Origin of the sequence: Rugosimonospora africana (assembly GCF_016862975.1) — a bacterium.
In the GTDB taxonomy this organism is placed as follows: Bacteria; Actinomycetota; Actinomycetes; order Mycobacteriales; family Micromonosporaceae; genus Rugosimonospora; species Rugosimonospora africana.
In genome coordinates this window covers 57672-173014 of the sequence record NZ_BONZ01000050.1, presented here as the reverse complement: position 1 = coordinate 173014, position 115343 = coordinate 57672, and the positions used below count along the sequence as shown (strand labels likewise).

Genomic DNA, 115343 nt, shown 5'->3' with positions numbered 1-115343 from the left:
AGACCTGATCGACGACGTGCTCGAGGGTCTCAAACTCTCCTGACGACGGACCCGGCTCCGGCCGAGAGCCGGGTCCACGTTCGCAAAGACTGGTCTTACCGGTCTGGGCAGTATACGCTCGGCGCGGGTCGGGCCTGATCCGCACTCGACCGGCTGCGCGCCGGCACTGAGGCCCACCGTCAGGTCTTCGAGAGGAGTACTACCGGTGAACCGAGATGTCAGCCGCCGCAGCGTCCTGGGCCTGGGCCTCGCGGCCGCCGTCGCGCCGCTCGTGGCCGCCTGCGGGTCGTCGTCAGGCGGCGGGAACGGCGGCGGCGAGCTGAAGTTCTGGGACATGCCCTGGGGCGCCGACGCCTACCTGGCCGCGGAGAAGTCGCTCGTCGCCGACTACGCCCCCAGCGGCGGGCTGCCGAAGGTGTCGTTCCAGCAGATCCAGTGGGAGAACTTCTACCAGACGTTCGCCTCCGCCGTGGTGGCCAGGACCGGTCCCGCGGTGAGTTCGGGCGGCGGCTTCCAGGCATTCCAGTTCGCCGACCAGGGCGCCATCGCTTACGCCGACGACGTCGTCGCCGAGTTGAAGAAGAACGGCATGTACGACGACTTCCTCCCGGGCTACGTCGAGAGCTTCAAGACCGCCAAGGGCTACGTCGCCATCCCGTGGTCGATCGACATGCGCGTGTTCTGGTACCGCAAGTCCCTGCTCGACCAGGCCGGCGTCGGCGTACCGACGGACTGGGACTCGCTGCGAGCCGCCGGGCTCGGCCTCAAGAAGATCGGGGTGTACGGGTTCGGGACCGGAGCGGGCGCCGGCAACGCCATCGGCAACCAGTCGATCATCAGCATGATCATCAACAACGGGGGAGGGCTCTTCGACCCGGACGGCAAGCCGAACTGCGTCACGGACGAGAACGTCGAGGCCGTCGACTTCATCGTCGGACTCGCGAAGGACGGCATCGTCGACCCGAGCTCGGTCAGCTACACAACCGCGAACATGCAGGCGCAGTGGAAGAACAAGAAGTTCGGGATCGGGATCTACACGCCGGGCCTGCGGACCGACACGGGCGACACCAGCGAGGACCTGCAGGTCCCCAGCCCGCTGACCAGCCCGTCCGGTAAGAAGGGCACGGTCGTCTACATCCCGAACCTGATGATGTACTCGAACACTCCGTCGCAGAAGGGCTCCGAGGCGTTCCTGATCTGGTACCTCCAGAACATGAAGGCGTACTGGACGAAGGAGGTCATGCCGCTGCTGCCTGTCCTCAAGACGATCATCGCGACACCGGAATTCCAGAAGAACACGATGGGCGTGAAGATCACGAACGAGTGGGCGCCGATCGCGAAGACGCTGGCGGCCCAGTCGACGGCGCAGTTCAGCGCCCTGGCGGCCGTCGACGGCGGCAGTGCCATCAACTTGTTCGCGCAGACCGTGCTGGCCGGCAAGACCCCGGCCCGGACCGCCCTGCAGAGTCTCGAGAAGGGTATCCGTGAGGTCGTCAAATGAGTGACACCGCGCCGGCCGCGGTTTCGGCCGTGGCCCGGCGCGCCGGGTAGCCCGCGGTGCGGCGGCCGGGTCGGGCTCCTCGCTGGAGGCTGGCGATCGTCAGTGGTGGTTGGCGAGGATTCTGGCGACCGTCGCCATGACCGAGTCGTGGTCGAGCTTGGCCTGGTGGAACTGGTTGGCGTGCTGGCGGATCTGTGTTTTCTGGTAGGCGACCTCGGACTCGAACCAGATGTCGGTCAGGCGGGTTTGCCGTTTACAGGCCACGTCGGCTTGCGCGGTGGCGATCTCGGCCGGCGTGACGGTGTGAGTGTCCAGGCCGAACGCGTCGCTTGCGTGCAGTGGGCCGGGGAGGTGGTAGCCCCGTCCGGTCATGCAGTGTGACCAGGCGTCGAATGCGGCGAGAACTCTCGGGTCCCGCAGCGAGTGTTGGTAGGAGTCCGCGTCCAGCTTGCTGACCGGATCGGCCTCTCCCGCCCGGCCGGTGCCGGTCAGTGTGTGATCGGCCGCGCCGACACAGCCGCCGGCGGGTATCGGCTGGCCGTTGTTGTTGTGGGTCACCGGTCTGCCGTCCGCGTCGACACCGCTGAGAGCCTCCCGTTCGGGCATCGTCGGCGCACTTGCTCGCCGCGGATCGCGTGGGCCGCTGGCGACCTGGGTGGCGGTGGACACCAGGTGGTAGCCGTACCGTGCGGCGACGGCCGGGTCGGTCAGGACGTAGCGGCGCTTGTTGCCGTACACCCCGTGGTCGGCCAGGTCGATGGCGGCCGACTGGTCGAACCGTACGGTTTCGGCGGCGGGGTCGGTGTCGTAGCCCAGCCGCCGCATGCAGGTGTCGGTGAGGACCTGCCGTGCCCGACCCAGCTCGTCGCGTTCGGGCACGGTGTAGCCGTAGGCGTTCATCGGAAGGACGAGCTCGTCGCCGCCGGCTCCACCTCGGGTGGTGGCCATGCCGGCCGCCCGGTCGGCCTCCACCGCCCCGTCAACCCTCGAAACGCATCCCGCTGGCGCCACCGACATCAGGGCGCCAATCACCACAACCACCACGCGTCCACGCCACGAATGGGCCCGCATCCTCGATCCCTCCGCCACCGCGTCGAGGCCGCGCCCGGCACCGCCGGACACAGCCTCGACGACCCGGCATACCCCTGTGTCGAGCGACCGTCTACCGGTGCGGCTCAGCAGGACGACAGTTCGCCGCAGGTGATGACTTCGACGGAAGCGTCGTTGTTCCAGGTGTACGACAGCTGGCCGATTTCGTTGCCGTACTCCCAGTCGTAGTTGCCCGCGTAGCCGTGGTTGTAGTAGCTGAAACACTGGGAGGCATACCAGGAGCAGGACATGGCGGTCGCGTTGTTCTTCACCACCTGCCCGGCCCCGGTGCCCGTCCCGCCCCAGAACTTGTCGTTGTACAGATCCGAGTCGTTGACCGCCGTGCCCCAGAACGCCCCGGTGGTCATGGTGTGGTTGTAGTACAGGCACAGGACCCCGCCGTCTCCCCAACACCGGAGCTCGTTTCCGTGGACACCGATGTGCTTGCTCGCGGCGTTGGCGGGGGAAGCGGTCATCATGGGCGCGACCGCCGCCGTCGTCGCGATCACCACACCGGCCACCACACGAGCCGCGCGTGTTCTCAGCATTGAGCTCTCTCCTCCCGTCGCAAGCCACCGAGCCCGCCTGACGCCCGGCCGATCGGGCACGACTCGCGACATCTCCGTCGTAAAATCCCGCGGCTTCGACGCGTTCGCACGAACGAGTTGGACCGCCGACCATGCAGACTCCGCGAAGCGCGGAAATGTATCGCGAAGTGAGCGCCGTCACACTCGCCCTGACGGAGCAGGGGCTCGGACGCCAGCGCGGATGGCGACCGTCCTCTGTGGAGACCGTGCCCGACCGATCAGGTGTTGACGAGTGCCAGTAGCGTGCCCGTCACAGCGGCGAGGACGCCGACGGCGATCGGGGACAGGGTCTTGACGGCCGGATCCTTTACCCGGGCGTGTACGAGTGTCGCCCCTGCCATGAGAGCCACGAGGCCGCCGGCCGCCGCCATTCCCAACGGTCCGACGAACAGCCCCGCCACCAGGCCCGCCGCCGCGGCGAGTTCGAGGCCACCGATGAACCGGTAGGTGGCGAAGCGGAAGCCGAAGCGCCGCGCATCGGCGCGCATCGCTCGCGCACCGGCCAGCTTGGCGGTGCCGCCGGCCAGCGACGCCGCCGCGAGCACGATCGACAGACCGGCCGACCAGAGGTGCACCTCATGCCTCCGTGCTGTCGAAGGACAGCCGAACGAGCGGGTCGCCGGCGTGTGCTCGCTGGTACTCCTGCCAGACCGCGCTGTCGACGAAGTGGTTGTCGAACCGGTCCTGGGAGGCCAGGATCTCGCCGGGGTTCGCTTCGCCCCTGCGGATGCGGTCCACGAGCCGGAAGTACTCGAACCGGTTGGTGCCCGGGGCCTTGATGATCAGGACGTCCGCGTTCTGGTCGGCCGGAGTCGCCCAGGCGTGCGTCATGCGCGGCGGGACGAGCAGGAAGTCGCCCGCGGTGACGGTGACAACGGTGTTCTCGGTGAGGACCCGCAGCGCCCCGTCGAGCATGAAGAACAGTTCGGAGGATTCGGTGTGGAAGTGTGGCGGCGGGCCGCTCACGCCGCGGCCCAGCGTCGTGCGGACGGCGTTCATCGCATGGTCGGTCTGGTCGGCGTCGGCCAGCAGCCAGGTCGCGTTCGGGCTCTCACCGAGTTGTTCGGCCGTGGCCGCGCGGACAAGGGTCGCCTCGCTGAGGGGTGACATGTTCCTCCTAAGTAGTTCGCTGTCTGATAGTTCGGAGTCTAACTATCCTCTGGCGAATAAGCTAGGGGCATGGACGCAGGAGGCTTCGACGCGGTCGACGTGATGCTGGAGCAGTGGCGGAGTGAGCGCCCCGACCTGGACCTGTCCGGTGTCGGGATCCTCGGACGGGTCGCCCAGTTGTCCGCCGTCCTGGCTGGCGCCGTCGAACCGGTGTTCGCGCGGCACGGCCTGCGCAGCGGCGAGTTCGATGTGCTCACCGCGCTGCGTCGATCCGGCCCGCCGTACGTCCTCATCCCCTCGGCGCTGTCGGAGACCCTGATGATGTCCCGGGCCGGCATGACCAGCCGACTGGACCGCCTCGAAGCCGCGGGCCTCGTCCGGCGCAGTCTCGACCCCGACGACCGGCGCAGTTTCCATGTCGCCCTGACCGAGGCCGGGCACGAGGTCGTCGACGCCGTGATCGCCGAGCACGCCACCAACGTGGCAGGGCTCGTCTCGTGCCTGGACCCGGGGCAGCGCCAAAGTCTGGATCAGGCACTACGTACGCTCCTCGACCACGTCGCGAAACGGCAGTGAGGCGCCCGGGTTGCTTTCGGCGGTGATGTCGCGACGTGCCGCGCGCCCCATCGCTGCCCGCCCGGGTGCCGCCGCCGCGATGACCGCCCCGTCAGCGCCAGTGCCGCGGCGACGCCGATGGCGGCGCCGAAGCCGTCGGCGAACCGCAAGGGCGAGGCGTAGCTTCCGGTGGCCGCGAACACCGCCACGACGATCGCGATCCCGAACGCTCCGCCGATCTGACGCAGGGAGTTGAATACCCCGGATGCCTGACCGATCTCGTCGGCCCGGACGGCGCTGACGACGGCCTTCTGTGCGGCGCCCGCGCACAGCTCTACCGCGCTGGGCCGACCGAAGACGGCGTCGCCGAGCCGTCCGACCTCAGCAGCGCGAGCTGCTCGATATGATTCCTCGCGCGGCCAACACGCAGCCCGGGTTCGCCACCTACCTCCGCGGTCGCGACGGCATTTACCGCGCGTACCCCATCCAGGTGCTCACACTCACGACGGACGGTGTCGCCCGCGTCGTGTCGTTCCAGGAGCCGGCGCTGTTCCCGAAGTTCGACCTGCCGCCGTTCCAACCCGCCGCGTCGCCGGCCGCGATGCGCCAACCGGCGCAGGCTTCCGAACCTTTGGCTCAGCAGCGTTGGCCGGGGGCGATCGCCGGCCCGGACAGCGCGTCGCTGGGCAACTGGTCGGGCAGGTACGGCGGACCCGCGAACGCCGGGACCGCAGTCAGCGAGCCTGCCCGGCCCAGCGGCGCCGGGGAGAGCACCCGACGCTCCCGCACGTAGCGGATGAAGCCCTCGTGGTCGAGGCTGTGCCGGACCGGGTCGGTGAACGCCATCAGCGCGGGGAAGCCGTCCCGGCCCTCGATGGTGTACGAGTTCGCCGCCACCCGGTACCGCCGGCCCAGGTCCAACGGCTTCCCGTTGATCGTCACGTCCGATGGGGCGACCCGCTGCCCGACCGGCTTGGACGTGTCGTACCGGTAGGAGACTCCCGCGGAGACGGCCAGTGGGCCGTACTTGACGCTGCCGTCCGGCTGGGTCTGCCACTGCTGTTCCAGCGCCTGGTGCAGAGTGTCGCCGGTGATGCTCACGGAGACCACGGGGCTGTCGTAGCCGTACGCCGTCCACGCCTCACCGAACAGGATCAGGCCGTCTTCGTCCATCGGGTTGGTGCCCTTGGCGTACGGCAGGTCACCGCGCAGCGCGGCGGCGCCGACGATCGGGTGCGCGGGACACAACGCCAGTTCGGCGTGCCCCTGCTTGCTCTGCAACGTGTCCCAGACCATGAAGTCGGCGACGAGGTTGCCCAGCGTGCTCTCCCCGTCGGGGTTGGGGATGCGGGTGAAGTCGCCGGTCTGCCGGGCCAGCGCGGTGGCGTACAGCTTGTCGGACTGCCCGGTCCAGTAGTCGGCGATGTCCTGAAGCTCCTCGTCCACCGGCAGGTCATGGGTGACCGCGTGGTTGGTGGACAGGGTCAATTCTCGGACGATTTCACCGGTGTCCGGGTCCAGGGCGAGCTGGATCTCGTTGATGACCTGACCGTAGTAGCCCGCCTCGACCACTGGGCGCGGCAGACCGTTCGGGTCCGGAACCATCATGTTGAAGCGGCAATGCCAGTGACCGGTGATGATGGCGCCGATGTCTGGGCTGACGGCATGGGCGATGTCGAAGCACGGTCCGGTCGGACTCGTGCCGGAGTTGTAGTCCGTTCCGGCGTAACCGCCCTCGTGCATCACGATGGCGAGGGCATTGACGTTGCGCCGTTTCAGTTCCGCGGCGTACCGGTTGGCGGTCTCGATCTCGTCCATTGTGGTCAGTGTCGGTTGGAAGGAACAGTTGAATCCCAGCGTGGGATCTGCGCCTTCGGCGCCGAAGACTGTCAGGTGGATGAATCCGATCGGCCAGCGGCGGCCGTTGGGGGCGGTGACCCATTCCACGTTGTACGGCGGGACGATCGCCTTCCCCGAGTCCTTGTAGAGGACGTTGCCGCTGTAGTACCGGAAGTCGGCGCCGTGGAACCGCGCGCCGGTCGAGTCGATGAAGCTGTCGTCGATGCCGACCGCCGGGTACGGCACACCGTGCTCCATGTGCTTGATGAGGAACTCGGGTCCCTTGTCCAGCTCGTGGTTTCCCACCGAACTGAACTGCAGCCCCATGGCGTTGAGTGCCTCGATGGTGGGTTCGTTGTTCTGCGAGTCGACATAGTACGGCCAGCCGGAGAAGTTGTCCCCTGCGGAACAGAAGATGGAGTTGACCCTGCCCTCCCTCAGCCGCTTCAGCTGCGCGGCCAGGTAGCCGACGCCTCCGACCTGCAGCGTGACGCCGCCGGCCCCGGTGATGAGGCCACCGTCGGTGGGAGCCGGCGGTTGCAGGTACCCGTGCAGGTCGGTGATGCTGACGACCTGGACGTCCACATAACCCTTGCGGCTGGCTGGATCGGCCGCGGCCGGTGTGGCGAACGCCGACCTGCCGACCGCCGCGCCGGTGACGAGCCCACCGGCAGCGGCGAGCACCGAGCGACGACTGAACGTTGTTCCCCGGAGTGATGTGTCCATACCGTCCCATGTCCCAAACGGGCGAGAGCCGCCGTCGGCGGCCACCGCGGAGTGGTGGCGCGTGCCGGAACCTGCGCTCCCGACCCTAGGTCCGGCGCGATGCCCGCTCCCATGCAGCCAGCTGCTGTCGGTTTACGTAATGCTGCTGCCCATGCGGGTTAGGCGGCCGGTGATTCGCCGGGCTGTTGCTGTTGGCGCCAGTACTCCTCAAGCCGGTCCGCCAGCTCTGCCGGGTGGCCGAGCATCGGGAGGTGGTCTCCGACCATCTCGTCCGGCGTGATGCCTAGCCGCTCGCGTACGAGGCGGCGCATGAAGTCCGCGGGAAAGAAGCGGTCGCCGCTGCTGAGGAGGAACGTCGTCGGCACGTCCGGCCATGCCGGTAGCGGCCATGGTTGAGTGAAGGGGGTGCTGGCCTGAGCTTTCTGCCGGCCGAGCGCCTCGGCCGCGAGCTGTGGCGGGAGATCGTGCACGAACAGGGCGACCAGATCCTCCTCGGCCCTGCCGTCGCGTGCGTCCTGTTCGCGCCTGGCCCGGTCGTATCCGCTCGCGGCCCACCACTCGCCCGGCGCTTCGCCGGGCAACGGAATCATTGCCTGCAGCATGACCAGAAGCTTGACCGGCACCCGGTCGCACACGAGCGGGGCGGTGAAGCCACCGAAGGAGTGAGGCACCACGACGAGGTTGTCGCGGTCGCCGATGGCCCGGACCACTTCGTCGGCGTACTCCGCAAGGCCCGCCGACTCATCGGAGCACGGCAGGTCGACGGCCACCACGTCGTGGCCCCGGTCGCGCAGCTCGGCGGCAAGGAGGTGCCAGCACCACGAGTCGGCCGCGGCGCCGTGAATCAGCACGTACGTGGCCGGTGCGCTCGACCGCGGCCTGTTCATGACCGTCCCCGCCGGTTGAACTCCTCCGGGCTGGTCCCACCGGGCAGCCGGGTCTGGAAGTCCAGCACGCCCACCCAGGTCGGGCGGACCGCGATGCGGAACATCCTCGTGCCCGGGTGGTCGACCGCGGCGATGTTGGCGGCGCCCTGCTCCGGACCGCCGTAGCGGTAGTGGGCCAGGACATACTCCGGCACGATGCCGGCGACCTCCGTGATCTCGGCCCGACCGCGGATGAGCAGCACCTCCGGCGGTGTGGAAGCCGCGTCGATGGTGATCGCGACCGCCGGCCGTGCGCGCAGGGCAGAGACCTTGGCTCCGCCGAATGTGGAGAGCACCACCTCGGTCCCGGTCCAGTGGAAGAGCATCGGGAAGACCCGAGGTGTGCCGTCCGACGCCACATACGCGATGCGTGCCAACTCGGTCGACGACAGCAGGCGCTGCGCGACCGGACTGTGCAGCAGGCGAACGTCTCCCTGCGGCAATCCCGTCACGTCGTCGGCGTCGCCCGCGGTCATCGGGGTGCTCCCGACGACGTGGGCGCGTCTCCGGTCAACTGCTCCGCGAGCCGGTCGAACGAGCTGGACCAGCCGCTCTCCAACCCGGCGTTCTCCTCGCCTACCGCGAGGCCCGAAACGTGGAACGTCATTTCGGTCCGGTCCCCGAGGTCGGCGAAGGTCACGGTCAGCAGCACCTCTCCGGCGACAGCTGCCGGCCCGGTCGGGACTCGTGCGCTCAGCACGAGCTTCTCGGGCTCCACCACCTCTCGATAGGTGAAGGCCACCGGGTACTCCGCACCGTCGGCATCGTCGATCATGCGCAGTTGCCACACACCGCCGGGTCTGACGTCCATGGACACAGTGGACAGAGGCGTGGTGACACCCACGGGTCCGAACCATTGGGCAATCTGTCGCGGGTCGGTCCACGCTGTGAAGACCAGGCGGCGTGGCGCGTCGAAGACCCGGGTGATGGTGAACTCTCGGGTGGTTGCCTCGTTGGTGGCCGAGGTCTCAGCCATGTGCATTGCCTTTCTGAATCTCTTGCAGGTGAGCGGAGAGGCGATCGAAACTGCCGTCCCAGAATTGCCGGTAGCGCTCCAACCAGTGGGTGGCTTCGCGTAGCGGTACGGGTTCCAGGCGGCACGGACGCCACTGGGCGGTGCGTCCACGGCTGATCAGCCCGGCTTGCTCGAGCACCTTGAGGTGCTTGGAGACCGCCTGCAGGGTGAGCGGCAGGGGATCGGCCAGTTCGTTGACCGTGGCCTCGCCCTCGGCCAACCGGGCGAGGATCGCTCGGCGGGTCGGATCGGCCAGTGCGGCGAAGGTGGCGCTGAGCTGATTCGTATCCATGTGTCCTATTCAACCGCCAGGCTTATCAACTAGATGGTTGAATATACAGGTGGATGCTGCCACGTCAAGCTGGCTGCCGGCCGTGGTGGCGGCGATGCGGTTATTGGCGCCGTCCCGCGATCGGCACCTGTCGGTGGGGAGCGCGTTATCGACCGGGTCGGTCGGCGCGCGTCCCATCGCCCACGCCTGCCGCCCAATCCTGGAGCGTGTGCTTCGCCGCGGATCCCAACTCGGGATCGTCCACCATCCGTCGCAGCAGAGCCAGACCGCGGTCGTCGGGGCCAGCCTCCCGGATCGACTCCAGGGCGTTGTGGCGAACATCGATGTCATCGTCGTGCGTCAGTGCGGTGGCCAACGCCTCGAAGACGTCATCGTCCTCGGCGTACGCCCCCAACGACATCGCCGCGTACTGGCGCACCAGGTAGTCCTCGTCGGGCCACAGCGTCTGCGCGATCGCGCGGCCGACCCGTTGCCGGTCGGCGTGCGCGTCCGGCGGTCGCAGCCCCAGGACCTTGATGCATTCGATCCGGGCGAGGTCATACTCCTGCGGGTCGGCGATGACCGAGACGTAGAGGTCGACCACCCGCGGGTCGCCGACATGGCGCCCCAGCTCGGTGATGATGGCGAACCGACTGGAACCCTCGGCATCCACCGGGGAGGGAAGGCAGCGGTAGGTCTCGATGAGCCGTTGCACCTGGTCCACGATGGCAGTCTCGCAGCCGAAGGCCCTTCGTGTCTCGCCCGGTGCTGGAGGGTCGGCGGGGCGTCGTGGTGCGAACTCAGGCCCGCAAAGCCCAGCCACGTACCCGGGTCTGGCATCCCGTGGCTGTCGGCGGACGGGATGCCAGACCCGGTGGGTTCCCTGTTTCGGTTACGCCAGTTGGACGCCGGCCTTTCCGGCGTCGATGTAGAACTTCTGGGCGTCCCACACCGGTGCGTCCGGCCGGGTGACGAACTGGATGTCGCGTTGCGTGCTGTACAGGCCCGTAGGCGTGATGAGCGTGCGGAGGTAGCCGCGGTAGCCGTCGGCGTACTTCACCCAGGGGTGCTTCAGCCAACCGTCCTTTGTGGCCTGATCGCCCGGTCCGTCGCCGGTCGAGGTGATGGAGGTGCCGATGAACTGCGTGCCCACGATGGGACTGGTCGGATCGGGGATGGCCAGCAGCGCGTCCGAGACCAGGGTCCAGTGCAGGTCGCCGACCAGGATGACCGGGCTGACGTCGCGGTCGTGGTAGGCACGGTAGATGCGGTCGCGGGTGGGACTTTCCGTCGCCACGCCGCCCAGTTGCTGACCCACGGCGACCAGGTTCCACGTCGTGTCGTAGGACGTGATGCCGTTCAGCAGCCATGCCTCCTGCTCGTTTCCGAGCTTCGAGACGACCGGGTCGTTGTCGGAAGTTCGGTACTGGCGGCTGTCGAGCATGTCGAACTGGGCGAGGTTGCCGACGGCGAACCGGCGGTAGATGGTCTGGTCCGGCCCGACCGGCGGGGCGCACCGGGTGGGGATGTTCTCCCACCACGCCTTGTACCCGGCGGCGCGCCGGGCCAGCTGTTTCGCTCCGTGGTCGACACCACCGGCGTAGTCGTTGACGACCTCGTGGTCGTCGCGAACCACCGCCCACGGGAACGCCGCGTGCGCGGCCTGCAGGTCCGGGTCTGTCTTGTAGAGGGAGTACCGCAAGCGGTACTGGTCGAGGGAGTTGCACGTGTCGAGAACCGCGTCCGGCACGGCCGCGCCGGCGCGGGGCGTGTCGGTGAACGCGTACTCGTAGATGTAGTCACCGAGGTGAAGCCCCAGGTCGATGCCGTCCTGGGCCATGTAGCGGTAGGCCGTGAAGTACCCGATCTCCCACCGCTGGCAGCTCATGTGGCAGATGGTGAACGCCGAGACGGACGCGCCGGGTGCCGGCAAGGTGCGCGTGCGCCCGACCGGGCTCAACTCGGACCCGCAGCGGAAACGGTAGAAGTACCAGCGGTCCGGCCTCAGGCCGCGCACGTCGACATGTACGGAGTGGTTGTCCTCTGGCAGCGCGAACGTCTCACCTTCCGTGACGATCTGAGTGAAAGCCTCGTCGTTGGCCACCTGCCAGTGGATCGGGAACTTTCTGTCCGGCATGCCCGATCCGATCGCCAGTGGCTGCGGGGCAAGGCGGGTCCAGAGGATGACAGAGTCGGGCAGCGGATCACCGGACGCGACGCCCAGAGAGAACGGATAGGAGCTGAAGTTGCCGACGCCGCCACCGGGTGCGGCCGAGGCGGGCGTGGCCCGCCCGATCCCACCGGCGGTCGCGGCGGCGACCGCGCCGGACAGGATCAGGAACGATCGCCGGCTGGGCTCGTGATTGACCTCGTGCGCGGCAGGGTCTGCGGATGGGTCCTTGGACAAGGTGAGGGGTCCTCGATTCCGGGGGAGACCGATGCGGAAACGGTGGTTGCACACCGTTCACCACACTGGTGATCTTCGGGGACCCGTCGTTGACTCTCACACGTTGTAGGGTCTAAGCCTCGGTGAACATCGCCGGCCGGCGTGCCGACTCGGGCTTCGGGGCCTCGTGGTCTCGTGCGGGCTAATGCGAGTAAATGCCGCTTTTGGTGCCGGCTGCCCCTTATACGTTTCGAGCGGACGTATCGCGTGGTTCGCTGGGGGGTACAGGCAATGGACAGATGCTGGACCCGCCGGGTCCCGGCCGTCTTCGCGAGCCGGGTCGCGCCCGCGAGCATGCGCGGACTGCTCGGGGCACTGGCGGTGGTGGCGGCCGCGCTCGGCATGCTCTCCACCGGTGTGGCGCCCGCGTTCGCCGACGGGACGCCTGCTCAGCCAGGGCCACCCGCCGTCTCGGCCGGTAACGGATTGGCCTGGGGTTACGGCGGCAACGGCCAGCTGGGCAACGGGACCAGAACCGCCAGCACCGTGCCCGTGGCGGTGAGCCTGCCGTCCGGTACCACGGCCACCGCGATCTCCGCCGGCGAGTTGCACGGCCTGGCGTTGACGTCCACCGGCACCGTGCTGGCCTGGGGTGACAACACCTTCGGTGAGTTGGGCAACGGAACCAACACCAGCAGCACTGTGCCCGTGGCGGTGAGCTTGCCGGCCGGTACCACGGTCACCGCCGTCTCCGCCGGCGGCTCCTTCAGCCTGGCGTTGACGTCCACCGGCACCGTGCTCGCGTGGGGTCACAACCGTGCCGGCGAGTTGGGCAATGGCAGCAACACCGACAGCAACGTGCCCGTGGCGGTGAGCCTCCCGGCCGGTACCACGGTCACCGCCGTCGCCGCCGGCGAGGCGCACAGTCTCGCGGTGACGGCCACGGGCACCGTGCTCGCCTGGGGTTCCAACGGCGCTGGCGAGTTGGGCAATGGCACCAACACCAGCAGCAACGTGCCCGTGGCGGTGGACCTGCCGGCCGGTACCACGGTCACCGCCGTCGCCGCCGGCGATGTGCACAGTCTCGCGGTGACCTCCACCGGCTCGGCGCTCGCCTGGGGATACAACGGCAGCGGCCAGTTGGGCAACGGTACCAACGGCAGCAGCAATGTCCCCGTTCCGGTGAGCCTGCCGGCGGACACCACCGTCACCGCCGTCGCGGCCGGCGGCGAACACAGCCTGGCGTTGACCTCCACCGGTTCGGTGCTCGCCTGGGGTTCCAACGGCAGCGGCCAGTTGGGCAACGGTACCAACGCCAGCAGCAATGTCCCCGTCCCGGTGAGCCTGCCGGCCGGCACCACCGTCACCGCGATCGCCGCCGCCGGTGGCGGCGGTTTCCTCGGCGGCCACAGCCTGGCGCTGACCTCCACGGGCTCCGTGCTCGCCTGGGGCGACAACCTGTGGGGCCAGTTGGGCAACGGTACCCGTACCAACAGCAACGTGCCCGTGGCGGTGAGCCTGCCGCTCGGTACCACGGCCACGGCCATCGCCGCGGGCCGCAACTACAGTCTCGCGCTCAGCTCCACCGGTGCCGGTCGGGCGTGGGGTCTCAACCGCTCCGGGCAGTTGGGCAACGGCGCCACCACCAACAGCAACGTGCCGGTCCCGGTGGACCTGCCGACCGGCACGACGATCACCGCTGTCGCCGGCGGCCTTCGCCACAGCCTGGCGTTGACCTCCACGGGCACCGTGCTCGCCTGGGGCGACAACGAGTTCGGGCAGTTGGGCAATGGCACCAATACCAGCAGCACCGTGCCTGTGCCGGTGGACCTGCCGGCCGGCGTCACGGTCACCGCGATCGCGGCCGGCGAGTTGCACAGCCTGGCATTGACCTCCACGGGTACCGTGCTCGCCTGGGGTTACAACGGCGGCGGCCAGTTGGGCAATGGCACCAACACGAACAGCAACGTACCCGTCCCGGTGGACCTGCCGGCCGACACCACGGTCACCGCGATCGCCGCCGGCGAGTTGCACAGCCTCGCGGTGACCTCCACGGGCACCGTGCTCGCCTGGGGTCTCAACGGCGACGGGCAGTTGGGCAACGGCACCAACACCAGCAGCAACGTGCCCGTCCTGGTGGACCTGCCGGCCGACACCACCGTCACCGCCGTCTCCGGCGGCGGCGAACACAGTCTGGCGTTGACCTCCACCGGCTCGGTGCTCGCCTGGGGCCTCAACGGTGCCGGCCAGTTGGGCAACGGGACCAACACCAGCAGCAACGTTCCCGTGCCGGTGGACCTGCCGGCGGGCGCCGCGGCCACCGCCGTCGCCGCCGGCGGTGTGCACAGTCTGGCGTTGACCTCCACCGGCATCGTGCTGGCCTGGGGGTTCAACCGCTCCGGGCAGTTGGGCAACGGGACCAACACCAGCAGCAACGTGCCCGTGGCGGCGAGCTTGCCGGCGGGCGCCACGGCCACCGCCGTCGCCGCCGGCAATGGGCACAGTCTCGCGTTGACCTCCACCGGCATCGTGCTGGCCTGGGGCGACAACGAGTTCGGGCAGTTGGGCAACGGCACCAACACCAACAGCAACGTGCCCGTTCCGGTCGGTCTGCCGGCTGGCACCACGGTCACCGCCATCGCCGCCGGCGAGTTGAACAGTCTCGCCATCACCCCACTGCCGACAGCAGCCAGCGCCCTGCCGGTGACCGGTGTGAGCCTGCCGCCCGCTCTCGCCGCTGGCCTGCTGTTCCTGCTTGCCGGGGCCGGCGCGGTCCTCGTGACCCACCGGCGCCGGCCGGCGCGCCGCGCCGCTTGACGGCCAGCCGGATGCCTTGACCATCCGCTGACCGACCGCGAGTTCGAGATCCTCCGGGGCCCGGTATAGGCGGCTCGGCCTGCTACCAATGGCAGGCCGAGCCGCCTGCTACTTCGGCCGAAGCCTAGATGGGGTTGGTGCAGTGCTTGGCCGCGCCCGAGAAGTTGAGGTGGAAGCACGCCCGTGCCAGGTACCCCGGACCGTCCCAGTAGTGGTAGGTGCTGTCCAGGTCCGCGTCCGGCGCGATGTCCCTCAGGGTGTGGTAGCCCGAGACCAGGGACCACGACGAGCCGTTGTTCGTTGAGCGCTCAAGCCACATCGTGCAGTCCCAGCCGGCCTTGTAGTTGTAGAAGAGGGCCTCCGCGTAGGACGTCGTGCCGTAGAACTCCACCTCCGCCCGGCAGTAGCCGCTGGCGGTGTCCTGCTGAACTTCTTGCCAGGTGCTGGTACCGCCGCGCGTCTCGGCCTGGGCCGCCGTCTGCGTGCCGAGGACGATGGCGCCGACGCCGAGGGCGGCGAGCATGGTGCGGAGTAGCTTCCTACGCATACGCTCACGAGCTCCGTTTCTCACTAGTTCTCCATTCCGACTGACCTCCACACGAGACGCAGGTCCCCACCGCTCCGTGACATCGCACTTCTATGGCCTACGTCACAATGACGCAGGCGCCCGACCCACCGATCGTGGGTCGGGCGCCTGGTCGGGCTACCTGTGCTTGGGACTATTGCTTCCTCAGGACGAAATTCGATGTCGTCGTCGTGCCCTTGGCGATCTTCACGGTGTGTGTCTGCGTCTGGTAGCCGGTCTGGACGACGGTCACCGTCAGCGGGTTGTTGCGGGAATCCAGCCAGAGCGCGTACCGGCCGTCCTTGTCGGTCGTCACGGTGTAGTCGGCGTCTCGGCCGTTGATGCGGACGGTCGCGCCAGCCAGCGGGGAGCCATCGGTGGCCGAGGTGACGGTCCCGGTGACTTTGCCCCATTGCTTCGGTGGGTTGACCGTCATCGCCACTGATACCGGCGATGCGAGGTACGGGGTGTCGGTGCCGAGGATGACCCTGGCCTGGTAGGTACCCGGCTGGCTGATTGCCGGGACGTTCGCGCGCATCGTGACGGTCACGGTGGCGCTTGCGCCCGGTTGCAAGGTCAGGGTGGTCCGACTCTCCGACATCCAGCTCACGTCGCTGCTGCTGTCGCAGTTGGTGAATCCGGGAAGCACCTCGGCGAAGTTGATCGACAGGTGTGCCGGTCCTGGGGGCACGGCGCCGCCGATCTGGTAGAGGCCGCACGCGCTGCCGCTGCGGTACAGGGCGATGTTGGCGTTGGGTAGCGCCGTCCAGGTGTTGCTGGTCGGGTCGTAGGCGTATCCCTGGTTGGTGAGGTGGGTGCCGTTGGTGGTGGTGATGCCGCCGGAGACCAGCAGCAGCCCGTTGGCGGCGGCGTAGGTCGAGCCCCACAGGTCGATCGGCATGTCGGGCAGCGGCGACCAGGTGTCAGACGCCGGGTCGTACACGTACGCGTGGCGGCTGCTGGCGGTGTCGGTCTGGCCGCCGGCACAGTACAGCTTGCCGGTGATGGCACCGCAGGAGGCCCAGTCGATGGGCTCGGGGTATGCCGCCGCGGCCGACCAGCTGTCGGTCGCCGGATCGTAGACCTGCACATCCTTGCTGCCACAGGCGCTGGCCGTACAGCCGCCGATCACGTATAGCTTATTGTTCAGCACCGCGGCGCCGGACCCGGCGTATGCGGTGGGCTCGTCCGCACCGGTCGACCAGCTGTCGGTTGCCGGGTCGTAGATTTCCAGCTTCGGGTCGGTGTCGCCGTCGGAGCCCCAGCCGCCGGCGGCGTACAGCTTGCCGCCGATGAAGCCGCCGCTCGGCTTGTCCCGGGGGTCGGCCGCGCTGGTCAGTTGGCTCCAGCTTCCGGCGTCGGGGTCATAGACGTAGAGCGCGGAGCTTGTACCGGCGATGAACCCGAACGCGGAGTACACCTTTCCACCGTTGACCCCGACCAGGTTGTCGGCGACCGGCAACGGGAAGTTGGCGATGGGGGTCCACGCCGCCCCGGCCGGGTTGGTGTCCGCCGGTGTGCCATCCGCCGGTGTCGTCGTGCCGCCGGTGTTCCGCATCGCGTGGGCGGAGTAGGTGCCCTTGATCTCTTGGAGTGGTGCGCCGCCCTGGCTCAGGGCAGTGATGCGACCCGGATCCTCGCCCGTGGTCACGGTGGCCGGAGCGGTACCGGTGTTCTTCAGGGTCACCGTGGCGTGTGTGGCGCCGTCCCAGTCGACGGTCTTGGCGATGTTCGTCGGGGTGACCGTGACCCGGCCGGCCTTCAGCGAGAAGTCGGCCTCGGTAGTCCTGTTCGCGGCCACCTTCACCGTACGGGTCGCCGTGCTGTAGTGGAGCTTGGCCACGGAGAACGGGTGGCTACCGGTCACCGGGGAGAACAGCCAGTAGAAGCCGTCGCCGAGGGCGGCGTCCTGCGGGGTGGCGGCGGAGCTCACCTTGACGGCGGCCGAGTCGGGGGTGGTGATGACGGCACCGTTGAGCGCCGCCCGGGTGTTGGCGTCCGTGACCTGACCGGTGACCAGGCCGCCCGGGATCGGGTCGCAGCTGCGGTTGCCGATGAAAACGTTGTCCAGTTCCCACCAGTAACCGAAGTTGCTGACGAAGTGGAACCTGGTCAGCACCGCCGGCTTCCTGGCGGCCTGCGGTATCGGGACGTCCAGGTGCGTCGGCCCAGACACGTAGTCGGTGGTGTGGTGCCAGACATTGGTCCAGTTGGCGCCGCCGTCCACGCTGATGTCGACGTCGCCGATCTGGTCGGAGGAACCGACGTAGTCGGTGTCGAAGCTGACGGTCGGGTCGGCGTCCGCGCTCAGGTCGGCCACGGGTGCGGTCAGGGTGGAGTCCCGGGTCTGCCCGCCGCCGACGGTGTTGTCGACGATGGCGAAGTTGCCGCTTCCGCCGGTGTAGTTCTCATCGGCCGGGTCGTCGAACGCCCATCCGGTGGTGGTGCCGGCGGCGTTGTCGACGCTCCAGCCGGTCGGCGCGCTGCCGCCGTCGAAGGTTTGCGTGGGGCCGGTGTAGTTGGCCTGGTAGCCGGGCGCGTCGCAGGCCGTCGTGTCGACCGGCACGCTCACGTTGGCCGCGACGTTCGAGTCGGTGACCGTGACGCTCGGGTTCGCCGTCTGGTATCCGGGGTAGGCCGGGGTGACGTGCAGGTGATAGGTCTGGCCCTGGGGCAGGTTCAGGCTGTAGTGCCCGGTGACGGGGTCGGTGAACACCGGCCCGCCGGGTACCCCGTCCGCGGTGATGGTGGCGTAGAGCGGCCAGTCGTGGCCGGAGCCGTCGGTGACGGTACCGCTGACCGTGGATCGGGGTGCCGTGCTCAGCGCGAAGTCCTCGGTGACCCGGCCGCCGTCGGTGACCGCCACGCCGGGCACGGTGGATGTCTTGTAGCCGAACGCTTCCGCCGTCATGTCGTAGCTGCCGACCGGGACGATCAGATCGTAGTGGCCCTGCGCGTCGGCCAGTGCGTTGGCGGAGCCGGCCCGCACGGTGGCGCCGGGGATGCCGACCCCGGTGGCGGCGTCGCGGACGGTACCGGACACCTCGCCGTGCGGACCGGTCTTGAACGCGGCGAGCCCGTTCGGGCTACCCAGCCCGGTCGGCCCGTCGTATCCGGCGCCCGCGGTGCACAGGTACGCCGGCGAACACGTGCCGTTGTTGCCGGTGGTGACGTCGTTGAGCGAGCCTGTCTCCGCGTACGGGTACGAGCTGGGGTAGGTGCCGCCGACGGGGGTACCGGCGTCGGCGTACACCGCCGCGATGAGCGGCGACGCGGCGCTGGTGCCACCGAAGACGTTCCAGCCGCCGAATCCGAAGGAGTCGTAGACGGCAACGCCGGTGGCCGGGTCGGCGACCGCCGACACGTCGGCCTCGGTGCGCATGGCGCAGCCGGTGTCGGTCTGCCACGCCGGCTTCGGCTCGTAGAGCGAGCAGCCGCTACCCGGGCCGTTGCCGTCGTCGTTGTTCCAGACGGACTCCGACCAGCCGCGCGCGTTCGTGTCCCGGGCGAGGCTCGTGCCGCCGACCGCGGTCACGTACTGCGACGCCGCGGGGTAGGCCACGCCGTAGTCGTAGTCGCCGGTGCTGGCCACCACGGCCACCCCGGGATGGTTGTAGTGCGCGTCGCCGTCGGTGAGCTCGGACGGATCCTCACCGCTGCCCGGCAGGGATGAATACCCCGAGCCGTAGCTGTTGGACACGTACTTCGCGCCCAGCGCGACCGCCTCGTCCACCGCCACCCCCAGGTTGTCGGGGAGGTTGTCGTCGGCCTCGACGAGCAGGATGTGTGCCTGCGGTGCCGCGGCGGAGACCATGTCGACGTCCAGCGATATCTCTCCGGCCCAGTCGGTGTCCGCCGCCGGGTAGGAGGTGCCGCCGGTCTGGTCGACCTTGCGGAAGCAGCCGTTGGCGGTCGTGCACTCTGGCAGGCCGTACTGCTGCCGGTACAGGGCCAGGTCGGATTCGGCGTTCGGGTCGTCGAACGCGTCCACGATGGCCACGGTGGCGCCGGCGCCGCCATCGGCCGGCAGGTTGTAGGCACTGTGCAGATCGGCCGGGCCGTAACCCGTCGGCGTGGTGTCCGCCGGCCGCAGGCCGTGCGTGGCGACAATGTCGGTACGCCGCAGCGCGAAGCACGTCGCCTCGCCCTTCTTTACGGCACCGCACACATGCTGGACACGCGCCTTGCCGGTCGATTCGGTCCTACCGGGACCGTGGGCCAGGGCGGCGGCCGGTAGGCCGAATACCGTCATGGCTACCGAAAGGACGCCGGTGAGCAGCCAGATTCTGGCGCGCACCGGGGTCGCGGACCTTCCGGGGAGATGCATCGAGTTCCTCCCGATCGTCGCGGGTCGGCCTCAGCTCTCGAGGTCATGGGCAGAGGCGTTTCTGCCGCCCGCTTACGATCCAGCAAAGATGATCTACGTAGCGATATGATCATTGTCACAAGTCGCATTCGCCTGTGGAAATCTATCGTTCCCCGTAGCTTGATACCTTTTGCCCGCCGCGCAATGTGATACGGGTACTTGACATTTCCGGCGCCGCATCGGTCAGGCCCCATGCCGCCGGCATGAGTCAGACCGCCCCGATCCGTCTACTATGGACGGTCAATCGCGACATAGAGAGGGCCGATCCGAGCCACCCCGGCGCGGGTCATGCCAGCCGGCGCTCCGGCGCGATCTGGTGGCGGCGGGTCGCGGTCCTCATCGAGGCCGCGACGAACCGGCAGCGACGTGTGCGCCCCGTTTCACCGACGTGCGGCGGCCAGGGGAGCCTGGGCGGCGCGGGCGATGTCAGTCGGGGTCACGATTCCCACCAGCCGCTGGTCGGCCACCACCAAGGCACTGCCGTTCGCGCACTGGCTCAGTCGCGGCAGCAGTTGGTTGAGCGGCTCGTGCGGGGCGGCGAGAGCCACCTCGCTGGGCGGGCAGGCCACATCGCGCAGCGTTGTGCTGTCCCGATGTTCGAGCGGAACCTGTCGGGCCTGCTCGAGGGTGACCAGCCCGACGGGGCGCTCGTCGACGGTGAGGGGAAACGCCCAGTGGTGGTGGCTGGGCACGTACCGGTTGATGAATTCGCCCACGCTCAGGTCCGCGGCGACGGTTTCCGGATTGGCTGACATGACCGCGTCGACGCGCAGCGCGCCCAGGCGGGCCTGCCGTTCCTCGGCCGCCGCGGCACCGAACAGGAACCAGCCGATCAGCGCGAGCCATAGTTGCCCGAACGCGCGCGTGCGGATGAACAGCGCCACGCTCAGCGCGATCAGTATCAAGCCGAGCACGCGACCGGAGCGCGCGGACACGATCGCGGCCCAGACCCGATCGCCGCGCCGCTTCCACAGAGCCGCGCGCAGAAGGCGACCGCCGTCGAGAGGGGCGGCAGGCAGGATGTTGAACACCGCCAGCGCGACATTGATAGCGCCGAGCCAGAGGAACGTACCGTAGGGCAGCCCGGACTCGCCGGTGACCCGCAGCAGCGCGGCGATGCCCCCGAAGAACAGTCCGATGATGAGGCTGACCAGCGGCCCGACTCCGGCGATGCGAAGCTCCGCTCCCGGCTTGGCGGCCTCACCGCGCAGTTGGGCTACACCGCCGAACAGCCACAGAGTGATGCCCTCGACCGCGATGCCGTTGCGCCGGGCGACGATCGCGTGGGAGACCTCGTGGGCGAGCAGGCCGGTGAAGAAGACGAGCGCGGCTCCCACGCCGGCCGCCGCGTAGGCCCATTCCGGATTTCCGGGATAGGTCGCCGGGAATCGGGCGCCGGCCAGGGTCGACGCGATCAGCGCGAAGATCAGCAGCACACTCCAGTTGACGCCGACCTTCACTCCGGCGATGCGGCCCAAGGGGATGCTCGCTCTCATCGTTGGGTGTTACCCCGAATGGCCTCCCACCAACAGGCCGCGGGCCCGGGCTCCGGCCGGCGGCTGGGGCCCGGTGTGGCCGGAGTGGCCTGCGGGAGTCATGGTGCCGGTGGGCCCGAAGGGACCAGGCGCGAGCCCCGCCCGGGCAAATCTCGGGCGGGGCTCGAATCCGTGCTCTTATGCCGGTGCGGGGCGCATTACCGTGCCGCGATCGCGACGGCGTCGATGACGGTCTGGGTGATGTCGTTGCCGTCCGCGTCGGTCGCCTGAGCCTTGATGCTCAGTCTCGCGTTCGCGGCGGGGGCGGTCGGGGTCCGGTACCGCACGGTGTAGGCACCGTCGTGACCGCCGGCCACGGTCGCCTTCGTCCAGTTCTTGCCACCGTCGGTGCTCGTCCAGACGCTGAGGCCACGCATGGCGATCGGGCCCGGCGCCTGATGGTAGGCCGTGACGTGGAGTTCGTGGTCGCCGTGGCCGGTGACCGTGTTACTGAGGTCCGTGCCGGCGTCGTACTCCAGGAACACGAACGGATCCGGCGCGCACGGGTCGCTGGCTCCGAGGAACGCGCCGAGGCAGGCGGTGCCGGCCGGGGTCCGGTCGTTCGCCGGCCTGGACGAGGTGAAGTCCCACGTCGTGGTCGTGTTGTTGTCGCGGGCGACCAACTGGTAACGGGCTGCGCCGGCGGGCAGCTGGTAGGAGACCAGGTTGCCGGCGAACGGGGTCTGCTGCACCTCCTGCCCATCGTGATAGAGGTGGATGCTGTCGGCGAGGAAGCCGTACGCGCCGTCCTCGACCGCCGGGTCCGCGCCGGCACGCAGGTACATGACGGGGTAGAGCGTGTTGCCCTGCCGGCAGAAGGAACAGTAGGCGAGCGGGTTCGGGTAGCCGTCGTACTTGCCGGGCTGGTTGCGAAGGATGTCGGGTGAGATGGCGTACGAGCCGGGAGTCTCGGGGGCGGCGATCCAGTTCTCGGTCGCCTTGCCGCCGGCCTGGGTGACCATGTCCCACCGGATCTGGTCGATCTGATCGCTGGCCAGCCACCACTGGGTGACGACGTCGGGCGCGGCCGGCCCGCGATACTCGGTGATCGTGCCCGGTGCGGCTATGCCCTCGTAGATGCTCGCACCCCCGAAGAACTCGTTCGACCGCCACGTGCTCCAGAACTCGTCCACTGAGGACGGACCACCGCCGTGGTACGCATCGGTGACGGTGGTCAGCTGCGCGTCGGTGAGCGTGGTACGCAGCGACGCGGGTACCTGTCCCTCCTGGTACAGGCTCGGGGTGTAGATGTACGGGCTGTTGCCGTCGTATCCGCTGGCGTCGACCGTCACCGGTCCCTTGGCGAGCAGCTTGAGTAGGGCATCGCCCTGGTCGACGGGGATCGTGGCGAACGGCATGTCGATCGGATCGCTGGCGCCGTACCACTCCGGGATCACCGAGCTGCAGTATCCACGGGTGTACCCCGGGCTCATCGGGTCGAAGAGCACGCCGACCGCGCCGGCCTGGAGGGCGTTGTTCAGCTGCGAATCGAGGACGATGGCGAGACTGCCGTCCTGGCACCAGACCTGGTCGTCTTCGTGCATGAGCACGAACTTCCCCCGGGCGTCGACGCCGGCGAAGTCCTCCGGTCGACCGGCGCCGGCGTCCACCAGCCCGACCTTCTTCCGCCCGGTGAAGCGCACCGCGCCGAGGTTGCCGTACGTCGCGGCGGTGCGGTACACGAAGTAGGACGGGTCGAGAGCCAGCCGCTGGGGCGCGGTCACCGTCATCGTCAGCTGCGGTTGGCCGAGCACCCAGTCGCTGGTCAGGTGGAAGGTGCCCGCGGTGACCGGCGCGCTGGGCACGGCCCAGTAGTTCGGTGTCACGCTGTCGATCGCGTTGGCGATCCCGGTGCCGTCCACCGAGGTGCGCTCGTCGTTCTGCGTGGCGGTGAACGCCTGGCTCGGCCGCGGCGTACCGACGTGGAATTCCGTCGCGGCATCGACGTTGAGAGCGAAGCCGGTGTCCCCGGCGACGGTGACCTCCGGGTCGATCAGGTCGACGTACTGAGTCTGGGAACCGGCCAGGAAGAACGCGAAGCCCGTCGCGGAGTAGATGCCGGAGGGTACGGAGTAGGTCACCTGATACGTGGTGCACGGGTCGGCGTCGACACAGGTGAGCCCGGAGGGCTCGTAGACGTTGTCGATCCCCTCGCCGTCGACACCGTAGAGCGCCAGCGTGCCGGGTTCGACGCACAGGAGGGTCAGGTAGCCGTTGCACCCGAAGACGCTGCCCCGGGTGCCGGTGATGGTCTCGGTGACACGGTTGAGGGCCTGTGCCGCCGACGGGTGTGCGGCCGCGGACCGGTTGCCGGTGGGCCAGGCGTGGACGGCCCCGCCGGTCAGGTGCGGTGCCACACTCGCCGAAGTGGCGCTCTGCCCCGACAGCGCCGCCCAGAACGGCGCGGCGTGGGAGGCACTGACCTTCACGTCGACCGTTCCGGTCCCGGGATGGGCGGCGACCACGGTGGCCCCGCCGAGCGCGGTGGCCTTGCCGGTGAGCGCTGCCGCCGACAGCTTGCCCGAAAACTGGACGGTGACCGGGATGACCGCGGCGGATCCGTTGTCGCCGTGGGTCGCCAGCCAGGTGACGTCGAACAGCCGGGGGTCGAGCATGCCGGAGGCGACCAGCGCCGACGCGGCGAACGGAGTCGCGGACACGCTGGCCGCCTTGCCCGGCGATCCGCTCCGCGCGGTCACCGCGACCGCGGGGGTGGCGCCGGGGTTTGGCGTGGCGACGACGCTGTAGCGACCCTGGCCGGACGAGGTCAGTGTCACCCGGTCGCCGGTGAGCAGCGTGACATGGTAGGTGGCGTCATGAAGCTCCGGCAGGGCGAGCGCGCCCACTCCGGTTCGCGCCGCCGCGTTGTCTCCGGTGTCGCCCGCCACGGCGCTGCCGGGGATGGCCAGGCTGGTCGCGGCGAGACCGATGACGGCGGCGGTCAGGGCCGAACGCCTGCGGTACTGCGGTTTCATCGTCTTCTCCTTCAGCTGCCGTGCCGGGTCAGGACCACGTCGTGGCGGGTGATGCCGTTCGCCGCGACGTCGAGGGCTGTGCCCGCCGGGTCGTAACCTGTGGCGGTGGCCGTGAGCTGTTGCTTGCCGCTAGGCGTGAACAGCCAGTAATAGCCGCCGGCCACCGCCGGGTCGCCGGTGACCTGAGCGATCCCCGCCGGCCAGGCGTGCCGCCGCGGGTCGGCGGAGCTGGTGACCCGCGTGCCGTTGACCGGTGCGTGCGTCGTGCCGTCGCTGACCACCCCGACGACCAGCCCGCCGTGCTGCGCCACACAGGTACGGGCACCGATCAGCACGTCGTCGACGGCCCAGTACCAGCCGCCGCGCCCGGTGTAGTGGAAGCGCACTCGCACGCCGGAGCGCCCGGCCGCGGACGGCAACGCCACGCTCACGTGGCCGATCGAGTTGGCGCCGGTCTGGCGCCACACCGGCGTCCAGGACCGCCCGCGGTCCACGCTGAGCTCCACCGTCGCGCTCTGCTGCGCCGCGGCGAAGTAGTGCGTGTCGAACTCCAGCCGGGGCGTGGCCACGCCGGACAGGTCGAACACCGGCGAGGTCAGTGTGGTGTCGAGGCGGCCGGCCGTACCCGAGTCGGCGATGGCGAAGTTGTCGTCGCCGCCCGACTGGTACACCGGCGGCGTCTGCGGGGCCGACCGGTTGCCCGGGTTGTCGAAGCGCCACCCGCCCTTCGTGCCGGTCACCGCCCAGCCATCGCGCGGCGTGGCCGCCTGCCAGCCGGTGAAGTCCTCGCCGGTGCCGTTCCACCCGTACCCCGGCGCGATGCAGGCCGCCAGGTCGACGCCGAGGGTGATGTCGCGGCCGAGCCCCTGGGGGCCGACGCTGATCTGCTGCGTCTGGTGCTGGTACCCGGGCAGGTCGGTGCTGATGTCGAGGGTGTAGTCGCCCTGGGGGAGGGAGACGTGGTAGCGGCCGGTGGCCGGGTCGGTGTAGACGGCGCCGTCCGGGTACCCGCTGATGCCGATGCGGGCGTGCAGCGGCCAGCCGTGTCCGGACCCGTCGGTGACCGTTCCCGACAGGGTCGCCGACGGCTGCGCGGTGAGGGCGAAGTCCCGCGTGCTGGTGTCCCCGGCGCTGATCGTCAGGCCCGTGCCGGTCGCGCTCGCGTACCCGTACTTCGCCACCGTCACGTCGTAACTGCCGGCCCGCAGGTCCAGCCGGTAGCTCCCGTCGGCGGCGGTGCGGGCGATGTAGTCACCCGGGCTGGCCGAGACGGTGGCACCGGCCAGCGGTTGACCGGCTGTGTCGGTGACCCGTCCGTCGAGTGTGCCGTGGGGGGCCTTGGTGAACGCACCCACCCCGTTCGGGCTGCCGAGCCCGGTCGGCCCGTCCCAGCCGGGGCCGGCCTGGCACAGCACGTTCCCGCAACCGCTGTTGGCACCGGCGACGATGTCGAACACGTGGTCGGCCAGCGCGGGATCGTGGTACAGCTCGGTGACCGGGTACTCGTTGGACAGCGGCTCGCCGGCCAGCGCGTACATCGCCGTCACGAGCGGCGCCGCGAGGCTGGTACCGCCGACCTGCAGCCAGCCGCTCTGGCCGAGCGTGTCGTAGGTGGCCAGGCCGCTTTCCGGATCCGCGTCCGCCGCGATGTCCGCGGTCGCGCGGCCGGTCGGGCAGTCGGTGTCGATACCGGTCTGGTAGTCCGGGCGCGGCTCGTACGGGGAGCAGCCCGAGCCGCCGCCCTCGCCGCCGGAGCTGGTTCCCCACGCCGACTCGGTCCACCCACGCGCGACCGAGCCGTCCCGGGTCAGCAGCGTGCCGCCGACGGAGACGACGTGCGGGTTGGTGGAGGGCCAGTTGGCCACGCCACCGTCATCGCCGCTGGAGGCGACCACGGCCACGCCCTTGTGGTCGTAGTGCCCGTCGTAGTCGGTCTCCGAGGGATCCTCACCGGCGACGCCGTAGGAGTTGGAGACGTACTTCGCTCCCAGCGACACGGCGGTGTCCACCGCGTTGCCGAGGTCGTCCAGGCTCGGGCTGTTGCCCTCGACGAGCAGGATGTTGCAGGCGGGGCACGCCGCCGACACGGCGTCGAGGTCCAGGGATGTCTCCAGGCCCCAGCCGGGGTCATCCACCGGGTAGTCGGTGCCACCGGTCTGGTCGACCCTGCGGAAACAGCCGTTGGCCGTGGTGCAGGGCGTCAGCCCGTAGTGGGACCGGAAGGCGGCCAGGTCGTCCTCGGCGTGAGAGTCGCCGTAGGCGTCGACGATCGCCACCGTCTGCCCACCGCCGCCCGCGGGCAGGCGATAGGCGGCCTGGATGTCCGCCGGTCCCAGCGCGCCGGCCGGTGGCGCCGCCGCCTGCGGGCGGATCTGTCCGGGTGCCGGGGTGCGGACAACGGCCAGGCACTGGGCGAAGCCCTTCTTGGGCTTGGTGTTGCAGGCCGCCGGGGTGTTGGCGGTCAACGGTTGGCTCGCCGAGGCGCCGACCGGTTTCCCGGTCAGGGGTGCGGCGGCGGCCGTGCCGGCGAGCACAGCCAGTCCGATGACCGAGAGGACCGCCACAATCGGGGTCTTCATGAGGAAGCCTCCTCCGTCTGGTCAGAGTGGTTCGTATCCGTCGCTGGTGGTGGCGGGGCCGTCGGGCACGGCCACCGCGCCGGTACCGGTCTGGTCCGGTTCGGCCGTCGATGCGCTTGCGGTACCGCCGTTCTCGTCGGCGGGCTCCGGGTCGCGCGAGGGTTCGGGCATGGCCGTTGGGCCTCTCGAGAGAATGGGGCTATCTGGGTTAACCAGTGTCGATCAACCCGCCGGGCGGTGCGATCAGTCAGATCACTGAAAGAATGGCCGTCCCGGGGGCCGTGGAATTTATTCAGGCGGGTCGGCGACGATCAGGCCGGCCTCGATGGCGCTGACCGCGAGCGCCGTGCGGGTGGACACGTCGAGCTTGCGCATGGCCGAGTTGACCTGGCTGGCCACGGTCTTCGGTGAGCGGTGCAGCAACTGCGCGATCGTCCGGTTGGTGTGGCCGGCGACGACCAGGCGCACCACCTCAAGTTCGCGCGGAGAGAGCCGGTCTCCGTAGCCACGCCGTCCGCCCCGCCAGACCGGTGCCGGCGAGACCCCGCTGTCGCGCAGCGTCCGGGTGACCCGCTCCGCGTCCCCCGTCGCGCCCAGTTCCGCCAATCCCTGCCGTACCTCGCCGAGCAGGCTCAGCCCGGCCTCGGACCCGCCGTCGGCCAGCAGGCAGTGCGCCTGCCGTTCACGGGCCAGCAGCGCATCGTACGGCCGAGGCAGGTCCTGCCACGCGGCGGCCGCGCTGGCGAACAGCTGCGCCGCCCGGGCGGGCTGCCCGTCGCCCCGCGCCAGGATCGCCCGGCACAACGCCAGGCCCGCGGCCGGGGCCGGCATGTTCCGGCCCCGCAGACCGCGCGCGAAATCGGCCACCAGTGACGCGGCATCTCCCGCCCGGCCGGCGGCCACCAGCGCGTCGACCCGGGCGGGTGCCAGCTCGGTGGCCCACAGCCAGATCTCCTTGTGCGCCACGATGGCCAGTGGCTCCTCGGTCACGCCCAGCGCGTCGTCGACCCGGCCGGCGGCAAGCCACGCGCGCGCCAGCACGGCGGCCGGCTCCATCAGGCAGTCCACCGCGCCACGTGCCCGCCACTCGTCCATCAGCCGCAGCACGTCGCCGTCGACGTCCGTACCGGCCGCGGCGGCCAGCCTGCGCGACACGAGTTCGCACTCCAACCGGTCCGTCGCCTGTACCGAGTCGTCCTCGATGAGCCGGTCGACCCGCTCGGCGAGCTTCGACCAGCCGCCGACGAACCAGTCGAGATGGATCAGTGTGCACAGGGCCGCCGCGCGGTGCCGCAGGTACTGGTAGAGCTCCGCCAGCTCCATTCCGCGGCGCAGCAGGGTTCTGGCCTGGGCGTACCGGCCCCACCGCATGGCGAGGTCGCCGACGTTGAGGTCGCGCAGCAGCATGCTGTACCGCCCGGCCACGGTGGCGGTGTCGTCCGGCACCTGTGCGGCGGCCGCCCAGCCCTCCTCCTCGCCCAGCAGCAGTAGACCCGCGGCGCCCGCGCTGGTCATCGCCGATCGGGCCGACGCCGGAAGCAGCGGGGTCGCCTCGGCGGCCCGGTACAGCCACTGGCGGTGCACCTGGCTGTGTGCGGTGGTCCCGCGCGCCCACCCGAGCAGCAGCATGGCCCGCACCGAGTCCTCTGAACCGTCGCCGAGATCCGGGATGGCCTGCTCCAACTCGGCACGGCTGGCGTCGAACTCGTTCAGCAGGTCCAGCAGCATCCCGAGCTGGAACCGCAGCCGCGCGGCCTCGTTGGGCGTCAGCGTGCCGGTCGCGACGACCCGTCGCACCACCTTCACCAGCTCACCGATGCGGTCCGGGCCATTCAGCGCCACCTTCGGCAGCCGCTCCACGAGTGCCAGCACCGCCGCCGGGGGAAGCTCGGCCGCGACCAGCAGGTCGTACAGCAGGGTGACGACCGTCGCGTCGTCGCCGGCCGCGAGCGCCGCACCGGCCGCCAACTCGGCGTAGCGCCGCCAGCGCTCGGTGTCCCTCGCCTCCCTGAAGTGCCAGGCCAGCCTCGCAGCCGGGGGCCGCGGTACGGACTCCAGAACGGTACCGGCGCGGCGGTGCAGCAGCCGCCGTTCGGCCACGGTCATCGACTCGTACACGGCCCGACCGGCCAGCGCGTGCCGGTAATCGATCAGGCCCGCCTCGGCCTCGCCGAGCAGACCCGACGTCAGCGCCTCGGACCAGCCCGGCCGTTGCGGGTCGCCCGGCAGCCCGGCGCAGGCCAGCACGACGGCCGGATCGCCCGGCTCGCCGAGGACCGCGGCGGCGCGCAGTACCGCCTGCGCGTCGGGGTGCAGCCGCCGGACCCGCTCCAGCACGGCGTCGCGTACCGTCGGCGGCACGTCGATCTCGTGGAGACGGCGCCGTACCCACTCCCCGCCGCGCTGGACCAGATCCGCGCGATCGTGCATCAGCCGCACGGACTCCTCGACCGCGAGCGGTACGCCCTCCGTGCGCTCGTGCAGGAACTGCGCGAAGGCCGCGGAGGCCTGGCCGCCGGCCAGCATGGAGGACACCAGGCTGGCCGTCTGCGCCACGTCCAGCGGACCCAGCTCCAGCCGCAGCAGCCCCATGCCCGTCGGTGGGCGGGACGAGAGCCGCGGCAGCAGCGAGTCGGATGGCACGTCTTCGGGCCGGTAGGTCACCACCACGCTCACCGGGGCGTGGCGCTGCGCGGTGAGGAAGAGCAGGAACTCCAGAGTCGCCTCGTCGGCCCAGTGCACGTCCTCCATCACCAGAACCTCGATCTGGAGACGGCCGATCAGCTCGGCCAGCGCCCGGAACAGCCGGTGCCGGGCGGCGGGCGCGTCCTGCGCCGGCTCGGGAGCGGGCGGTAGGTCGGCACCCCACTCCGGGAACAGCGGGCGCAGCGCACCGGCGAGCATGCTCAGTCCCAGCCCGCCGACCCCGTCGGTGGCTCGCTGCAGCGCGTCCACGACCGGCCCGAGCGTGTACGGCTGCCGGACCGGCGGCGCAGCGGCCACCAGTACCCGGTGGCGGGCGTGCCGGTCACGAAGGAACTCGCGCAGCAGCCGGCTCTTGCCGATGCCTCCCTCGCCCTCCACCAGCACCAGCACCGGCGCCGAGGCCAGTGCTCGTTCCAACGCGGCCAGTTCGCGCCCCCGTCCGACGAACCGGGGTGGGCGCGGCACCGGAGACTCGCCCGAGCGCCGGCCGTGCCGGACCGTCGGCGCGACTTCGTCGCTCACCACCGCGCCCGCACGGTGTCGCCGCGATGGCCGTCGACGATCATCGGCACCTCACTCGCCGGCCCGGTCAACGACCGGTCTGGGTCGTCGCGCGGCGTCAGACGCGCCCGAGCAGACCGGTCGAAACGCGCGTGCCCCGCTGGCTCGGCGTGGTCGCCGGTGACTGGATTCTCTCCGAGTTGATCGAGGCGCGCAACATCGATGATCGGGGCCACTGGCGAGCCCGGCGAGCCCGCTCACAGCGCCGGGCCGCAGGACAACGCCGGAGCATCCCTCACGGGATGCCCCGGCGCGTGCGTTACCCGCTGAGAGCGTAGGCGTGGATGATGGTCTGCTGGACGTTGTTTCCCGCCGAATCGGTCGCGTCGGCACGTAGTGAGACGTATCCGCCGCCGGCGGGGTGGGTCAGGGTCGCTGTCCAGTGGTCCGCGCCGCGGTCCAGTTCTACCGGTTGCCAGGTCTTCCCGTCGTCATACGAGACCGCCAGGGTGAGGTTCCGGATGGTGGCCGGCGCGCTGCCGGGCTGGTATTGGATCGCGACCGGGATGGTGAAGCGTCCGGCCGGCGCCTGGTTGTGCGCGTCGAGCTGGGGGGTGAACCGCACCGCCATGGCCGGCAGCGGGGCGGGGTCTGTGCCGTTGACGTGACCGGAGCGGAACGTCCAGGCCGCCTGTACGGTGCTGCTCAGGCCGCCGAAACCGGTGCGGGTGGCCTGGATTTCCACCCGATAGCGGGCGGCGTCGGCGGGCACCGGGAATTGGCCGCCCACGCCAGGGACCTGAGCGATCCGCGTCCCGTCGCGGTACACCGTGGTGGAGCCGTCGCCGGTGACGTCTTGTCCGTAGTGGCCGGCAGCGTCGCTGAACGGCTGCGGAGCCAGCAGGAGCGTGTCGCCCTGACGGGTCATGAAGTCGCTCGGGAACGGGCCGGTGGGCAAGGCCGGTCCGAACGGCGCGGTGTTCCATCCCTCCCGGTACTGCTGCCCAGCCTGGTAGGTCGCCGTTGCTCCGAGTCGGGCATCGATCGTTCCGAGGTCGTCGGAGTCGGCTGGGTGAGTATCCAGTTCCGTGTTCCAGCGGCCCGCGTTGAAGTACTCCGTCAGGGTGCCGGGCAACGCGATGGGGACCGCCGCGGTGATGCGGTTTTCGGTCAGCGGCGAGGTGCCCAGTGCCGACACGTAGCCGGCGTCGCCCGGCTGAGCGCCGTAGCCGGCATGGACCTGCGCCAGGTCCTGACGTGTGTAGTGCTTGACAAACCCGGTGGGCAGGCCGCCGGCGGGAAACTCCGCGACGCAGTAGTAGGCGCGGGTCGACGCACCGTCTTGGTCGATCGCGGCCCATTGGCCGGCGAGGTTGCCGAGCAATTGTGATGACGGCAGGGTCGGCCCCTGCTGAGCGGCGGACACCCCGGTGAAGCTGCTACTGAACAGGTTGGTGCTGAGGTCGCCGTACGGGGTGATGTGGTCGTAGCCGACGATGCCTTCGACCGGTTGCACCGTGGTGTCCGGCACCGTCATCGTGACCGGTCTGGCGGTGCGGGCATCCAGGACCACGCGCGTGTCGCTGGTCAGGTTCAGTACCGGCTGGGCGAGCAGGCTGGCGTCTGGCCGGGTCGGATCGGCGGTGGCGGTGAAGACCGCGGAGTTGAGGTCGTAACCTCCCTTGGGCAGGCGCAGAGTCACCGTGCCGGACGGGTCGTACGGAGACAGGTAGCTGGTGTGGGTTGCCGCGTCGGTGCCCTGCAGGGTCGTGAGGTAGTTGTCCGCCGGGGCTCCGGTGCGGTCGATGGTGGTGATGGTGAGGTTGTAGCTTTCGGATTCCTTGTCGATGCCGACGGGGGTGCTCACCCGGGTGCCGCCGGCGGTGGTGGCGCTCAGGTCGCCGGAGTACAGGCCGTCCGGACCGGTGGTGCGGGTGTCCGCAGTGAGGGTGACCTGTGCCTGTCCGCCGGCCGGTACGGTCAGCTGGTTGGTGGACAGGGCGAACATGCCGGCCGGGGCCGCGGTGCCGTCCGAGGCGTGAACCGTGGCGGACAAGGTCAGCGTGACGGGGGCGGAGCCGGCGTTGTGGTAGGTCACCGTCTTCGTGACTGGCTCGTCATCGGTGTGCGGCCACTGCTGCAGCCCCATCGACAGGCTGGCCGGTTGCGCGGTCAGCGTCTGGTCGATCGCCCGGCCGATGTCGACGCGGCCGGCGCCCTGCTGGTACACGCTCAGGTTCGGGTTGGGTCGGGCCGAGGCCATCAGCGTGGCTTTGAACTGTTCGGCGGTCCAGTCCGGGTGCTCCTGCGCGAGGATGGCGACCGACCCGGTGACGTGTGGGGTGGCCATCGAGGTGCCGGACAGCTTGACGTACGAGTCGCCGACCGGGTCACCGAGTTCGGTACCGGCGGCACGAGCGGCGACGATGTCCACGCCGGGTGCGGTCAGGTCCGGTTTGATCGCGGCATCGGCGGTGCGCGGTCCGCGGCTGGAGAAGTCGGCCAACTGGTCGGTGGAGTCCACCGCGCCGACGGTCAACGCGGCGTCCGCGCTGCCGGGTGACTCGATGGTGGTCTCAGCCGGCCCGTCGTTGCCGGCGGCGATGACGAACAGCGTGCCGTACCGGGCGGTCAGGTCGTTGACCGCTGCCTCAAGCGGGTCCACCTCCGGCGTGTCGGCGCCGCCGATGCTGAGGTTGACCACCTTGGCGTGTTCGTCGGCCGCGGCCCACTGCATGCCGGCCAGGATCGCCGACTCGTCGCAGAAGTCCGACTCGCAGACCTTGCCGTCCAGCAGCTGTGCACCGGGTGCCACGCCGCGGTACTGGCCGCCGGAGGCGGCGCCGGTACCAGCGATGATGGATGCCACGTGCGTACCGTGCCCCACGGTGTCAGCCGGGTTCGGGTCGGCGGAGAAGTCCCGCTCCGCGACGACTCTATCGGCCAGGTCGGGGTGGGTGGCGTCGATCCCACTGTCCAGCACAGCGACCGTGACCCCGCTACCGGTGTAACCGGCCTGCCACGCGACCGGTGCACCGATCTGCTGGTCACTGGTGTCATCGGCGATCCGGCGGCGACCGTCCAGCCAGATGTGGTCGATGCCGGGCGCGGTGTCCGTCCGAGCGGTGCCGGCCCCCGTGGTCAGCGCCGCCCACAGCCCGCCAGTGGTGTGCTTTCCGGACAGCACGGCGGCGCCGCCCACAGCCGGCAAGGTGCGGGTGATCCGGGCGCCATGACCGGCAAGCGCCGCCGGCTGCGCGGTACCGGAACGGTATCCGACGATCAACGGCAGCGTGTCACGGGCGTCGTCGGCGTAGCCGGCGGCCACCAGCGCGGAGACGTCGAACAGCCGGCGGTCCACCCGGCCGGAGCCGACCAGCCGTACCGCGTCCTGCGGCACCACGTACAGATCGGACCCGACGCGGTACGTGGAGAACACCATACGTTCGCGACTCTTACCCGGACTGATCGTGACGCGACCGGTACCAGCCGACGCCACAGTGACCCGGTCTCCGGTCACCAGCGTCACGCTCACCGGCCGATCAGCCCTGGCTGACCCGCCATCCACAGCGCCGGCCCTGGCAAACCCCACATTCGCCGGGCTTGTGTCCGGCGTCGCCCCGACAGGCTGCCCGAAGCCGAACAGAACACCGGCCAAGACGGCAGCGAGCACGGTCCTTGCTTTCCCAGTCAACCCAATTCCTCCCACGAACGTGTCAACCACTTCAACCAGTCGACGCCGTGGGAGGGACAAAGGTTGAAAGCGCTCCATGGGTGCTCGGGTCGCCAGGGGTGGAGTGGCGGCGCGGCTGCCGTGGACGCACGAGGTAGGTCAGGTGCGTCACTTCGCGGACGCCCATGGACTGCGCACGTCCTTTGAGGCGTGGCTCAACACCGTCAGGCTCATCGATTGGCTCTGCGAGCACTGGGACATGCCCGATCGCCGTCTCGGCCGGCCGTCGACCCCGAACTCTACGTCGCCGTGCGGTGCGGTGGTTGCCGCTGGCTGCTACGGTCAGGTGATCGAGATCGACAAGAGTCGTGATGCCCGGCGGGTTGCCGGATCCTCGGAGGTGTCCGGATGCAGATCGTGTTGACGACCACCGCACCGGCCGGCGGCCAGGAACTGGGTTCCCTCTATCAGGCGCTGCTTCAGGCACCGACCCTGCGCGCGGGTGCCCAGCTCGGCACCCGGCAGGCGCCGCCACAACCTGGAGAACTTGGCGGCACGCTGGAGGCGATCCAGCTGATCGTGGACGGCGCCTTCCAGATGGCCAATCTCGTTGTCGCCATCGCGGGGTGGCGTAGCACCAGAAACCCTCCACCCTCAATCACCATCCAGGTCGGCGCCCGCCGCGCCGAGGTGACATCCGACCGGCCCGAGCAGATCGACCGTGTGGTCGAGACCCTGCATGACACAGATTGCTGACTCCCACGTCCCGGATCCAGCCCGCTCGGCGGCGGTGCTCATCGGCGGACACTCGTACCCACACCTGCCCCGCCTTCCCAGCGCTCGCACCTCGGTCACCGAATTGGCCGAGGTGCTGGCCGACCCGCACATCTGGGGCCTGGATCGGTCCCCGTCCGGGCGCCGGTGCTGGGTAGTCCCGGACCCGGTACGCCCGGCCGAGATCATCGACGCGGTCGCTGATGCCGGCGACCTGGCGACCGACACGCTGTTGGTGTACTTTTCCGGGCACGGGCTGATCGACACCAGTCACGAACTGCATCTCGCGCTACGCGACACCGAGAGCGGACGACCGTTCACGGCCCTGGCGTACCGGTACCTGCGCGACGCGATCCTCGCCTCCGGCGCACAACGTACGGTCGTGGTGTTGGACTGCTGCTACAGCGGCAACGTGCTGGGTACCATGAGCGATCCCGACACGGTCATCGCCGACAGTGCCGACGCCGGCATGAGCGGCGCCTGTGTCATCACCGCTACCGCCGAGTTCCAGCGGGCGCTGGCTCCCGAGGACGAGCGATTCACCGCGTTCAGCGGAGAGTTCATCCGCGTACTGCGCCATGGTGAACCGGGCCCCCGCGAGTTCCTGGACCTCAACTCGATATACACCCTGGTCTGTCGAGGTCTGACCGAACGCGGAATCAAGGTGGTACCTCAGATCCGCGACCGCAACGCGATCGGTCGTCTGCCCTTTGTACCGAACCTGGGCCGCACCAGCGGCCCGGTGGCCACACCAGGAACCCACCGTACCCAGCCCGTGTCGCCCCTGCCGCGGACCGCCCGGACCGCCCGCCGGATCGCCGCCCGGCCGTTCGAGTTCGAGGAGATCCGCTACACCGATCCGCACCACCTGGTGCGGGCGATGGGTACCAGTTGGAACGCGGCGCTGCGCCTGGTGAACGGTCCGGACGCCACCGGGTTCGAGCGGTGGCTACGCGATGATGTTCGCGATTTGGAACTCCCCGCCAACTTCATGCAGACCGGCACCTCCGACGAACGGATAGCCCGCCTGCTGGCCCACTTCGCTGCGAACCTCAAGCCCATGTTCCGTGGGTACCCGGCCGACGCGGCCGGTTTGGCCGCAACGTGCCGGGCGACCCTGTCCGGCGACGAGGACAACGCCGGACGGCTGGCTGATGTCACGCCCCGGCTCGTTGGTTGGTTCGCCGCGCATGAGTGCCAGGCCAACCACCCGGCCTGCTCGCAGGAGACAGGCTGTCGCCTATTGGCGGCGTTGCCGGCGGACACGACGCAGGCCATCACCGCGGTGGCCGACGGCATCCTTACCTGGCAGGCCCGGTCGACGGGCTACACATCCACTCATGTGTACCCGCTCGCCACGACAGATCCCCACCGGTGCCCGAGCCCCCTGCACGAGTGCCTGACCGCCGCTGCTCTCACCGACCAACCGATCAGGGCCCCTCACAAGCTCACGCACGGCCCCGTCGTCGACTGGCGGGAAGGCGGGTCGTCCGGGCAGGTCACGGATACTCCAGATACAGAGATCATCTACGACACGCAGGGAATGGCGATACGGTTGCGCGCCCGCATTCTGCTCGGCGCGCTGCTCAACAACACCGAGATCTGGGAAGACGAATTTCGGGAGCTAGCGACAACGCGCCACAGCCCCTGGTGGCAATCGCTCGCCAACAAGCCGAGGCCGGCCGACCCATTGCACCGGCTGGTGCTGGTGTCCTTCCTCATCGAAAGCGCCGCCTTCGCCGCTGCCGAAGCCGCGGGGCCACCGGACGAACTGCGCGCCGGGACACCGCAGTGGCGAGACATCCAACGCGAGCGGCGCGCGCAGCAGCGGCGTCGAGAGGTCGAACACCGCTGGCGGGAGACCTCAGTGAGATTGGGGTCGGTCAGACGTCCGGTCTGGATCTGGGTCGCCCTGATTGTCGTACTGATCTGCCTGTGCTCCTCCTGCCACGACAACAACACGCCCCGGTCATCACCGGCGCCCCGGCCAGGCTCCGCACCTGTCGGCTGACCGGGCTGGTCCGATCGGGCCATTCCTCCACCGTTGTCGACGGCACGCCAAGTGCGGCGGCAAGCCTGGATAATCAAGTGCCACATCCCGGTCCAGCGGTGCAACGTCTTGCCTGTCCAGTCGAGGTATGCCAGTAGCGGTCGGCATCAGCGTCGGCGCCGATGAGCGGCACCGCCGGGCTTCGGGCGTGGCTAGCGAGAAGGCAGCCGCACCAGGTCACGTTTGAACTGTCGCCGGATCTCCGCGTCCGCGATGCTTGGCATGGCCGCGAGGTACTGCCCGCGACTCGTGGCGGGTAGTCGACCGAACGGCTGAGTCTCCGGGTCGGGTAGGGCCGGAGGCCCTACCCGACCCGGATCGTGCCTCCGGCGGCGCTCGGGCCCCGGGATGAGGTCCGCTTTCCCTCCGCCCTTGCTTTACCCGGCCCGCGCGCCCGTCCGATGTTGCCGTGCGTCCCCGGATGTCTCCAGTAGCCGGGGAGAATCCATTGGTGTCAGCCGAACCATTGGATGTGCTGAGCGATCTTGATCAGTTCGTCGGTGGACAGGGCCCCGCCGGGGGGCTCGGTCGAATTGACGTACCTGACGGCGGAGGTCGCCACCTCGAGGGTGGCGCCGTGGAATCCGGGTACCAGGACCGCCGTGCCCTGGTTGATCGAGTAGATGGTCAGGTTCCCCAGGCGACCGACCGGGTTCGCGGAGTGGCTCATGAGGCCGGGGTCGGGCGAGAGGAGCGAGATGCTGAGGGTGTGGCGGTCATCGGAGACCGGCATGATGTCCGTGAGTCCGTCCGTCCCTCCGCCCACCTCGACTTTGGTCACGGCCCCGCTGCCGTCGCCGTAGTGGAGTTGCCCGGTGCCGGGCGTGGTGCCGGTACCGACGCCGGCCAGGCTCATGTCCGCGGGCAGGTATCCGGGGGCGAAGGCGACCTGGACGTCGTCGGCGGTACCCTCCGACATGCCGTTCGCGATGGCCAGTGCGTCATTGCGCAGCGTCGTCTGCTGGGCTCCCGACGAGGAGGAGCCCGGCAGACCGTTCCCGTACTCCAACTGAACCCAGTGGCCGGAGGGGAGTTGGAAGGTGATGGCGGTCCGGGTCGGCTTCGAGCAGATCGCCGCGGGCCGGCCGCCGACCTCGATCTGTTGCAGGCCGGCCGCGTCGAGCGTCGGCTGCCAGGAGGCGTTGAGCATCCCGACGCTGAGGTAGTTGCCGCCGTCCATCGGGTACCCCACGTTCTCGCCGTCCGGTCCGCAGCTGCGCACCGGAGACTTCAGCCCCGGCGGCAGCCAGCCGAACGTCAGGGTGCACTGCTGCGCGGGTACCGGCATGACGCCCCCGGGGCCGTGCGCCGCCGTGTCCAGCGATCCACCCGGCCACTTCTGAACGACGGTCACCGCACCGAACACGGCGATCACCGACGCGACCGCCCCTGCCACGGCGATACCGGATCGGCGGAACCGCTGTTGGCGGGCCACCCGCACCCGCACCGCCCTCAACACGTCGTGCGAGTCCGGGGCGAGCGCGGCCCCTTCACTGATCGCCGCTGTCAACAGCTCGTTGTCTGTCTCGGTCATTTCCGCTCCTCTCCGCTGCCAACCGTGGACAGCTCCAACCTCAGGGCGGCCAGCGCCCTGGCGCGGTACACCCGCACGGAGCCGGGCGAGCAGCCCAATACCTCTGCTATCTCGATGTCAGGAAGGTCCTCGTAGTAGCCGAGCACGAGGACTGCCCGTTGCCGTGCCGGCAGCGCGAGCAGTCGCGGCCACAGACCGGAGCGCTCGGCGTACGCGTGCGCGTGATCCTCGGTGACGGGCGGCCGGGCCGGGAACCGGGCCGCCAGGCGGGCCCGCCGGGTCACCTTCCGCCGCCACGACAGGTAGTCGGACAGGATCATCCGTTGCAGGTACCGCTCCGGCTGCTCCATGTCCTCGATCCGGCGCCACCGCCGGTGTGCCCGGACGAGCACGTCCTGGACGATGTCCTTAGCCAGTTCGGGGTCGCCGACGATGGCGGTGGCGCAGCGCAGCAGCGCCGGCAGCCGTGCCACCACAAACTCGTCGAACGCCGTCATACCAACCTCCTCTTCAGACGCATCTGAGAAGGAAACGCCACGGCGGCGCCCGGCCGTAACAGAGGCGCGGCGTCAGGCGATCGAACGGGGTACCGGTTCAGGCCGGATAGAGCCGAGCCATGCCCTGGACGTGGGCGGTCAGGTGCGTGACGAGGCCCGGAGGCGAGAGGGCCTGGGCGTCGGCGCCGAGCCGGAGCAGGATCGCGGCGGCATGTGGCACGCTCTCCATCGGGATGGTGGCGCGCTGCCAGCCGTCCGGGTCGGCGGGTTCGAGCGTGCCCAGCGCCACGCGGGCGGCTTTCGGGCCGAGGACGTCGGGGAGGGCCTTGATCCCATTGGGGGTGAGGCGTACGACGGCAACCTCGTCGGTGTCGGACCGCTCGTACCGTTCGACGTGTTCCCGCCAGAATGCGGCCAGGTCGAAGCCGTCGGGTCGGGTGAAGCGTTCCGGGAGGGGCCGCAGCCGCACGATGGACGAGACGCGGTACGTGCGTGGCTGGCCGCGTCTGGCGGCAATCAGATACCACACCCCGGCTTTGAGGACGAGACCCAGTGGGTTCAGTCGTCGGGTGATCTCGCCGGGCCGTGGTGACCAGCGGCGGTACCGCACCTCGATGACGCGGTCCTGCCAGAGCGCCTCGGCGACGGGGAGGAGGTGCGGCACGGCGTCGGGTTCGCGGTACCAGCCGGGCGCGTCGAGGTGGAACCGTTGCCGGATGCGCATCGAGGCGTCCCGGTACGGGGTGGGCAGCGCCGCCATCAGCTTCAGCTCGGCGGCGGCGACCTGGGCGCCCAGGCCGAGTTCGGCAGCCGGCTGAGGCAGCCCGGTCAGGAACAGCGACTCCGCCTCGTCGGCGGTCAGCCCGGTCAACCGCGTGCGGTAACCGTCGAGCAGCTGGTAACCGCCGGTGGGCCCGGGCTCGGCGTACACGGGTACGCCCGCCGTGGCCAGAGCCTCCACGTCCCGGTAGATCGTGCGGGCGGTCACGCCCAGCTCCGTGGCCAGCTGCGTCGCGCTCATCCGCCCACGGTTCTGCAGCAGCATCAGTAGGGACAGCAGTCGACTGGCGCGCATTCCGCCGAGTCTGCCAGACCCTGACAGAAGATGTCAGGGGTAGTCCCTCAGGATCGTTCCCGTGAACGACTTCGACTTCTTCATCGGCTCATGGAACGTGGTCAACCGCCGGCTGGCGACGCTGTTCGCGGGCGCCGACGACTGGCAGACCTTCCCCGGAACCACGACCTGCCAGCCGATCTTCAACGGTGGCGGCAACACCGAAGAGATCACCTTCCCGACGCTCGGCACCCGCGGCTTCACGCTGCGGCTGTTCGACGTCGAGCGCGCCGAGTGGTCCATCTACTGGGCGAACAGCCGCACCGGCGTGCTCTTCCCCCCGGTCGTGGGTACCTTCACCGACGGCCGCGGCGACTTCTACGGCGACGACACCCACGACGGCAAGCCGATCAGGGCCCACTTCATCTGGTCCGACATCACACCCGCCTCGGCCCGCTGGGAACAGGAGTTCTCCGCCGACGGCGGAAAGACCTGGGAGTCCAACTGGGTCATGGAGTTCACCCGGGCATGACCGCGGGGCCCGAGTGGCGTACGAGCATCGGGCATGGACGGACTCGCGTGCCGGTGACCGCCCGGTCGTCACGATCCTCGGCCGCTCCGGAACAGGGTGGTGAAGACGCCGTACCGGAGCTGTTCGACGACCACCAGCGGCCGGTCGTACGTCTGGGACAGGCTGGCGTGGACGGTGACGCTGAACAGCCACTGCCGTCCCGGCGGGTACGGGGGCTGGACGTTGGCCCGCAGCCAGTCTTGCAGTCGCGCCGCGACCAGGCCGCCGATGCCGGGCTGGTAGGCGCGATGCGGCAGCAGCGTCACCGGCACGCGGGTACTCAACGTCGCGGCGTCCACCGGGTCGATCCGGCGCCCGGCGCCCCTTGCCGGCGGCACCAGATCGAAGCCGTACCAGGCGCAGACGGTCACGTGCACCGCCGCGGCGCCGGTGAGTTCGCGCAGCGCGTCTTCGAGTGCCGCGCCGACGTCGCCGCGCGGCGGATCGATGCCGATGTCGATGGGCTCCGAGCGGATCAGTACCGGACTGGCCGGCGCGGGCGCGGTCACCTCGGCGGTCTGGAACACGAACGCCCCGTTCGTCGGCGGCATGTCCCGCCCGAGCAGGAATTCGTTGCGGGACACGGACATACTCGCCCGAGCGTTCTGGAATCGGGCCGCGTGCAGGCCGGGCCAGCGCAGCGTCAGCCGCACCCTCTCGGCCCGCGGCACCACGGACGGCACCAGGTAGTCCCGGACCTCGTTGACGGGCTGCTGCGGCACCAGGACCACGTCGGTGCCCTCGGGTGTGTGGGCGACGATCTCGGGCCAGTCACCGGCCGGGCCGGCGGTGGGCTGCTTCAGGCGCAGGTGCACGGCCGACAGGACCGCGGCGCCGTCGGGTTCGACACGGGCGCTGACCGAGATTCCGTACCGGTAGGTGAGCGGGTCGGCCGTCGCCGGCGAGGATTGTGGCCAGTTGTGTTTCTGCCAACACTCGGCGACGTCCTCGGCGAGTTGGGCAAGTGACAGCGCCGGGGTGGGGGCGCCGGCCATCGCGCCACGACCGCCGTCGGCGCCCCCGTACGCGGCCAACAGGTCCAGCAGCGGGTCGGCCACGGCCTGGTAGCGGGCCAGCGCGGTGACCATGTCGTCGGCGGAGGACGGCCGCGCGGCGGCGGGCGCGACGTTGACCGCGACGGTCAGTTGCACCTCGTCCTGAGCGGCGTGCTCGTGCGCGTAGGTCACCCCGTACGTCCAGTGCGCCGCCTGTTCGACCCGGGGGCGCCCGGGCACGGTCGGATCGGCGGACTGGCCGATGATTTCGGGCAGCACCGGGTAGGTGCGCAACGGGATCGGGATGCGAGCCTGGCCGAGCGCCGTGTGCAGGGCGGGCGGCCGATGCGTACCGATCAGCGGAGGATAGAACGTGAGCCATCGCGAGGACGGGTAGCCGGTGCTGCCGATGACAGCGATGTCGTGTTCCAGGTGGGTCACGTCGTAGTCCAGGTCCACGGTGACCGAACGGTGGCTCGGCGGGTCGTCCACGGACAGCGGGAAGGTGACCGGGCTCTCCGGCCGGTCCAGGGCGGTCTTCGCGGCGGTCAGCTGGTACGGCACCGCCGCGGCAGCGGTCGGTGACGCGGTACCGAGCAGCCGGGCCGGCGGCGACTGGTCTCCCCTTGTCCACGGCGATTGCACCGTCGCGTCGTACTGCACCAGTGCGGCGGTGTCGTACCCGGGCGCGAGTTCGACGGCGAGGCGGTCGCGGATGGCCTGGCGCGCGGCCTCGTGCTGGTCCGGCGTGGCGACGCCGGGCCGCAGGATCTCCGCGACGCCACTGGCGACGGCGTGCGTCAGGGTGCTCTTGACAGTGAGCAGCCGGCCGAGTGCCGGGCGGGCCGCCGGATCGGCGAACAGCCCGCAGGCGTATCCGACCGACAGGACGGTGTCGAGGTCGCGCAGGAATCGTCTCGCCCACACCTCGACGTCGACGGCCTGGATGTCGACCGTCGGCCCCGGGATCAGGCGCCCCTGCTCGTCCAGGGCGTTCAGCGCGACCCCCAGCCGGGTCTGCAACTCGCGGTACAGCGGACGGATCGCGAAGCTGCGCGGCGGCACCGGCGAGCCGCCCGGCCCGCGCTGCTGGCCGACATGTACCCGGGACAGCCCGCCGGCGCCGAAGTTGACCATCCACAGGTCGGCGTCGCCCGCCGAACCGGTGGCCAGCCGCAGGTCGGGAAGGGCCGTGTGGAACGCCTCGGCGAACGCGGCGAGGGTACGGGTCTGGGCGCGACCCGTACCGTCCACGGTGAACTGGGGCGGCACCGCGGCGTCGGCCCGTTCCGCGGGTCCGTCCCGCAGGTCCGGGTCGACCAACCGGTCCGGCCGCCGCAGCCGCAACGCGACCGTGAGCGGGCAGGCGGCGGTGTCGAACGGACCTGCCGCCGCGAACTCGACGGTGACTGTGACCGGCGCGGGCGGCAGCAGCACCGTCGCCCCGCCGCGCAGGAGGGCACTTCTCCGGTTGTCCGCCACGATCCCGGCGATGTCCACGGTGACGTCCTCGGCCGCGAACCGTGCGGTGAGGCTGTTGAGAGTGTCGTCGGATCCGGTCACGACCCGGGTGTCGCCGTTGTTCGCGATGACCTCGACGCCGGGCTGGATCAGGCCGAGCACGGCGGCGTTGGCCGTGCACAGCGCGACCGGGTCAAGGCCGAAGGCGGCCGCCGCCGCGTCCGGCGACAGCGGCACGGTCCCCGGCAGCCGCGGCGCCGGTGCGGACAGTAGCGCCTCGGCGACCAGGTACCCCGGTGTCGTGGCGATCGCCGCGACGATGTCGGTGAGGGTGATCCCGGCGTGCTGTGCGGCGAAGCGCCGGTGCAGGCTCGCCAGCGAGTCGCCCGCCACGGTTTCCTGCTCATACCTGACGCCGTCGATGATGATGACCACGGTGCGGGCCGGCGCCAGGGTGCCCGGCATCGCCGCATTCTGCTGCGCCAGAACGAGCGGGTCGATGGCGAACAGCGCGGCCAGGGCCGCGAGGGTGTCGCCGGCCCTGACGGTGTACGGGACGTGGGCCGCGCCGGGCTCCGGCAGCCGTACCGCGCCGGGGACCAGCACCGGGGTACCGGTCAGCGGCCGGTCGGCGTTGGCGGACAGCAGCCGCCCGGGCGGGCAGCCGAACCGGCCGGCGTACTCGTCGAGCGTCTCGTCCGGCTCTACGCCTACCCGTGCGGGATCGAAGGTACCCAGCGACACCAGAGTGCCGGCCGGGTAGATGCCGCCGGTGTCGCCGTTGCTCGCCGCCAGGTCGGCGTGGCTGCCGTTGTCGGCGATGGTGTCGGCGGGCCGGGCGGTGTAGTGCGTCGTGGTCAGCGTGGTGCCGGCGACGAGCATGCCGGATCGCTCGGCGTTGGCCTCACCGAGGGTCGCCGCGTCGCAGACCACGCCCAGTTCGCGAAACACCGCGACGATGTCGTTCAGGGTGCGGGTGCCCACCGGAATGGAGACGCCCTCGAACTCGACCGTGAAGTCCGCGACGAGGATGCCGGGCGTGCCGGCGTTGTCGGTGGCCAGCAGCCCGGGACTGGTGTTGTACCGGTCCGCCACTGTGGCAAGCGACGCGGGCGAGGGCCCCACCGCGACCGGGCTGGCCGCCATGCGCAGGACCGCACCGGTGCGCAGCGGCAGGGCACTGTTGTGCGGCAGCCGGAGCAGGTCGCTCCCGCTGCCCGGCCGTGGCCAACCGGCCGGCAGCCGGGCCAGCACGTCGGCCGCGCTGTCGCCGTCACCGGTGACCTGGAAGGCCGGCACGATCGGGTCGGTACCGAGGATTTCGGCGGCGGGGCGCCCGGCGTTGACGGCCGCGATCAGGTGCTCGCCGACCCCGTACCCGTGAATGATTTCGGCGATGGTTCCACCCGCGTAGGCCGGCGTGACGGCGCTGGCCGCGGTGCTGGCGAGATAGCCGGCCGCGCAGAATCGCCACAGCCCGCCCGAGTCGGCCGGCAGGACGGCCGGCTCGCCGTCCGGGTCCTGCCGCAGCGACGTGACCACCGCCGCCTGCGTCCGCGTGTCGGCGAGCTGATAGTAGGCGCGGGCGAACTGCCCGGCGGCGCGCGCCACCTCCGCGGCCGATGTCGCCGCGGTCGCGCCCAGGCCCGGCATCGTGGTGGCGGGCTGGTTGGCGACGGTCAGCCGCAGCCGGATCCCTCCCGGGCCGCGGTCCACCCGGTACGCCATGGTGACGCCGGGCCAGCTCGTGGCGCCCAGTACGGCGTCGGTGTAGCCGACCGGGAGCGTGACGGTGCCGTTCGTGCCGCCGGACAGGGTGGTGACGTTGCCCAGCACGTCGGTGAGTCCAAGGTGGACAACAGCGGTGGCGCCGACGCCGCGGTACGGGTCGTCGGCGGGCGGCGGCAGCCCCGGTACCGCCGGGCACGGCGATGCGGGGCCGGACCGGTTGAGCGGCACGACCTGCTCGTACCGCCACAGGTCCGGTTCGGGGTCGCCGGCAACGGCGCGACCGGCGCGGCGGCGGCGATCCTGCCGGGCCCGCCGCCACCGCGGCAGCCGCAGCCCGTCGTCGGCCAGCGGCCAGACCGCGAGCCCCGCGTCGGGCAGTTGGAACGGCGCGTCCGGAATGGCGTAGCGGACGAGGCTGAACAGGCGCAGCAACCGGGGTCGCGGGTCGTCGCCCTCAGGCGCCGGTTCCAGGGTGAGCCCGAAGCCCGCGCTGCCCTGAGGCATGACTGGCTCGACGGTGGTGTCGGTGTCGTCGGCGGCCTCGACCCACAGGGCAGTCACCGACGGGTCGAGCCCGGCCGGAACCAGGGCACACGTCTGGTAGGGGCGTACCGGCCGGCCATCCGGCGCGGGTTCCCACTCCTCTTCGGTGAGGATGAGCAGGCTCAGCGCGGCGACTCCGTCGTCGTCGAAGGCACTCGGTGGCAGATCGGAGCCGTCGCCCGTGGCGAAGCCCACGGCGTAGCCGGCGCCGCCGACCACGGATCCCTCCCAGAGCAGCCGGAGGAAATCCATCGGCGCGTCGAGGTCGGCGAACGGGGCGGTCGCGGCGGCCGGGGCGAGTCGTCCGGGCGGGGCGGTCTGCTTGCTCTGGTTGGCGCGGACTACGAACGTGCGCTCGGGCGCGGCGTCGAGCACGGCCAGCCCGCCGGGGTGGCCGGCGTCCGGCGCCGGGCGTACGGCCAGGAAGACCCTGGTTTCCTCCAGGGAGTGCCGCTCCCACAGGTGCAGCAGCGGATCGCGGGCGGCCGGCTCGACGCCGATCAGCTCGTACCGGTGGGGCACGCCCGGAAGGCGCCGCAGGCGCAGCGGGATCAGCGTGGCGAAGGTCCAGCCCGTCACCAGGTCCGGATCGCCGGGGGCGTCCGGGCGCCGGGCCGCCCGGGCCAGATCGAACCGGGTCTGCCGGTGCGTGTCGGCGTAGGCGATCAGCGCCGCGGGCAGTGGCCAGGCGCTCACCCCGCCGGGCTGTGGCGCCTTGACCGGGTCGTCGCCCGCGCCGTCGGGCGGGTCCACCGGCGGCAGCGGAATCCGTTCCGGCGTCTGCACCTCGATGCGGTGGTCGAGGCCGTAGGTGCGCGGCATCGGCTCGGCGACCGGCAGCGGGGCCGGTCCCTGCCCGGCCACCGGGGTGATCCCGAGCGAGGCGGCCGGGTACTGCTCGATCAGGTCGGCGTTGGTGTACCGGTAGACCAACTCCCCGGGCACCGTGAGCCAGTCCTCGTTGCCGGCGTCGGCGGTCGCGGTCAGTTCCAGGGCCACCGCGTCGCGCCGGTCGCGGTCCGGTGCCGGGGCTGGAAACTGCTGGCCGGTGAGGTCCACGATGGCCGTCAGCGGACCGGTCGCCGCGGCGCGACCGTCCCGGTCGGGTACGGGTGCGGGCAGCCTGGTACCGGAGAGCAGGCTGCGCGCGCTGCGCGCGCCGATCACCTCGCTCGCGTCGTCGAGTACCGCGGCGACGAGGTCGTCGACGCGGTGCACCAGCAGGTGGGCGATCGACAGCGGAGTGCCGGCGTCGAACAGTGTCTGGGCGGCGAGCCGGCGACCGGCGTCCTCCACGCTCAGCCCGAGCCGTTCGGACAGCCAGGCCAGACTGCGCCCGGCCGCCCTGACCCGTACGTCGGGTACCGGTACCACCGCGAGCGGGGCCAGGATCGGCTCGTCGGCCACGTAGGCCAGCAGCGTGTCCAGGTTGCCGGCGCTGGTGAGCAACCGGTCGGCGAGGTCGGCGAGGCTCTCCCGGGGCAGGATCGGCACCGGTGTGGCCGGGATGTCCACGCCGCCCGCGACCGGCGTCACGTCGTCGCGGAAGTCCGGCCAGCCGGCCGGGCCCTGCTGTCCCGATCCGAACAGCTGGACCAGCGCCAGGGCGCGGGCGATCGAAGAGATTGTGTCGCCCGGCACTGCGGTGTACGGCCGGGCCCGCCCGTCATCGGCGTCGTTGTAGGCGGCGGGGACGAGCAGAACGGACCCGGGCGGTACCGGTTCGCCGGGGCCCCAGTCGATGTCCTCGGCGTTGAGTGTGAACACGGCGGTGGCGTACCACCCCGAGAACTCCACCTCGGTCAGCGGATGGTAACGGGTGAAGAACACCGCCGCGACGAGCAGGGTCGCCGCGCTGTTCGGATTGGCATACCGCACCGCCGGCATCGCCAGCCGCGCGTACGCCGCCAGGAGTTGGCGGTCAGTGGCCAGCGGGTCGGCCAGGCCGGCGGAGAACAGCGACCGCGGCGGGCGGGAGTTGAAGCTGCCCGCGATCGAGGTGAGGGTGTCACCGGCACCGACCTGGTAGTCGATGGTGCCGAGGTCCAGGTCGCCGGTCGCGTCGATGGCCACCATCGCGTTGTCGATGGCGACACTCTCCGGCGACACGCCGAGCGCGACCGTGAGTTCGCCGCCGGCCAGTGTCTCGGCCAGCCGCTGGTCCAGGTTCTCATTCAAATAGCGCAGTTCGGCCGGGCTCGCGCCGAGCGCGGCGGCCACACTCTCCACGGTGTCCCCGGAGCGGACCAGGTACGGCACGTCCACGGCCGGGAACTGCCCGGCGACGTCCCGCAGCGACACCGGCGCCGTCTGCCGTACGGGCCACCGATTCAGCCCGCCGACGGCCGCGTCGACCGCGCTCCTCGCCACCATGAGGCACCAGTCCTGGAACAGGTAGGTGGCGTAGGACCGGTACGTCGCCGGGTCGTCGGGCGGCGCCGGGTCGTCGGGCGGCGGGGTCGGGGTGAGGCTTGCCGCGTGGCGGGCGGCCCCCCAGAGGTAGTACGGGCCGACCGGCCGGTACGTCGCCAGGTCGCGCCCCGCGTCACCGGCCTGCGGGCTGCGCAGCGTCAGGAACGGCGGGATCGGCATCACCGTACCGGTCGGCGCCGCTTCGGCGTCGGGTGCCGGCCTGCCGGAGATCTCGATGTGCAGATTGGTGCGGAAGAAGGCGACCAGGTTGTCGATGCGGAACGGACCGTCGGACGCGGCCGGCGAGGCCAACTCCTCGGCGAGCGCGCGCAACTGCGCGGCGGTCACCACCGTGCCCTCGTCCGCTTCCGCGACCGCGGAGATGGCCCAGCGCAGCAGCGCCTCGACGAACTGGACGAACTGGCGCTGGCCGGCTTCGGTTCCGTTGGGGGCGACCAGCATCAGCGCGGCCCGGTGACGCGGCCGGTCGGGTTCCGGTGGTGCGGGTGGGGACCAGGACAGCGGAACGTCGGTCACGCTCAGCAGCGGCTGGAGGACCAGCGTGGCGGTGCGGGGCGCGTCCGGGAAGACCCGCCGCCGCGGATCCCAGGACGGCGCCATGCGGTCGCCTGCCGGCCGATGCCGGGTCCGCGACCGGCGCAGTGCCTCCGCCCGGTGCAGTGTCTCCACCCGGCGGCGCGGCATCCGGCCCAGCGGAGCGGCGATGCTCGCCCGCCGCCGGGCCTGGCTGCCCCGGTCGGTACCGCTGGCGAGCAGCCACGGGGTCGGCCGGTCGGCGCCGATGGTGAAGCTGTCCTCGACGCTGGTCGAGAACGACAGCGGGATGGTGAAGGTCCCGATCGTCAAGCCGGCGTTCACCTCGAACCGCACGGAGTAGCGGACCTCGCTCGCGCGGTACGCCTCCAGGATCACGTTCGCCTCGGCCCATGCCTCGACGGTCACCGCGATCTTGAGGACGGACAGGTCGAGCTGCGCGTACACCTTGCCGTGGATCCCGACCAGCGCGCTGACCCAGTGGTACACGTCGGTGGACGCGCTCGCGTCGGTTGGGTTGAACCAGGCGAACACGCCGTCGAAGAGCGCGGCTACCTCGACGTACGCCCCGCCGGACAGCGAGCCGGCGCGGAACTCCTTGCCGACGCCGACGGTGAAGCCGATCCCGAGTTCGAGGACGGGGGAGAAGGTGCCGTTGCCGATGGCCGGAGTCCGGCCGGAGGTCGCCGCGCTGAGCTTGGCGACGACGATGCCGCCGCGGCCGAGCAGCGGCAGCACCTCGAACGCGAACGAGCGGGTGAAGTCGCCCTGGTGCGGGAAGCCGAGGTCGATGCGGAAGTCGCCGTTGGTGAACACCTCGACCACGAGCACGCCCAGCGTCACGGACACCGCGCCGAGTTGAAAACGCCGCAGCGCCTCGGGCAGCTCCAGTTCGGCCCGGAACAGGCCGACGTCGGCCGATACCTTGTGGTAGAGGATGTCGAAGCGCAGGCCCGCGAGCGCGTCGGCCTTGGCGCCGGTGAGGCTGACGGCCAGCCCGTACAGGTAGGGGTCGGCGAGCACCAGCGCGAGGTCGACGGTACCGGCCAGGGTGAGGTCGAGCCCGACGAGCCACCCCGCGTCGGCGTCGAACCTCATGCCCCCGCCGCTGGGCTGGTCCACCGGGTTCTTGTCCGGGTCGTCCGGCTCCAGCAACCGCCGGCTCAGCAGGACGATCGCTTCGCGCAGCGTGGTCGGTTGCTCGTCGCGCAGCCGTACCCGTTGGCCGACGCCGAGGTAGTTCAGCTGGATCAGGTCGGCTCCCTCGCCGGGCGTCGCGGGCGGCGCGTCGGACAGCACGTCCCAGTCGAGCGACGGCTGCCCGGCCCGGTGCAGCACCATCATCACCGTCGGCTTGCCGTTCACCCGCTGCGCGCGCACGCCGATGCCGGTCAGCGTCATGGTCGGCAGAACGATGCTCGCCCGGTAGGTCAGCTCGACCGCGGCGCGTGCCGGGTCGATGACGAGCATGAACCGGGACAGGTCGATGCGGCCGAGCAGATCCCAGGGGGGTTCGAGCTTGAACCCGAGCGTCGGGGCGACCAGCGAGACGAGGTACTCGATGATGTCGCCGAGGGTGATCCCGCCGATCTGGATCGTGATGATCTGGCGGCGGTCGTCGTTCTCGCCGATCCACGCGATCTCGGCGGAGATCCAGACGTCGCCGAAGGACACCTCGAACACGTAGGTGACCTCACCGGCGGTCAGGTCGACCGCGGCGGACAGCGCGAAGCCCGCGACCTGGAACTGGCCGGCGAGCCGGGCGTCGGTGTGCGGCTGCCCCGCGGCGTGGGCGATGTCGAGCGACGCTGAGACGGCGATCGCTGTATCGCCCAGGATCGCGGGCGCCCAGCGGGTGGCGATGGCGCCGGAGAACTCGTACGCGCCCGTACCCATCGTGAAGCTCGCCCACAGCCTCGTCAGCAGAAGCTGGAATTCGGCCGGCGGTGGAGCGCCGGCGAACTTCGCCACCAGCGCAGTGAGGTCGATGACCGATCCGGACGTGAGGCCGCCCGAGAACACCCAGCGGTCGTCGTCGTAGGTCGCGATCAGCGCCAGTCGCGGATCCACCGCGCCCGGTGGCTGCGTTCCCGCCAGCGAGACCTCGCCGCCCAGTCCACCGGAGACGCTGGTGCCGGCCGAGAACCACGCGTACACGCCGACCAGGGTGATCCTGATGTCGCCGGGCAGGTCCAGGTGCAGGTCGGTGGTCAGCGACGCGTCGCCCTCGACGGTACGGGTGGTCGGGTCCGCCGCCAGGCTCAGCCCGGTCACCCACAGCTCCGGACCGGGCGGTGGCGGTACCCCGAGGAAATGGGACAGCATCGCCCTCAGCGGGATCGTGCCCTCGCTCAGCCGGGCTGCGACCGCGAAGTCCGGGAAGGTCGCCGTCAGGCTGAGCACCACATGGTCGTCCGGGCCGGAGCCGGTGGTCAGCAGCAGATCACCGAAGAAGCGACCGACCAGATAGTGCGGGGTGGTCGCGTCCCGCCAGCCGACGAGCCAACTCATACCGAGGCGCGTGACGCGCAGGAACGGCACGGGCAGGGTCCAGGTGTGATCCGACACCAGTGCGACCTCGACGTGCCGGGGGCGCAGCGCGCCGGGAACGCCGGGAGGGACGATCCCGACGTCCAGCCCCCTGAACTGGAAGTCGGTCAGTGCCCGCACGCCCGGCGGTGCGCTGAAGCCCGCCACACCGTCGAGCCCGAACGCCCGCGCGATCCCGACGAAGCCGTCGCCGAGCGTGGGCGCACTCTCGCCGAACTCCACGACCAGGCGCCAGAGCCGGTCGGCCGAGAGCAACGGTACGTGCGCCGCTCCGGTGACCGGCGGATCGTCACCGAGCCGCAGCCTCGCCACGGCCTGGAGTTCGCTGCGCGGCTCGGTCTCCTTCGGGGGCACTCCACGCGCCGGGACGCAGACGAGCTTCAGCCCGAACTCATCCAGCCGGATCGGACCCGCGACCACCGGCGGACGAGGTGACGTGGCGACGAGGCCGAAGTCGGGCACCCCGTCCACAGTGGACGGAAGCACCACGGGCCCGTCCAGCCGCAGCGGCCACGGACCGAAGAAGTCCGCGTACGGCTGCAGTGCCGGAGACAGCGGCAGCTCGCCGGTCAGCCGCAGCTCGGCGGGCCCGCCCTCGACCGCGATGGCGTTCAGCGCCGCACCGCGCAGCGGAAGGTCCCTCAGGTACGAGGGCATGGGCCGGACCGTCTGGTCGACGAACATCTCGCAGTCCGGAAGGTTGGCGAAGGTGTCACCGAACCTCCAGCCCGCCGTCGACCAGTCTGGCTCGGCGCGTCCGGCGCCGCGCGGCGACCCGGACCCGTCGTCCGGCAGAGCCAGCGACAGCGTGAACCGACCGCGCTGCTGGACAATCGTGTACTCGAGGGTGGCGACGACCACCACGGTCCTGCCCGCCGTGGCGCCGGGCAGCCCGAAGGAGCCGTCACCGGTGAGGGTGACCCGCTGGCTGTCCTGGTGTAGGTCGGCGCCGGTCAGTTCGTAACGCTGTCCGATCCGTAGCACCGCCAACGCCGTGCCCAGTCCGCCCAGATCCGGCTGCCCGGCAGCGGCTACCAGATCGATGCGGTCGTCCTGGTTGATGCGCTCGCCCAGCTGCTGGTAGACCCGCTCGAGGCTGGCGGTCACGGGAAGACCCGCACGGCAAGCGGCCGGACCGGCTCGCGAGGCGCCACGACCGGTGCCGGCGGGACCGCGAGCCATTCGCGCAGCGCGACATCCAGATTCTGCCGGTTGGTCCACCGCTGCACCGTGACCGCTCCGGTGTCCGAGGCGATGAAGATCCAGATCACCGCGGTGGGCGGATCCCAGCCCATGGGCTCCGCGGGGGCGGCGGGCATCGGGAACACCGAAAGTGTCCAGGGTTCCCGCTGGGCGAATGAGTACAGCGTCGTGTAGATGTTGGCGTTCGCGAACATGCTGTAGTAGTCGTCGTATGCCGGCCAGCGGTTGCCGGTAGCGGTGCCCAGCATGTGGTAGGGGATGTGCGAGGTCACCATGTGGTACTGGGGGATCTCCGGTTCCCACCACAACGGAGTCTTTTCCAGGTGCGGCCACGCCATCAGGAGCACTTCGACCGCCGGGTGACTGTACTTCGACTTCTCGGCGCTGGCCGCGATGCAGCGAGGGTGCACGATCCTGTAGAACTCTTCGGCGTTGTCTCTCGCCGTTTCCTCCGTGAAGCCTCTCAGGTCGAACAGCGTATTGCGGGCGCCGTGGTGCGGTGCGGTCAGGACCAGCACGTTGCTCAGGAACCTTTGCATGACGTCCAGGGTCAGCAGGGGGTTGCATTCGACGATCGTGTGGCCGGTGGCATCGCCGGTGGCGACGAAGGCGGTCAGGCGGCCATTGTCTCCGCGCAGGGTCACCAGCAGGACCAGCGACACGGTGTTCAGTCGGACGCTCTCCGAGGTCTTCTCCGGTGCCGCCTGGTTCCCCAGGATAATGTATACGTCGACATCGCCGAGTGTGACCATCGGCTTGACGTCCTCTATCGTTTCCCCGAACGAGCTGAATCCGTCAGCGACACGTTCGAGTGCTCTTCCGTACGTGTAGCGCTGGACCTCGTCCAGGATGTTCGTCCCTCTCTTGTCGTAATTGCCGTATTGACCGCCATAGATGACGCGCGCGATGTGCAGCGTCTTCTTGTCCGGCTGCCCCGTGTACGGGTCGAGGTACGAGAACAACTCTGCGAGCAGGTTGTGGTGGTCCTCGTCGCTGTGCGAGAGGAACAGCACGTCGATAGTCGGTTGATCCATCGTGACCAGGGACTGGTAGACCTTTTCGACGGACTGGTAGCCCGCCTCCTCTCGGTAGTTCGTCGACCCCAGATCGGCCAGCACGGTGTGCTGCAACCTGCCCGCGTTGTCGGTGATCTCGACGTAGTTGCCCATGCCCTGGCCGACATCGAGGACGTGGAAGTAGACGATGGTCACGGTTGCCTCCCCGAGGTGTGGGCGCCGTACCAGCCCACTGACCTGGTCTGCGTCGCCGCCGAATCGCCGAAGACCAGTACGTCGGTCTGGCCGGGCGGGAAGCCCCAGCCCAGTACATACAGAGCCAGGCGGCGCAGCCGCAGCAGGTACGCCGGGCTCGGTCCGGAACTGTCCACAATGAACTCGTACCCGCGGAAGCCCACGCGCAGCACGCCCTGTACCGGCCATTGCCGATCGTCCAGCCCGGCCACCTTGAATCCACAGTAGACGGGAACGCTCTCGTTGGGCTTGCCCGGCATCCAGGCGGCCAGCACCGTCGCGGACAGGCCGGCGGCGTCGGCCAGCGACCCGAGCGTGCCGAGATCGACCCGCATGGTCAGGCCGTACCAGGGCGGTGTGAGCGGCACCTGGTCCAGCGGCGCGAGTACCGGGGCGAAGCCGAGATCCGTCGGGCGTTGGCTGCCGGCCGCGACAGCGAGCACCCCGGTGACCGTGACCGGGAAGCCCGTGGCAAGAGAGCCCCGGCGCGCCCTGCTGTTGGCCAGGTCGACGCGCAGGCGCCCCTCGTCGGAGGCGAAGGTCTGATCGGACGGGTCGGCGACCGGGAACGACATCGTCACGGTCAGGTCGGCGAAGCGCACGAATCCGTCCTCGGGCGTGACGCCCTCGGGCACCGCCTGCTGCGGGCCGTAGGAGAACAGGTCGAAGCCCCCCAGCTGCGCGAAGCGCAGGTTGCCATCGAGCCCGAATTCGACGGCGACGGTCGGCTCCGAGCCGCTGGCACGCAGCGCGCGGACCGCGACGCCGAGTACCTCGATGGAGTCGAGCGCTGCCGCCTCGGTGGCGTACACCGCCGGCCGCTCCAGCCCGAACTGGTACCCGGGCACGCCGTCCTGGCGCTGGTACGACCCGGTGATGGTGAGACTGTTGCCGCCGACCGGGTCGAGACGGGTCAGCCGGGAACCGAACAGCTCATTGACGATCAGCTGTACCCGCGCGGACATGTCGGCGACGGCGCCGCCGGCGAACCGTACCTCCAGCCGCTGGGTCACGAACGCGAACGGCACCGTGGTGGTCGGCGCCAGCTCGGTGTCGTCGTCGTACTCGATGAGCGCGAACGTCGCCGTACGGCCGGAACTGAGCACGCCCGCCGGGGTGACCACGAACGGGGTGTGGCTGAATCCCACGTGGTGCGCGAAGAGCCGGTCCGGATCGATGCCGGCGGTGACGAAGCGCATCTCATCGGGGAGCTGACCGGCGGAGATCGGTGCGTTGAGGAACAGTACCCCCGACCATCGTGGGTCGGTGACCACCTCGCGGAAGAACCTGCCCAGCGGCGACTGCGCGGGCGCGGCCGCGGCGGCATCGAACATCGCGGTCAGCCGCGCGCTGGTGCGCGCGATGTCGTCGCCGGCCGCCTCGGGCCAGCTCCACGCGGCGGGCCGCGACGTCAGGTCGCGCAGTGACCGGCCGGACAGCTTGAACAACAGCATCGTGGGGGAGTCCTCGCCCGTGCGCCAGGAGTCGGGCGCCAGGTCGAACGTCCAGCCGTCCATCGTCACCGTGAAGGAATCCGCCGACGCGTTGTCGAGCAGTACCCGCGGGTCGGCGATCACCGCGAACAGCTCACTGGCCTGCAGCCGGCCGCGCATCGTGGAGCTGACGTCGGTGAAAGTGAGGGAGCGGATGGCCTCGCCCGGGAACGATGCCACGGCGAGGGTGCCCCACCCCGCCTGGCCTATCGCCGCGGAGGCCGATATCCCCTGTGGGGTCACGCACCTGACCTCCGATCCGTCCGGCGCCGTGCCGCCGATGCGGGCACGCCGGGTCGGGGCGAGCACGGTCTGCTCAAGCCAGGCAGCGTCGGAGCAGTCCGCGGGGGAGACCCCGAGGTAACAACCCACCGGGAGGCCCGATCCGGCATCGGGCGCCGGGGCGGGCGCGGCGGGCCAGCCGGGCAGGGTGGCCGCCGGCAGCAGCAGGCTCTGCAGGAACCCGTCGCGGTCGACGGCGTTCGTGGCGAACCACGGGGCCAGCTCCGGTTGCGCGTAGTAGACCAGCCCGGCGCCCCCCGGGGCCACCGGGAGCAGTTCGAGGTGTGCGGTGGTGGCGGCCGGCGTCAGTACCCCGGTGTCATCGGCGAACGCCGGCTGGCCGGCGATGAACCGGCACGTCGCGGTGGACGCGGGGAGTGCGACGTACTCCGACCCGGACAACCCGAGCGCGAGGCGCGGATCGGCGGACGGCGCGGTGAGCAGGAACGCGCCGTCGGCGGTGAGGTAGTGGTCGGTACCGTCGAGTCCGGGGCTGACGTTGAACACCAGGCGGGCGGGCCACCGGGAGCCCTGGCCGGTCGGGGTCAGCGTCACGGCGTGCCCCAGCCGGGTACGCAGATTGCTGGTCAGCGGCGGCGGATTGCCCGAGACACCGCGCAGGTCGATCGCGGTGCGCTGCGGCAGAGTCGGATAGAGCGGGTCGAGGCGCAGGTCGCCGAGCAGGGCCGCGCCGCCCGGACGCAGCAGCGGCATCGGCACGGGGCGGGAGGTGGGAGTGCAGTAGCGCAGTTGGGGCACCAGCGCCGCTACCGCAGGGTTGCCGTCGCCACCCAGTGCCATGGTGGCCGCCCAGGTGCCCAGGCCGGAGCCGGCAAGCGAGATCGCGGCGGTGTCCGGCCGGCTGGCGAACTGCGCACCCCCGGGGGTCCGCAGCAGCAGGCTCCGGTCGCGCAGCGCGAAGCGGGTCAGGGTGGGGTCGGCCAGGTGCAGCCCGGCGCCCTCGGGCACCACGAGGTCGTATTCGCCGAGGACGAACACGGCGTCGCGCTCGACGTGCCACCACCTCCACAGCCCCTCGCCGCGAGGCTGCGCCCACAAGTGCAGCACGAGGGACTCATCGACGTGGTCCGGATCTCCCACCCACATGAAGCGCACGAAGTCGGGTGGATGCGCGACACGCCACGCGTCGACCGCGGCGACGAAGGCCGGCGCGTCGGTGAAGGTGCGCGCACAGAACAGGTACACCCCGCCGTTGTCCAGCCACGCGTCCAACAGCGAGATCGTCGGTCCTGCGTCGGTACCCGGAGTCGGCCGGTAGCCGGCCCAGTAGCCCGCGACCCCGGACTCGTCGCGGGTGTTCAGCGCGTACAGGTCGACGTCGGGGGAGACCCGTTCGAAGGCTGGAATCGCGCCACTGGTGCCGGTCGTGCCTGGTGTCCTGGTTTTCGCCACATGTCCCCCAGTTCGCCGGCTGGGAACGCGACGTACGCTGCCGCGAGCATATGGCTTCCATCGACTGTCGTGGATAAAGACTAGATAACATAAAGTGATGTTGAGGTCGCTCCTCGCGATTCTGTGCGATCACCGAATCGGCGCCCCCATTATTCGAACAAGACTGTATAAGAGAGAGTTCCAGTAACTCGAACACCCTAGTTCGTGTATTAGTCATCTCGGGCTTCTTGGTGGCCGAGGCGGCGGGCGAGCACGACGTGTGGTCCGACGCCGACTGAGGCCGACGCGTCCGACCCATCGGCGGCGGCCTAGGTTCCGGTCCCTGCGGCAGGTTCACCAGCGGCAAGGTGACCGGCAATGCCTATGGCAATGCTGGGGGAGAAGGGTACCGAGCGCACAGGTAGATGCGCGCCCATCGCATCGTCACATCCTTGAGAGGGGATCGGTCGTGGCAGCACTCCCCGAGCGTGCCGGAATCCTGCGGCGATGGCGCGTCCTGGGCGCTCTGGTCACCGTGCTTGTGATCGTGGCGATGGCGACACCTGGTGTGGTGTTCGCGGCCACGACCGACGACATCAAGCTCGCGCAATCCGACTTGAACGGTCTCGCCTACAACGCCGGCGCGGTTGACGGGGTCGCGGGGCCGCAGACTCGTGCCGCGGTGCAGGCCTTTCAGGGTGACCGGTGCCTCGACGTCGACGGGCTGGTCGGTCCGCAGACGCTTGGTGCGTTGGGCGCCGTGATCAAGTTGGTGCAAGCCGCAGCCTCCGCTGTGCCCAGCGGCGAATACAACGCGGCGACGAAGGCCGCCGTCGCCACCTACCAGGCTTCACACGGCTTGCCGGCGGACGGCATCGCCGGTGCGGACACCATGGCCGCGATGGGAATCGACCGGCTCGATCCGACATGCCACACGGCGCAGGTCTCCGGTTGGCCGGCGCAGACCATCGACGGTGTCGGCGCGTCTGGCGCCTGGTGGCCCAATGACCTCGCCAAATTCTCGACGAGTGCGCAGCAGGCCGTGGCGGATCTACTGTTCGGTTCCCAGGGTATTCAGCTGTCCGCTTACCGGTACAACATCGGAGGCGGCGGAGTCGGAGTGACCGTCCCCGACCGAGCCCCACAGACGATGATGACCTCGGTCGGCAGCTATGACTGGAGCCACGATCCGGGCGGGACCACGTTCGTCACCGACGCCGCTCACGCCGGCGTACCCACGATCATAGGGTTCGTCACCAGCGCCCCCGCCGCGTTCACGACCAACGGCAAGAGTTGCGGTGGCTCTCTGATCTCCGGCGACGAGCAGGCGTACGCCGACTATCTGTCCGACATCGTCGACCACTTCGCGGCTCAGGGCGTCAGCATCAACTATGTCAGTCCAATGAACGAGCCGGACAACAGTTTCAGTAGTTGCGGCCAGGAGGGCATGTCCGTCGACGCCAGTCAACGGGCAACGATCGTACGGACGCTTGGCGCGACGCTCGCCCAGCGCTCACTGCCGGTGGGCATCAGCGCCGACGAGTCGAGTAGAAGCAATTACGCGCTCAGCGAGTGGCCGGCGTGGATGAGCGCATCAGGTGTGTCGCCGTATGTCGCGACGCTGGCACACCATACGTACGACTGGCCGGACGACGGGACCATGACGAACCTTCAGAGCATGAGCCGACTGTACGGGAAGCCGTCCTGGGCCACCGAGATCTGTTGCCACACCAGCATGAGCGGCGGGTTCGCCGCACAGTATGACCCGACTATCGTCGGAGCGCTACCGATGGCCAACGAGATCTACCGCGACTTCGCGTTGACCAACGACACGCAGTTTCACTGGTTCGAAGCACTGTCCAACTCCATCGGCTGTGACCCGTCGACGAGTTCGACGTGCGCCACCACCAAGAACACCAGCGGTTGGAACGACGGGCTGATCTACTACGACCCCAACTACGCCAAAGACGGAAACCAGGCGCTCTACCCCACCAAGCGTTACTACGTGCTCGGCCAGTACAGCAAGTTCATCCGACCGGGCTCGGTGCGCTTCGCGGTAACCGGCACACCCAGCGGCGTCTCGGCCCTGGCCACATCGAACAGTGGCAAGTGGACGGTCGTGGTGACCAATGTCGACACGGCTACGCAGAGCTTTCACGTGCACTTCAACGCGCTCGAAGACATCACCGCGACTGCTGCTTACCGCACCAGCGCCACGCAGAACATCGCGCCCGTCGGGTTGCCCGCGGTGTCAGACGGAGTCGCGTCCCTGACTGTCCCGGGGCAGAGCGTCACGACGTACGTCTTTGCCCAGAACGGAGGGACCGCGGTGAAGGCGGGTGCCTCGGCCGTCATCGGCGCGCAGTCCAAGAAGTGTCTGGACATCACCGGAGGTTCCACCGCGGACGATGCGCCCACCCAGCTCAACACCTGCGACGGGGCACCGAATCAAGGATTCAGTTACACCCCGGCCAGCGAGTTGCGGGTGCTCGGGAAGTGCCTCGACGCGTACCGGCAGGGCACAGTCAACGGCACCTCGGTCGTGCTCTACACATGCAACGGCGGCGCCAACCAGAAGTGGACACTCTCCGCCGATGGCGAGATCCGGGGTGTGCAATCCAACCTGTGCCTCGATGCGCACGGACAGGGTACCGCGAACGGCACTGCTGTCGATCTGTGGAGCTGCAACGGCGGCGCCAACGAGCAGTGGGCGCGACCCGATGAGTAGATCGTGCTACGCCGGCCCCGACGGAGGTGATGCGAGTCCGAGGGGTGGACGCGGATTCCAACCGTGGATGCAATCTTCCGGCGCGTGAACCAACCGGTGGGTGGAGCGAACCCGGGCAGGGGCGGCCACCCTGAGGCTGAGGACAACGGCGCCTCTCGCGAGCGAGTCTGGTGGCCCAGACACGCGAAAGGGAGGCGTCATGACCCGCCCGTCCATCCGTACCGGCACGGCAGAGCCTGACACCCGGGAGGCGCCGCCGCGGCGATCACCGGTCACCGGCGGGGTGTTTGCCCGCAGGGGCGCGCTGCGAGCGGTGCTCACCGTCGTGCTCAACATCGTTGTCCCATTCCTGGTGTACGCGTTGGTGCGACCGAGAGTCGACAGCGACGCCGTCGCGTTGGCGATCGGGGCGTCGATCCCGGTCGCTGCCACCGCGGTCGGGTTCGTTGCGCGGCGCCGGCTCGACCCGGTTGGCGTCGTCGCGATCCTCTCCGCCGCGGTGGCGTTCGTCGTGCTGTTGCTCACGGGCGACAATCCACTGGCCCTCAAGCTGCAGGACGCGCTGGTCACCGGGCCGCTGGGTGCAGTGTGCCTGGTCTCGGTGCTGGTACGCAGACCGCTGCTGGAGTATGTCCGCCGGCTCATCGCGGCCCGCGGGCACCGGGCCCCCTCGGGCCTACGCGGCGCCGCCCTGCGGCACGCCATGTCGGTGCTGACCGCGCTGATCGGCGGCACTCTCTTCGCCCACGCGGTGTTGATGGTGGTCCTCGCACTCACCATGTCGACAGCCACCTTCCTGGGAGCCGGCCGTGCCGCCGGCTGGGTGCTGATCGCGGCCGGCGGCCTGGCGGTGTTCGCCTATCGCAGGCGGATGAGCACCGGTGCCGGGCCGGCGGCGGATGCCGAGCGGGACCCGTCATGAGGCCCGCATAACCTGAGCAGGTGTGTCCGAGTTGTGAGGCTACCATCATCTCGAACATGGGTGTTGTCATTATTTCGACCCGCCGCGTGAACTGCGCGGCCGCCTGTGTTAGCGTCGCAACTCGAACGCCGATGTTCGAGTTCTGGCCGCCACGTCGCATCGACTCCAGCTCGACGTCGAGTCAACCAACGAGGAGAATGCTCATGAGCGTCGACCGCTCGGCACGCGATGTCCGCACCCGCATCCCCGGCGGGCAGAACGCCGACATCGACCCCCGGTTCATCCGGTCCGTGGCGAAACTGACCGGGATCATCGGGGGGCCACTGTTCCTGCTCACCGTCATCGTGCACCCGGCCCGCGACGGGCACGACATCGCGGCGGACGCCAGCTGGTACATTTTCACCCACACCATGGAGGCCATCAGCCTGCTGTTCCTGACGGTGTGCCTCGCCGGAGTCCTGGCGCTGTCCACACGCCGGCTCCGTTCGCGCGGACTGGCCGCGATCTTCACCGCCCTTGTCGGTACGGTGCTGTGGTTCGGTCTGATCGTGTACGACGGCAGCCACAACCCGGCGACGGCGATGTACGCGCCCGACCGCGTACACACCTCCGCGGACGTCGACTTCGAGGGCGGCACCATCGTGCTGACCGCCAACGTCCTCTTCCCCCTGGGTTACGTGTTGCTCGCCGTGCTGCTCGACCGGTGCGGTCGGCGCTGGACCGGCCTGCTGTTGGGATTCGGCGGCGTCGTGTACGCGCTGGGTGGCACGGTGTCGCTGTTCGGCCTCGGGCCGCATTCGATGTTCACGTCGGTCGTCGAGATCCTCGGCGCCGCACCGCTCGCGCTCGGCTACATCATGCTGGGCCGCGCCAGTGCCCAGATCCACGCTGGCGCGAGCGACGCCGTCGGGGTGGGGATCGCGTGAACGCCGGAGCCGACCGTGGGCGTCGCGAACCGTCGATTCTCAGGGCGACCGGCGGCGCCGACCTCGCCGACGGCGTCTGAGGCCGAGCCTCACGCGGAGGGCCGGGCGGCGGGGACCTTCGCGCCGGGCGCGGTGAAGGCGGCGAGGAGCGTGGCCGTGATGAGGCCCGGGACCTGGTCGACCTTGACGCGCCCGGCGGCGGCGTCTTCCGCCGCGGCGTGCATCAGGCTGATGACGGTGGTGACCATCCACCGCTTCGGCAGGTCTGTGCGGAAGGCTCCGCCGCGCTGTCCCCGTTCGAGCAGCGACTGGATGCGACGCACGACCCGGTCGTGCACGCCACGGATGCGTTCCGCGGGCAGTTCGCGTTGAGCGGCCACCAGGATGTTGCGGAACTGGTCGACGATCTGCCACGAGGAGGCGACCAGGCGGGTGAGCGCCTCGGTCGGATCGCCTGTCGTATCGGTCGTCTCGAGGATCTGGTCAGCGTGCTGGATCGTACGCACGAGAGCCGCGTCGATCAGCTCGGCGCGGGTCTTGAAGTGACCGTAGAGCGTGACCCGCCCGACACTCGCGGCGGCGGCGATGTCCACGACGCTCGCGTCAGGATCGCGGCTGAGGCACGCGACGGCCGCGTCGAGGATCGCCTCGACGTTGCGCCGGGCGTCCGCACGCCGCGCCCGCGGAGCCTCGGTGTCCACACGGTCCGACTCCCTCGCCACGGTCACTCCCTCGATAGCTCGCACACCTTTGTTCAGATTACCCCAGGGCTGATCCCCGGAGCCTCGACCCGCCGGTGCCGGCGACGGCGGGACGACATCCGGCTCCGGCTACCCCCACTGAAGCGTTCCAAAAACTCCATAACTAGTACGCCGCTGTACGAGTTATGATGGCACCCAGATCTCAACAGCAGTGTTCGGCTTAGCGCGGAACGCCGGTGGCGGCGCGTGCCGCCGCTCCGGAACCGCCCGCGACTACCTTGGGAGTCCACGATGTCCATCCGTCACGTATCGCCCGTGCCGCGAAAGGCGGCGACCGGTCTGGTTGCCGAGGTCTATGCCCAGTCGACCGCCGATTTCGGCCAAGTCGCCTTCATGATGATGTCCCCCGCGCCGGACCTGCACGCCGCCGCCTGGGCGCTGTTGCGGGAGGCGGAGCTGGTGGGGCACGCCCCCCGGGCCGACAAGGAGGTGGTCACCGTCGCCGTGTCGCAGGCCAACGAGTGCCGGTTCTGCGTCGACGCGCACACCATCATGATCCACGCCACCGGTGAGCATCGGCTCGCCGAGGACCTCCTGCACGGTCGACCTCTTTCCGAACCCTACGACCGGCTCGCCGCCTGGGCGAGGGCCACCCGGACTCCGGGCGCGGCGCAGTTGCGGGAGCCGCCGTTTCCGGCTGAGCAGGCCGCGGAGTTCCTCGGTACGGCCCTCTCGACCCACTTCACCAACCGGATGTTCTCCGTTCTGACCGACGAGCGGCTGATTCCGGGCAACCTGCAACGTTCCCCATCGGTACGTCGAGTGGGGGGCATGACCTACGCCCATACCGTCCGCCGGGAACTGGCGCCGGGCGAAAGTCTGGCTCTGCTGACCGACGTCTCGCTCGGACCGGCGCCGGGCTGGGCGGCCGGCACCCCCATCGGGGTCGCGTTCGCCGCCCTGCGCGGAGCGGCGACCGTGGGCGGCGCGTTGTTGAGCGAAACCAGCCGCGAGATCCTGCGCGCCACTGTCGCCGACTGGGACGGCACGCAACCGGCCTCCGGTTGGCTCGACGCACGGCTGGCCGGCGTCCCGGCGACGGATCGACCCGCGGCCAGAATCGCCCTCTTCTCCGCCCTCGCACCGCACGAGATCAGTGACGCGGACGTCGCCGCCTGGCGGACCGCCACCGACGGCACCGACGGTGACCTGGTGCGCCTGCTCGGGTTCGCCGCCATCACGGTCGTCGACCGCATCGAGGAGGCGCTGGCGCCTCACGGCCTCCACCACCTCTCCGGCTGACCATTCGGCCGTTGCCAGCACGATGCTCATCTCGAAACTTGAACGAGCCAGTACGAGTTATGTACTGTTGAATAACCCGAACATCGCTGTACCAATTGAGTGAGGCGAAGGATGACGACCGATACCCACGCGGGCCCGACGGTCGGTGGTCTTCACACCGTCCGGCGGCCGATGCTCGTTCTGTCACTGCTGGCGACCGCGCAGCTGATGCTGGTTCTGGACGTGACGGTGGTGAACGTGGCGCTACCCAGGATCGGCTCTGATCTGGCCCTTGGCCGGGATTCCGTGCCGTGGGTGATGACGGCCTACACGCTGGCCTTCGGAGGGCTGATGCTGCTCGGCGGCCGGTTGGCGGACCTGGTCGGGCCGCGCCGGATGCTGCCGATCGGCCTGACCGTCTTCACGGCCGCGTCGTTGGTCTGCTCGCTGTCCGGCGACGCACCGATGCTGATCGCCGGCCGGATCGCCCAGGGCATCGGCGCGGCTCTGCTCTCGCCGGCGGCGTTGGCGTTGGTGACGGCGAGCACCGCGGGTGAGGCTCGGGCAAGGGCGCTGGCGGTGTGGGGAGCGCTGAGTGGCGGCGGTACCGCGCTCGGCGTCGCCCTGGGCGGCCTGCTCACCTCGGCGCTCGGCTGGCAGTGGATCTTCGTGATCAACGTTCCGATTGGCATCCTTGTTCTGGTCGCGATTCCGCTGCTGACGCCCGCCTCGCAGCGCACCGCCACTGCCGGGCGGTTCGACATCCCGGGCGCTGTGCTGGTCACGGCGGCCACCGGGGCAGTGATCTACGGTCTGGTCAACGCGGGTGGCCACGGGTGGACCGCACGCTCGACACTGGTGCCGCTGGCCGGCGGAATCGTCGGCTGGGCGCTGTTCGCCCTCGTGGAGCGGGCCACCCAGGCGCCCCTGCTGAAGGTCGGACTCCTGCGGCAAGGTCCGGTCGCGGCGGGTGCCTTCCTCATGGTGGTCGCCACCGGGCTGATGGTGGGCGGATTCTTCGTCGGCTCGTTCACCCTGCAGCGCGCGCACGGCTACAGCGCGATCGAGGTCGGACTGGCGTTCCTGCCGGTCGCGGTCGCCGTGATCGCCGGGGCGCATCTCGCCGGTCGGTTGCTCGCCCGCGTCCCGGCCCGGGCGGTGGCCGTCGTCGGGCTCGCGCTCGCCGCGGCGGGAGAGGGCCTGGTAGCGGTGTTCACCGCCCCGGCCAGCGTGATCGCCGGGCTCGCCGTGGCCGCGCTGGGCATCGGCGCCACCTTCGTCACCGCGTTCACGGCCGCCCTCGCGACAGCCGACCCCGACACCGCCGGCCTCCGGTCGGCCCTCGTCTCCACCTTCCACGAGCTCGGTGGGGCGGTCGGCGTCGCCGTACTCTCCACAATGGTCGGCACCGCGCTCACCGCCAGCCGACCGTCGGCCGGCGACTTCACCCCCGCCTTCACCGCCGGCGCGATCGCTGCCGCCGTTGCCGCCATCGTCGCGGCCGCACTGGTCCCCTCCACCGTCCGGACCCCAGGGCGCGGTCACGCACACCACTGAGACCGGCATCAGCCCTCGACGTGACCCAATAACCTCTCGGAGTATCCGTGACTCAACCATCCGGCCCAGGAGCCCCCGGTCAACCGTTGTATCCCACGGGCCCGTTGCATCCCGGGGGGAGCGGTGCCGCCCGGCGCGCAGTTCCCGCCGGGCGTGCCGGTGCCACCGCGACGGTCTGCCGCGAAGCCGCTCATCATCGCCGCGGTCGTGGTGGCGGTACCCGCCGACGAGTTGAACAAGGGCGCGCAGGCCATCGCACGCACGGTGGTCGACTGGGTCACCTCCGCCTCGCTACGCCTCCCGTAGCAGGGCCAGGAGGTGGGTCCAGGTGTCGACGGCGGTCGCCCAGTCGGGAACCCTTTCCCCAGGGGCCCGAGCGCCGGTCCCGCCCAGGAACAGGTAGCGGTGTTCGACCTCTTCCAGGTAGGCCAGCACGTCGAGGCGGTCGTCGACGAAGTGGGTGATGCCGAAGCGCTGGCATACCGGTGCCTTATCGCGGCGTTCCCGGACGAAGTGCAGGTTGGCGGCGGGGATGCCGGTGCGGTCGAAGAAGTCGTGGTGGGTCAGCCACGCGCGGGTGTTGGCGGCCACCTTGGGGCCGGCCTTGGAGACCAGGTGGACCCGCGACGCGAACGGCTGGACGGTCAGCGCGGCGAGCGCGTCGAAGACTCCCGCCACCGCTGGCGTCTGCAACGGCCGGTCGCCGAAGAACGAGGTGTCCTCGTCCCGGTCGGCCAGGGCGACGATCACGCCGCCGACGTCAACGCCCAGCGTCGGCGGCCGTGTCCAGCCCGGGCCGCGGTACGGCGCGCGGGGCTGGACTCCTCGACGCTGACCAACCCGCTGACGCGCCACTCTCGACCTCCCCGTTCACGGCACCAACGCCAGAGTCGGCCCGGCCGGCTCACTCCGGGGAACCATGTTAAGGCGTCAATGCCGGGAAACGACGAGGGCGGCCGGTGAACTGGCCGCCCTCGCCGGTAGGTGTCCTAGGCTTGTGGCGCCGGCAGGTGGTAGATCCCGCGCCCGAAGGTCGCGGCGTCGATCGTGTGGCCGTCGCCGGTGAGCTTGATGTCGAAGATGGGGCAGTTGGGTAGGCCGGTGCCGAGGCGTGCCCAGTTCTTCTTGCCGTTCTTCAGAGAGAAGACGCCGAACCCGGTGGCCACGTACAGCTGGTTGTGGGGCTGGTCGTAGGTCACCGTCTCCACCGGGGCATTGGGCAGGTTGCCACTGATGTTGTGCCAGGTCGTGCCGCCGTCGCGTGATTCCCACACGTTCGCGGCCAGGTCGCCCTCACGGTAGCCGGAGAAGGCGACGTAGACGTGGTTGGCGTCGGTCGGGTCGGCCACGATCGCGTTGACCCAGGCGTTGGGCAGCACTCCGGCGCCGAGCTGTGTCCAGGTGACGTCGCTTCCCGTGCTGGCGGTCGCGTTGGTGGTCTTCCATACCTTGCCGGTGTCGGTACCGGCGTAGATGGTGCTCGCGGGGGAGGTCGGGGTACCGGTGGACTTGGCGGGAGCGATCTGGGTGACCGCTCCGTATTCGTTGGCGTAGTAGGTGTCCTGGTTGACCTCTTCCGGCGGTACCGGACCGGGAAGGCTCTCCGGGCTGTCCGGCGTGGTCGGGCTGATCAGGGTCCACGCGTTGGTACCGGACACGACGCCGTTGCCGGAACGGGCGATCGAGGTACCGGCGATGTATACGTAGTTCGGGTCGGCCGGGTCGAGAACCAACGGCATGTCCGTGGTGATCCGGCTGCCGGTCGGGAACGGGCTGGAAAAGGTGGTGGAGGTGCTCGCGGTCGATCCGGTCGCGGCCGAGTCCACCTTCTTCGCGCAGCTGACCCTCGGCGGTGAGGGTTGGAAGCATTCGTAGTACACGAGTTGGTTGTTGGGATCGATCTGAACCCAGTGTCCGTCCCCGCCGCCGTAGGAATTCCACTGCGTCGGGTCGGTCGGTTCCACCCCCGGTGTCCAGGTGCGGATGCTGCCCTGGTCCTGCAGGCCGGTGACCATCCGCAGCGGATCCTGTTGGGAGACCGAGAAGTGGTACGACTGGGTCCACGGTTCGGTGGTGGCGTGGGTCCACGAGTTGGTCGCGCCGCCGGTCGTGGAGTGGTAGACGCCGCCGTCGTCGCCGAGGTAGACGAGGTTGGGGGTCTTCGGGTCCCAGGCCATGCCGTGCTGGTCGGCGTGCGGCCCGTTGGAGTTGCTCCACGAGGCGCCACCGTTGGTGGAGACCTTCAGGTTGACGTCGGCGGCGAAGATGTGGTTTTCGTCGGACGGGTCGATCCAGAGCCGGCCGAACACCCATTCGTATCCGCCAGTGACCGAACCGGGTTCGGCGCCGCCGCAGTTCCAGGTGGCTCCGGCGTCGTTGGAGACGTAGAAGCCCTTGTCCGGCCCGTACGCTCCGCTGAACTGGATGTAGACCCGGTTGGGGTCGCTGGGTGCGAACGCGATTCCGATGCGGCCCAGGTCGGCGTCGGTGTTCAGGCCGGTCTTGCTCTGGTCCCAACCGCAGATCGATCCGGTGATGCTGGTGTTGTCCAGCCGGGTCCAGGTGTTTCCGTCGTCGGTTGAGCGGTACAGCCCGGAGCCGCTGCCGCCGTAGAAGAAGCCGCCGCTGTTTCGCCGGTGGTCCCACAGCGAGGCCAGGATGATGTGTGGGTTGGCCGGGTCCAGTGCCACGTCGATGGCTCCGGTGTTGTCGTTGGTCGGCGCCAGCGCCAGTTTCCAGTCCTTGCCGCCGTTGGTGGTGTGGTAGAGCCCGCGCTGGCCGGCGACCCAGGAGATGGATCCGGCCGCGGCGGCCCACACTTCGTTGGGGTCCTGCGGGTTCACCACGATCCGGCCGAACGCCGCGCTGTTGGGCAACCCCCACTGTTTCCAGTCGCGCCCACCGTCGGTCGACTTGTAGACGCCGTCACCGAAGAAGGTCAGGCCGCCCCCGGACGGGTTCGCCTCACCGGTGCCGGCCCACAGGGTGCCGTCGGAGCCACGTGCCAGCGCCCCCATCGCCTGCGTGTTCGACGTCGGCCAGGCCGCGGACCAGGTCACTCCGCCGTCGGTACTCTTCATGATTCCGCCGCTGGAGACGGCCGCGTAGACCGTGCTCGGGGAGGTGGTCGGGTCGACGGCGAGGTCCACGACGCGGCCGCCGACGTTCGTCGGCCCGGTGTAGGTCCAGGCGCCGTTGTCGCCGCTGGGGATGGCCGCGGCCTGCCGCTGAGCCCGGGCGATCTGCGCCGCGGTCACCGGCTGGCCCGAGCTGTCCTTGAGGTCGAGATACCCCGCCGGAGCCTCGTCTTCGTCCTCTCCGTCGGCGTCCCGGTCGCCGTCCGCGTCCGCGTCGTGATCGCGGTCCCGGTCGACTTCCTCGTGCCGGCTACCGCTTTCGGTTCTCCAGACAACGACGGTCGCGACGCCCGCGACCAGTACCACCGCCGTAAGGAGAATCAGCCATCGTTTGACGCTTCCTGTTGACAACATGCCACATTCGCCTCCACACGATCCCGGGTCTATTCGCGCACTACACACCGTAGGAGGGGGCGATGGGTGCGGGTCATCGTTCAGATGTCGGGGATCCAAGCGGCCTCGCTATACATCCGATCGACGGCGATGAGTGAGAGCGGCCGACGGGCCTCGGCTCGCGACGCCGTGCGTCGAGTACTTCATCGATCCGCACAAACGCACCGGAGGGTGTAACGGAATCGCCCACGGGGTTCGCTGGGACTGAGTGCATTGGTCAGACGATCTAACGATATGAACTTGTGTTCAGTCAGAAATTGATCATACGATCGATCCCAATCGACGCGACGAAGCCCGTGGCGACGGTGACCCTGCCGAGCTCGGTGGCGACCCACATCCTCGCGCTGACCGTCCAGTAGAGGAAAGGGCGGCGAAATCCGTCCTACACGCTCAACGACCTTGTGGAGTAACCATGGGACGTCGTGCACTGATCTCATCCATCGCCACCACTGCGCTCGGGCTCGGCCTCGTCACCGCGTTCGCGGTGGTGCCCGCCACCGCGACACCGGCCGCGGCAGCAGCCGCGTCGCCGCCCGCCGTGTATCCGGTGCCGCAGTCCATTCACGCCCAAGGGCGGCCCGTCCCGCTCGGCAAGACCGTCGCACTGATCACGGGGCCGACCAGCGACCCGGCTGCGGTCGCCGCCGTACGGTCGGTGCTGACCGCCGCGAACGTGCGCACCATCGACGAGGTCGGCGACCCGGCCACGGTGCGACCCAACGAGACCGCGATCTACGTCGGCGGTCCCGACGAGAACCCGTCGACCGCCTCGGCGCTGCACGCGCTCGGCGTCCCCGACGCCGCGGGCCTCGCCGCCGACGGGTACGTGCTGGCCAGCGGCGAGGCGAAGGGCCGCTCGACGATCGTGCTCGACGGTCATGACGCCACCGGCACCTTCTATGCCGTGCAGACCCTGCGCCAGCTCATCCGGCGGGAGGGGCAGCACGCGAGCGTCGCCGGGGTCGTGGTGCGGGACTGGCCGGCGCAGGCGCAGCGCGGAGTCATCGAGGGCTTCTACGGCACGCCGTGGTCGCACGAGCAGCGCCTGGCACAGCTGGACTTCTACGGCGCGCACAAGCTGAACATCTACGTGTACTCGCCGAAGGACGACCCGTACCTGCGCGCGCAGTGGCGCGACCCGTACCCGCCGGACCAGCTCGCCCAGATCAAGGCGTTGGCCGACCGCGCGACCGCCAACCACGTCGAGTTCACCTACGCGCTGTCGCCCGGCCTGTCGGTCTGCTACACCTCAGCCACGGACGAGCAGGCCCTGATCGCGAAGTTCCAGTCGCTGTGGGACATCGGCGTGCACACGTTCTCGGTCCCGCTGGACGACATCAGCTACACCAAGTGGAACTGCGCGGCCGACCAGACCAGGTTCGGCACCGGCGGCGGTGCGGCCGGCGCCGCGCAGTCCTATCTGCTCAACGAGGTGCAGAAGGACTTCATCGCGACACATCCTGGCGCGTCGCGGTTGCAGATGGTGCCGACCGAGTACTCCGACATCTCCTCGACGCCGTACAAGACGGCCATCAGGAACAACCTCGACCCGGCCGTGGTGGTCGGCTGGACCGGTGTCGGTGTCATCGCCACAAGCATCACCGACGCCCAGTCCGCGGCGGCCAAGAGTGTCTTCGGCCACGACATCCTGCTCTGGGACAACTACCCGGTCAACGACTACGTCACCGACCGGCTGCTGCTCGGCCCGTACGTCGGCCGCGAGCCGGGGCTGTCGCTCGCGGGGATCACGGCGAACCCGATGATTCAGCCGGAGGCATCGAAGATCGCGCTGTTCAACGTCGCCGACTACACCTGGAACGACACCGGATACAACGCCCAGACCTCCTGGCGGGCCGGCCTTGACGAGTTGGCCGGCGGCGACCCGCAGGCGCGAGCCGCCCTCGACGCCTTCGCCGACCTCGAGTACTACTCGAACATCGACACGGTGCAGGCGCCCGCGCTCGCCGCGAGAATCGCCGCGTTCTGGCCGAAGTGGGAGAGCGGTCAGACCTCGGCCGCGAACGGTCTCGGCGCCTATCTCACGCTCATCGCGAATATCCCGGCCGCGCTGAAGGCGCACCTGAACGACCCCGAGTTCGTCACCGAGACCACGCCGTGGCTCGACTCGGCGAGCACCTGGGGGCAGGCGGCCGGCGCCGCGCTGTGGATGCTCGTCGACGAGCGGGCCGGGCGCGGCGCCGACGCACTCGCCGACCGGTCCCGGGCCGAGTCGCTCGCGGCGAAGGCGAGGGCCTACACCTATGTCGGGCTCAACGGCACGGTGAACGTGACTGTCGCCGACGGCGTCATCGACACGTTCGTCACTGACGCCCTCGGCGAGAACGACCGCTGGCTGGGCCTGGCCGGCCGGCGCGTGACCGCGATGACGTCGATGCCGACGTACCAGACCAACACGCCGGCCAAGATGGTCGACGGCGACGACAACACGTTCTTCTGGAGCAGCCGGCCCCCAGCGCTCGGCGACTACGTCGGTGTCGACCTCGGCAGCGTGCGACCGGTCTCCACGGTCTCCATCCAGATGAGCAAACCCACCAGCCCCGGCGACTACATCGTCGGCGGCGTGCTGGAGTACTCCGCCGACGGTTCGACCTGGACCGCCGCCGGCACCTACGTCAACCAGCCGGACGTCGAGGCGACCCTGCCCGCCGGCGCACAGGCCCGTTACGTGCGGCTGCGCGACACCGGCACACAGACCACCTGGGTCGTGGTACGGGAGTTCACGGTGACCGTACCGGCCGGCGACGCGTTCACGGTCAGCGGTACCCCGGCCGGGACCGGCCTGGCCGCGGCGGCCGACGGAAACCTCGACACCGCCTATACCGCGGGTTCCTCACCGGAGCAGGGCGACGCGCTCGTCGTCACCCTGCCGCGGGCCCGGGCCCTCGATCTCGTCGAGGTCGTCGGCACCGGCGCCGCCCAGGTGCAGGCCCGGGTCGGCGGGCAGTGGCGGACGCTGGGCACCCTGGCTGCCACCGGGTACACCGAAGTCCCCGGTCGCGGTGCCATCGCCGACGCGATCCGCCTGGCCTGGGTTCCCGCATCCGTTGCGCCGTCGATCGCGGAGGTCGTGCCCCGGTACGCGGACGGGCCGGACCTGTCGGTCGCGCCGTCCTCGGCCGATGCGTCGACCGGTGACCACACGAAGATAACCGTCACGCTGACCTCGTCCGGCCCGGAGCGCGTTCACGGCGCACTGCGCGTGGACGCGCCGCCGGGAGTGACCGCGTCGCCCGCGGCGAGCACGGTGACGGTACTGCGCGGATCCCAGCAGTCGACCTCGCTCACCCTGACCGCGTCGCGGCCGGGCACCTACACGGTGCCGGTTCGGTTCACCCCGGATCACGGCACGGCGGTTACCCAGCAAGTCACTTTCGTCGTGCACCCGGCGGTGAGCTCGAACAACGTCGCGCTGTCGTCCCAGGGGGCGCTGGCCACGGCCTCCAGCGTCGAGCAGGGGCTCGCCCAGTTCACGCCGGACCACGCGATCGACGGCGACGCCACCACCCGGTGGTCGTCCAACCACACCGATGGTGAGTGGTTGCAGGTGCAGTTCGCTTCCCCCGAGCACCTGGGCAAGGTGGTCCTGTCGTGGGAGACCGCCCACGCGGCGGCCTACGACCTGCAGACCTCCACGGACGGTACGACCTGGACCACGGCCGCGGCGGTGACGGGCAGCTCGGGCGGCACCGAGACGCTGTGGCTCGACCAGCCAGGCGTCAGGTACCTCCGGATGCAGGGCGTGAGCCGGACAACGGCCTTCGGCTACTCCATCTACGAACTGCAGGCGTACCCGATCGCCGCATAGCGCTACCCATCGATGGGCCACCGCCGGCCGTCTGGTGGTGGCCCATCGACGCTGTGGCCGATCTACGGGTGCCGACCGACTGATCGGCCGGCCCGGGAGAACCGAAGACGTTGATAAGCTTGATTCTCTATATTCGGGCTGGAGTGCGGAATGAAGAACATGCTGACGATCGATCGGCGCGTGGCGGTAGTCGCGGCCATCGTGGTCGCCGTGACCCTGGTGGTACTCGCGATTCTGGTCTCGAACGGCGCCGCGGCGCAGGACCATGCCTCCTCGATGATTGAGTACGGGCTGTAGGAGTCGGTGCGAGCTGGCCGAGGTGCCAGTTTCCTAACCGAGCGGCGGATACGCGTTCGCCAGCAGCTGGCTGAACTCTGCGGGGAACCAGGCCCCGGTCGGTGGGCCGTCCGGCAGCGCGCCATCGGTCCAGGCGGCGCTGTCGCCCGGCCGGTAGCTGGGGTCGCACATGACGCTGTAGCCGCTGTTGGCCTCACCGAACCGGGCGAAGTCGCCGGTGCCGTCGGAGACGCCGGGCGGCGTGATCCAGGCGTACCCGTCGACGCCGGGCCGGGGTGCCGCGACCGGCCGCTCACCGAGCCCGGCCCCCACCTGGTTGCACCAGTTGCCGGGATGATAGCGGCGGTCGATGCGCGACTGGTCGACGAAGGTGTTCACCTCGGTGGAGCTACTGGCCTGAGTCGGGCGCTGCGAGCCACCCCAGCCGTCGCGTGAGGTGTCGATGACCGCTCCGATGGACGGCGAGAATCCCGCGTCGACCAGGCGCTGCCGCAGCTCCAGCGAGTACGACAGCTCATCGACGTCGTTGTTGAAGTCCACCCAACGCGACCAGCGCACCGGGACGCCATTGACCGTGCTGTCCGCGGTGAAGTATGGCTCGGCGAGGGCGGCATACCCGGCGGTGTTGGTGACGATCCCGTCGATGCTGTCCAGGCCGGCGTGGGTGGCCCCGACCGTGGAGACGAACAGGTTCACCAGCGCGCTGAGGGTGTCGTCCCAGCCGAGCAGGCCGTGATCGCCCGCGCCGAGGTACAGGTAGAGATTCGAGTACGGGTGCAGCTTGTCCAGCGCATACCTGATGCCGGTGACGTAATCCCCGCTTTGGGCCACCGCCGTGCATTCCGGCGGATAGTTCACGGTGTTCGGTACCAGATCCGGCAGCGCATTGACCTCTACCACGTTGATGATGCGCAGGTGCCGGTACTTACGATCGGTCTCGATGCGGACGATTGGGTCGATGAACTCCGACTCGTAGCGGGCAACCTCGCCAAGCGTGAAGTCACCGGGTGTCTGCCGCAGGCAGTCCCTGGCGGGCAGGTCGTTCAGCACCACCTGGACGTATGCGGCGTGCTGAGCCAGCGCCGCGTCCAGATGCGCCCGCAACCCCAGCTCACCCCGTTCGCCAGCGATACGGCCGAGCCGGTCCAGCCAGATGCCGGTCGGGGTACGTGACACCTGCCCTCCGCCCGGGACGCTCTCGGCGTGAGCCCGCCACTGCGGATCGACGTAACCGACCGCGCTGGCGTATGGGTTGTCGACATGCCGCGCGCGTGCCCCGCCCGCGGCGCTCGCCTGGCCCGCGATCGTTGCCTGGCCGGCGACCGCGAGGCTCACACCGACGAGAACGGCTGCAGATCTATTCATGAGTACCGATATTAGCCGGTGGCGCCCGGGCGTTGTGATGTCGGAACGTTCGGGTACGCTGCGCGCCGTGCAGATCAAGAACAACGTCGGCACGGGAAAGCCCGTCGTCGCGGTCGCCCTCGGGCTGTTCCCTGTGGTCGCGATCGCCTCGTGTTCCTCGACGGCCTCACGCCATTCGGAGTCGGTACCGTCGGCGAGCGCTTCCCCGGCCCCGCCGCTCACCGATGCCCAGCTACGGCAGCGGCTGATCACCAAAGACTCGTTGCCCGCCGAGTTTGATCTGTTGGACTTCAGTGACGTCGCGCCATCGGACGGGCCGGACCCATCGCCGTCACCGGCGTCCTCCCCTGGCCCGGTCGACGCAATCCCCTGTTCCGACGTCAGGGGACCGGTGTTCCTGGGCGACATGCCGGCGCCCGCTGGCCAGGCGACCATCGGGGTGCACGGGCACACCGGCAGGGGATGGTTCGGCAACGAATGGCTCGCCAGCTACCCGGGCGATGGTGCCAAGCAGATCCTGGACGACCTGCGCAGCGTGGTGAAGCGGTGCCCGTCGTACAGCGATGACGCGTTGGCCGGAATGGGGTTCGATTCGTTGCGCCTCAACATCTCTCTGACATCGGGACCGAAGCTCGGCGACGAAAGTCTGCGCCTGCAGATCCGCGAGCCATCCAAGGCTCCTGGAATTGCCGTCGAGACCGATTCGATATACATCCGGGACGGGCACACTCTGATGTTGCTCGACGAACAGGCGACCATCGGCACCACCGCCCAACCGTCGCCGCTGACCCAGGTGGCTACCATCGCCTTCGCCAAGCTCACCTGAGCCAAGGCGCCCCACTTCAACGGCGCGGCCCGCGCCGCGCCCGGCGCCGATGGAACCGCGGCGTGGAACGGAATGGAACGCCTTCCCTGCGACACAGTCGGCCCGACTTTCGGAGCAGGAAGCGAATGATGAAACGCTACAGAGTCCTGCTCGCGGCGATCCTCGCCGCGAGCGTCGTGACCACGGGCGGCACCACCCACGCTGCCACCGCCGCACCCGGGCCCGCCGCACCCGGTCCCGCCACGCCACCGGCGCAGCCTTCGGCACTCGCCTCGCGAAGTGCCGGCGTGCTGATGGACAGCCGCCCCTCGTACCTGCAGGCCAGCCCCCTCGACCAGTTCGTCGCACAACCGGTGATCTCAGCCGGAGACCTGCAGTACGTTTCTTACAACCGCACCTACGCCGGCCTCCCGGTCATCGGCGGCAACGTCGTCATCGCCACTGACAGCACCGGAAAGGTGCTCGCTCACTCGGTGTCGCAGAAGCGGCCCATCGGAGTCCTGGACACCACCCCGACCGTCACCAGCGCCGCGGCGGTCGAGGTCGCCAAGGCCCAACTGCGCGATGTGACTGGCGTCGGGCCCGCCCGTCTGGTGGTGTACGGCGCCGGCACCACCCCGCGGCTGGCGTGGGAGTCCACGGTGGACGGTACCGGCGCCCACGGGCCCAGCCGGTTGACGGTCGACGTCGACGCCGGCAACGGCAAGGTCCTGGACGCCAGGGAAGGCATCATGGACGGCACCGGCAACTCCGGCTGGAACGGCCCCAACCCGCTGTCCATCGGCACCACTCAGTCGGGCGGCACCTTCTCCATGCAGGACCCGTCCATCCCCAACCTGAGGTGCCAGGACAACGTCAGCGGCCTCACGTTCACCGGTACCGACGACAACTGGGGCAACGGCGATCCCAAGAATCTGGAGACCGCTTGCGTCGACGCGCTGTTCGCGACCCGGACCGAGACACAGATGGTCGGCCAGTGGCTCGGCCGCAACGGCCTGGACGGCAGGGGTGGCGCCTGGCCCATGAATGTCGGTTGGGACGCCGTCAACGCCGAGTACATGGGCAACGACGTGGGGGTGCGGATCGGTCACAACACCAGCGGGCAGTCGATCGCTTCGCTGGACGTGGTCGGTCACGAGAACGGCCACGGCGTCGATTTCAACACCCCGAACGGCCTGTCCAACGTGTCCACCTTCGAGTTCGTCGCGGATGCCTTCGGCACCGCGACCGAGTGGTTCGCCAACGAGCCGGCCCCATTCGACACGCCCGACTTCACCATCGGGGAGCGGGTCAACCTCAACGGCACCGGCCCGATCCGCTTCATGTACAACCCGTCGCTGGTCGGCCACCCCAACTGCTACTCACCGGACGTGTTGACGATGGACCAGCACGCGGCCGGCGGCGTCGGTGACCACTGGTTCTACCTGTTGGCCGAGGGCACGAGCCCCACCAACGGCCAGCCGGCCAGCCCCACCTGCAACGGCAGCGGGATCGGCGGCCTCGGCATCCAGGTCGCTACAAAGATCCTGTACAACGCGATGTTGATGAAGCCGTTGAACGCCATGTACACCGACTACCGGATCTGGACGCTACAGGCGGCGAAGAACCTGTTCATCACCACCTGTGCTCCGTTCAACACCGTCAAGGCAGCCTGGGACGCGGTGAGCGTGCCAGCCCAGCCGGGGGAACCCACGTGCACGGACGTGCACTCGAACGCGCCCGACCAAACCGTGACGCAGGGCAGTTCGGTCAACCTCAACCTGGCGTCGTTCGTGTCCGGTGGTACGGCGCCCTACCACTGGTTCCCCAGTCTCATCTTCCTGCTTCCGCCGGGACTGAGCCTCAACCCGAACACCGGCGCGGTCACCGGTAGCCCAACCACCCCGGGCACCTACACCTTCAGCTTCTCGGTGGCCGAATCCGGTGGCCGGCAAACCGATGACAGCATGATCTGGGTCGTCAACACCCCAACGGTCGCCGTACCCAGCATCGTCAATGTCGGTGTGGGCACGGCGCAGTCCAGGCTGAGCGCGGTCGGCCTGTTCCTGGGCAGTGAGACCGACAGGAATACCACCAACTGCGACTTGACGGACAAGGTTTCCGGCCAGAACCCGGCCGCCGGCCAGGTCGTGCCTCGGGGCTCATTCGTCAACTACTCGGTGTGGGTGCTAGCGCCCGGTCACCAGTGCCAGTAGCGATCGCCCGAATTTGCCGGCCGGCGGCGGTCAACCAGACCGCCGCCGGCCTCGGCGCCGGTGAACGCCCGTGTCCACCGTGAGGAGCGGAGGAGAAGCGGTGTCGGATACAAGATTGATGGCAGCCGTTTCGCCCCGGACAGTGGTCGCGTCGACGCCGATTGCCGTCGGCCGGCAGGGATCAGGCATCAGGGATGAGGAGCGGTCATGACGCGACGTTGGCTGATCACCGGATGTTCGTCGGGGTTGGGCCGGGCGCTCGCCCGGGCGGCCGCGGACGCCGGAGACCGGGTACTGGCCACCGCCCGCAGGCCCGAGGCTCTGACCGAACTGCGCGAGTGCCACCCGGACACGGTCGAGACCTGCGCGCTGGACGTGCGCGATCCGGACGCCTGTGCCGCCGCCGTACAGGTTGCCGTCGACCGGTTCGGCGGGGTGGACGTACTGGTCAACAACGCCGGGTGCGGGACGCTCGGCGCCGTCGAGGAGTTGACCGACGACGAGATCGAGGCGCAGTTGCAGACCCTGCTGCTCGGGCCGTGGCGGATGACCCGGCTGGTACTGCCGCTGATGCGGGCGCAGGGCTCGGGACACCTGCTGATGGTCTCCTCGACCACCGGACGCTCGGCGATGCCCGGACTCGGCGCCTACGTGGCCTCGAAGTTCGCGCTGGAGGGCATGACCGAGACGCTGGCGCTGGAGACCGCGGGTACCGGCATCCGGGTCACGCTCCTGGAGGCGGGCGTGTTCGCCACCAACTACGGCGCCTCGCTGGCCGACGCCGCCACCCGGCTGCCCGCGTACCGTCCCGTCGTGGACCCGATCGGGGCGCTGATCCGGGGCGAGGTACCGGCCGGCTTCACGCTCAGCGAGCCGGAGGAGTTCGCGGACACCGTCCTGGCTCTGGTCAACGACGCCGCCCAGCCGCCGCTGCGGCTCCCGCTCGGCGCCGGGGCGTGGGGGATCCTCACCGAGGCGGCCGACCGCGACCGGGCCGCCATGGCGGAACTCGCGGTGAAGTGGGGTGTCGCGCTGCCGGCGCGGTAGGCCCCGCCGCCACCCGTCCGCGGCCCGGTCGTGGCTCGCCGTCTGCGGGTCCGGGCTGGTGAGCGTGACGTCCCCGTACGCCTCAGTCGGAGGTCTCGTAGCGGCGGGCCACCCGGTCGACCCGGCGGTCGGGGACGATCCACAGCAGTGCCGCCCCGATGAAGCACGCCAAGGCGATCGCGACTCCCACACGGCCGCTGCGGTCGATCGCCCAGGCGCTGAGGATCCCGGCGAGGTAGAACGCTGGGGAGATCTTGCCCTTCAGGTCGCGGCCGACGGCCTGCCGCAGTGGCGATTGTGGCCCTTGCTGCCGGATGATCACCGTCTGGAGCGTGTAGTACGCGATTGCCGCGCTGAGCAGGTTCAGGCCGTAGGTGACGACCGGGGTCTGCGCGAACTTCGAATCATCCATCCAAGCCGTGGTGAACGGGAACAGCGATAGGCAGAACAGCAGCGACAGGTTCGCCCACAGCACCGCGCCGCTTGCGTGCCGTACCAAATGGAACATGTGGTGGTGGTTGTTCCAGTAGATGCCTACATAGACGAAGCTGAGTAGATACGTCAGCAGCCCGACTCCGGTCGTATGCACGAGGTCGGTGAGGTGGTGGCCCTGCGGAACCTTCAACTCCAGCACCATGACCGTGATGATGATCGCCATCACCCCGTCGCTGAATGCCTCCAGCCGACTGGTCCTCACCGCGCCACCGCCGTTCTTCCTCGAGTGATCCTCATCCGGCGCTGGCATGCGCCGGTCCGCCTCTTGGCCGGATCGCGCTCGCTTTGCCGAGCGCGCTTACGAGATCCCTGGCGGAACACGCTACCGATGCTGATTCTCTGGTCCTTCGCGGGTGATTCTCTGGTTCTTCGCGGGTGAGGGAAGCCACAGTGCCGCGCTCGCAGGGAGGGGTAGCCGATGTGGCGGCTCGCCGAGTCAGTTTTCTCGCCACGGGCTGTCACAGGACGCCCGGCTGTCCGGTCATAGCTGTCGCCTGAACTGTCACGTATGGAGGAACGATGAGTAGCGCGACCGGCGATGACGCCTTCCTGCACGAACTCGAGCTGAACGTCAGGGCGGAGCTGACCCTCGTCGAGGCCGACCAACCGACGGAGGAGGCCGTCGTCGTGCCCTCGCAGGAGTGGTTGTTCGATCAGGCGGACGCCGAGCGCTACGACATCGGCCTTCGTGGCCTTCTCGATGCGGTCGAGGCGCTGGAAGAGGACTCCCGATCCGGTGTCGGTCCGGCCCCGACGGGCCTGGACGAGGCGTCAGAACGATGAGGGCCCCCGCGACCATTGCCGAGGGGATGTTGTGTTACTGGTTGATGGCGGAACCGCGCCCTACATCGACGCTTGATACGGTTCCCCTGGTCGCGCTACTTGAGGAGCACGGCAGCGCTCAACGGAGAGAGGGCCAGGCGACGGTGCAGGCGTCAGAGGTTCCGCGGGCAGTGGCCGCGGCCATGTCAACCGCCTCATCACTTGGTCTGACAGTCGACGACGCGACCGTTCTTCATGACTCGAACAAGCTCACTTTGCGTCTGATGCCCTGTGACGTCCTGGCCCGGGTGGCACTTGTAGCCGACCAGGTCGCACAGTTCGAGATCGAGCTTGCTCAACGGCTCGCCGGGTCCGGGAGCCCGGTGGCTGCTCTCGACCCTCGAGTGGAGCCGCGCGCCTATGAGCGCGATGGCTTCGTGGTCACGCTGTGGGCCTACTACGAACCTGCGACACCTCAAGGGGTCTCACCGGCCGACTACGCCAGTGTGCTCGAGCGGCTGCATGCCGGCATGCGTAAACTCGACATCCCTACGCCGCACTTCACGGATCGGGTCGAGCAGGCGCAACGACTCGTGGCAAGCCGGGACCGCACTCCGGCGCTCGCCGCCGCAGACCGGGAACTCCTCGGCAACACGTTACGGGACCTGAGACGAGTGATCGGCGAGCGCGGCCCAGTCGAGCAGGTACTGCACGGCGAGCCGCACCCAGGCAATCTCCTCACCACGAAGAACGGGCTGCTGTTCATCGACCTCGAGACGTGCTGCCGTGGACCTGTCGAATTCGACCTGGCCCATGCGCCCGAAGAGGTCAGCGAGCACTATCCAGGTGTCGATCAGGACTTGCTACGCGAGTGCCGGATCCTCGTGCTGGCGATGATCACAACGTGGCGCTGGGATCGAGGCGACCAGCTCCCCAACGGACGCCAGCTCGGCACGGAGTGGCTCAGCCAGATCCGGGCAGCGATCGACCGCAACGGGTCGGATACCACTGGCTGATCGCCCGCCTTCGTGGTCGTGACCGACCGGCCGTTGATGTCGGATGAGAAGTTCCGGCTACCCTTGGGCGGTGGCAACCACGCCGTCATCCCACGCCGTCAGCCAGTACGCGGCCACCACCGGCAACCTCACTGCTCGGATCGCGCTGCACGCCTACGGCACCAATCCACAGGACTGGTTCTCTTGGCTCGATGAACGGTTACCGCTGGCTGGCGATGTCCTCGAAGTCGGGGCCGGCACCGGAAAACTGTGGACCCACGTCGAGCATCGCAATCGTGGGCTTCGCCTCACGTTGACAGACTTCTCTCCCGTGATGTGCGACCAGCTCCGCACCATCCCCGGCGCCCACGTTCAGCGCTGCGACGCGGCCGACCTACCGTTTCCCGCCGCCAGCTTCGACACAGCCATCGCCAATCACATGCTCTACCACCTCGACAACCCGGCCGTGGCGCTGCGGGAGCTTGCCAGGGTACTGCGCCCCGGCGGCCAGGTGGCCGTCGCCGTGAACGGCCGGGACCATCTCGACGAACTCGATGCCATCGGTCCCGCCATCGGCCGCCCCGACTTGGTCTCGGCCGGCACCCGGAACGACTTCACCGCCGAGACCGGGCCCACATATCTGGCCCGCTACTTCACCGACGTCGCCGTCGAACGCTACCGCTGCGACCTCGACATTCCCACGGCGGACCCGATCCTCGCCTACCTCGACAGCTCGGCGGACGAGCCCCTCACCGCGCAGCAGCGGGCGGCGGCGCGCGAATTGGTCCAGGCCCGCATCAACGTCCATGGTCTCTTTCACGTCCGTAAGCACACGGTGCTGATCACCGCTTCGCGGTGAGTGCTTCAACTGTGAATCCACCGCTGCCGCGCGGGGCCTGTTTCCCGGATCGACCGATCAGGCGGCGATGCGCCTGATCACCTCACCGCAGAGGAGAACGCCGGGCGGCTACTCTTTCGGCGTGATCCCGACTTGCCCCGACTGCGGTGGGCCCGGCGTACCGTTGATGTTCGGCCTGCCGGTCCGTGAAGCGTTCGATGCCGCGGCCGATGGCCAACTGGCGCTCGGTGGCTGCATCGTCGATGATGAGCCGCCAAATTGGCAGTGCGCGCAACAGCACCGCTGGCGCGACGCCGACGAGATGGCATGGGAGCGACAGCTCCTCACCGTGCTGGTCGCGCACGGCTACACCGAGCGTGGTGACTAGGGCCACGAACCATTGGGCGCCTTCGATCCTGGTCTGGTCAGGGCCGAAAGCTGGCCCGGTACTCCGTTGGGGCGCGGCCGGTCAGCTCCCTGAACGCGGCGTTGAACGCCGACAGTGAGGTGTACCCCACCATGAATGCGATTCTGGTTACCGAGGTGTCACCCGCGGCGAGTTCCTCGATCGCACGCAAGACCCGCATTCGGCGCAGAACCGCCCGCCAGGTCATGCCGGTCTCCTCCGCAAAGCGCCGTGCCAGCGACCGCGGCGCGAGACCAACGTCGACTGCCACATCCTCGAAGCGGACCTCACCGCCGAGCCGCTGCTCGGTCAGCTCAAGGGCCCGGCGCAGTTCCGGTGACCGCCCCGCCGGCACGACGACCGGGCTCGGCTGCTGGGCGAGCCGCCAGGTCACCGCGGCGAGCGCGGCGAACAGCGTCTCTGCGTACGCCGTGAGGGGTTCGTCGCACTCGCCCCAGGCGCGGCACTCGGTCAGCAGCGCCCGTGCCAGCGGGTTGAGGTCGAATACCGTCAGCGGCGCTGGCGGGGCCGGAGTGAATCCGGTGTCGAACAGGACCGACGCGGTCGTGACCGGCCGCGGGATGCTCACCCGGATCGGCCTGCCTGCCTCGATCAGGGCGGCCCGCGCCGGCGGCAGCAACCACGCCTGGCCCTGCGCCTCCAGCCGCAGGGTTCCGGCGGAGGCGCAGAGCAGGTAGTGACGGTCCACACACAGGTCGCGAGCGAACTCCGGCTCGAACGTGCGGACGAAGCTGTACGCCCTACGGGTCATCGACGGCCTCGCACAGGCCGATCCTAGAAGTCCGTCGCGACGCCGGTCAGGCCACCGTCTCCAGCAGGTCGGCGCGGAAACGCCGGCTCACCGGCGCTCCGATCATGATCGGCCGAATCACTTTGCCTAATTGTGCGAAGGAGTCCGACCTCAGGTAGCCGGCGAACGAAGCCTCGTCGTCCCACTCGTGCACCACGGCGACCGCGGTGTCGTCCTCACGCGCGGCGTAGACCCGGAAAGCGATGTTGCCCGGCATGGCGCGTACCCGATGACCCTCCCCGTCGAATTGGGCGAGGGCAGTGGGCCGGTCGGTGGCAGCAGTCCTGAAGTCGAGGATCGCGATGAACACAAGGACCTCCTGAACAAGGCGGCGACGGCCGCGGATTGGTTGACCCGATCCTCCGGCAGCACGCGCCCGGCCCGCCTCTGCCAGCCGGACGCGTTCACGCTTCCAACGGACACGCGGGCTTCTGATAGGTTCCTGCCGGTGAGCGAGCACCTTCCCGATGGCGGCATCGAACTGTCATCCGCCGACCTCGAAGCTCTCCCCGCCAGGTGGTCGTCCTGCTGGACTCCGAGCGACGTCGCACAGCGCCTGTCCGGGATCGCCACTCCCTGGTGCGTGGCCGCCGGTTGGGCGCTCGATCTGTTCCGCGGCACGCAAACGCGCGAGCACGGGGACATCGAGATCGCGATTCCCGCCGCAGACTTCCCCGAGGTCCGCAACCGCTTCCCCGGGTACGTTTTCGACGCGGTCAGCAGCGGACGGATCTGGGAGAACGCCACGCCGGACGTGTTGGCCGCCACGCACCAGACCTGGCTACGGGATCCGGCCACCGGCGACTACCTACTCGACGTGTTCCGCGAAGCCCACGACGGCGCGACCTGGATCTGCCGGCACGACAAGACGATCCGGCTTCCTTACAGCGAGATCATCCACCGAACCCCAGATGGCATCCCGTACCTGGCGCCCGAACTGGTCCTGCTGTTCAAGGCCAAGCACGCCCGCCCCAAGGATCAGGCGGACTTCGACGAGATCGTCCCGCACCTGACCCCGGACGCGCGCACCATCCTGGCCGGGCTCCTCGCCCGCGCGCACCCAGGACATCACTGGATCGCGAACCTGTGACTCCGCCTCGAAGCGGCTTCCGGCTGACACTGACTCAGGACGCAGACACTGGCTCAGGACATGGTCAAGGGGCCGTCACAGCCAACGCTGTGCCGCCTCGACGCTGTCGCCGCCACTGGTGTTGAACGCAATAGCCGCCTGGGGCGCATGGCGACGGATCAGGTTCACGATCTGCTCGAAGAGCGGAAGCAGTTGCTCGGTCTTGCGGATCTCGCCCCCGACGACCACGACATCCCACGGGTGCTTGGCCAGCGACGAGACGAGGGTGGGCTCGGTCGATTCATCGAACGCGACCAGGGTCATGGCTGCGTCGATGCCGTGCTCGCCAAACCGGGCCGGCTCCGCATCGAGAGCCGCGCGGAGAGCCTTCCCGTCGGCGCCGGGTATCGCTTCCGGGTCGAAACCAATAACAAGCCAGTCGCTGTCGTCGAAGTGATCGGTGGAGCGGATCGTACCGGTGAGGAAGCCGTGGCCGAGTGGCGAAAAGGGCACGAGGCCGATTCCCAACTCGCGGGTCAGGGGTAGCACCTCCGCCTCGGGGTCTCGTGTCCACAGCGAGTATTCCGATTGCAGCGCGGTGATCGGGTGGACGGCGTGGGCGCGGCGGATGGTGGCGGTTCCCGCTTCGGACAATCCGATATGCCGGATCTTGCCTTCGGCCACCAGGTCGGCCAGCGCGCCGATGGTTTCCTCGATCGGTGTAGCGGGGTCGACGCGGTGCTGGAAGTACAGGTCGATGTGGTCTGTGCCCAACCGCTTGAGGGAACCTTCGAGGGCGGCGCGGATGTTGGCGGGACTGCTGTCGAGGATGCGGACACCGCCGCGTGCGTGGGAGATGCGGCCGAATTTGGTTGCCAGGACGACCTTGTGGCGGTGGTCCTTGAGGGCGCGGCCGAGGCGACGATGTCGAAGCCGTTCCCGCAGGAATCCGGCAGCTCCTGGAGACCGTCCGGCCCTGCCCCGCCTACGTCCTCATCCAGGTCAGCGACGTGCTCGCCGCCAACCCCGAAGCACTCGTCCTGTTCCACGGACTGGCGTCCTGGCCACCGCGACGACGCAACACCGCCCGGTACACCTTCCTCCACCCCGCTGCCCGCGAGCTGTTCGCCGACTGGGCACACTCCGCCGCGACCACCGCCGCCGCCAGGGCGAATCAAAGACCTTCCGGCACCCACAGGTCGGAAACATCACCCTCACCTACGAAGTCCTCCACCTCAGCGACGGTCGGCGCATCTCGATCTACCAAGCCACTCCCGGCAATACCGATCACGACGCGCTCGAACTCCTCGCCATGCTCGCCACCCAAACAACGCAATCTCGCTGACGCAGCCCAGAGTCCTGGCGCGTCTTCCAGGACGAGGGCGTCAGCACATCGGAGCAGCCACTTCCCGGACCCGCCGACACCCCGCGATGTGCCACCCCTCCCGCCCGTTGCGCCCCCGCAATACCTACCAGTACTATGCATCGTACTTCTAGGGATAGGGGCGGGGTGAGGTCTGGTGAAGGTCGCTAAGGATTTGGTGGCCGCCTCGGCGACACCGATGGTGCTCGGCATCCTGGCCGAGGGCGAGAGCTACGGCTACGCCATCCTCAGGCGGATCAACGAGCTGTCCGGGGGCGAGCTGGACTGGACGGAGGGACTGCTGTACCCGTTGTTGCACCGGCTTGAGCGCCTCGGTTATGTGGAGGCGACCTGGCAGTCGGTCACCGGCGAGCGAAAGCGCAAGTACTACCGCGTCACCGACAGGGGTCTGGCTGAGCTGGCCGAGCAGCGCCGGCAGTGGGACACCGTCGTGGACGCGCTCAAGGAGATCTGGCACGACCGTGCGCCGCTGACGGTGAACCCGCTGGAGGGCCTCGCATGACGGAACAGGACGGGCAGGAGGAGTTGGAAGCGCAGTTGGAGCAGTGGCGCCAGTACGTGCTCCGCCGCAAGGAACTGCAACCGCTCGACGTCGACGAACTCGAAGACCACCTCCGCGGCTCCGTCGACGAGCTCATCGCGGCCGGCCTGAGCCCGGATGAGGCGTTCCTGGTCGCGGTCAAGCGGATGGGCAGCCTCGACGAACTCTCCCGCGAGTTCGCCCGGGAGCATTCGGAACGGCTGTGGAAGCAACTGGTGCTGACCGCCGACACCGGCGGCGCGGTCGCCGACAGGCGCTCCCGGCGGGACCTGTGGGCTATGGTCATCTGCGCGGCGGGCGCGGTGGTGTCCGTCAAGGTGCCAGCACTGTTCGGGCTGAGCCTTCAGGACGACAGCTCGTTCTACGCGCGGAACTTCACCCTGTTCGCACTGCCCTGGCTGGCGGCGTTCCTAGCCTGGCGCCGGAAAGCCCGACGGCCAGTCATCGCGATACTGGTGGCGCTGTTCGCTCTCGGCGCCGTGGCGGCCAACGTCTACCCCCTGTCGGACACCTCGCAGTCCGTGGTCGTCACGAGCATCCACCTTCCCATCGCTCTGTGGCTCGTGGTCGGTCTGGCCTATGTCGCCGAGGACTGGCGCTCCTCCCGCCGACGCATGGACTTCATCCGCTTCACCGGCGAGTGGTTCATCTACCTGGTACTCATGGCCCTCGGCGGCGGCGTACTCGCCGCGTTCCTGTTCAACACCTTCAAGGCCATCGGGATCGTCCCGCAGGAATTCGTCTCGCATTGGCTCCTTCCCTGCGGCGCCGCGGCCGCGGCCGTCGTGGCCGGATGGCTCGTCGAGGCCAAGCAGAGTGTCGTCGAGAACATCGCGCCGGTCCTCACGCGGCTGTTCACCCCGCTCTTCACGGCGGCCCTCCTCGCCTTCCTCGTCGCCGTGGTCTGGACGAGTCATGGCATCGACGTCGAGCGCGAAGCACTGATCCTGTTCGACCTCCTGCTGGTTGTGGTGCTGGGGCTGCTGCTCTACTCGCTCTCGGCCCGCGATCCGTTGGCCCCGCCCGGCCTGTTCGACAAACTCCAGCTCGCGCTCGTGGTCAGTGCGTTGGCCATCGACGTGCTGGTGCTGCTGGCAATCGCCGGGCGCATCACCGACGAATACGGCAGTACGCCCAACAGGGCGGCCGCGCTCGGCGAGAACGTCATCCTGCTGGTCAACCTCGCGTGGTCGGCGTGGCTCCTGCTGACCTTCATCCGTCGGCGCAAGCCGTTCGCGGCGCTCGAACGTTGGCAGACCGGCTACCTGCCGGTGTACGCCGTGTGGGCCTGGATCGTGGTCCTCGCCTTTCCCCCGTTGTTCAACTACGTCTAACCGAGAAGGTTCACCCCGGCGATCGCTGCCCATCGTTGCGTACCTACATCCGGTCCATCGGCCTATCCTGTGGGGATGACGCCCCCTTGGAAGGACCTGCGGCGACCGGGTCTGCGATCGCTGTTTCCGCTGGACATGGAGGCGGAAGCGCCGGGCGACGTGGTGGACCTGCTGTTGAGGCTGGGGCAGGCGTGCAATGATGCCGGTTCGGCGGTGTTGGATGCTCAGGCGCAGTTGGCGCATGCGGTTGAGCCGGTATGGCGGTCGTCTCGGGATGCGGACCGGGATGACATGCTGGCCTGGGTGACGTCGGAACGGTACGAGGCGTGTCGTGACCATGCGGAACGGCTGACCGCGGTGTATGCCCGGGCTGCGGCGATGTATGCGGTGTGTGGGGTGGAAGCGGCCAGCCGGGCCGCTGACGGGCTGGCGCCGCAGGTTCCGCACCCGTTGCCGGTGGTGGCGTCCGACGTGCTGAGTCTCGCGCGGATTCAGGTGCCGCTGCTGCAGGTGCCGGAGCGTGCGGTCGCCCGTCAGTGGCGTGACCACGTGCCGAAGGAGAACGCGGGGCTCGCCGAGGACCACAAGGCGTTACTGGCCGCGACCGCGGCTGTGGGGAGTCCCGCCGTGGTGTTCGGTGAGCCGCACACGGTCGGTGAGCGACAGACCGCATACCTGTTGGAGACCGAGTTTCCCTCTGCTCTTCACTCGTACGCCAGTGGATGCGTGTTCGCGTTGGCGCTCATGTGCGTGCCAGGTGACTGACACGGGGGAGCGGGGCGTCAGCGTGCGGCCTGGCTTCCCGCTGAGTCGACCGTCCGCTAACGTTCACCGGTGATTGTCTGGGTCTCCTCGTTCCCGCGGTCAGGTAATACGTTCCTGCGGATCGTGCTCAAGCATCTGTACGGGGTGTCGACGTCTGTCGTCTACGACGTTGACGGCGTCGCTGAACGTCTGGGCGCGGAGATGGTCGGGTTCATCGAGCGCCCCGCGGCGATTGAGGTCATGCGTGAGTCGAGTGAGGTGCACTTCGTCAAGACGCACCGGCAGCGCGACGGCCAGATTGAGGAGACCGATCCGGCTATCTGTCTCGTACGGGACGGGCGCGATGCGCTCGTTTCCTGGGCCCGTCAGCGGAGCGAGACAGACAGCGGTCGGTACGAGACCGAGCTGCAAGCGATGATCACCCGTCGCGACAGGGTGGGCACCGGCGGCTGGGGACGCAACGTGCTGAGCTGGCTCCGGCCTCCGGCTCCACACCGTGTGCTGCTCCGATACGAGGACCTCGTCCGGGACCCGCGAACCAACGTCGAGCGCGCCGTGGCGACAGTGGCACCGCAGCTGCGGTCGCTGCCCGGCGCGCGGATCCCGGCGTTCAGCGAGCTTCAGCGGGCGGACGACCGTTTCTTCCGCCGCGGGCACACCGCCACTCATCGGGACGAGTTGCCCGACGAGTTGCACGAGCTGTTCTGGTCCCAACCCGACAACAGGGCAGCGATGCTGCTACTCGGCTATGACGAGAACAGCCGGAATCCGGATGGGTCCGTACGGTAACAACAAGGCACATTCGAGAGGCCGGGGCGAGGCCGGGTGCGGTTCCCCACCCGGGCGGGGTGCCCGGTGCCGGTTTCTGGACACTCCGCTACGTTTGTTGATCAACCTTGATCGGCAGAGGGCGGGGACGTCATGGCAACGAGTTTCGACGAGCACGAACGGTCGATGTGGGCGGGCAAGGCGACGGCATTCGAGCGCAGTGTTGGTGACCTTTGCGCCTATCCGACGGATCAGCTGCTGGACGCCGCCGATGTTGGGAACGGCTGTCGGGTGCTCGATGTCGGCACTGGTACGGGAACGGTCGCGGCCCGGGCGGTAGGGCGCGGTGCGGCGGTCGTTGCCGTCGACGCGGAGCCGAGCATGCTGGACGTCGTCCGTCGACGCGTCCCGGAAGCCGAGGTGCGGCAAGCGGTTCTGCCCGACCTCCCGTTCTCGGATGGATGTTTCGACGCGGCCGTGAGCAACTTCGTCATCAATCATGTCGGTGACCCCGCGGCAACGATTGCCGCGCTTCGGCGCGTAGTGCGTCGCGGCGGCCGGATCGCCGTGACGATCTGGCCCTATCCCCAGCCGCCAGCACAGAGCCTGTGGAGGCAGGTGTTTGACGCCGCCGGCGCCCAGCGACCGACGGAGATGCTGGCGTTGCCGGAAGACAAGGATTTCGCCCGGACCGAGGATGGCCTGTCCGGTCTGCTGCGCGAGGCGGGACTCGATGACGTGCGGTGCGCGGTCGTGAGCTGGGTGCACCGTGTCGACCCGGAGGATTGGTGGAGCGGGCCCGCGAACGGCATCGGAATGGCCGGCTTCATGATGCGAAGCCAGTCGCCGAGCGTGATCGCCCGGATCCGGCGGGAGTACGACCGCGCCATTGCGGTCCACCTCGACGGTGACGGGCTGCTCGCGCTGCCGGCGGCCGCTCTGCTCGCGTCCGGCACCGTGTAGCCGTCAACCTGCGGATCCCGGTCACGCCGGTCGTGGGCGTCGAGCGCCGGCCGTCGCGGAGGAACGCCCAACAGGTGACTGGGCGCCCACCGGTCTTCATGGTCGTGCGTCGAATTGGGCGCGGGCCTCGAAGACGCGATCCATGTGAGCCTCTGCCCAGGTCTTGATCGCGACCATCACCGGGAACAGGTCGTGGCCGAGCGGGGTGAGCGCGTAGTCGACGCGCACCGGCACCGATGCGGTGACGGTGCGGGTGAGCAGCCCATCGCGTTCCAGTGTGCGCAGGGTCTGGGTGAGCATCTTCTGGCTGACGCCGGCGATGCGGCGGGCGAGTTCGCTGTGCCGCTGAGGGCCGTCTGCGAGCGCCGCGATTACCAGAGCCGCCCATTTGTCGGTGAGCGTGCTCAGCAGTTCCCGGGTCGGGCAGCCCGCCAGGAACGCGTCGTACTCACGTTTGGCCTGCTCTCGTCGTTGGCTAGCGGTCGCCGTCGCCATGCCCCACCACCTATCCGGTGCCCTAGGTACTTTTAGGTACCTACTTTCTCACAGTGCCCAAGAGTACCTACCGTCATGGTGACCATGACATTCAGCGGAGGGCACGGCGATGCGCGCAGTCAGCTATGCACAGTTCGGAGGGCCGGAGGTCTTGCACGTGGCGGAGGACCTGCCGGTACCGGAGCCGGGGCCGGGGGAGGTGCGAGTACGGGTCGCCGCGTCCGTCCTGCACCCGGTTGACCTCATGATTCGCGCCGGGCGATTTCCGGCACCGTTGCCGGCCGGGCTGCCGTACACACCTGGCTGGGACGTAGCGGGCAAAATCGACGCGGTGGGTCCATCGGTCGGTGATTTCACCGTGAATGACGAAGTCATCGGCTTCTCGCCCTGGCTGCGCACCACGGTCGGTGCTCACGCGGAGTATGTGGTCCTGGAGGCCGGGTGGCTGACCGCCAGGCCCGCCGGGATTCCCGCAAACGAGGCCGCGACCCTGCCGACCGACGGCCTCGCCGCCGCCCAGGCCCTCGACCTGCTTGCGCTCCCGGCAGGCTCGTCCGTGCTCGTCAGCGGAGCCGCGGGACAGGTCGGCGGGTTCACCCTCGCGCTGGCCCGGGTCGCCGGGCTGCACGCCACGGGAGTAGCGGGGGCCGGAGACCGCGAGTTCGTCGAGTCGCAGGGCGCGGCTTTCGTGCCGCGTTCGGACGGTCCGCTCGCGGTAGCGGCGGGCAGCTTCGACGCGGTTGTCGACCTGGCAGTGATCGGCTCGTCGCTGATGGAACTGGTCAGGGACGGCGGCGGTTACGTGGCCGCCTCACCCCCGCTGCGCCCGGAGCCGGTGAGGGGGATCCGGACGTTCGCGCTGGACGTGCTGCCGGACGGCTCCCGGCTGGGTGAACTGGTGAAGTTGGTGGAAGGCGGTGACATCCCGCTACGGGTCGCCGGTGTTTACTCCTTCGCCGACGCTGCGGCGGCTCACGACCGGCTGGCCCGAGGCGGCGTACGGGGCGGCGTAGTGATCGTTCCCTGATCTGCCGACCCGATCACCGTCTGCCGGCCTACGAGGGCGGGCCTACGGTGATCGGGTCGTCTCCGGAGGCGAGGTTGACGGCGAGCTTGGCGACGACGGTGCCGTTCGGGGTGAGCGTGTACACGGTCGTGGCATCCGTCGCGAGGAGCCGGTCATTGGTGGCCCATACCGCGTCCGTGTAGGGGAAGGGCCGGCTCCTGCCGGTGGCCACGTCGATGATTTCCTGCTGGTGTTGCAGTTGGTCCGGTTTCGCGATGACGTAGCGGCCGTCGGGTGACCACGAGAACGGTCCGGTGGGTGCGGCCTGTACCGGCAGCGTCCGGTTCGGTGCGCCGGTCGTGGCGTCGAACAGCTGCAGCCGGGTGACGCGTTCGGCACCCTCGCCGCCGGAGCGGTCCGCGACCGGCAGGACGACCTGCTTGCCGTCGCGGGTGAAGGTGAACGTGCACTCGCTGCAGTCGTACGCCGCCCGGTCGATCCAATGCTTCGTCACTGCGCCGGTCGCTGCGTTGATGACGGCGAAGCCGATCCGGAACGGCTCCTTCTGGCTGATCATCGTGACCACCCGGTCTCCCGCGGGCGACCACTGGTAGTTGCCGGTAAAACCGTCGGTGATCACGCCTACCGGGTGGGAACCGTCGACGTCGGTGAACCGCAGTGAGTTCGGTGGTGTGTTGAGCAGGACGCGCCTGCCCGCCGGAGCGGGCTGGACCAGATCGTCGCTGGTGTGCGGGATCGTGACGAACCCGCCACTGAGCCGGTCGTAGACCCGGTCGCCCTTGCCGAGCACGATCCACCCGCCGGGCAGCCCGTTCGGGTCATGCGCGGATGTCGCCGGCGGCGGACCGGCCAGCTGGCGGGCCACGACCGCCCCCGGAACCGTGATCCCGACGCACGCCACGACCGCGACGCCCACGACGGCCAGGCGGTGGCGTCGGCGCAACCGCCTGCCCCGCGCGATCGCATTGGATGCCAGCGCGCCGCTGGGACCGGGCATCTCGTCGGCCAACTCGGCGATCGTCGCGCGCAGAATCCGATCAGCCTGAGTCATCGCTGGCCTCCCGCGAAGCTGGCCGACCAGTCGAGGTCCGGCACGAGTTCCCGTAACTTGAGCAGGGCCCGGGAAGTCTGGCTGGCGACCGTCCCGGCCCGGCAGGACAGCACCTCCGCCGTCTCCGCGAGGGTGAGATCCTCGAGATACCGCAGGACGAGGACAGCCCGCTGACGCGGCGGCAGCAACAGCAACGCCTCACGCAGCCGAAGCCGCAGTACCGTCTCGGATTCCAGACGCGCGCCATCCCAGCGGTCCGGCAACTGCGCGACCACGATCTCGGGTCGACGCCGCTGGATACGCCGGCTCGACACGAACTCGTTGTAGATCATCTTCCGGACGTAGGGCTCCGGGTCGCTGATCCGCCGCCAGCGCGCGAACGCCTTGGCCAGGGCCGACTGCACCAGGTCCTCGGCCGCGTGCCGGTCGCCGGCCAAGGCGTACGCCGCCCGCAGCAACACGTGCGCCCGCCCGGCAACGAAGTCGCGGAACTCCGCCTCGGGGGATACCTCCACAGGGATACCTCCTTCACCGGGTATCACGCTCTGGAGGCGGAAAGTCTTGCACGCCGGCGGACGAACATTACCCGGCCGTGCCGGGATCGTCGGCGAGCTGCGGCAGGACCATGGCGACCAGTGCGGCGACGTCGGCGTCGACCATCGGCTCGCCGGTCATGCCCATCCTGTGGAGCAGGGTTCCGACGACGACGTCGATGAAGAACAGGACCCGGTTCTCCGGCTCGTCGAGCGCGTCCTGCAGCGCTAGCCGGTACGGGTCCTGCAGCCGCGAGGACAGAATCTCGCGCAGGGCCGGGTCGCTGACCGCGTCGCTGAACACGCCGGCGAACGCGTCCCCGACCCCGGGCTCACCGATCTTCCCCGCGATCCAGTGGATGGCAGAGGACATGAGCTCGGCCCGACTGTCGCCCTTGAGCGGCACCGGGCCGAACGCGTCCAGGAGGCAGTCCACGATCAGTTCACCCTTCGACGGCCAGCGCCGGTAGACCGTCGACTTCGCGACGCCGGCCTGCGCGGCGATGCGCTCGACGGTGGCCCGCGCGTAGCCGAGCTCGCGAACCGTGCTCAGCGTCGCGGCGAACACGACGGCGTTGACGCCGGTGCGCGGGCGACCGGGTGGCCTGGCGGATGTGGTCGATGCCATACCGCCATGGTACCTAGTTTCGATACCATGGGTATCGCTACCTCAGGTATCGAAACTATCTGACCGGGGAGAAGAAGTGAGCGATGTCAGTGCTGTGAAGAGGCCGCCGGCGCCGAACTGGGCGACGATGACAACCGAGGAACTGGTCGCCTACCGCGATGCGGAGAACCGCGTTCGAGCGTCCGTCGCGGCGCGGGCGATCACCGGGGATCCAGATCCCGGCGCCGCGATTGACTGGCAGAAGGTGGCGCTGCCCGGCCGTGAACTTCCAGTTCGGGTGTACCGTCCCTCGCCCGCGCGCGACGGCGGGGCTACCGACCAGGCTGGCCTGCCACTCGTGCTCCACGTGCACGGAGGCGCTTTCGTCGGTACGGCGGCGCAGTGCGACTGGGTGAACAGCCATCTCGCCGCCCACCTTCCCGCCGTCGTCGTCTCGGTCGAGCACCGCCTCCTCGACCCGGAAACCCCGCTGTCAGCGGCCGTCGACGACGACTGGGACGTGCTCCAGTACGCGATGCGGCACGCCGCGCGGTGGGGCATCGACCCGGCGCGCACGGCCGTTTTCGGCGAGAGCTGCGGCGCGTTGATCAGCGCCCTGACCGCGATCCGGGCCCGAGAGGCGGGCACGCGCCTGAAGGCCCAGGTGTTGGTCAACCCCGCTGTCGACGTGAGCGAGACGATGTTCGACTACGCCTCGGTCACCGAGTACGCCGACAGCCCGACCCTCAACGTGCCGCAGCTGCAACTGTTCCAGCGGCTCGCCGTTCCACCGGGTACCGATTCCCGCGCGCTTTCCCCGCTGTATGCCGAGGACCTGAACGGGCTGGCCCCAGCGCTCGTGGTGGTGCCGACCCACGACCCGGCGGCCGATCACGGCCGTCGCTACGCCGAACGACTGGACACGGCCGGAACACCTACGCGGCTCACCGAATATCCCGGAGCGGGGCACTCGTTCCTCAGCATGCCGGGCGTGGCGCGGCAGGCCGAGGCCGCGCGGACGGAGATCCTCGAGTTCCTCCGAGGCCGCCTCACCGTCTGACTCGAAAGGAAAGCGGCGTCTCCGGTCGGGGTGACCGCACGCCACACGGCCACCCCGGCCGCTGTCCACAGTGGAGTGACATCCGCGGGAGTTCCCGGCCACCTGGGCCGCCGCCGTCGCAGCCTCAGCGGTGGATGGTCAGTTCGAAGTCGTAACGGTCGGCACGGTAGAGGGACTCGCCGTATTCGACCACGCGCCCCCGCGAGTCGATGCCGCGCCGCCGCACCTGCAGCGCGGGGGAGCGGGGCGGAACACCGAGCAGGTCGGCGTTGCGGCGGTCGAGGGCTCGCGCGCAGATGTGCTGTTCGGCCGTCGCGACGGTGGTTCGGTAGCGGCTGGCCAGCAGCTGGTAGAGCGAGCCGGCCAGGTCGTGGTCCAGCAGTCGGGGAAACGGCGTGGCCGGCAGCCGGATCGTCTCGACGCACATGGGAAAGCCGTCGGCCAGGCGCAGCCGTTCAACGTGGTAGACCGGATCCCCGGCCCTGATTTCCAGATGACGTGCGAGATCGTCGCCGGCCGGCGACTGCTTCGCGGCCAGCAGCCGCGAGCCGGGTTCGAGGTCGCGGGCGCGCATGTCGTCGCTGAACGAGGTCAGCGTGAGGCCCTTCGAGATCCGTCGTTGCGAGACAAAGGTACCCCGGCCACGTACCGAGTAGATCCGGCCGTCCTCGATCAGTGACTGCAGGGCCTGCCGCACGGTCGCGCGGCTGACCTCGCACTGCTCCGCGAGCTCACGTTCCTGGGGCAGAAGGGTGTCCGGAGGCATCCGGTCGATGAGAGCCAGGACGTGTTCGCGTACCTGAAGGTGCTTGGCCACCATCTTCCCCTTCTGCAACGCTGCCTGGGTCACAGCGCGCTGGTCTGTCATGCCAGCGAAGCTTACTTCCGGGTCGGCGTGCGAAGCGCCGAGACGAAGCGCCGGGTGATCTCGAGAGGATTGGTGATCGCGGTGCCAACCACGACGGCGTGGGCGCCGGCGGCGAGGGCGGCGCTGACGTGTTCGGGTGTCCAGATGCGACCCTCGGCGACGACCGGCAATGGGGTGGCCGCGGCCAGCGCGGCCACGAGGTCGATGTCCGGACCGTCCGGCGCCGCCGCCCGATCCGTGGTGTAGCCGGACAGGGTCGACGCCAGCAGGTCCGCGCCGGCGCGGTGGGCGTAGAGACCGGATTCGACGCTGTCGACGTCTGCCATGACCGGCACCCCGAGCCGGTCGTGGATCTGCCGGATCAGGGTGGCCAGGTTCTGGCCGTCGGGCCTGGGCCGGGCTGTTCCCTCGGTGGCCACGATCGAGGCCCCGGCAGCGACGACCTGTTCGGCGTCGGCGTAGGTGGGCGTGATGAACAGCCGCTGTCCACCGGAGTACCGGATCTTCCGGATGCCGATGACCGGCAGGCCGGTGGCGGCTCGCACAGCCGCGACATCCTCGGCGCCCTCGGCGCGGATGCCTACCGCCCCGGCGGCCGCGGCGGCTCGGGCCATGGCGGCCATGAACTGGGGACCGTGCAGCGGATGGCCCTGCTCGGCCTGGCAGGACACGACGAGTCCGGATGCGATGGCGTCGATCGCCGAACTCATGAACGTGCCTCCGTTGCCGCGCCGGCTCGTGAGGTCAGGGCGGCGAGCGGGTGGTCGGGTGCGAGGTCGATCAGCTGGCGTACGCCGTCCAGGGACGACCCGGCCGGTGGTCGGAGGACGTAGCGCGGGTCGCGTTCGCGCAGTGCGCGGCCGAATGTGTCGGCGAGCACGGGGCTTGCGCCCAGTAGCGATCCGGACCAGGAGACGGTGACGCGCCGTGAGTCGCAATCGGCGCGGCTGGCCGCCGCGGCGGCTGCCACGGCCAAATGTTGCGCCGCGTCGAGGCAGATCCGCTCGGCGACCGGGTCCTGCCGCTCCGTGAGAGCCAGCACCTGCCTGGCGAAGTCCGCGATCAGGCGTACCCGGTCGGGGTGGCGCTGGAGGGTGGCCGGCAGCGCGCTCGGGTCGCCGAAGACTTCGGCGACGGCGTCGGGCAGGGCCGTGGGCGTCGTGCTGCGTCCATCGAGGGTACGCAGTGTGTATTCCAGGCCTGCCCGGCCGATCCAGTAACCGCCGCCGTGATCGCCGAGCAGATGTCCCCAGCCGTCCACCCGGGCCAGGCCGCCCCGGCCGCTGGTGGCCAGCGCCACGACGCCGGTGCCTACGGACACCACGACCGCTGGTTCCAGGCCCACGGCTGCCAGATAGCCGGTGACGGAGTCGTCGGCGAGCACGACGTGCCGTGGCCCGAATGCCGACCACTGGTTCAGCAGGTCGCGCGGGTGGCCGTGCGCGCCGTGCAGGCCGGTGAGTCCCACGGCGACGCCGTCGACGACCTCGCGTCGCTGTTGGAGGGCACCGGTGACCACCCGCGTCAGGTGCGCCTGCGGGTCGACGCCGGCCGGCAGCCCGTCGGCGGCGAGGTCCGCATCGACCTCGGCGTGCGGTCCCTCGCTTGCCGCAAGCCGCATGCGGGTACCGGTCTGGCCCGCGTCGACCAGCAGATAGGTAGGCATCAAAGGCTCTCCAGTGACCTCGTCGGGCGCTATTGACCGACCGACTGACCGACCCATACTCTACACGCAGGTCTAGACCTGCGGAACACAGGTATGACCTGAGAATCGCTCGACAGCGGTCGCAGAGGAGAGATCATGGGTGGAACAAGCCGGCTCGTCCGCGCGGTCAGCGCGGTGGTCCTCGCGGCGGCGCTCGGCGCGCTCGCCGCCTGTGGAAGCTCGGGATCGGGATCGCAGGGCAGCGGCACCGGCACCGTCAAGATGGTGCTCTGGCCGGGCCCCGAAGGCGACGCGATGGCCAAGGTGGTCAGCGCCTACAACGCCGGCCAGGGCAAGACCGACAAGATTCACATCGACATGACCCTGCTGAGTCGCAGCGACACCTTCAGCAAGGAAGCAACGCTGATGGCCACCAAGTCCAGCGAATTCGACGTGTACTTCACCGCGAGCTATCTGGTCGCGCAGCACGCGCCGTACCTGCAGCCGCTGCAGGGCCTGGACGCCTCGCGCTACTTCCCCTCGGCCGTGCAGTCCCTCCAGGTCGAAGGGAAGCAGTACGCCCTGCCGCTGGACATCAGCAACAACTTCCTCTACTACCGTACGGATCTGATCAACAAGCTGCGTACCGACCCGACCTGGCAGGCCAGCTACGCCCGGATCAGCCAGCAACTGGTCGGGCAGTCCCTGACGCCCAAGGACCCCGCCGACTGGACCTGGAACGACTTCATCGCCACCGCCGCCTTCTTCACCAAGAAGGAGAACCCGCAGTCGCCGACCACCTACGGCACCGCCCTGCAGGCGAAGAACCTGCTGTTCAACACGATGATCTGGGACGACGTGCTGTGGAGCTTCGGCGGCGGCTGGCTCGACTCCTCGGGCAAGCCGGCCCTCGACTCGACAGCGGCCCACCAGGCGATGCAGGTCTACAACACGATCTACACCAAGGCACTGACCTCGCCGGACTCGTCGCAGGCCGAGTTCCCGGAGACGCAGGCGGCCATGACCAGTGGCAACGCCGCGATGGCGATCCAGTGGTCGGCCGGGTACGCCGATCTGAACAACCCGACCAAGTCGCCGACGACCGCGGGCAAGGTCGGCGTGGCGCCGGTACCCGGTGACAAGCATCAGACCCACGTCCACGCGCTGGCCGTGGCCATCAACAACTACGGCAAGAACCGGTCCGCGGCCCAGAAGTGGATTTCCTACCTGGAGACGCCGCAGGCGATGACCCTGTACGCCAAGTCCGGCGGAATCCCGGCCCAGCCGGGCGTGCTGTCCAGCCTCACCTCCGTCAACCCGGTCTACACCTTCATCGCTCGCGACCTGAGCGCCGACGGTTTCTCTGAGCCCGCACTGCCCAAGACCTACGACATCTACTCCGCTCTCGCGCAGGACCTCTCGGGTGCCTGGGTCGGGCAGCAGAGCATCGACGCCGCCCTGAAGAAGGCCGATTCGGATCTGGGCACTCTGGCCGCCCAGAAGTCAGGGAACAAGTGACGATGCCGCGCAATCACACGAGGGGGGCGCGCTGGATCCTCAGCGCGCCGCTACTCGTCTTCGTCGCAGTCGCGGTCATCTACCCGATCGTCTACGGGGTGCGCACCGCGCTGCAGAACCGTACCCTGCTGGATCCGGACGCCTCGTGGGCCGGAGCGGCCAACTTCCTCACCACGGTCAAGGATTCCGGGTTCTGGCACGCCGTGTGGTTCACGATCCTGTTCACCGCGATCGTGACGTGCGTCGAACTCGTGCTCGGCTTCTGCCTGGCACTGCTGGTCGACAAGTACTTTCCCGGAAAGAAGCCGTTGCTCAGCGCGCTGATCCTGCCGATCATGATCGCTCCGGCGCTGATGGGCGTCATGTTCCGCCTGCTGCTCAACGAGAACATCGGCGCCGTTCCGGCGCTGCTGCACGACGCCGGAATCCACATCACCCTGTTCAGCAACGGCGCGGTCGTCCCGCTGCTGATCGTCCTGGACATCGTGCAGTGGACGCCGTTCACCTTCCTGCTGTTCTACGCGGGGTTGCAGGCACTGCCCCGGGACACCTACGAGGCAGCCGCCGTGGACGGGGCGGGCTTCGCGCGCACCGTCCGGTCCGTCGTGCTTCCCATGATGGCGCCCGTCGTGTTCATCACGGGCTTCCTGCGCGCGATCGACGCGTTCCGCACCTTCGACGTCATCTACGTCCTGACCGGCGGCGGCCCTGGAGACCAGACCACGACGATGAGCATCTACATCTACAAACTGTTCGCGACGGGCAACTTCGGCACCGCGTCGGCCGCGGCCGTGCTGGCCGCGCTGATCGTGCTGCCGCTGGTACCCGTCGTCACCCGCCGCGCCGTCGGCGGAACCACCGCGGAGGCAGCCCGATGACCGAGGCAGTCCTCACCACACCCGCGCAGACGAGTGTGCCGGCCGGTCTGCCGCCGAGGCGCCGGTCCGAACCGCGACGAGCGTGGTGGAAGACCGCACTCGTCACCGTTATCGCCATTCTGATCAACCTGCCGATGCTCAACGCGATCTACACGAGCTTCCGGCCCGACGGCGACATCTCCCGCGCACCGCTGTCGCTACACCTGCACCTGACTCTCGGCCACTACCGCAACCTGTTCAACGGCGGCAGCGGGTACGACTTCAGCCGGTACTTCCTCAACTCGGTGCTGATCTCCCTCGGCGCGGTCGTACTGGTGCTGGTCCTCACCATCCCCGCCGGCTACGCGATTGTGCGCCTCGGGTTCGGAGGGCGGTACCTGCTGCGCGGAGTCACCGCACTGCGCCTGGTACCGGCGATCTTCTTCGCGATCCCCTTCTTCCTGCTGTACAACTCGCTCGGGCTCTACGACACGGTCCCCAGCCTCATCCTGGCCAACACCTTCCTGAACCTGCCCCTCGGCCTGCTCGTGCTCGCCGGGGCGCTGCGGGACCTGCCGGTGGAGATCGAGGAGGCGGCCATCATGGACGGCTGCGGCGTCTACCGGACCCTGCGCTCGGTGGTCCTGCCCCTGCTGGCTCCGGCTCTCGTCGCCGTGGCGGTGCTGGTCTTCCTCTTCTCCTGGTCGGACTACCTGTTCGCGGTCATCCTCAGCAGTTCGAACGCCACACCGGTCACCGTGGGCGCGGCGAACTTCGTTACCAGCACCGGCATCCGTTGGGGCGACATCTCCGCGGCCACCGTCCTGTCCGTTCTGCCGCCGCTGTGCTTCGCGGTCTTCGCCCAGCGGGCGCTCGTCAGCGGCTTGTCGGCTGGTGCGGTCAAGGGATAGGAAGGGCTGTCATCGGCCAGCGGTGACCACGGGTGGTGGATCCGACCGGCGTGGAGGCCGTACCCGCTGCCACAGTTGCGCGCGGATGCTTGGCCACCGCTGTTGAGACTGAAGCGCCTGTTGGGCGTACCACAACGTGTCCGGTGAGTACCAACCGCCGCGGGAGTTGGGCACCGTCGCCCCGAACGCTTCGACGGCGCGCATGCGGTAGTAGAGTCGCCAGCGCTCAGGCGACCCTCCCGGGCTGGCGTTGACCTCCTGCGTCAGCTGGAATCGCAGCGCGCTCAACTGAGCTGACAGGTCCTCGCCGGCCGGCCAATCCCGCGGCAACGCCTCGAGCACGGCGCGGACCGCGGGCTCGCCGCGCAGGTCGTGCTCCTCGGCGACCGAGTCGAGCACCCACCGCAGCGCGTCGCGCTGCGTGGACTCGTCGGCGAGAAGGAACAGGGCCGCCAGGTCCGGATCCGTCCGGGGGAACGTGCCCGGCGGCTGCGGGTCGTCCGGGATCGGTGTGCTTATGACTACCGTGGCGTGGGGTTGGTCCAACCAGGCAGGGTCCAGCCGGATGCCGGTGCGCCGCTCGACAAAGGCCAGCTGGGATGGGTAGTCCAGATCGTCGCGCAGCGAAGCGCGATCCTCGTCGAGGGCCGTGGGCCGCTCACCGGCGGGCTGGTCGTCGTCGAGGTGCTCCAGTCGCGTCAGGATCCGGCCGAAGGCGGCGTAGCACACGAAACTGCGTCCGTTGGCAGGGCTCCACCACGAGCTGTGTACCGAGGCGCCGTCGGACAACCACCGCAGGGCCTCGTCACGGACGCCTTCCCAACCCCCGGTCTGGCACATGACCACGGCGGGCCCCACCTGCTGCAGGTGCAACGCGTCAGTTTCGTCGTAGGCCCACCCGGCAACCTGCTCGATGCTGGCCGGGTCACCGCCGAGCCGCCGGGCAACCTCCGCGACGGTGACCGGCATGGTCAACGGCTGGACGACGGTCCAGCACCATGGCGCGTCGAACTGATCCTCCTGCGCGTCGAGCATCCGCTGGTACCACGCCACGTCCTCGTCAGCCATCGACCCTCCTGCCAGCTCTGATCGACCGGCCCGAGACCACCTTCGCCGGACAGTGCGGAATCCTCGCACATCCGACGACCACACGATCCGGCGACCACATCCGACGACCACGTCCGGCACCGAGACAAGAGCCGAGGCCCGCCCGCTCCTTACCGCCGGCCAGATTTCGATCGACGTCTCACTTTCGGCGGCGCCTTACGTGATGTAGGGTCACCAAGAGTAGGAGCGCGCTGACACTCGGCTAACGAAGCGATAGTGGGTCGTCGCCGCGATGAGGCTGTCTTGGGAGGGGCGGCCCACCGGACCGGTGCGCCGGTAAGGGGATTGACGTCGTCCCCGGCCAAGCGCCCGAGTTGACCGACCCCCGAGTTGACCGACCAATGCCGTATCTGTGGTAGCGGAAACAACCCAAGGACGACTTTCACGCCGGTGCGGGCGGCCACCTGACGGCCCTGCGGCCTCGTGGCGCTTTCCGGCGCGTACACCCGTGCGGTTTTTCAGGAGGTCTCGCCACATGAAATCGCGCCGTAGATCCCGCCAGAAATGGTGGATGGTGACTGTCGGCTGCGTCGCGGCCGCGCTTCCGTTGTGCCTGACCGCGAGCGGGGTGGCCTCGGCCGGCGGACCGCGGCCGTCGCGCCCGCCGACACCCACCATCAACGCCGACTACCTCTACAACGAGCTGTACACGATGTCCAAGGCGTTCAGCTACCGGATCTCGGGTGCCGACGGCGACCCGAGGAACGCCAGCGACGTGTTCAACCTGCCGCCGACCGTCAACGGTTGGCAGGAACTGTTCGCGTACTGGAAAGCGAACCTCACCGACAAGCGGGTCAACACGTCGCTCGCGAGCTTCGCGACGGTGACGGACCACTACTTCCGCCGGGCGGACGGCTACCGCTTCGACTCGGACGACGCCGAGGTGACGATCCCCGGCGCCACCTGTGCGGGCCAACGGGTGCTGCTGGCCGCGCATCCGGACGAAACACCGGTGCCCAACGACATCGTCGGGCTCATCAATTCCGGCACGACCAGCGGGACCACCGGCTTCGGCGCGGCGCGCCGGGAAATCACCGACAGCAACCTGGGCAACGAGGGAGCCTACGACGGTCTGTCCGGCGTCGCGCTGACCATGGCGGAGTACAACGCACTGCTCGACTGGTACCACGCGAACGGCACGTACCCGAAGCGCACCCTGAAGGTCACGCTGCTGGACGCGTCGCGCGGTAAGACGGGCGACGGGTTGTTCGGCCGCGAGGGGTCCGCCTACTACGCCGACAACCTGATCCCGTCCGGGCCGCAGGGCCAGTACGTCCTGTTCGCCAACATGGACTCGCTCGGCCTGGACTACCCCGCTTACCACCTCGGCACCGAGTTCTTCTGGAACAACGTCACCGGGGGAGGGGTCGGCCCGTGGTTCACCTTTGTCAAGGCCACACCGACCGCGCCGAACTCGGCCTACCCGGACAGCGGCGCCGGATCGCCGGGGGCGAAGATTACGGCCAACGCACCGGCGATCGGCCAGCTTCACTCCGACCTGCAGAGTGCGATCCAGGCGGGCTTCCAGCAGCAGGGCACGAAGTACAACTTCTCCGTACCGCTGGAGAATCCGTTGCGGTACAACCAGAACGGTCAGGCGCCGAACCCGTACAGCGGAGTGGCGCCGGTGAAGCCGGCATACTCGGCCGCCGACCAGGCGCAGTACTCACCGGTACGCGATGACGCCGACGGACTCGAGGATGAGCGGGCGTTCTTCGACAAGGGGATCCCGGGCTTCACGGTCTCCGGTGCGAAGAACTCCAGCAGCGACGAAAACCCTTACGGAGCCTCGGTCAGCAGCACCACCAAGGCGACCCCGATCATCGGGTACGCGGGCAACCAGACCACGTTCCAGCTGGGCAACAACACCCCGCAGCCGGGCATGACGACCACCGTGGCGCCGGCGGCGGCGGGCGACACCGACGTGAAGGTCGCGGACGTCACCAACCTCGCCGCGGGTGAGCCCATCTTCATCGGCTCCGGTGCCGCCATCGAGTACGGGCAGATCCAGTCGGTCGGCACCGCCGGGGCGACCGGTACCGGCGTCACGCTCACCGCGCCGCTGGCCGGTGCGCACCCGACGGGGGCCGCGTTCAACGTGAACGAGAACCAGCCGGTCGGCTACCTGTCCGACTCCATCGAGCACCTGAACTACTTCGCTGGCGGAGCCCCGCACGGGCTGACGCCGCAGCAGCCGACCGAGGAGCTGAAGCGGGCGCTCGAACTGCCCGCGCAGTGGACGAGCCTGCTGCTGGCGGGCGACGACTATCTCGGCACCACCGCCCAGCCGGACAAGCCGGTGGCCTACTTCGAAACCACACCCGCCAAGCCCGACTCCACCCTGACCGTCACCTTCGACGCCGGATTCTCCCGCGACGCCAACGGCGGCAGCCACGGGCTGAAGTACTACTGGGACTTCGGCGACGGCACGCACGCCGTCGGCGAGCGGGTCACCCACACCTACCACAGTGCCGTCTACGCCGATGTCAAGCTGGCCGTTGGCAAGGGCAACGACTGGGGGCTGTATCGGCAGGCGGTCGCGGTCGACAACCCGACCGGTGCCGCGCCGTCCACGAGCCCCTGCGGCACGTTCTCGCCATCCGAATCGGCCCGCCTCATCTCGGCCGCGCACAAGGGTAGGTACCAGCAATGATTGCCCTCTCGAGAAGGATGAGAAAGGTACGGCGCTGGTCCGCCGTCGGGGCCGTCGCCTCACTCGTCGCGTTCACCGGGGCCAGCGCGGCCGGCCCGGCATTCGCCAACAAACCGTCGGGCGCCGCACGCCCGGTCGTCGACATGAACTTCCTCTACAGCGAGCTGTACCACCTGGCCACCAACTACGTCTTCCGCAGCGCCGGCGCGGACGGCCCGCTGGCCGACCCCAACGACCCGAACAACCTCCCCGCCAACTACAACGGGGCACAGGAGTTCTACCAGTGGTTCGGCTCGGAGCTGACAAACTCCGACGCCGCGCACATGGGTTCGTTGGGCAAGTACATGACGGCGAAGAACCACATCTACCCGACCCGGGTCTGGCAGCTCGACGACGAGAGCGTCACGATACCCGGCCAGTCCTGCGCGGGCCAGGTGGCGCTCATCGCCGGACACAACGACAGCACGCCCACCTCGACCAGCGTAGCCAACGGGTCGGCCAGCGGCAGCCCCACGCCGATGAGCTCGATGCGCGGCGGCAACTGGGGCAACGGCTCCATGTATGACGCCGGGTCCGGCGAGGCGATGGGGATGGCCGAGTTCCAGGCGCTGCTGCGCTGGTACCAGGCGAACGGCACGTACCCGAAGCGGACCATCAAGATAGGTCTGTTCGACAACGAGGAGGGTGGCCTCGTCGGCTCCGGGTACTACTCGCAGACCAACGTGACGACGCTGGCGGCGCCGGCTGCGGCGGGCGACACCAACGTGAAGGTCACCGCCCGCACCGGGGTCGGGCTCGCGGTCGGCGAACAGCTGCTCGTCGACCCGTTCGGCGGCGCGCAGACGGTCACCATCACCGCGGTCGGGACAGTCGGGGCCACCGGTACCGGCATCACCTTCACACCGGCGCTGAACGCCGCCCATGCCGCCGGCGTTTCGGTCTCGGCCGGCATCGCCGATGTCGGTGGGCTGATCCCGGACGGCCCACAGGGGCAGTACGTGATGGTCGCGAACATGGACCAGAACGGCCTGGAGTATCCGGCCCGCCACTTCGGCACCGACCACTACCTGAACGACATCGTGGGCGGCGGCGTCGGGCCGTGGTACACGAACATCAACGCCATCCCGCTGTACACCACACCCAACAACCTGTACGACGCCACGGCGATCCAGCGGATCCAGCACAATCTCGCCGCGGCGCAGGAATTCCGCACCGCGACCGCCAACGCGGTGAACGACGCGTTCCAGGTGCTGGGGCAGAAGTACGGGTTCAGCATGCCGCTGGAGAACCCGCTGCGGCTGGACCAGGTCGGCTCCACACCGGTCAACCCCGGGCCGCAGTCGGTGCCCGCGTACCTGCCCACCGACATCGCGAAGTACTCACCGGTCGTGGACGACAACACGGGCCGCACCGACCAGGTGTCGTTCATCCGTGACTGGGGCATCCCCGGGTACGGCATCATCGGTGCCTACGACACGAGCACCAACCCTCAGGTCGGCGGTAACGAGAACCCGTACCCGGCGTCGTACGCGAGCAAGCCGACCCTCAGCCAGTACACGCTCTACGACACCAACGACGACACGCCCGAGCACCTGAACTATTTCGCGTCCGGTACGACGCACGGACCGGGCGGCCCGTCATCTCCGTCGGAGGGACTCAAGCGGGCGCTGGAGCTACCGGCGACGTGGACGTCGTACGTCGTCGCCGGTGACGCGTACGGCGGCTCGGACCCCAAGGGCAGCAGCCCGGTCGCGTACTTCGAGACCACGCCGGCCAAGCCGTACCTGACGTCGACGGTCACCTTCGACGGGTCGTTCTCGCGCAACGGCGGCGGGCAGACCAAGGGGCTGACCTATTACTGGGACTTTGGCGATGGTACGACCATGGCCACGACCCAGCCCACGGTCACCCACGTGTTCCCGTCCGACCCGAAGTGGTACGACGTGAAGCTCGCCGTGAAGTCCGGCGACAAGTGGGACTTCTACCGGCAGGCGCTGGCCGTTCACTTCGTCCCGGCCCATTACCCGGACGCCCCGACCGCCAACGAGCCGGCGCCACCGGCGACCGATCCGTGCGGCACGCTGACCGCCGCCGAGCAGTCGTCGATCACCAAGCAGGCCCAGACTTTGATGGGTCAGCTCAGCGATTCCAGGACGACGGTGATTTCCCGGCAACGCTGAGGAGAACTGCCGTGAGGAGAGGCAACACCGCGCCCGGGCCGGCCGGCCCGGGCGCGCGGCCGGTCCACCTGGCGGGCCTGGCCATAGCCGTACTGTTGGCAACGGGCTGCGGGCAGCAGACCGGACCGTCGGCCGCTGGCCCGCCGGGCCCGGCCGCCGCGCCTTCCGCTGTGTCTTCCACAATGCCCGCCGCGACCCCCGCCGCACCTTCCACCGAGCCCGCCGGCGCGACCTCGGCCGCGTCCTCTGCCCCGACCTCCGCCGCACCTTCCTCGGGTGTCTCGATGTCCCCGGCCGATCGGACCGCCTGTGCCGAACTGCTCCGCCGGCTCACGCAGGTGACGCAGACCATCAGTGCCAGCTCCGAACTGCTCACCAACTCGCTGGACAGGCAGCAGCTGAGCCAGCGGATCGCGGACGAGACCACGCGGCTGCGCCAGGCCGCCGACCTGATGGCGCAGGGCTCGGTGCCACCGCGGTTGGTGGCGGCCGATCGCGACCTGGTCGCCGCGCTGCATGCGTTCGCCGACGACTTCAACCGGGCGGCCGGCGCGGCGAAGCAGGGCGACCTGTCCACGGCCGCCGGCGCGATGAACGACGAGGCGACCGTGCGGCGCATCGTCGAGGCGTCCCAAACGATCGAGGAGACCTGCGCATGAGGATCGGAGTGCTACTCGGTGCGCTGATTCTCGTCGCGGCCGGCTGCTCGTCCACTCACCACGATCCGGCCGGAGCGGCGCGCCTCGTACCATGGGACGGCGCCGTACCGGCGCAGCTGCGGGTGGCGGCGTCCGCACCGGCGCCGAGGTGCCAGGCGTCGCAACTGCGGGTGGTCGGCGACGGTTTCGACTTCTCCGCCGCCCTGTCCGGCGGCACGGGCGAGGCGACGGTACGCAACGCCGGTACCGGGACATGCCAGTTGACCGGGCGGCCCGACGTGCAGATCGTCGGCGCCGTCCCGGCACCCCGGCAGCGGCAGGATCCGTTGCCGGCGCAGCCTCCGGCGTTCCCCACCGTCGCGCCGCCCGACACCGTGCTCGCCACACTCCCGCCGGGCGCCGCGGCGACGCTGGACATCGACTGGCGCAACTGGTGCGTACCCCGGGCATCCGGGACGCCGGTACCGCCGCGGACCATCCGGCTGACCCTGCCCGGCGGTACCGGCAGCCTCGATGTCGGCTACAACGCGCTACCGGGATGCGACACACCTGGGGCCGCGAGCACCATCGGCGTACACCCGTTCCAACCCGCCCCGTTGGCCAGCACGGCACCGTGGACCTCGACCGCGCTACGGGCGGCGATCGCGCCGTTGCCCGGTGCCAGGCAACTGCGCGGCGCGCGCGGCGACACCGTGCGCTTCGCGGTCGAGCTTCGCAACCCGTCGGCCGCGCCGATTTCCTTCGACCGCTGCCCGCTCATCGTCGAGATGCTCGCCCCGGCCGGACACCCGGAAGTTCACCAACTCAATTGCCGGGCAGCGGTGTGCCTACCGGCCACGGGCTCTCTCCGGTTCGAGATGCGCATCCAGATTCCACCGAACGCGCCGGTGGGCAGCAACGGGCTGTTCTGGGAACTCGACCCGACCGGAGGACAGGCCCCGGAGACGGTGTCGCGCATCATGGTGACCGACCACGCAGCGCCATAGCCCGGTGCCCCAGCGTGTAGTACCACCAGGCATTCAACCTTTTCCACATCCGACCGCAACGCCGCCCGCGCAGCCTGGACCCGCCCCTATCCATCAACTCAAGGGAGTCCAGATGCGTAAGAGGCTCGCCCTCACGATGCTGGCGGCGATGGCCGTCACGGTCCTCGGGTTCGCCGGCGCAGCCAGCGCGCACCCCGCCACCGCCACGCACCCGGCCGCGCGGCAGTCGACGGCGGTCGCGGCCGCACCGGCCACCGCCGGCCAGCGCACGCTGCTCGTCGCGGACACGACGACCGGTACGGCGCGAGCCGTGCCGATCCCGGCCGGCGCCGACATCGTCGTGCAGCCCAACGGTTTCGCCTGCATCGCGAATCCGATCCTGGCCTGCGGCTACGTCTTCAGTAGCTCGCAGACCGAGACGATCTACCGGTTGGTGATTCAGAACGGCGTGAACGCGGCGGCTTCGTGGTGCTCCACCCAGCTGAACAACGCCGGCTTCGGCTACCTGAGCTGGGTCTGCAACGCGGCCGCGGGATTCGTCAGTGGCCTGGCCGATCCGAAGGGCGCCTGCCTGTTCGTCGGCGCCGCGGGGACCGTCCCGATCGCCGTCTACACCCGCGACTCCTGCGCCTGATCCGTACCCATCCCGATCCCGGGGCGCGACCGAACGGTCGCGCCCCGGCCGGTGCCCGAACGCTCCTGGCCACCCAGCCCGTCGCGCCGGCTACCGGCGGCGGTATCGGCGGCCGTCGTTTTTGTCGGCGGTCGAAATGTGCCATAGTTCTGTGGCAGTCTCTGGCGGAGCGGTTGGGGTGGTCGATGGAGCTCCGGGTGCTGGGGTGACAGCCTGTGGTCGCCCAACCCGTCGAGATGATCACGGAGCTCGAGGCGTCACGCCCGGGTTCGCTGCAGAGGAAGCGAGGAGCAGCACATGAATGAGGCGACTTCCAGGGTGTCGGAACAGCGCCCGCTTCAGGACGCGGAGCAGCCGGCGCAGACCCCCGGTGGGGATTCGGTAACCATCGGTTTTCTGCCCGAGGCACCATCGACGCCCGCCCTCATCACGCCGGCCGGTCCTGGCGGCGACCTGCCCGGCTGGCTGCGCTCGAACCGGGAAACGGTCGAAGCCCTGCTGCTGCGGCACGGAGCGGTCCTGCTCCGAGGGTTCCACGCCGGCTCGGTGGAGAAGTTCGAACAGGCCGCCTCGGCGCTGTGCGGCACGCTCTACCGTGAATACGGGGACCTTCCGCGAGAGGGTGAATCGGACCGCGTATACAAGTCGACACCGTACCCGCAGAATCTTTCGATCCTCTTCCACAACGAGAGTTCGCATCTGCCGGAGTGGCCGATGCGTCAGTTCTTCTCGTGCATCGTGGCTCCGCACTCCGGAGGCCAGACGCCGATCGTCGACTGCCGGACGGTTCTCGCCCGGATGCGTCCGGAGCTGGCCGAACTCTTCGCTACGAAGAAGCTCTGTTACGTCCGCAACTTCATCAACGGAGTGGACGTCAGCTGGACGCGTTTCTTCGGCACCGAGGATCGTGCCGAGGTGGAGCGTAAGTGTGCCGCGGAGGGAACGAGCATCGAGTGGACGCCGGACGGCGGCTTGCGGACCTCGCGCCAGGCCGGAGCGGTTCTGCGTCACCCGGTGACCGGCGAGGCCGTCTTCTTCAACCAGCTGGCGCTGCACCACCCGTCGTCGCTGGACCCGGACACGCGCTCGGCGCTGGCCGAGATCTGCGGGGAACAGGGTATGCCGCGCAACGTTTTCTGGGGCGATGGCTCCGTCATCGATGACGCCCTGGTGACCGAGGTCCGCGACCTCATGGACCGCGAGTCGGTCGCATTCTCCTGGCAGGAGGGTGACGTCCTCGTCATCGACAACATGCTGGTCGCGCACTCACGCAGTCCCTTCACCGGGCCGCGGAAGATCGTGGTGGCGCTCGGCGACATGACCGACGGGCCCGACTCCCCGACTCGCCGTCGCGAAGCGGCGTAGGCCGCGCCAGCGGGTGTCGCAGCCGCCGCGCCAGCCAGCGGTACCGGGGCGGCGAGCCTGGCTCGGCCCGCCGCCACGGCTGTCGTGACTGTTCCCTCCCAGGGTCAGACGCTGATGCCGGTCGGGCCGGGGGTACCGACGGGGATGGGTCCGCTGGCTGGCGGCACACCTGCACCGAGCGGCACGATAGCGGCCAGCACGGCGGATGTCCCGGGCATGGCCGCGGCGAGGGCCGGCCCGACCGGACCCGCCGCGGCAGCCAGGGCGAATGCCCCGACGAGTGCCGCCCTCGTAACCGTCGCGGTACGCACTGTCATGTCCATCTCCTTTGATCGATGTCGATGACTATGGTTGCGCCGCGGGATTGAGGAAATGTTGAGCCGCCGGCTGTCTCGGGCAGGTGGACACTCCGTATTCGACACTCGACCGGGGCGACCTGGTACATCAAGCGTACCGAGGGGGCTCGATCGTCCGGTACCGTTGTCTGGGCGAAGTAGTTGGCGTTTGGTCGATGTACCGCGATCGTCCGTCGGCGGGACGATGTGCGCTGTGACAGCATTGACAGTGCGCTCCATCGATGCCGCCAACCGGGCCGCCGTCGAGGACCTCCAGGTGAGCACCGCGCAGCGGCGGTTCGTCGAGGCCGTTGCGGATTCCCTTGCCGAGGCAGAGGCCCAGGCTCACCGGCCATGGTGCCGCGCCTTCTACGTGGGACAGACTCCGGTCGGCTTCGTCATGCTCGCCGACAACGATCCGACGTGTTTGTGGCCCTACTATCTGTGGCGTTTCCTTATCGACGCCCGCTACCAGGGCCGGGGATACGGCAGGTCCGCCATGGATCTCGTGGCCGCGCACGTGGCCGCGCGTCCGCGGGCTGCCGACCTGGTGACCAGCGTCGCTTGCTATGACGACCCCGAGATCGGTCGCCACTCACCTCTCGGGTTCTACCTCGCCTACGGCTTCGAGGAGACGGGCGAACGCAACGGGTTGGAGATTGTGATCAGGCTGAACCTGGCCAGCCGACGATGGTCGACCGCGTAGCGTGGCGACGAGACAGTGACGTCGGTGGGACGTCACGGCTGCCAGGACGGGTTGTGCAGCATCGCCAGGTTGTGCCGCGCGGTGACCGCGAGGCTGTGATCGCCGACGTCGGCCAACGCGTCGAGCACGCCCCAGTACGCGTCGATCGCACGTCCCCGCTCGCCGGCGAGCCCGAGGGCGGCCGCGAGGTTGTTGCGCCGACCGACGGTCTCCAGGTGGGTCGGCCCGCGTTTGCGTTCGGTGTGCCGGATGTTTTCCTCGTGCAGTTCGAGAGCCTGGGCGTACCGGCCGGCCTGCTGGTAGCCGGCCGCCAGGTTGTTGCGAATCACCAGCGTGAGGTTGCCGTCGATCCCTTGCGACCGCTGCGCCACGGGGAGTATTTCCCGCAGGGCGTCTAGACCGGCCTCGATCGCTCCAGCGGCGAGAAGGGTCTGGGCGAGCTCATTGTGGACCGTCAACGTGTCGGCATCGGCGGAGCCGAACGCCTGCGCGGCCTCGGCCGTCAGCGGCCCGAGAACGGCGATGGCCTCGGCGAAGTGACCCAACCGCCGATGGTTGTCGGCGACAGCCAGCCGGTAGGCCAAGGTGCCGCGGTCGTCGAGGGGCTCGCGGCCGAGACTCGCCGCCCGCCAGATGTCCAGCGACGCGCGCACCGCGTCGAGCTGACTCGCGACCTCGCGAGCGGCCGGCGGCGGAGCGGCCGGAAACGGCTTGCCCGGCCCCGCCTCGCTAACCACCCACGCCGAGAGCATCCCCCGCAACTGAACCGACCGCAATGTGGAGACGTGCAACTGGCTCACGCCGCGGTCGGTCTCCAGCCGCAGTGCCGCGCCACCGAGTACGTCGGAGGCCCACATGCTCGGCCGCACATCCAGGCCGCGCAGGTCCGACCACTGGAAGGTCAGGAATTTACGCCCGAACTGCTTTCGGACCGTGATGCCGCTACGGTCGACGACGACGTTGAGCAGAGGTGTCTCGCCGGTCCGGTCGGGATGGCCGCCGAGATAGGTCACCATGGACAGCTTGAGCGCTGGCACCCCGCCATCCTGTCATCTAAGCCGCGCGGGCGCGAGCGCACCGCCCGCGCGGTGACCAGAGCGTTTTTGGTTCCCTAGCCTTGCGTCTGTCGATTCCTCGGTTTCTCTGGGTGGGTGTTGGTGGGTGTGGCATGGCGGGTCGTGGCGTCCGGCTCCGCCGGGGAGCCGCTGTCCGTTCTGTGGGCGGTGGTGTAGGCGACGGCGATGGCGAGGACGAGCAGGCACGGACCCAGGACGGCGGTGCTGAAGTGCCCGATGAGGACGCCGACCAGCGCTGGGATGGTTGCCGAACCGACCGTGGACGCGGCCACCTGGACGCCGACCGCTTGGTCCGCGTGCTCGGCGCCGACCCGCTCCCGAGTGGTGAGTGTCAGTAGCGGGAACATCGGTGCGGCACCGAGCGCGATGACCACCACCCCGGCGATCGCGACGGTGCCGGCCGTGGGGAGCAGTACCAGTGTCGCGCCCAGGACCACAGCCGCGGCGGCGCCGCGCAGCACCCGGTGCGGGCCGTACCGCTCGGCGAGTGGGCCGAGGACGAGCCGGCCAAGGCACAGCATCCCCCAGTACGCCGACACGGCAGCCCCGGCCACCACGCGGCTCAGGCCGCGGTCGCTGGTGAGGAACAGGAACGTCCACAGTGCGGTGGTGGACTCCAACCCGGTCTCGACGGCGAAGACTGCCGCACCGCGCCACAGCCCACGCATGCGCAGCGCGTGCCACACTTCCGACGACGGGGGCCGCCGGCGCGGCGGTGGGGTGGGCCACCGCCTGGCACTTGCGAGGAAGGCGACCGACACGACGGCCTGCACGGCGGCGATACCGGCGTATGCCCACCGCCAGGACTGGCCGCCGCCGACGATCGCGGTGATGACCAGCGGCCCGGCCATCGCGCCGAGGCCGTAGCTCGCGTGCATCCAGTTGATGTGCCGGGCGGTGAACCGGCGCGCGGCGTAGGCGTTGAGTGCGGCGTCGACGCCGCCGAACCCGGTGGCGAGTAGCACGATCGCCGGGATGAGCACCCAGAACGCGGGTGCCAGGCCGAAGAGCGCGAGCGCCGCGGCAGACAGCGCGGCGCCCATGGCCAGCAGCCGGCCCATGCCGGCGCGGTCGACGACGAATCCGGTGACGGTGCTGGACAGCAACGAGCTGGCCACGCCGAAGGGCAGCAGCAACCCGACGGCGCTGACGGGTGCGCCGAGGGTCAGTCGCATCGAGGGCCAGGCGACGCCGAACAGGCCGTCGGGCAGGGCCATGCTGATGTAGGCGAGATAGACGAGGACGAGCAGAGGCATGGACGACTCCGGGCAGCGCGAACCCCGGCTGCGTCACGGGTACGTCTTCAGGCGACTGCTCTGCTGAGGAGTCTGGGGCCGGAGGAGTCGGGCGCAGCACGCGGTGTCAGGTGGACAAGGGCCTGATCAACGCGTGCGCGATTGCCCGGGTCCCCCCTCACCACCTGTGCGGCTGCTCGACATGCTCGCCATCTTGGCACAGACACAGCGATGGCACACCCGCTTATGCCGCAGAGCGAGTTCCTGCCGACCTGGGACTCGGCCAGGAGCGTCACCTGGTACTGAAGATGGCCGCGGCGCCGGCCGGCAGCCGATAGGTGTACGTTGTCGCGCCCCACGCCACGGGGAAACTGGCGACCGCGTGCCCCGGGTTGTACACCACCAGCAGTTGGGTGCCGTCCGGCAGCGTGGCGGTCTTGCGCTGCACGCCGGAGCCCGACCCTGCCGCGGCGGTGGTTGTCGGTCCCGGCGCGAATACGTTCAGCTCGTGGATCGACCACCAGCTGCCCGAGTTGGCCTGGTTCACGACCCTCACGAAGCGTGCGGTGACGGGCGGCGTCAGGATCTGGGTCACCGTGGCGCCCGGCCCGGTGGCGATCGGATCCGACCAGGTAACGCCGTCGTCGGAAACCAGCACCTGGTACTGCCGGACGAAGTCGCCGCTGCTGCCGCTGGTGTCCAGCACCAGCTTGTCGAAGGTGCGCGGCGCGCCGAGATCCAGCTGGAACCAGTCGCCCGGGGTCATGCCGTGGCCGGTGCTCCACCGGGTCGCCGGGTCACCGTCGATCGCGTTGCCGGCGGGGTCGTCCGGGCTACTCGCCGACGCCGAGACCGACCAGCCGTCCCTGGACAACGCCCGCTGCGACGTCGGCGGGGTCAGCGTGGCACCGGTCGGCAGCGTGTACCCCAGCCACTGCCCGCCGACTCGTACCTGTGACTGGAAGGCGAGCATGCCACTGTCCACATTCACCAGTGGGTGGCTGCCGCCGGGGCCGTCCAGCGGGATGTCCACCGAGCCGATCGCGGCCGGGTCTGGCCTGCCGTGCTGCCGACCGGTCCAGGTGAACGTGGCCGCCGCGCCCGCGGGAAGCGTGTAGCCGAACGACTTGTCGCCCCAGCCGACCCGGAACGTCCGCGATGCCGTACCGGAGTTGAAGACGACCAGCGCGGTGGAGCCGTCCGGGTTGGCGAAGGCCACGTCCTGCAGGTCCCCGGCGCCGAAGCTGTTGGAGGCCACCCGTCGCGCGCCCGGGTGCACATACTTGCTCACCTGCCCGATGCCCCAGTAGTCGACGGTCTTGGTGTACGTCCACCGGCCGGATGCGTCCGGTGCCACGGTCACCACACCGCGGCAGGTGTCGCAGCCGTCGTTGGTGGGACCGTTGTTCTGGTCCAGCGCCAGGTTCCACCGGATGACGCCCTTGGCCCAGTTCCGCGTCGAGTTGATGACCAGGCCCAGCGCGCCGGCGAAACCGGCGTGGTCGTCACCCTCCCAGGTGCCACCCGAGCACTCGGTCTGCCAGGCCGGTTCGCCCGGGTAGTCGTTGTGGGACACCGACTGCGCGGTGGCGTCACCGGCGTAGCAGTGCCAGGCGGTACCGGTCACGTAGCCGACCGCGGCCGGGTCGGCGTACATGGTCTCGGGGTAGCTGACCACGTCCCAGTTGTGGTCGTAGGCCAGGATGCCGGTGTTGACGTGATGCGCGCGCAGGTCCGGGCCCAGGTAGTTCTTCACCAGGTCGTCCTCCTGCGCGGCGGGCAGGAACATGCCGGGGTAGGTCGCCGGTTCGTAGAGTGGCTCGTTCTGCGGGGTGACGTACTGCACCGGCACGCCGGCGGCCGCGTACGCCTGGAGGAACTTGGTGAAGTAGTCGGCGAGCGGCTGGTAGGCGTCCGTCCGCAGGCTGCCGGTGACCATCGAGTCGCTGGTCTTCATCCAGCCCGGCGGGCTCCATGGCGTGGCCATGATGGTCAGCCGCGGGTTGATCTGCCTGGCCTGGCGCAGCAACGGGAGGATGTACGCCCGGTCGTGGTCGATGGAAAAGTGCGCCAGGCTCGGGTCGGTCTGCCCGGCCGGCATGTCGTCGTAGGAGTAGCTGCCGTTGACCGCGAAGTCGCTGGCGCCCATCGGCTGGCGCAGGAACGACAGGCCGATGCCCTGGCTGCCGAACAGGTCGCGCATGACGGCGTCGCGCTGCTTGGGGTCGAGCTTGGTGCCGACCAGCCAGGCGGAGGAGTCGGTGAACGAGGCCCCGAAGCCCGTGATCTGCTGGTACTGCCTGGTGGTGTCGACGGTGATGGTCTGGCTGTCGCTCGGCGCGACGGTACCCGCCGGGGTGACCTGCCAGGACAGGGCCGGCTGCCGGGCCAGGAACGTCTCGTTGTCCAGGTTGGTGAGGACGACGGAGACATCCCCGGGACGGTCGGGGTGGGCGGTGGCGACACTGGGTGTCAGCGCCAGTACGGGGAGCGCCGCGACGAGGGCGACGAGCGGCCACTTGTGGGACACCTGACGATCCCTCCGAATACCTCGCCGGATTCGAATGCCTCGATCACACCACCATCGGTCCAAGATCACCATTGGCGGGGCGCCTCGACTGCCGGCGGAACGCGTACCTCCGACGGTATTGACAGTTGCCGACGCGGTTCCTAATGTCGTACGTCAATCAGTGAAGAGTCTTAACAGTAGTGATCGCGGCATTACCGACGGACATCGCGACCGCCGAACCCCTGCCCTGATCCGACGAGAGGAGAGTGCTCTTCGCCATGAGAAGACGTTCCGCCGTGATGGCACTGTGGTCCGCGGCCGTGCTCGCAGCGGGAGGTGGGGCGTTCGTCTTCGCCACCAACTCCGCGTCGGCCGCGACGGGATTCGGTCTCGCGCCCTACGTCGACCTGTCCGCCAACAGCTCGGGGATGCTCGACAGCGCGATCACGCAGGCCCACCTCAAGGCGTACACCGCCGCGTTCATCATCGGCAGCGGTTGCACGCCGATCTGGGGCGACACGCTGGACATCAACAGCTCCGGCGCCAACGCGAAGATCGCCAAGGCACAGAGCGAGGGTGCCCAGACGATCATTTCGTTCGGCGGGGCGGGCGGCGTGGAGCTGGCCCAGTCCTGCACGAACACCGCGTCGCTCACCTCCGCCTACCAGAGCGTGATCAACAAGTACCACGTCAACCACCTGGACTTCGACGTCGAGGGCGCCGCCATCGCCGACTCCGGCTCAATCAACCGCCGCTTCCAGGCCATCAAGACCCTGGAGGCGAACAACTCGGGCCTGAACGTCTCGGTGACCATCCCGGTGCTGCAGAACGGGCCGGACGGCAATGGCACCGCGTTCCTTCAGGCCGCCAAGAACAACGGCACCCGCATCGACCTGGTCAACATCATGACGATGGACTACGGCGG

Annotated in this window: 86 protein-coding genes and 1 pseudogene (2 of these 87 cut by a window edge); 42 read left to right on the top strand and 45 right to left on the bottom strand. The window is 69.4% G+C overall.

Annotation, left to right across the window (positions count from 1 at the left end; all coding sequences use genetic code 11):
• Positions 1–43, top strand: partial view of a FadR/GntR family transcriptional regulator gene (locus Raf01_RS26865; protein ID WP_203920795.1) — the end only. Its footprint begins 767 nt before the window's first position; the window shows 43 of its 810 coding nt (coding positions 768–810); its start codon lies beyond the left edge, outside the window; it ends in the stop codon at positions 41–43.
• A 162-nt stretch (positions 44–205) separates the two neighbouring features.
• Positions 206–1501, top strand: coding sequence for an ABC transporter substrate-binding protein (locus Raf01_RS26860; RefSeq protein WP_203920794.1), 1296 nt, complete (start codon positions 206–208; stop codon positions 1499–1501).
• Between the two features lie 99 nt (positions 1502–1600).
• Here the strand turns inward: Raf01_RS26860 and Raf01_RS26855 are convergent, their stop codons facing one another.
• From Raf01_RS26855 to Raf01_RS26840, 4 genes are all read right to left on the bottom strand, one after another.
• Positions 1601–2473, bottom strand: a complete 873-nt coding sequence (locus Raf01_RS26855; protein WP_203920793.1) for a hypothetical protein — start codon at positions 2471–2473, stop codon at positions 1601–1603.
• A 203-nt stretch (positions 2474–2676) separates the two neighbouring features.
• The gene (locus Raf01_RS26850; RefSeq protein WP_203920792.1) at positions 2677–3138 is read right to left on the bottom strand and encodes a hypothetical protein; all 462 of its coding nucleotides are present in this window, start codon (positions 3136–3138) and stop codon (positions 2677–2679) included.
• Between the two features lie 257 nt (positions 3139–3395).
• The gene (locus tag Raf01_RS26845) at positions 3396–3752 is read right to left on the bottom strand and encodes a DoxX family protein (RefSeq protein WP_203920791.1); all 357 of its coding nucleotides are present in this window, start codon (positions 3750–3752) and stop codon (positions 3396–3398) included.
• Between the two features lies 1 nt (position 3753).
• Positions 3754–4287, bottom strand: coding sequence for a cupin domain-containing protein (locus Raf01_RS26840; RefSeq protein WP_203920790.1), 534 nt, complete (start codon positions 4285–4287; stop codon positions 3754–3756).
• Positions 4288–4356: 69 nt separating this feature from the next.
• Between Raf01_RS26840 and Raf01_RS26835 the strand changes: the two genes are divergently transcribed.
• Complete coding sequence (locus tag Raf01_RS26835) at positions 4357–4863, top strand: MarR family winged helix-turn-helix transcriptional regulator (protein ID WP_203920789.1); 507 nt, start codon at positions 4357–4359, stop codon at positions 4861–4863.
• Positions 4864–5478: 615 nt separating this feature from the next.
• Here the strand turns inward: Raf01_RS26835 and Raf01_RS26830 are convergent.
• The 7 genes from Raf01_RS26830 to Raf01_RS26800 form a co-directional block, all read right to left on the bottom strand.
• Positions 5479–7407: a bifunctional metallophosphatase/5'-nucleotidase gene (locus Raf01_RS26830; RefSeq protein ID WP_203920788.1), complete on the bottom strand. Its 1929-nt coding sequence runs from the start codon at positions 7405–7407 to the stop codon at positions 5479–5481.
• 158 nt (positions 7408–7565) lie between these two features.
• A complete protein-coding gene (locus Raf01_RS26825; protein WP_203920787.1) occupies positions 7566–8294 on the bottom strand; it encodes an alpha/beta fold hydrolase in 729 nt (242 codons plus the stop codon).
• A complete protein-coding gene (locus Raf01_RS26820; protein WP_203920786.1) occupies positions 8291–8809 on the bottom strand; it encodes a pyridoxamine 5'-phosphate oxidase family protein in 519 nt (172 codons plus the stop codon). The genes Raf01_RS26825 and Raf01_RS26820 overlap by 4 nt, the downstream gene beginning before the upstream one ends.
• Positions 8806–9309 carry an SRPBCC family protein gene (locus Raf01_RS26815; protein ID WP_203920785.1) on the bottom strand — a complete coding sequence of 168 codons (504 nt, stop codon included), beginning with the start codon at positions 9307–9309 and terminating at the stop codon, positions 8806–8808. Before Raf01_RS26815 ends, Raf01_RS26820 begins: the two co-directional genes overlap by 4 nt.
• Positions 9302–9640 carry an ArsR/SmtB family transcription factor gene (locus tag Raf01_RS26810; RefSeq protein ID WP_203920784.1) on the bottom strand — a complete coding sequence of 113 codons (339 nt, stop codon included), beginning with the start codon at positions 9638–9640 and terminating at the stop codon, positions 9302–9304. Before Raf01_RS26810 ends, Raf01_RS26815 begins: the two co-directional genes overlap by 8 nt.
• Positions 9641–9785: 145 nt before the next feature.
• On the bottom strand, positions 9786–10343 hold the full coding sequence (locus Raf01_RS26805) for a HEAT repeat domain-containing protein (protein WP_203920783.1): 558 nt from the start codon (positions 10341–10343) through the stop codon (positions 9786–9788).
• 168 nt (positions 10344–10511) lie between these two features.
• Positions 10512–12026 (bottom strand): alkaline phosphatase D family protein, encoded by a 1515-nt coding sequence (locus tag Raf01_RS26800; RefSeq protein ID WP_203920782.1) that lies wholly within the window; start codon positions 12024–12026, stop codon positions 10512–10514.
• A 270-nt stretch (positions 12027–12296) separates the two neighbouring features.
• Here Raf01_RS26800 and Raf01_RS50940 point away from each other — a divergent pair, with 270 nt between their 5' ends.
• Positions 12297–14822, top strand: coding sequence for an RCC1-like domain-containing protein (locus Raf01_RS50940; protein WP_203920781.1), 2526 nt, complete (start codon positions 12297–12299; stop codon positions 14820–14822).
• Positions 14823–14946: 124 nt separating this feature from the next.
• On the opposite strand, the gene Raf01_RS26790 is transcribed toward Raf01_RS50940, so the two are convergent.
• The 8 genes from Raf01_RS26790 to Raf01_RS26755 form a co-directional block, all read right to left on the bottom strand.
• Positions 14947–15369: a hypothetical protein gene (locus tag Raf01_RS26790; protein WP_203920780.1), complete on the bottom strand. Its 423-nt coding sequence runs from the start codon at positions 15367–15369 to the stop codon at positions 14947–14949.
• Between the two features lie 172 nt (positions 15370–15541).
• A complete protein-coding gene (locus Raf01_RS26785; protein ID WP_239133936.1) occupies positions 15542–19684 on the bottom strand; it encodes a carboxypeptidase regulatory-like domain-containing protein in 4143 nt (1380 codons plus the stop codon).
• A 449-nt stretch (positions 19685–20133) separates the two neighbouring features.
• A complete protein-coding gene (locus Raf01_RS26780; RefSeq protein ID WP_203920778.1) occupies positions 20134–21249 on the bottom strand; it encodes a site-2 protease family protein in 1116 nt (371 codons plus the stop codon).
• A 197-nt stretch (positions 21250–21446) separates the two neighbouring features.
• Entirely contained in the window at positions 21447–24263 is a 2817-nt protein-coding gene (locus Raf01_RS26775; protein ID WP_203920777.1) for a protease-associated domain-containing protein, read from the bottom strand.
• A gap of 11 nt (positions 24264–24274) precedes the next feature.
• Entirely contained in the window at positions 24275–26842 is a 2568-nt protein-coding gene (locus tag Raf01_RS26770) for a carboxypeptidase regulatory-like domain-containing protein (protein ID WP_203920776.1), read from the bottom strand.
• Positions 26843–26863: 21 nt separating this feature from the next.
• A complete protein-coding gene (locus tag Raf01_RS26765) occupies positions 26864–27013 on the bottom strand; it encodes a hypothetical protein (protein ID WP_203920775.1) in 150 nt (49 codons plus the stop codon).
• A 117-nt stretch (positions 27014–27130) separates the two neighbouring features.
• On the bottom strand, positions 27131–30070 hold the full coding sequence (locus Raf01_RS26760; RefSeq protein ID WP_239133935.1) for a helix-turn-helix transcriptional regulator: 2940 nt from the start codon (positions 30068–30070) through the stop codon (positions 27131–27133).
• Positions 30071–30368: 298 nt separating this feature from the next.
• Positions 30369–33584, bottom strand: a complete 3216-nt coding sequence (locus tag Raf01_RS26755) for a S8 family peptidase (protein WP_203920774.1) — start codon at positions 33582–33584, stop codon at positions 30369–30371.
• Between the two features lie 546 nt (positions 33585–34130).
• On the opposite strand from Raf01_RS26755, the gene Raf01_RS26750 reads away from it, so the two are divergent.
• Positions 34131–34478: an effector-associated constant component EACC1 gene (locus Raf01_RS26750; protein ID WP_203920773.1), complete on the top strand. Its 348-nt coding sequence runs from the start codon at positions 34131–34133 to the stop codon at positions 34476–34478.
• The gene (locus tag Raf01_RS26745) at positions 34462–36507 is read left to right on the top strand and encodes a caspase family protein (protein ID WP_203920772.1); all 2046 of its coding nucleotides are present in this window, start codon (positions 34462–34464) and stop codon (positions 36505–36507) included. The genes Raf01_RS26750 and Raf01_RS26745 overlap by 17 nt, the downstream gene beginning before the upstream one ends.
• Positions 36508–37000: 493 nt before the next feature.
• Here Raf01_RS26745 and Raf01_RS26740 read toward each other — a convergent pair whose 3' ends face one another.
• The 3 genes from Raf01_RS26740 to Raf01_RS26730 all read right to left on the bottom strand — a co-directional run bounded on the left by Raf01_RS26740 (position 37001) and on the right by Raf01_RS26730 (position 39652).
• The gene (locus Raf01_RS26740; protein ID WP_203920771.1) at positions 37001–38080 is read right to left on the bottom strand and encodes a hypothetical protein; all 1080 of its coding nucleotides are present in this window, start codon (positions 38078–38080) and stop codon (positions 37001–37003) included.
• Positions 38077–38577 carry a SigE family RNA polymerase sigma factor gene (locus Raf01_RS26735; protein ID WP_203920770.1) on the bottom strand — a complete coding sequence of 167 codons (501 nt, stop codon included), beginning with the start codon at positions 38575–38577 and terminating at the stop codon, positions 38077–38079. The genes Raf01_RS26740 and Raf01_RS26735 overlap by 4 nt, the downstream gene beginning before the upstream one ends.
• Positions 38578–38674: 97 nt before the next feature.
• Positions 38675–39652, bottom strand: a complete 978-nt coding sequence (locus Raf01_RS26730) for a helix-turn-helix transcriptional regulator (RefSeq protein ID WP_203920769.1) — start codon at positions 39650–39652, stop codon at positions 38675–38677.
• Positions 39653–39713: 61 nt separating this feature from the next.
• On the opposite strand from Raf01_RS26730, the gene Raf01_RS26725 reads away from it, so the two are divergent.
• Positions 39714–40163 carry a hypothetical protein gene (locus tag Raf01_RS26725; RefSeq protein ID WP_203920768.1) on the top strand — a complete coding sequence of 150 codons (450 nt, stop codon included), beginning with the start codon at positions 39714–39716 and terminating at the stop codon, positions 40161–40163.
• A gap of 68 nt (positions 40164–40231) precedes the next feature.
• Here the strand turns inward: Raf01_RS26725 and Raf01_RS26720 are convergent, their stop codons facing one another.
• The 3 genes from Raf01_RS26720 to Raf01_RS26710 are packed head-to-tail and all read right to left on the bottom strand — an operon-like array spanning position 40232 to position 56090.
• Complete coding sequence (locus Raf01_RS26720) at positions 40232–51556, bottom strand: LysM peptidoglycan-binding domain-containing protein (RefSeq protein WP_203920767.1); 11325 nt, start codon at positions 51554–51556, stop codon at positions 40232–40234.
• Positions 51553–52863, bottom strand: a complete 1311-nt coding sequence (locus Raf01_RS26715) for a ComEC/Rec2 family competence protein (RefSeq protein WP_203920766.1) — start codon at positions 52861–52863, stop codon at positions 51553–51555. The genes Raf01_RS26720 and Raf01_RS26715 overlap by 4 nt, the downstream gene beginning before the upstream one ends.
• Complete coding sequence (locus Raf01_RS26710) at positions 52860–56090, bottom strand: hypothetical protein (protein ID WP_203920765.1); 3231 nt, start codon at positions 56088–56090, stop codon at positions 52860–52862. The genes Raf01_RS26715 and Raf01_RS26710 overlap by 4 nt, the downstream gene beginning before the upstream one ends.
• 448 nt (positions 56091–56538) lie before the next feature.
• On the opposite strand from Raf01_RS26710, the gene Raf01_RS26705 reads away from it, so the two are divergent.
• From Raf01_RS26705 to Raf01_RS26695, 3 genes are all read left to right on the top strand, one after another.
• Entirely contained in the window at positions 56539–58797 is a 2259-nt protein-coding gene (locus tag Raf01_RS26705; protein WP_203920764.1) for a glycoside hydrolase, read from the top strand.
• Between the two features lie 199 nt (positions 58798–58996).
• A complete protein-coding gene (locus Raf01_RS26700; protein ID WP_203920763.1) occupies positions 58997–59719 on the top strand; it encodes a VC0807 family protein in 723 nt (240 codons plus the stop codon).
• 203 nt (positions 59720–59922) lie between these two features.
• Entirely contained in the window at positions 59923–60645 is a 723-nt protein-coding gene (locus Raf01_RS26695) for a hypothetical protein (protein WP_203920762.1), read from the top strand.
• An 89-nt stretch (positions 60646–60734) separates the two neighbouring features.
• On the opposite strand, the gene Raf01_RS26690 is transcribed toward Raf01_RS26695, so the two are convergent.
• Positions 60735–61367, bottom strand: a complete 633-nt coding sequence (locus Raf01_RS26690; RefSeq protein ID WP_203920761.1) for a TetR/AcrR family transcriptional regulator — start codon at positions 61365–61367, stop codon at positions 60735–60737.
• 270 nt (positions 61368–61637) lie between these two features.
• Between Raf01_RS26690 and Raf01_RS26685 the strand changes: the two genes are divergently transcribed.
• The 3 genes from Raf01_RS26685 to Raf01_RS26675 all read left to right on the top strand — a co-directional run bounded on the left by Raf01_RS26685 (position 61638) and on the right by Raf01_RS26675 (position 64490).
• Positions 61638–62648 carry a carboxymuconolactone decarboxylase family protein gene (locus Raf01_RS26685; RefSeq protein ID WP_203920760.1) on the top strand — a complete coding sequence of 337 codons (1011 nt, stop codon included), beginning with the start codon at positions 61638–61640 and terminating at the stop codon, positions 62646–62648.
• 171 nt (positions 62649–62819) lie between these two features.
• A complete protein-coding gene (locus Raf01_RS26680; RefSeq protein WP_203920759.1) occupies positions 62820–64184 on the top strand; it encodes an MFS transporter in 1365 nt (454 codons plus the stop codon).
• A gap of 123 nt (positions 64185–64307) precedes the next feature.
• The gene (locus Raf01_RS26675; protein ID WP_203920758.1) at positions 64308–64490 is read left to right on the top strand and encodes a hypothetical protein; all 183 of its coding nucleotides are present in this window, start codon (positions 64308–64310) and stop codon (positions 64488–64490) included.
• Here Raf01_RS26675 and Raf01_RS26670 read toward each other — a convergent pair.
• Together Raf01_RS26670 and Raf01_RS26665 are read right to left on the bottom strand one after the other, a co-directional pair.
• A complete protein-coding gene (locus Raf01_RS26670; protein ID WP_203920757.1) occupies positions 64476–64934 on the bottom strand; it encodes a hypothetical protein in 459 nt (152 codons plus the stop codon). The two genes, Raf01_RS26675 and Raf01_RS26670, sit on opposite strands and share 15 nt — an antisense overlap.
• Positions 64935–65173: 239 nt before the next feature.
• Positions 65174–67627 carry a WD40/YVTN/BNR-like repeat-containing protein gene (locus Raf01_RS26665; protein ID WP_203920756.1) on the bottom strand — a complete coding sequence of 818 codons (2454 nt, stop codon included), beginning with the start codon at positions 67625–67627 and terminating at the stop codon, positions 65174–65176.
• Between the two features lie 499 nt (positions 67628–68126).
• Here Raf01_RS26665 and Raf01_RS26660 point away from each other — a divergent pair, with 499 nt between their 5' ends.
• Positions 68127–71540 carry a glycoside hydrolase family 84 protein gene (locus Raf01_RS26660; RefSeq protein ID WP_203920755.1) on the top strand — a complete coding sequence of 1138 codons (3414 nt, stop codon included), beginning with the start codon at positions 68127–68129 and terminating at the stop codon, positions 71538–71540.
• 150 nt (positions 71541–71690) lie between these two features.
• The gene (locus Raf01_RS26655) at positions 71691–71837 is read left to right on the top strand and encodes a hypothetical protein (RefSeq protein WP_203920754.1); all 147 of its coding nucleotides are present in this window, start codon (positions 71691–71693) and stop codon (positions 71835–71837) included.
• 33 nt (positions 71838–71870) lie between these two features.
• Here the strand turns inward: Raf01_RS26655 and Raf01_RS26650 are convergent, their stop codons facing one another.
• A complete protein-coding gene (locus tag Raf01_RS26650; RefSeq protein ID WP_203920753.1) occupies positions 71871–73202 on the bottom strand; it encodes a glycoside hydrolase family 6 protein in 1332 nt (443 codons plus the stop codon).
• Between the two features lie 37 nt (positions 73203–73239).
• On the opposite strand from Raf01_RS26650, the gene Raf01_RS26645 reads away from it, so the two are divergent.
• The 3 genes from Raf01_RS26645 to Raf01_RS26635 all read left to right on the top strand — a co-directional run bounded on the left by Raf01_RS26645 (position 73240) and on the right by Raf01_RS26635 (position 77270).
• Positions 73240–74028: a hypothetical protein gene (locus Raf01_RS26645; protein WP_203920752.1), complete on the top strand. Its 789-nt coding sequence runs from the start codon at positions 73240–73242 to the stop codon at positions 74026–74028.
• Positions 74029–74156: 128 nt separating this feature from the next.
• Positions 74157–76223, top strand: a complete 2067-nt coding sequence (locus Raf01_RS26640) for a M4 family metallopeptidase (RefSeq protein ID WP_203920751.1) — start codon at positions 74157–74159, stop codon at positions 76221–76223.
• Between the two features lie 207 nt (positions 76224–76430).
• Positions 76431–77270, top strand: a complete 840-nt coding sequence (locus tag Raf01_RS26635) for an SDR family NAD(P)-dependent oxidoreductase (protein WP_203920750.1) — start codon at positions 76431–76433, stop codon at positions 77268–77270.
• Positions 77271–77352: 82 nt separating this feature from the next.
• Here the strand turns inward: Raf01_RS26635 and Raf01_RS26630 are convergent, their stop codons facing one another.
• Positions 77353–77967: a TMEM175 family protein gene (locus tag Raf01_RS26630; protein WP_203920749.1), complete on the bottom strand. Its 615-nt coding sequence runs from the start codon at positions 77965–77967 to the stop codon at positions 77353–77355.
• Between the two features lie 317 nt (positions 77968–78284).
• On the opposite strand from Raf01_RS26630, the gene Raf01_RS26625 reads away from it, so the two are divergent.
• The 4 genes from Raf01_RS26625 to Raf01_RS26610 all read left to right on the top strand — a co-directional run bounded on the left by Raf01_RS26625 (position 78285) and on the right by Raf01_RS26610 (position 80748).
• Positions 78285–78548, top strand: coding sequence for a hypothetical protein (locus Raf01_RS26625; protein ID WP_203920748.1), 264 nt, complete (start codon positions 78285–78287; stop codon positions 78546–78548).
• A 170-nt stretch (positions 78549–78718) separates the two neighbouring features.
• The gene (locus tag Raf01_RS26620; protein ID WP_239133934.1) at positions 78719–79543 is read left to right on the top strand and encodes a phosphotransferase; all 825 of its coding nucleotides are present in this window, start codon (positions 78719–78721) and stop codon (positions 79541–79543) included.
• Positions 79544–79613: 70 nt separating this feature from the next.
• The gene (locus tag Raf01_RS26615; RefSeq protein ID WP_203920747.1) at positions 79614–80381 is read left to right on the top strand and encodes a class I SAM-dependent methyltransferase; all 768 of its coding nucleotides are present in this window, start codon (positions 79614–79616) and stop codon (positions 80379–80381) included.
• Positions 80382–80448: 67 nt separating this feature from the next.
• Positions 80449–80748, top strand: a complete 300-nt coding sequence (locus Raf01_RS26610; RefSeq protein ID WP_239133933.1) for a hypothetical protein — start codon at positions 80449–80451, stop codon at positions 80746–80748.
• Positions 80749–80785: 37 nt separating this feature from the next.
• Here the strand turns inward: Raf01_RS26610 and Raf01_RS26605 are convergent, their stop codons facing one another.
• Positions 80786–81538 (bottom strand): AraC family transcriptional regulator, encoded by a 753-nt coding sequence (locus tag Raf01_RS26605; protein ID WP_203920746.1) that lies wholly within the window; start codon positions 81536–81538, stop codon positions 80786–80788.
• A gap of 46 nt (positions 81539–81584) precedes the next feature.
• A complete protein-coding gene (locus Raf01_RS26600; protein WP_203920745.1) occupies positions 81585–81887 on the bottom strand; it encodes an antibiotic biosynthesis monooxygenase family protein in 303 nt (100 codons plus the stop codon).
• A gap of 138 nt (positions 81888–82025) precedes the next feature.
• Between Raf01_RS26600 and Raf01_RS26595 the strand changes: the two genes are divergently transcribed.
• A complete protein-coding gene (locus tag Raf01_RS26595; RefSeq protein WP_203920744.1) occupies positions 82026–82667 on the top strand; it encodes a nucleotidyltransferase domain-containing protein in 642 nt (213 codons plus the stop codon).
• Positions 82668–82742: 75 nt separating this feature from the next.
• Here the strand turns inward: Raf01_RS26595 and Raf01_RS49805 are convergent, their stop codons facing one another.
• Entirely contained in the window at positions 82743–83504 is a 762-nt protein-coding gene (locus Raf01_RS49805; RefSeq protein WP_239133939.1) for an aldo/keto reductase, read from the bottom strand.
• Between the two features lie 89 nt (positions 83505–83593).
• Here Raf01_RS49805 and Raf01_RS50935 point away from each other — a divergent pair.
• The 6 genes and pseudogenes from Raf01_RS50935 (at position 83594) to Raf01_RS26560 (ending at position 88401) form a co-directional block, all read left to right on the top strand.
• Positions 83594–83991, top strand: a pseudogene (locus tag Raf01_RS50935) (MmyB family transcriptional regulator).
• Positions 83992–84166: 175 nt separating this feature from the next.
• Positions 84167–84532, top strand: a complete 366-nt coding sequence (locus Raf01_RS26580; RefSeq protein WP_203920742.1) for a PadR family transcriptional regulator — start codon at positions 84167–84169, stop codon at positions 84530–84532.
• On the top strand, positions 84529–85905 hold the full coding sequence (locus tag Raf01_RS26575) for a permease prefix domain 1-containing protein (RefSeq protein ID WP_203920741.1): 1377 nt from the start codon (positions 84529–84531) through the stop codon (positions 85903–85905). Before Raf01_RS26580 ends, Raf01_RS26575 begins: the two co-directional genes overlap by 4 nt.
• 135 nt (positions 85906–86040) lie before the next feature.
• A complete protein-coding gene (locus Raf01_RS26570; RefSeq protein WP_203920740.1) occupies positions 86041–86670 on the top strand; it encodes a hypothetical protein in 630 nt (209 codons plus the stop codon).
• Positions 86671–86739: 69 nt separating this feature from the next.
• Positions 86740–87459 (top strand): sulfotransferase domain-containing protein, encoded by a 720-nt coding sequence (locus Raf01_RS26565; protein WP_203920739.1) that lies wholly within the window; start codon positions 86740–86742, stop codon positions 87457–87459.
• Between the two features lie 165 nt (positions 87460–87624).
• Complete coding sequence (locus Raf01_RS26560; protein WP_203920738.1) at positions 87625–88401, top strand: class I SAM-dependent methyltransferase; 777 nt, start codon at positions 87625–87627, stop codon at positions 88399–88401.
• Between the two features lie 96 nt (positions 88402–88497).
• Here Raf01_RS26560 and Raf01_RS26555 read toward each other — a convergent pair whose 3' ends face one another.
• Complete coding sequence (locus Raf01_RS26555) at positions 88498–88896, bottom strand: winged helix-turn-helix transcriptional regulator (RefSeq protein WP_203920737.1); 399 nt, start codon at positions 88894–88896, stop codon at positions 88498–88500.
• A 157-nt stretch (positions 88897–89053) separates the two neighbouring features.
• Between Raf01_RS26555 and Raf01_RS26550 the strand changes: the two genes are divergently transcribed.
• Positions 89054–89923 carry an NADP-dependent oxidoreductase gene (locus tag Raf01_RS26550; RefSeq protein WP_203920736.1) on the top strand — a complete coding sequence of 290 codons (870 nt, stop codon included), beginning with the start codon at positions 89054–89056 and terminating at the stop codon, positions 89921–89923.
• A 28-nt stretch (positions 89924–89951) separates the two neighbouring features.
• Here Raf01_RS26550 and Raf01_RS26545 read toward each other — a convergent pair whose 3' ends face one another.
• The 3 genes from Raf01_RS26545 to Raf01_RS26535 form a co-directional block, all read right to left on the bottom strand.
• A complete protein-coding gene (locus tag Raf01_RS26545) occupies positions 89952–90974 on the bottom strand; it encodes a TolB-like translocation protein (protein ID WP_203920735.1) in 1023 nt (340 codons plus the stop codon).
• Positions 90971–91489 carry a SigE family RNA polymerase sigma factor gene (locus Raf01_RS26540; protein ID WP_239133932.1) on the bottom strand — a complete coding sequence of 173 codons (519 nt, stop codon included), beginning with the start codon at positions 91487–91489 and terminating at the stop codon, positions 90971–90973. The genes Raf01_RS26545 and Raf01_RS26540 overlap by 4 nt, the downstream gene beginning before the upstream one ends.
• 67 nt (positions 91490–91556) lie before the next feature.
• Entirely contained in the window at positions 91557–92135 is a 579-nt protein-coding gene (locus Raf01_RS26535; protein WP_239133931.1) for a TetR/AcrR family transcriptional regulator, read from the bottom strand.
• Here Raf01_RS26535 and Raf01_RS26530 point away from each other — a divergent pair.
• Complete coding sequence (locus Raf01_RS26530) at positions 92122–93174, top strand: alpha/beta hydrolase (protein WP_239133930.1); 1053 nt, start codon at positions 92122–92124, stop codon at positions 93172–93174. The two genes, Raf01_RS26535 and Raf01_RS26530, sit on opposite strands and share 14 nt — an antisense overlap.
• A 124-nt stretch (positions 93175–93298) precedes the next feature.
• Here Raf01_RS26530 and Raf01_RS26525 read toward each other — a convergent pair whose 3' ends face one another.
• The 3 genes from Raf01_RS26525 to Raf01_RS26515 are packed head-to-tail and all read right to left on the bottom strand — an operon-like array spanning position 93299 to position 95708.
• Positions 93299–94042: a GntR family transcriptional regulator gene (locus Raf01_RS26525; protein ID WP_203920734.1), complete on the bottom strand. Its 744-nt coding sequence runs from the start codon at positions 94040–94042 to the stop codon at positions 93299–93301.
• 11 nt (positions 94043–94053) lie between these two features.
• Positions 94054–94752 (bottom strand): N-acetylmannosamine-6-phosphate 2-epimerase, encoded by a 699-nt coding sequence (locus tag Raf01_RS26520; RefSeq protein ID WP_203920733.1) that lies wholly within the window; start codon positions 94750–94752, stop codon positions 94054–94056.
• Positions 94749–95708 (bottom strand): BadF/BadG/BcrA/BcrD ATPase family protein, encoded by a 960-nt coding sequence (locus tag Raf01_RS26515; RefSeq protein ID WP_203920732.1) that lies wholly within the window; start codon positions 95706–95708, stop codon positions 94749–94751. The genes Raf01_RS26520 and Raf01_RS26515 overlap by 4 nt, the downstream gene beginning before the upstream one ends.
• 135 nt (positions 95709–95843) lie before the next feature.
• Between Raf01_RS26515 and Raf01_RS26510 the strand changes: the two genes are divergently transcribed.
• From Raf01_RS26510 to Raf01_RS26500, 3 genes are read left to right on the top strand one after another with little or no spacing between them, the layout of a single operon-like run.
• Entirely contained in the window at positions 95844–97205 is a 1362-nt protein-coding gene (locus tag Raf01_RS26510) for an extracellular solute-binding protein (protein ID WP_203920731.1), read from the top strand.
• A 2-nt stretch (positions 97206–97207) separates the two neighbouring features.
• Positions 97208–98083, top strand: a complete 876-nt coding sequence (locus tag Raf01_RS26505; RefSeq protein ID WP_203920730.1) for a carbohydrate ABC transporter permease — start codon at positions 97208–97210, stop codon at positions 98081–98083.
• On the top strand, positions 98080–98973 hold the full coding sequence (locus Raf01_RS26500) for a carbohydrate ABC transporter permease (RefSeq protein WP_203920729.1): 894 nt from the start codon (positions 98080–98082) through the stop codon (positions 98971–98973). The genes Raf01_RS26505 and Raf01_RS26500 overlap by 4 nt, the downstream gene beginning before the upstream one ends.
• 9 nt (positions 98974–98982) lie before the next feature.
• Here Raf01_RS26500 and Raf01_RS26495 read toward each other — a convergent pair whose 3' ends face one another.
• Positions 98983–100041, bottom strand: coding sequence for a hypothetical protein (locus Raf01_RS26495; RefSeq protein WP_203920728.1), 1059 nt, complete (start codon positions 100039–100041; stop codon positions 98983–98985).
• 550 nt (positions 100042–100591) lie between these two features.
• Here Raf01_RS26495 and Raf01_RS26490 point away from each other — a divergent pair.
• From Raf01_RS26490 to Raf01_RS26465, 6 genes are all read left to right on the top strand, one after another.
• The gene (locus Raf01_RS26490; RefSeq protein ID WP_203920727.1) at positions 100592–102733 is read left to right on the top strand and encodes a PKD domain-containing protein; all 2142 of its coding nucleotides are present in this window, start codon (positions 100592–100594) and stop codon (positions 102731–102733) included.
• Positions 102734–102750: 17 nt separating this feature from the next.
• Positions 102751–104913 (top strand): PKD domain-containing protein, encoded by a 2163-nt coding sequence (locus tag Raf01_RS26485; protein WP_203920726.1) that lies wholly within the window; start codon positions 102751–102753, stop codon positions 104911–104913.
• A 284-nt stretch (positions 104914–105197) separates the two neighbouring features.
• The gene (locus tag Raf01_RS26480; RefSeq protein ID WP_203920725.1) at positions 105198–105572 is read left to right on the top strand and encodes a hypothetical protein; all 375 of its coding nucleotides are present in this window, start codon (positions 105198–105200) and stop codon (positions 105570–105572) included.
• On the top strand, positions 105569–106558 hold the full coding sequence (locus Raf01_RS26475) for a DUF4232 domain-containing protein (protein ID WP_203920724.1): 990 nt from the start codon (positions 105569–105571) through the stop codon (positions 106556–106558). Before Raf01_RS26480 ends, Raf01_RS26475 begins: the two co-directional genes overlap by 4 nt.
• Positions 106559–106670: 112 nt before the next feature.
• Positions 106671–107192 carry a hypothetical protein gene (locus tag Raf01_RS26470; RefSeq protein WP_203920723.1) on the top strand — a complete coding sequence of 174 codons (522 nt, stop codon included), beginning with the start codon at positions 106671–106673 and terminating at the stop codon, positions 107190–107192.
• Positions 107193–107489: 297 nt separating this feature from the next.
• Positions 107490–108557 carry a TauD/TfdA family dioxygenase gene (locus Raf01_RS26465; protein WP_203920722.1) on the top strand — a complete coding sequence of 356 codons (1068 nt, stop codon included), beginning with the start codon at positions 107490–107492 and terminating at the stop codon, positions 108555–108557.
• Between the two features lie 104 nt (positions 108558–108661).
• Here Raf01_RS26465 and Raf01_RS26460 read toward each other — a convergent pair whose 3' ends face one another.
• Complete coding sequence (locus tag Raf01_RS26460) at positions 108662–108874, bottom strand: hypothetical protein (RefSeq protein WP_203920721.1); 213 nt, start codon at positions 108872–108874, stop codon at positions 108662–108664.
• A gap of 232 nt (positions 108875–109106) precedes the next feature.
• Between Raf01_RS26460 and Raf01_RS26455 the strand changes: the two genes are divergently transcribed.
• Positions 109107–109598 (top strand): GNAT family N-acetyltransferase, encoded by a 492-nt coding sequence (locus Raf01_RS26455; RefSeq protein WP_239133929.1) that lies wholly within the window; start codon positions 109107–109109, stop codon positions 109596–109598.
• Between the two features lie 32 nt (positions 109599–109630).
• Here the strand turns inward: Raf01_RS26455 and Raf01_RS26450 are convergent, their stop codons facing one another.
• The 3 genes from Raf01_RS26450 to Raf01_RS26440 form a co-directional block, all read right to left on the bottom strand.
• Positions 109631–110635 (bottom strand): tetratricopeptide repeat protein, encoded by a 1005-nt coding sequence (locus tag Raf01_RS26450; protein WP_203920719.1) that lies wholly within the window; start codon positions 110633–110635, stop codon positions 109631–109633.
• Between the two features lie 74 nt (positions 110636–110709).
• Positions 110710–111930, bottom strand: a complete 1221-nt coding sequence (locus tag Raf01_RS26445) for an MFS transporter (protein WP_203920718.1) — start codon at positions 111928–111930, stop codon at positions 110710–110712.
• A 271-nt stretch (positions 111931–112201) separates the two neighbouring features.
• Positions 112202–114439, bottom strand: a complete 2238-nt coding sequence (locus Raf01_RS26440; protein WP_203920717.1) for a discoidin domain-containing protein — start codon at positions 114437–114439, stop codon at positions 112202–112204.
• Positions 114440–114696: 257 nt separating this feature from the next.
• On the opposite strand from Raf01_RS26440, the gene Raf01_RS26435 reads away from it, so the two are divergent.
• A protein-coding gene (locus tag Raf01_RS26435; protein ID WP_203920716.1) for a carbohydrate-binding protein crosses the window boundary here: on the top strand, positions 114697–115343 show its 5' portion. 568 nt of this gene lie beyond the right edge of the window; the window shows 647 of its 1215 coding nt (coding positions 1–647); its start codon is at positions 114697–114699; its stop codon lies beyond the right edge, outside the window.

What these genes read in the sequence shown, in the direction of transcription:
- Raf01_RS26850 (WP_203920792.1), bottom strand. Translation starts at nt 3,138, where the DNA reads ATGCTGAGAACACGCGCGGCTCGTGTGGTGGCCGGTGTGGTGATCGCG.
- Raf01_RS26840 (WP_203920790.1), bottom strand. Translation starts at nt 4,287, where the DNA reads ATGTCACCCCTCAGCGAGGCGACCCTTGTCCGCGCGGCCACGGCCGAA.
- Raf01_RS26835 (WP_203920789.1), top strand. Translation starts at nt 4,357, where the DNA reads ATGGACGCAGGAGGCTTCGACGCGGTCGACGTGATGCTGGAGCAGTGG.
- Raf01_RS26830 (WP_203920788.1), bottom strand. Translation starts at nt 7,407, where the DNA reads ATGGACACATCACTCCGGGGAACAACGTTCAGTCGTCGCTCGGTGCTC.
- Raf01_RS26825 (WP_203920787.1), bottom strand. Translation starts at nt 8,294, where the DNA reads ATGAACAGGCCGCGGTCGAGCGCACCGGCCACGTACGTGCTGATTCAC.
- Raf01_RS26820 (WP_203920786.1), bottom strand. Translation starts at nt 8,809, where the DNA reads ATGACCGCGGGCGACGCCGACGACGTGACGGGATTGCCGCAGGGAGAC.
- Raf01_RS26815 (WP_203920785.1), bottom strand. Translation starts at nt 9,309, where the DNA reads ATGGCTGAGACCTCGGCCACCAACGAGGCAACCACCCGAGAGTTCACC.
- Raf01_RS26810 (WP_203920784.1), bottom strand. Translation starts at nt 9,640, where the DNA reads ATGGATACGAATCAGCTCAGCGCCACCTTCGCCGCACTGGCCGATCCG.
- Raf01_RS50940 (WP_203920781.1), top strand. Translation starts at nt 12,297, where the DNA reads ATGGACAGATGCTGGACCCGCCGGGTCCCGGCCGTCTTCGCGAGCCGG.
- Raf01_RS26790 (WP_203920780.1), bottom strand. Translation starts at nt 15,369, where the DNA reads ATGCGTAGGAAGCTACTCCGCACCATGCTCGCCGCCCTCGGCGTCGGC.
- Raf01_RS26780 (WP_203920778.1), bottom strand. Translation starts at nt 21,249, where the DNA reads ATGAGAGCGAGCATCCCCTTGGGCCGCATCGCCGGAGTGAAGGTCGGC.
- Raf01_RS26775 (WP_203920777.1), bottom strand. Translation starts at nt 24,263, where the DNA reads ATGAAACCGCAGTACCGCAGGCGTTCGGCCCTGACCGCCGCCGTCATC.
- Raf01_RS26770 (WP_203920776.1), bottom strand. Translation starts at nt 26,842, where the DNA reads ATGAAGACCCCGATTGTGGCGGTCCTCTCGGTCATCGGACTGGCTGTG.
- Raf01_RS26765 (WP_203920775.1), bottom strand. Translation starts at nt 27,013, where the DNA reads ATGCCCGAACCCTCGCGCGACCCGGAGCCCGCCGACGAGAACGGCGGT.
- Raf01_RS26750 (WP_203920773.1), top strand. Translation starts at nt 34,131, where the DNA reads ATGCAGATCGTGTTGACGACCACCGCACCGGCCGGCGGCCAGGAACTG.
- Raf01_RS26745 (WP_203920772.1), top strand. Translation starts at nt 34,462, where the DNA reads ATGACACAGATTGCTGACTCCCACGTCCCGGATCCAGCCCGCTCGGCG.
- Raf01_RS26740 (WP_203920771.1), bottom strand. Translation starts at nt 38,080, where the DNA reads ATGACCGAGACAGACAACGAGCTGTTGACAGCGGCGATCAGTGAAGGG.
- Raf01_RS26735 (WP_203920770.1), bottom strand. Translation starts at nt 38,577, where the DNA reads ATGACGGCGTTCGACGAGTTTGTGGTGGCACGGCTGCCGGCGCTGCTG.
- Raf01_RS26730 (WP_203920769.1), bottom strand. Translation starts at nt 39,652, where the DNA reads ATGCGCGCCAGTCGACTGCTGTCCCTACTGATGCTGCTGCAGAACCGT.
- Raf01_RS26700 (WP_203920763.1), top strand. Translation starts at nt 58,997, where the DNA reads ATGACCCGCCCGTCCATCCGTACCGGCACGGCAGAGCCTGACACCCGG.
- Raf01_RS26695 (WP_203920762.1), top strand. Translation starts at nt 59,923, where the DNA reads ATGAGCGTCGACCGCTCGGCACGCGATGTCCGCACCCGCATCCCCGGC.
- Raf01_RS26685 (WP_203920760.1), top strand. Translation starts at nt 61,638, where the DNA reads ATGTCCATCCGTCACGTATCGCCCGTGCCGCGAAAGGCGGCGACCGGT.
- Raf01_RS26680 (WP_203920759.1), top strand. Translation starts at nt 62,820, where the DNA reads ATGCTCGTTCTGTCACTGCTGGCGACCGCGCAGCTGATGCTGGTTCTG.
- Raf01_RS26660 (WP_203920755.1), top strand. Translation starts at nt 68,127, where the DNA reads ATGGGACGTCGTGCACTGATCTCATCCATCGCCACCACTGCGCTCGGG.
- Raf01_RS26655 (WP_203920754.1), top strand. Translation starts at nt 71,691, where the DNA reads ATGAAGAACATGCTGACGATCGATCGGCGCGTGGCGGTAGTCGCGGCC.
- Raf01_RS26650 (WP_203920753.1), bottom strand. Translation starts at nt 73,202, where the DNA reads ATGAATAGATCTGCAGCCGTTCTCGTCGGTGTGAGCCTCGCGGTCGCC.
- Raf01_RS26645 (WP_203920752.1), top strand. Translation starts at nt 73,240, where the DNA reads ATGTCGGAACGTTCGGGTACGCTGCGCGCCGTGCAGATCAAGAACAAC.
- Raf01_RS26640 (WP_203920751.1), top strand. Translation starts at nt 74,157, where the DNA reads ATGAAACGCTACAGAGTCCTGCTCGCGGCGATCCTCGCCGCGAGCGTC.
- Raf01_RS26635 (WP_203920750.1), top strand. Translation starts at nt 76,431, where the DNA reads ATGACGCGACGTTGGCTGATCACCGGATGTTCGTCGGGGTTGGGCCGG.
- Raf01_RS26625 (WP_203920748.1), top strand. Translation starts at nt 78,285, where the DNA reads ATGAGTAGCGCGACCGGCGATGACGCCTTCCTGCACGAACTCGAGCTG.
- Raf01_RS26610 (WP_239133933.1), top strand. Translation starts at nt 80,449, where the DNA reads ATGCGCCTGATCACCTCACCGCAGAGGAGAACGCCGGGCGGCTACTCT.
- Raf01_RS26605 (WP_203920746.1), bottom strand. Translation starts at nt 81,538, where the DNA reads ATGACCCGTAGGGCGTACAGCTTCGTCCGCACGTTCGAGCCGGAGTTC.
- Raf01_RS26575 (WP_203920741.1), top strand. Translation starts at nt 84,529, where the DNA reads ATGACGGAACAGGACGGGCAGGAGGAGTTGGAAGCGCAGTTGGAGCAG.
- Raf01_RS26570 (WP_203920740.1), top strand. Translation starts at nt 86,041, where the DNA reads ATGGAGGCGGAAGCGCCGGGCGACGTGGTGGACCTGCTGTTGAGGCTG.
- Raf01_RS26560 (WP_203920738.1), top strand. Translation starts at nt 87,625, where the DNA reads ATGTGGGCGGGCAAGGCGACGGCATTCGAGCGCAGTGTTGGTGACCTT.
- Raf01_RS26555 (WP_203920737.1), bottom strand. Translation starts at nt 88,896, where the DNA reads ATGGCGACGGCGACCGCTAGCCAACGACGAGAGCAGGCCAAACGTGAG.
- Raf01_RS26545 (WP_203920735.1), bottom strand. Translation starts at nt 90,974, where the DNA reads ATGACTCAGGCTGATCGGATTCTGCGCGCGACGATCGCCGAGTTGGCC.
- Raf01_RS26535 (WP_239133931.1), bottom strand. Translation starts at nt 92,135, where the DNA reads ATGGCATCGACCACATCCGCCAGGCCACCCGGTCGCCCGCGCACCGGC.
- Raf01_RS26525 (WP_203920734.1), bottom strand. Translation starts at nt 94,042, where the DNA reads ATGACAGACCAGCGCGCTGTGACCCAGGCAGCGTTGCAGAAGGGGAAG.
- Raf01_RS26520 (WP_203920733.1), bottom strand. Translation starts at nt 94,752, where the DNA reads ATGAGTTCGGCGATCGACGCCATCGCATCCGGACTCGTCGTGTCCTGC.
- Raf01_RS26515 (WP_203920732.1), bottom strand. Translation starts at nt 95,708, where the DNA reads ATGCCTACCTATCTGCTGGTCGACGCGGGCCAGACCGGTACCCGCATG.
- Raf01_RS26510 (WP_203920731.1), top strand. Translation starts at nt 95,844, where the DNA reads ATGGGTGGAACAAGCCGGCTCGTCCGCGCGGTCAGCGCGGTGGTCCTC.
- Raf01_RS26505 (WP_203920730.1), top strand. Translation starts at nt 97,208, where the DNA reads ATGCCGCGCAATCACACGAGGGGGGCGCGCTGGATCCTCAGCGCGCCG.
- Raf01_RS26500 (WP_203920729.1), top strand. Translation starts at nt 98,080, where the DNA reads ATGACCGAGGCAGTCCTCACCACACCCGCGCAGACGAGTGTGCCGGCC.
- Raf01_RS26495 (WP_203920728.1), bottom strand. Translation starts at nt 100,041, where the DNA reads ATGGCTGACGAGGACGTGGCGTGGTACCAGCGGATGCTCGACGCGCAG.
- Raf01_RS26490 (WP_203920727.1), top strand. Translation starts at nt 100,592, where the DNA reads ATGGTGACTGTCGGCTGCGTCGCGGCCGCGCTTCCGTTGTGCCTGACC.
- Raf01_RS26485 (WP_203920726.1), top strand. Translation starts at nt 102,751, where the DNA reads ATGAGAAAGGTACGGCGCTGGTCCGCCGTCGGGGCCGTCGCCTCACTC.
- Raf01_RS26480 (WP_203920725.1), top strand. Translation starts at nt 105,198, where the DNA reads ATGTCCCCGGCCGATCGGACCGCCTGTGCCGAACTGCTCCGCCGGCTC.
- Raf01_RS26475 (WP_203920724.1), top strand. Translation starts at nt 105,569, where the DNA reads ATGAGGATCGGAGTGCTACTCGGTGCGCTGATTCTCGTCGCGGCCGGC.
- Raf01_RS26470 (WP_203920723.1), top strand. Translation starts at nt 106,671, where the DNA reads ATGCGTAAGAGGCTCGCCCTCACGATGCTGGCGGCGATGGCCGTCACG.
- Raf01_RS26465 (WP_203920722.1), top strand. Translation starts at nt 107,490, where the DNA reads ATGAATGAGGCGACTTCCAGGGTGTCGGAACAGCGCCCGCTTCAGGAC.
- Raf01_RS26460 (WP_203920721.1), bottom strand. Translation starts at nt 108,874, where the DNA reads ATGACAGTGCGTACCGCGACGGTTACGAGGGCGGCACTCGTCGGGGCA.
- Raf01_RS26445 (WP_203920718.1), bottom strand. Translation starts at nt 111,930, where the DNA reads ATGCCTCTGCTCGTCCTCGTCTATCTCGCCTACATCAGCATGGCCCTG.